General features: G+C 70.1%; 100 protein-coding genes and 1 pseudogene (1 of these 101 running past the window's edge). 55 read left to right on the top strand and 46 right to left on the bottom strand.

Annotation, left to right across the window (positions count from 1 at the left end; all coding sequences use genetic code 11):
* From ACFOY2_RS45580 to ACFOY2_RS45570, 3 genes are all read right to left on the bottom strand, one after another.
* Positions 1-2,064, bottom strand: partial view of a dehydrogenase E1 component subunit alpha/beta gene (locus tag ACFOY2_RS45580; RefSeq protein ID WP_379534393.1) — the 5' portion only. 156 nt of this gene lie to the left of the window's left edge; the window shows 2,064 of its 2,220 coding nt (coding positions 1-2,064); it begins with the start codon at positions 2,062-2,064; the stop codon falls past the left edge of the window.
* A 215-nt stretch (positions 2,065-2,279) separates the two neighbouring features.
* Positions 2,280-3,062 carry a hypothetical protein gene (locus ACFOY2_RS45575; RefSeq protein WP_379534392.1) on the bottom strand — a complete coding sequence of 261 codons (783 nt, stop codon included), beginning with the start codon at positions 3,060-3,062 and terminating at the stop codon, positions 2,280-2,282.
* Between the two features lie 31 nt (positions 3,063-3,093).
* Positions 3,094-3,690 carry a TetR/AcrR family transcriptional regulator gene (locus ACFOY2_RS45570; RefSeq protein ID WP_379534391.1) on the bottom strand — a complete coding sequence of 199 codons (597 nt, stop codon included), beginning with the start codon at positions 3,688-3,690 and terminating at the stop codon, positions 3,094-3,096.
* Positions 3,691-3,748: 58 nt separating this feature from the next.
* Here ACFOY2_RS45570 and ACFOY2_RS45565 point away from each other — a divergent pair, with 58 nt between their 5' ends.
* The 6 genes from ACFOY2_RS45565 to ACFOY2_RS45540 all read left to right on the top strand — a co-directional run bounded on the left by ACFOY2_RS45565 (position 3,749) and on the right by ACFOY2_RS45540 (position 12,747).
* Positions 3,749-5,317, top strand: coding sequence for a carboxyl transferase domain-containing protein (locus tag ACFOY2_RS45565; protein ID WP_379534390.1), 1,569 nt, complete (start codon positions 3,749-3,751; stop codon positions 5,315-5,317).
* Positions 5,318-5,320: 3 nt separating this feature from the next.
* Complete coding sequence (locus ACFOY2_RS45560; protein WP_379534389.1) at positions 5,321-7,252, top strand: acetyl/propionyl/methylcrotonyl-CoA carboxylase subunit alpha; 1,932 nt, start codon at positions 5,321-5,323, stop codon at positions 7,250-7,252.
* Positions 7,252-8,157, top strand: coding sequence for a hydroxymethylglutaryl-CoA lyase (locus ACFOY2_RS45555; protein WP_379534388.1), 906 nt, complete (start codon positions 7,252-7,254; stop codon positions 8,155-8,157). Before ACFOY2_RS45560 ends, ACFOY2_RS45555 begins: the two co-directional genes overlap by 1 nt.
* Position 8,158: 1 nt before the next feature.
* Positions 8,159-9,295 (top strand): acyl-CoA dehydrogenase family protein, encoded by a 1,137-nt coding sequence (locus ACFOY2_RS45550; protein ID WP_379534387.1) that lies wholly within the window; start codon positions 8,159-8,161, stop codon positions 9,293-9,295.
* A gap of 70 nt (positions 9,296-9,365) precedes the next feature.
* Positions 9,366-9,800: a GNAT family N-acetyltransferase gene (locus tag ACFOY2_RS45545; protein WP_357817450.1), complete on the top strand. Its 435-nt coding sequence runs from the start codon at positions 9,366-9,368 to the stop codon at positions 9,798-9,800.
* 52 nt (positions 9,801-9,852) lie between these two features.
* Positions 9,853-12,747 carry a helix-turn-helix transcriptional regulator gene (locus ACFOY2_RS45540; protein ID WP_379534386.1) on the top strand — a complete coding sequence of 965 codons (2,895 nt, stop codon included), beginning with the start codon at positions 9,853-9,855 and terminating at the stop codon, positions 12,745-12,747.
* Positions 12,748-12,753: 6 nt separating this feature from the next.
* Here ACFOY2_RS45540 and ACFOY2_RS45535 read toward each other — a convergent pair whose 3' ends face one another.
* The 5 genes from ACFOY2_RS45535 to ACFOY2_RS45515 all read right to left on the bottom strand — a co-directional run bounded on the left by ACFOY2_RS45535 (position 12,754) and on the right by ACFOY2_RS45515 (position 19,062).
* On the bottom strand, positions 12,754-15,198 hold the full coding sequence (locus ACFOY2_RS45535; RefSeq protein WP_379534385.1) for a hypothetical protein: 2,445 nt from the start codon (positions 15,196-15,198) through the stop codon (positions 12,754-12,756).
* An 83-nt stretch (positions 15,199-15,281) separates the two neighbouring features.
* Complete coding sequence (locus ACFOY2_RS45530; RefSeq protein WP_379534384.1) at positions 15,282-16,223, bottom strand: carbohydrate kinase family protein; 942 nt, start codon at positions 16,221-16,223, stop codon at positions 15,282-15,284.
* Positions 16,208-17,134, bottom strand: a complete 927-nt coding sequence (locus ACFOY2_RS45525; RefSeq protein ID WP_379534383.1) for a pseudouridine-5'-phosphate glycosidase — start codon at positions 17,132-17,134, stop codon at positions 16,208-16,210. The genes ACFOY2_RS45530 and ACFOY2_RS45525 overlap by 16 nt, the downstream gene beginning before the upstream one ends.
* Positions 17,135-17,368: 234 nt before the next feature.
* Positions 17,369-18,535 (bottom strand): hypothetical protein, encoded by a 1,167-nt coding sequence (locus tag ACFOY2_RS45520; protein ID WP_379534382.1) that lies wholly within the window; start codon positions 18,533-18,535, stop codon positions 17,369-17,371.
* Entirely contained in the window at positions 18,532-19,062 is a 531-nt protein-coding gene (locus ACFOY2_RS45515) for an RNA polymerase sigma factor (RefSeq protein ID WP_379534381.1), read from the bottom strand. The genes ACFOY2_RS45520 and ACFOY2_RS45515 overlap by 4 nt, the downstream gene beginning before the upstream one ends.
* A 338-nt stretch (positions 19,063-19,400) precedes the next feature.
* On the opposite strand from ACFOY2_RS45515, the gene ACFOY2_RS45510 reads away from it, so the two are divergent.
* The 4 genes from ACFOY2_RS45510 to ACFOY2_RS45495 all read left to right on the top strand — a co-directional run bounded on the left by ACFOY2_RS45510 (position 19,401) and on the right by ACFOY2_RS45495 (position 24,383).
* Complete coding sequence (locus ACFOY2_RS45510) at positions 19,401-20,915, top strand: phytoene desaturase family protein (RefSeq protein ID WP_379534380.1); 1,515 nt, start codon at positions 19,401-19,403, stop codon at positions 20,913-20,915.
* A gap of 162 nt (positions 20,916-21,077) precedes the next feature.
* Positions 21,078-21,776 (top strand): response regulator transcription factor, encoded by a 699-nt coding sequence (locus tag ACFOY2_RS45505; protein WP_379534379.1) that lies wholly within the window; start codon positions 21,078-21,080, stop codon positions 21,774-21,776.
* Complete coding sequence (locus ACFOY2_RS45500; protein ID WP_379534378.1) at positions 21,773-23,128, top strand: sensor histidine kinase; 1,356 nt, start codon at positions 21,773-21,775, stop codon at positions 23,126-23,128. The genes ACFOY2_RS45505 and ACFOY2_RS45500 overlap by 4 nt, the downstream gene beginning before the upstream one ends.
* Before the next feature lie 25 nt (positions 23,129-23,153).
* Positions 23,154-24,383: a glycosyltransferase gene (locus ACFOY2_RS45495; protein WP_379534377.1), complete on the top strand. Its 1,230-nt coding sequence runs from the start codon at positions 23,154-23,156 to the stop codon at positions 24,381-24,383.
* A gap of 80 nt (positions 24,384-24,463) precedes the next feature.
* Here ACFOY2_RS45495 and ACFOY2_RS45490 read toward each other — a convergent pair whose 3' ends face one another.
* From ACFOY2_RS45490 to ACFOY2_RS45465, 6 genes are all read right to left on the bottom strand, one after another.
* Complete coding sequence (locus ACFOY2_RS45490) at positions 24,464-24,625, bottom strand: hypothetical protein (RefSeq protein ID WP_379534376.1); 162 nt, start codon at positions 24,623-24,625, stop codon at positions 24,464-24,466.
* Positions 24,626-24,678: 53 nt separating this feature from the next.
* A complete protein-coding gene (locus ACFOY2_RS45485) occupies positions 24,679-24,945 on the bottom strand; it encodes a hypothetical protein (protein ID WP_379534375.1) in 267 nt (88 codons plus the stop codon).
* Between the two features lie 69 nt (positions 24,946-25,014).
* A complete protein-coding gene (locus ACFOY2_RS45480) occupies positions 25,015-25,866 on the bottom strand; it encodes a helix-turn-helix domain-containing protein (protein ID WP_379534374.1) in 852 nt (283 codons plus the stop codon).
* 57 nt (positions 25,867-25,923) lie between these two features.
* Positions 25,924-26,178 (bottom strand): hypothetical protein, encoded by a 255-nt coding sequence (locus ACFOY2_RS45475; protein ID WP_379534373.1) that lies wholly within the window; start codon positions 26,176-26,178, stop codon positions 25,924-25,926.
* Positions 26,179-26,279: 101 nt separating this feature from the next.
* Positions 26,280-26,432 carry a hypothetical protein gene (locus ACFOY2_RS45470; protein ID WP_379534372.1) on the bottom strand — a complete coding sequence of 51 codons (153 nt, stop codon included), beginning with the start codon at positions 26,430-26,432 and terminating at the stop codon, positions 26,280-26,282.
* A gap of 60 nt (positions 26,433-26,492) precedes the next feature.
* Positions 26,493-27,299, bottom strand: a complete 807-nt coding sequence (locus ACFOY2_RS45465; protein WP_379534371.1) for a GNAT family N-acetyltransferase — start codon at positions 27,297-27,299, stop codon at positions 26,493-26,495.
* A 37-nt stretch (positions 27,300-27,336) separates the two neighbouring features.
* Between ACFOY2_RS45465 and ACFOY2_RS45460 the strand changes: the two genes are divergently transcribed.
* Positions 27,337-28,236, top strand: a complete 900-nt coding sequence (locus tag ACFOY2_RS45460; RefSeq protein WP_379534370.1) for an ROK family protein — start codon at positions 27,337-27,339, stop codon at positions 28,234-28,236.
* On the opposite strand, the gene ACFOY2_RS45455 is transcribed toward ACFOY2_RS45460, so the two are convergent.
* From ACFOY2_RS45455 to ACFOY2_RS45425, 7 genes are all read right to left on the bottom strand, one after another.
* Entirely contained in the window at positions 28,178-29,950 is a 1,773-nt protein-coding gene (locus ACFOY2_RS45455; RefSeq protein WP_379534369.1) for an acyclic terpene utilization AtuA family protein, read from the bottom strand. The genes ACFOY2_RS45460 and ACFOY2_RS45455 overlap by 59 nt on opposite strands.
* The gene (locus ACFOY2_RS45450) at positions 29,947-30,708 is read right to left on the bottom strand and encodes an enoyl-CoA hydratase-related protein (RefSeq protein WP_379534368.1); all 762 of its coding nucleotides are present in this window, start codon (positions 30,706-30,708) and stop codon (positions 29,947-29,949) included. Before ACFOY2_RS45450 ends, ACFOY2_RS45455 begins: the two co-directional genes overlap by 4 nt.
* Complete coding sequence (locus ACFOY2_RS45445; RefSeq protein WP_379534367.1) at positions 30,705-32,594, bottom strand: ATP-binding protein; 1,890 nt, start codon at positions 32,592-32,594, stop codon at positions 30,705-30,707. Before ACFOY2_RS45445 ends, ACFOY2_RS45450 begins: the two co-directional genes overlap by 4 nt.
* A complete protein-coding gene (locus ACFOY2_RS45440) occupies positions 32,591-34,183 on the bottom strand; it encodes an acyl-CoA carboxylase subunit beta (RefSeq protein WP_379534366.1) in 1,593 nt (530 codons plus the stop codon). The genes ACFOY2_RS45445 and ACFOY2_RS45440 overlap by 4 nt, the downstream gene beginning before the upstream one ends.
* Positions 34,180-34,632 carry a TetR/AcrR family transcriptional regulator gene (locus ACFOY2_RS45435; RefSeq protein WP_379534365.1) on the bottom strand — a complete coding sequence of 151 codons (453 nt, stop codon included), beginning with the start codon at positions 34,630-34,632 and terminating at the stop codon, positions 34,180-34,182. The genes ACFOY2_RS45440 and ACFOY2_RS45435 overlap by 4 nt, the downstream gene beginning before the upstream one ends.
* 284 nt (positions 34,633-34,916) lie before the next feature.
* Positions 34,917-37,370 carry a protein kinase domain-containing protein gene (locus ACFOY2_RS45430; protein ID WP_379534364.1) on the bottom strand — a complete coding sequence of 818 codons (2,454 nt, stop codon included), beginning with the start codon at positions 37,368-37,370 and terminating at the stop codon, positions 34,917-34,919.
* Between the two features lie 303 nt (positions 37,371-37,673).
* Positions 37,674-39,035, bottom strand: a complete 1,362-nt coding sequence (locus tag ACFOY2_RS45425) for an FAD-binding oxidoreductase (protein ID WP_379534363.1) — start codon at positions 39,033-39,035, stop codon at positions 37,674-37,676.
* A 113-nt stretch (positions 39,036-39,148) separates the two neighbouring features.
* On the opposite strand from ACFOY2_RS45425, the gene ACFOY2_RS45420 reads away from it, so the two are divergent.
* Positions 39,149-39,661: a hypothetical protein gene (locus ACFOY2_RS45420; RefSeq protein WP_379534362.1), complete on the top strand. Its 513-nt coding sequence runs from the start codon at positions 39,149-39,151 to the stop codon at positions 39,659-39,661.
* A 13-nt stretch (positions 39,662-39,674) separates the two neighbouring features.
* On the opposite strand, the gene ACFOY2_RS45415 is transcribed toward ACFOY2_RS45420, so the two are convergent.
* Positions 39,675-40,880, bottom strand: a complete 1,206-nt coding sequence (locus ACFOY2_RS45415) for an aminotransferase class I/II-fold pyridoxal phosphate-dependent enzyme (RefSeq protein WP_379534361.1) — start codon at positions 40,878-40,880, stop codon at positions 39,675-39,677.
* A gap of 197 nt (positions 40,881-41,077) precedes the next feature.
* Between ACFOY2_RS45415 and ctaD the strand changes: the two genes are divergently transcribed.
* The 7 genes from ctaD to ACFOY2_RS45380 all read left to right on the top strand — a co-directional run bounded on the left by ctaD (position 41,078) and on the right by ACFOY2_RS45380 (position 49,941).
* Positions 41,078-42,730: an aa3-type cytochrome oxidase subunit I gene (gene ctaD, locus ACFOY2_RS45410; RefSeq protein WP_379534360.1), complete on the top strand. Its 1,653-nt coding sequence runs from the start codon at positions 41,078-41,080 to the stop codon at positions 42,728-42,730.
* A gap of 74 nt (positions 42,731-42,804) precedes the next feature.
* The gene (gene frdA / locus ACFOY2_RS45405; RefSeq protein ID WP_379534359.1) at positions 42,805-44,538 is read left to right on the top strand and encodes a fumarate reductase (quinol) flavoprotein subunit; all 1,734 of its coding nucleotides are present in this window, start codon (positions 42,805-42,807) and stop codon (positions 44,536-44,538) included.
* A gap of 17 nt (positions 44,539-44,555) precedes the next feature.
* The gene (gene sdhB / locus ACFOY2_RS45400; RefSeq protein WP_379534358.1) at positions 44,556-45,326 is read left to right on the top strand and encodes a succinate dehydrogenase iron-sulfur subunit; all 771 of its coding nucleotides are present in this window, start codon (positions 44,556-44,558) and stop codon (positions 45,324-45,326) included.
* The gene (locus ACFOY2_RS45395; protein WP_379534357.1) at positions 45,323-45,706 is read left to right on the top strand and encodes a hypothetical protein; all 384 of its coding nucleotides are present in this window, start codon (positions 45,323-45,325) and stop codon (positions 45,704-45,706) included. The genes sdhB and ACFOY2_RS45395 overlap by 4 nt, the downstream gene beginning before the upstream one ends.
* Entirely contained in the window at positions 45,703-46,044 is a 342-nt protein-coding gene (frdD, locus tag ACFOY2_RS45390; RefSeq protein WP_379534356.1) for a fumarate reductase subunit FrdD, read from the top strand. Before ACFOY2_RS45395 ends, frdD begins: the two co-directional genes overlap by 4 nt.
* 157 nt (positions 46,045-46,201) lie before the next feature.
* Positions 46,202-48,913, top strand: a complete 2,712-nt coding sequence (locus ACFOY2_RS45385; RefSeq protein ID WP_379534355.1) for an immune inhibitor A domain-containing protein — start codon at positions 46,202-46,204, stop codon at positions 48,911-48,913.
* An 89-nt stretch (positions 48,914-49,002) separates the two neighbouring features.
* The gene (locus ACFOY2_RS45380) at positions 49,003-49,941 is read left to right on the top strand and encodes a diacylglycerol/lipid kinase family protein (RefSeq protein WP_379534354.1); all 939 of its coding nucleotides are present in this window, start codon (positions 49,003-49,005) and stop codon (positions 49,939-49,941) included.
* A gap of 18 nt (positions 49,942-49,959) precedes the next feature.
* On the opposite strand, the gene ACFOY2_RS45375 is transcribed toward ACFOY2_RS45380, so the two are convergent.
* Together ACFOY2_RS45375 and ACFOY2_RS45370 are read right to left on the bottom strand one after the other, a co-directional pair.
* Positions 49,960-50,715, bottom strand: a complete 756-nt coding sequence (locus ACFOY2_RS45375; protein WP_379534353.1) for an SWIM zinc finger family protein — start codon at positions 50,713-50,715, stop codon at positions 49,960-49,962.
* Between the two features lie 2 nt (positions 50,716-50,717).
* The gene (locus ACFOY2_RS45370) at positions 50,718-53,627 is read right to left on the bottom strand and encodes a DEAD/DEAH box helicase (RefSeq protein ID WP_379534352.1); all 2,910 of its coding nucleotides are present in this window, start codon (positions 53,625-53,627) and stop codon (positions 50,718-50,720) included.
* Between the two features lie 91 nt (positions 53,628-53,718).
* On the opposite strand from ACFOY2_RS45370, the gene ACFOY2_RS45365 reads away from it, so the two are divergent.
* The 10 genes from ACFOY2_RS45365 to ACFOY2_RS45320 all read left to right on the top strand — a co-directional run bounded on the left by ACFOY2_RS45365 (position 53,719) and on the right by ACFOY2_RS45320 (position 60,405).
* A complete protein-coding gene (locus ACFOY2_RS45365; protein WP_379534351.1) occupies positions 53,719-53,886 on the top strand; it encodes a hypothetical protein in 168 nt (55 codons plus the stop codon).
* Positions 53,887-53,947: 61 nt separating this feature from the next.
* Positions 53,948-54,328, top strand: a complete 381-nt coding sequence (locus tag ACFOY2_RS45360) for a phage holin family protein (protein ID WP_379534350.1) — start codon at positions 53,948-53,950, stop codon at positions 54,326-54,328.
* Complete coding sequence (locus ACFOY2_RS45355; protein WP_379534349.1) at positions 54,325-54,858, top strand: DUF3618 domain-containing protein; 534 nt, start codon at positions 54,325-54,327, stop codon at positions 54,856-54,858. Before ACFOY2_RS45360 ends, ACFOY2_RS45355 begins: the two co-directional genes overlap by 4 nt.
* Positions 54,859-54,894: 36 nt before the next feature.
* Positions 54,895-55,317, top strand: coding sequence for a protease inhibitor I42 family protein (locus ACFOY2_RS45350; RefSeq protein ID WP_379534408.1), 423 nt, complete (start codon positions 54,895-54,897; stop codon positions 55,315-55,317).
* Between the two features lie 39 nt (positions 55,318-55,356).
* A complete protein-coding gene (locus ACFOY2_RS45345) occupies positions 55,357-56,073 on the top strand; it encodes a DUF1838 family protein (protein ID WP_379534348.1) in 717 nt (238 codons plus the stop codon).
* Between the two features lie 9 nt (positions 56,074-56,082).
* Positions 56,083-56,487, top strand: coding sequence for an HIT family protein (locus ACFOY2_RS45340; RefSeq protein WP_379534347.1), 405 nt, complete (start codon positions 56,083-56,085; stop codon positions 56,485-56,487).
* Between the two features lie 51 nt (positions 56,488-56,538).
* Positions 56,539-57,717 carry a sensor histidine kinase gene (locus ACFOY2_RS45335; protein ID WP_379534346.1) on the top strand — a complete coding sequence of 393 codons (1,179 nt, stop codon included), beginning with the start codon at positions 56,539-56,541 and terminating at the stop codon, positions 57,715-57,717.
* A gap of 33 nt (positions 57,718-57,750) precedes the next feature.
* Complete coding sequence (locus ACFOY2_RS45330; RefSeq protein ID WP_357817553.1) at positions 57,751-58,500, top strand: LytR/AlgR family response regulator transcription factor; 750 nt, start codon at positions 57,751-57,753, stop codon at positions 58,498-58,500.
* A complete protein-coding gene (locus ACFOY2_RS45325; protein WP_379534345.1) occupies positions 58,497-58,901 on the top strand; it encodes a hypothetical protein in 405 nt (134 codons plus the stop codon). Before ACFOY2_RS45330 ends, ACFOY2_RS45325 begins: the two co-directional genes overlap by 4 nt.
* 16 nt (positions 58,902-58,917) lie before the next feature.
* Positions 58,918-60,405 (top strand): sodium/solute symporter, encoded by a 1,488-nt coding sequence (locus ACFOY2_RS45320; protein WP_379534344.1) that lies wholly within the window; start codon positions 58,918-58,920, stop codon positions 60,403-60,405.
* A gap of 646 nt (positions 60,406-61,051) precedes the next feature.
* On the opposite strand, the gene ACFOY2_RS45315 is transcribed toward ACFOY2_RS45320, so the two are convergent.
* Positions 61,052-61,879 (bottom strand): endonuclease/exonuclease/phosphatase family protein, encoded by an 828-nt coding sequence (locus tag ACFOY2_RS45315; protein WP_379534343.1) that lies wholly within the window; start codon positions 61,877-61,879, stop codon positions 61,052-61,054.
* A gap of 318 nt (positions 61,880-62,197) precedes the next feature.
* Here ACFOY2_RS45315 and ACFOY2_RS45310 point away from each other — a divergent pair.
* Positions 62,198-62,428: pseudogene (locus ACFOY2_RS45310) on the top strand (IS982 family transposase); the annotation flags it as partial.
* Positions 62,429-62,449: 21 nt separating this feature from the next.
* On the opposite strand, the gene ACFOY2_RS45305 reads toward ACFOY2_RS45310, so the two are convergent.
* Both ACFOY2_RS45305 and ACFOY2_RS45300 read right to left on the bottom strand, forming a co-directional pair.
* Positions 62,450-64,624 carry a helicase-associated domain-containing protein gene (locus ACFOY2_RS45305; protein ID WP_379534342.1) on the bottom strand — a complete coding sequence of 725 codons (2,175 nt, stop codon included), beginning with the start codon at positions 64,622-64,624 and terminating at the stop codon, positions 62,450-62,452.
* Positions 64,625-64,664: 40 nt separating this feature from the next.
* On the bottom strand, positions 64,665-65,651 hold the full coding sequence (locus ACFOY2_RS45300) for a LacI family DNA-binding transcriptional regulator (RefSeq protein WP_379534341.1): 987 nt from the start codon (positions 65,649-65,651) through the stop codon (positions 64,665-64,667).
* A 53-nt stretch (positions 65,652-65,704) separates the two neighbouring features.
* Here ACFOY2_RS45300 and ACFOY2_RS45295 point away from each other — a divergent pair, with 53 nt between their 5' ends.
* The 7 genes from ACFOY2_RS45295 to ACFOY2_RS45265 all read left to right on the top strand — a co-directional run bounded on the left by ACFOY2_RS45295 (position 65,705) and on the right by ACFOY2_RS45265 (position 73,297).
* A complete protein-coding gene (locus ACFOY2_RS45295; protein ID WP_379534340.1) occupies positions 65,705-66,868 on the top strand; it encodes a trans-sulfuration enzyme family protein in 1,164 nt (387 codons plus the stop codon).
* Positions 66,869-67,131: 263 nt separating this feature from the next.
* Positions 67,132-67,755, top strand: coding sequence for an RNA-guided endonuclease InsQ/TnpB family protein (locus ACFOY2_RS45290; RefSeq protein WP_379534407.1), 624 nt, complete (start codon positions 67,132-67,134; stop codon positions 67,753-67,755).
* Positions 67,752-67,889, top strand: coding sequence for a hypothetical protein (locus ACFOY2_RS45285; protein WP_379534339.1), 138 nt, complete (start codon positions 67,752-67,754; stop codon positions 67,887-67,889). The genes ACFOY2_RS45290 and ACFOY2_RS45285 overlap by 4 nt, the downstream gene beginning before the upstream one ends.
* A 94-nt stretch (positions 67,890-67,983) precedes the next feature.
* Complete coding sequence (locus ACFOY2_RS45280; RefSeq protein ID WP_379534338.1) at positions 67,984-70,800, top strand: glycosyl hydrolase family 95 catalytic domain-containing protein; 2,817 nt, start codon at positions 67,984-67,986, stop codon at positions 70,798-70,800.
* A 165-nt stretch (positions 70,801-70,965) separates the two neighbouring features.
* Entirely contained in the window at positions 70,966-71,295 is a 330-nt protein-coding gene (locus ACFOY2_RS45275) for a DUF485 domain-containing protein (RefSeq protein WP_379534337.1), read from the top strand.
* Positions 71,296-71,312: 17 nt separating this feature from the next.
* A complete protein-coding gene (locus ACFOY2_RS45270; RefSeq protein ID WP_379534406.1) occupies positions 71,313-72,932 on the top strand; it encodes a solute symporter family protein in 1,620 nt (539 codons plus the stop codon).
* A 131-nt stretch (positions 72,933-73,063) separates the two neighbouring features.
* Complete coding sequence (locus ACFOY2_RS45265) at positions 73,064-73,297, top strand: hypothetical protein (RefSeq protein ID WP_379534336.1); 234 nt, start codon at positions 73,064-73,066, stop codon at positions 73,295-73,297.
* On the opposite strand, the gene ACFOY2_RS45260 is transcribed toward ACFOY2_RS45265, so the two are convergent.
* Positions 73,284-73,886 (bottom strand): TetR/AcrR family transcriptional regulator, encoded by a 603-nt coding sequence (locus ACFOY2_RS45260; protein ID WP_379534335.1) that lies wholly within the window; start codon positions 73,884-73,886, stop codon positions 73,284-73,286. The genes ACFOY2_RS45265 and ACFOY2_RS45260 overlap by 14 nt on opposite strands.
* A gap of 22 nt (positions 73,887-73,908) precedes the next feature.
* Here ACFOY2_RS45260 and ACFOY2_RS45255 point away from each other — a divergent pair, with 22 nt between their 5' ends.
* On the top strand, positions 73,909-74,814 hold the full coding sequence (locus ACFOY2_RS45255; protein WP_379534334.1) for an NAD-dependent epimerase/dehydratase family protein: 906 nt from the start codon (positions 73,909-73,911) through the stop codon (positions 74,812-74,814).
* Positions 74,815-74,862: 48 nt separating this feature from the next.
* Positions 74,863-75,873 carry a hypothetical protein gene (locus tag ACFOY2_RS45250; protein WP_379534333.1) on the top strand — a complete coding sequence of 337 codons (1,011 nt, stop codon included), beginning with the start codon at positions 74,863-74,865 and terminating at the stop codon, positions 75,871-75,873.
* Positions 75,874-75,917: 44 nt separating this feature from the next.
* On the opposite strand, the gene ACFOY2_RS45245 is transcribed toward ACFOY2_RS45250, so the two are convergent.
* Genes ACFOY2_RS45245 through ACFOY2_RS45230 form a run of 4 tightly spaced genes read right to left on the bottom strand, consistent with a single transcriptional unit; the run spans position 75,918 to position 79,660 of the window.
* Complete coding sequence (locus ACFOY2_RS45245) at positions 75,918-76,505, bottom strand: GTP-binding protein (RefSeq protein WP_379534332.1); 588 nt, start codon at positions 76,503-76,505, stop codon at positions 75,918-75,920.
* Positions 76,486-76,863 carry a DUF742 domain-containing protein gene (locus tag ACFOY2_RS45240; RefSeq protein WP_357817599.1) on the bottom strand — a complete coding sequence of 126 codons (378 nt, stop codon included), beginning with the start codon at positions 76,861-76,863 and terminating at the stop codon, positions 76,486-76,488. Before ACFOY2_RS45240 ends, ACFOY2_RS45245 begins: the two co-directional genes overlap by 20 nt.
* Positions 76,860-77,279: a roadblock/LC7 domain-containing protein gene (locus ACFOY2_RS45235; protein ID WP_379534331.1), complete on the bottom strand. Its 420-nt coding sequence runs from the start codon at positions 77,277-77,279 to the stop codon at positions 76,860-76,862. The genes ACFOY2_RS45240 and ACFOY2_RS45235 overlap by 4 nt, the downstream gene beginning before the upstream one ends.
* Complete coding sequence (locus ACFOY2_RS45230) at positions 77,276-79,660, bottom strand: sensor histidine kinase (protein WP_379534330.1); 2,385 nt, start codon at positions 79,658-79,660, stop codon at positions 77,276-77,278. Before ACFOY2_RS45230 ends, ACFOY2_RS45235 begins: the two co-directional genes overlap by 4 nt.
* Before the next feature lie 190 nt (positions 79,661-79,850).
* On the opposite strand from ACFOY2_RS45230, the gene ACFOY2_RS45225 reads away from it, so the two are divergent.
* On the top strand, positions 79,851-80,882 hold the full coding sequence (locus ACFOY2_RS45225) for a terpene synthase family protein (protein WP_379534329.1): 1,032 nt from the start codon (positions 79,851-79,853) through the stop codon (positions 80,880-80,882).
* Here the strand turns inward: ACFOY2_RS45225 and ACFOY2_RS45220 are convergent.
* Both ACFOY2_RS45220 and ACFOY2_RS45215 read right to left on the bottom strand, forming a co-directional pair.
* Positions 80,879-82,447 (bottom strand): prenyltransferase/squalene oxidase repeat-containing protein, encoded by a 1,569-nt coding sequence (locus tag ACFOY2_RS45220; RefSeq protein ID WP_379534328.1) that lies wholly within the window; start codon positions 82,445-82,447, stop codon positions 80,879-80,881. The two genes, ACFOY2_RS45225 and ACFOY2_RS45220, sit on opposite strands and share 4 nt — an antisense overlap.
* On the bottom strand, positions 82,444-83,814 hold the full coding sequence (locus ACFOY2_RS45215) for a cytochrome P450 (protein WP_379534327.1): 1,371 nt from the start codon (positions 83,812-83,814) through the stop codon (positions 82,444-82,446). The genes ACFOY2_RS45220 and ACFOY2_RS45215 overlap by 4 nt, the downstream gene beginning before the upstream one ends.
* Before the next feature lie 369 nt (positions 83,815-84,183).
* Between ACFOY2_RS45215 and ACFOY2_RS45210 the strand changes: the two genes are divergently transcribed.
* Complete coding sequence (locus ACFOY2_RS45210; RefSeq protein ID WP_379534326.1) at positions 84,184-85,191, top strand: polyprenyl synthetase family protein; 1,008 nt, start codon at positions 84,184-84,186, stop codon at positions 85,189-85,191.
* A 60-nt stretch (positions 85,192-85,251) separates the two neighbouring features.
* Here the strand turns inward: ACFOY2_RS45210 and ACFOY2_RS45205 are convergent, their stop codons facing one another.
* From ACFOY2_RS45205 to ACFOY2_RS45195, 3 genes are all read right to left on the bottom strand, one after another.
* Positions 85,252-86,181 carry an aldo/keto reductase gene (locus tag ACFOY2_RS45205; protein WP_379534325.1) on the bottom strand — a complete coding sequence of 310 codons (930 nt, stop codon included), beginning with the start codon at positions 86,179-86,181 and terminating at the stop codon, positions 85,252-85,254.
* Positions 86,182-86,236: 55 nt separating this feature from the next.
* Positions 86,237-87,928 carry a WS/DGAT/MGAT family O-acyltransferase gene (locus ACFOY2_RS45200; protein ID WP_379534324.1) on the bottom strand — a complete coding sequence of 564 codons (1,692 nt, stop codon included), beginning with the start codon at positions 87,926-87,928 and terminating at the stop codon, positions 86,237-86,239.
* Positions 87,929-88,069: 141 nt separating this feature from the next.
* The gene (locus ACFOY2_RS45195; protein ID WP_379534323.1) at positions 88,070-89,116 is read right to left on the bottom strand and encodes a sulfite oxidase; all 1,047 of its coding nucleotides are present in this window, start codon (positions 89,114-89,116) and stop codon (positions 88,070-88,072) included.
* 230 nt (positions 89,117-89,346) lie between these two features.
* On the opposite strand from ACFOY2_RS45195, the gene ACFOY2_RS45190 reads away from it, so the two are divergent.
* Positions 89,347-89,907, top strand: a complete 561-nt coding sequence (locus ACFOY2_RS45190; protein WP_379534322.1) for a GNAT family N-acetyltransferase — start codon at positions 89,347-89,349, stop codon at positions 89,905-89,907.
* A gap of 7 nt (positions 89,908-89,914) precedes the next feature.
* On the opposite strand, the gene polX is transcribed toward ACFOY2_RS45190, so the two are convergent.
* Complete coding sequence (gene polX, locus ACFOY2_RS45185) at positions 89,915-91,594, bottom strand: DNA polymerase/3'-5' exonuclease PolX (protein ID WP_379534321.1); 1,680 nt, start codon at positions 91,592-91,594, stop codon at positions 89,915-89,917.
* Between the two features lie 38 nt (positions 91,595-91,632).
* Positions 91,633-92,601 carry an aldo/keto reductase gene (locus tag ACFOY2_RS45180; protein WP_379534320.1) on the bottom strand — a complete coding sequence of 323 codons (969 nt, stop codon included), beginning with the start codon at positions 92,599-92,601 and terminating at the stop codon, positions 91,633-91,635.
* A 218-nt stretch (positions 92,602-92,819) separates the two neighbouring features.
* Between ACFOY2_RS45180 and ACFOY2_RS45175 the strand changes: the two genes are divergently transcribed.
* The 6 genes from ACFOY2_RS45175 to ACFOY2_RS45150 all read left to right on the top strand — a co-directional run bounded on the left by ACFOY2_RS45175 (position 92,820) and on the right by ACFOY2_RS45150 (position 102,152).
* Positions 92,820-93,950: a sensor histidine kinase gene (locus ACFOY2_RS45175; RefSeq protein ID WP_379534319.1), complete on the top strand. Its 1,131-nt coding sequence runs from the start codon at positions 92,820-92,822 to the stop codon at positions 93,948-93,950.
* A gap of 140 nt (positions 93,951-94,090) precedes the next feature.
* Positions 94,091-96,613: a class III lanthionine synthetase LanKC gene (gene lanKC, locus ACFOY2_RS45170; protein ID WP_379534318.1), complete on the top strand. Its 2,523-nt coding sequence runs from the start codon at positions 94,091-94,093 to the stop codon at positions 96,611-96,613.
* Between the two features lie 5 nt (positions 96,614-96,618).
* On the top strand, positions 96,619-96,750 hold the full coding sequence (locus ACFOY2_RS45165; protein ID WP_173522393.1) for a SapB/AmfS family lanthipeptide: 132 nt from the start codon (positions 96,619-96,621) through the stop codon (positions 96,748-96,750).
* Between the two features lie 76 nt (positions 96,751-96,826).
* The gene (locus tag ACFOY2_RS45160) at positions 96,827-98,470 is read left to right on the top strand and encodes an ABC transporter ATP-binding protein (protein WP_379534317.1); all 1,644 of its coding nucleotides are present in this window, start codon (positions 96,827-96,829) and stop codon (positions 98,468-98,470) included.
* Positions 98,467-100,134, top strand: coding sequence for an ATP-binding cassette domain-containing protein (locus ACFOY2_RS45155; RefSeq protein WP_379534316.1), 1,668 nt, complete (start codon positions 98,467-98,469; stop codon positions 100,132-100,134). Before ACFOY2_RS45160 ends, ACFOY2_RS45155 begins: the two co-directional genes overlap by 4 nt.
* On the top strand, positions 100,131-102,152 hold the full coding sequence (locus ACFOY2_RS45150; RefSeq protein WP_379534315.1) for a prolyl oligopeptidase family serine peptidase: 2,022 nt from the start codon (positions 100,131-100,133) through the stop codon (positions 102,150-102,152). The genes ACFOY2_RS45155 and ACFOY2_RS45150 overlap by 4 nt, the downstream gene beginning before the upstream one ends.
* Here the strand turns inward: ACFOY2_RS45150 and ACFOY2_RS45145 are convergent.
* Together ACFOY2_RS45145 and ACFOY2_RS45140 are read right to left on the bottom strand one after the other, a co-directional pair.
* A complete protein-coding gene (locus ACFOY2_RS45145; RefSeq protein WP_379534405.1) occupies positions 102,138-102,743 on the bottom strand; it encodes a response regulator transcription factor in 606 nt (201 codons plus the stop codon). The two genes, ACFOY2_RS45150 and ACFOY2_RS45145, sit on opposite strands and share 15 nt — an antisense overlap.
* A 140-nt stretch (positions 102,744-102,883) precedes the next feature.
* Positions 102,884-103,954: a zinc-dependent alcohol dehydrogenase family protein gene (locus ACFOY2_RS45140; protein WP_379534314.1), complete on the bottom strand. Its 1,071-nt coding sequence runs from the start codon at positions 103,952-103,954 to the stop codon at positions 102,884-102,886.
* Between the two features lie 102 nt (positions 103,955-104,056).
* Between ACFOY2_RS45140 and ACFOY2_RS45135 the strand changes: the two genes are divergently transcribed.
* Both ACFOY2_RS45135 and ACFOY2_RS45130 read left to right on the top strand, forming a co-directional pair.
* Positions 104,057-105,454, top strand: coding sequence for a glutamate--cysteine ligase (locus ACFOY2_RS45135; RefSeq protein WP_379534313.1), 1,398 nt, complete (start codon positions 104,057-104,059; stop codon positions 105,452-105,454).
* 82 nt (positions 105,455-105,536) lie between these two features.
* Positions 105,537-106,565 carry a hypothetical protein gene (locus ACFOY2_RS45130; RefSeq protein WP_379534312.1) on the top strand — a complete coding sequence of 343 codons (1,029 nt, stop codon included), beginning with the start codon at positions 105,537-105,539 and terminating at the stop codon, positions 106,563-106,565.
* Between the two features lie 161 nt (positions 106,566-106,726).
* On the opposite strand, the gene ACFOY2_RS45125 is transcribed toward ACFOY2_RS45130, so the two are convergent.
* The 3 genes from ACFOY2_RS45125 to ACFOY2_RS45115 all read right to left on the bottom strand — a co-directional run bounded on the left by ACFOY2_RS45125 (position 106,727) and on the right by ACFOY2_RS45115 (position 108,303).
* On the bottom strand, positions 106,727-107,059 hold the full coding sequence (locus ACFOY2_RS45125) for a helix-turn-helix domain-containing protein (protein ID WP_379534311.1): 333 nt from the start codon (positions 107,057-107,059) through the stop codon (positions 106,727-106,729).
* Positions 107,056-107,403, bottom strand: a complete 348-nt coding sequence (locus ACFOY2_RS45120) for a type II toxin-antitoxin system RelE/ParE family toxin (protein WP_379534310.1) — start codon at positions 107,401-107,403, stop codon at positions 107,056-107,058. Before ACFOY2_RS45120 ends, ACFOY2_RS45125 begins: the two co-directional genes overlap by 4 nt.
* 183 nt (positions 107,404-107,586) lie before the next feature.
* Positions 107,587-108,303, bottom strand: coding sequence for a PaaX family transcriptional regulator C-terminal domain-containing protein (locus ACFOY2_RS45115; RefSeq protein WP_379534309.1), 717 nt, complete (start codon positions 108,301-108,303; stop codon positions 107,587-107,589).
* Between the two features lie 31 nt (positions 108,304-108,334).
* On the opposite strand from ACFOY2_RS45115, the gene ACFOY2_RS45110 reads away from it, so the two are divergent.
* Genes ACFOY2_RS45110 through darG form a run of 3 tightly spaced genes read left to right on the top strand, consistent with a single transcriptional unit; the run spans position 108,335 to position 111,668 of the window.
* Positions 108,335-109,990: an acyl-CoA dehydrogenase family protein gene (locus ACFOY2_RS45110; protein WP_379534308.1), complete on the top strand. Its 1,656-nt coding sequence runs from the start codon at positions 108,335-108,337 to the stop codon at positions 109,988-109,990.
* A gap of 52 nt (positions 109,991-110,042) precedes the next feature.
* Positions 110,043-110,558: a DUF4433 domain-containing protein gene (locus ACFOY2_RS45105; protein ID WP_379534307.1), complete on the top strand. Its 516-nt coding sequence runs from the start codon at positions 110,043-110,045 to the stop codon at positions 110,556-110,558.
* Positions 110,559-110,612: 54 nt separating this feature from the next.
* Positions 110,613-111,668, top strand: coding sequence for a type II toxin-antitoxin system antitoxin DNA ADP-ribosyl glycohydrolase DarG (gene darG, locus ACFOY2_RS45100; RefSeq protein WP_379534306.1), 1,056 nt, complete (start codon positions 110,613-110,615; stop codon positions 111,666-111,668).
* A gap of 160 nt (positions 111,669-111,828) precedes the next feature.
* Here the strand turns inward: darG and ACFOY2_RS45095 are convergent, their stop codons facing one another.
* Together ACFOY2_RS45095 and ACFOY2_RS45090 are read right to left on the bottom strand one after the other, a co-directional pair.
* Positions 111,829-112,230 carry a DNA-binding protein gene (locus tag ACFOY2_RS45095; RefSeq protein WP_379534305.1) on the bottom strand — a complete coding sequence of 134 codons (402 nt, stop codon included), beginning with the start codon at positions 112,228-112,230 and terminating at the stop codon, positions 111,829-111,831.
* Complete coding sequence (locus ACFOY2_RS45090; protein WP_379534304.1) at positions 112,227-112,475, bottom strand: hypothetical protein; 249 nt, start codon at positions 112,473-112,475, stop codon at positions 112,227-112,229. Before ACFOY2_RS45090 ends, ACFOY2_RS45095 begins: the two co-directional genes overlap by 4 nt.
* A gap of 317 nt (positions 112,476-112,792) precedes the next feature.
* On the opposite strand from ACFOY2_RS45090, the gene ACFOY2_RS45085 reads away from it, so the two are divergent.
* On the top strand, positions 112,793-113,701 hold the full coding sequence (locus ACFOY2_RS45085; RefSeq protein ID WP_379534303.1) for a hypothetical protein: 909 nt from the start codon (positions 112,793-112,795) through the stop codon (positions 113,699-113,701).
* A gap of 297 nt (positions 113,702-113,998) precedes the next feature.
* A partial coding sequence (locus tag ACFOY2_RS45080) for a DNA translocase FtsK (RefSeq protein ID WP_379534302.1) occupies positions 113,999-115,343 on the top strand: 1,345 nt, incomplete at its 3' end.

The raw sequence follows: 115,343 nt of genomic DNA, 5'->3' as shown, positions 1-115,343 counted from the left end.
GGAGACCCCGCCGGTGTGCCGAGTCTCGTCGGCGATCAGCACGTTGCCGGTCAGCTCGGCCGCCCGCAGCAGGTCCTCCACCGGCAGCGGGGCCAGCCAGCGCAGGTCGAGGACGCGGACGCCGTATCCCTCCTGGGTCAACCTGACGGCGGAGCGCAGGCTCATCCGCAGCCCGTTGCCGAACGTCACGATCGTCAGGTCGCGTCCGTCGCCGTAGGAGCGCGCGCGTCCGATGGGCACGTGCGTCTCCGCCCAGCGGGAGGGCGGCACGTACGACGCCAGCCAGCCGCCGTCGCCCTCGTCGAACAGGTCGCGCGTGTGGTAGAGCGCGATCGGCTCCAGGAAGACGCAGACCGACCCGCAGGTGCCGGCGGCGGCCAGGCACGTGCGCAGCATGGCCGCGGCGTCGTCGGGACGCGACGGCGAGGCGATGACCAGCCCGGGGATGTCGCGCAGCGCGCTCACCGAGTTGTCGTTGTGGAAATGCCCGCCGAACCCCTTCTGGTAGGCGTAGGACGCCACCCGCACCACCATCGGGTTGCGGTAGGCGCCGCGTGAGAAGAACTGCATCGTGGCGCCCTCGCCGCGGATCTGGTCGAGCGCGTTGTGCAGGTAGGCGAGGTACTGGATCTCGGGCACGGGAAGCTGCCCCGACACGCCGGCCCCCAGCGCCAGCCCGAGCACGGCCTGCTCGTCGAGCAGCGTGTCGAACACCCGCCCCGCCCCGAACCGCTTCTGCAACCCCCTGGTCACACCGTAGACGCCGCCCTTCTTGGCGACGTCCTCGCCGAACACCGTCATCTCCGGGTAGACGGCCAGCGCGTCGGCGAGCGTGCGGTTGATGGACTGGGCGAGCGTCATGGGCTTGTCGTGCTCGGGCAGCGCGCCGGCGAACGCCTTCTCCCTGGCCGCGGCCGTGGCCGCCATCGGGCTGATCTTGGCGATCAGCTCGGGCCTGCGCGGCGCGATCGGCTCCATGATCTCCTTGGCGGAGCCGAGCCGAGGGCTGCGCGTCGTCTCCAGGGCGATCCGCAACACGTGTTCGCGCGCGGACTCGTACATCTTGAGTAGTTCGTCTGGTGTGTCCAGCCCGGCCTCGACGAGCAGCGCCGCCGTGCGCACCAGCGGGTCGCGGTCGAGATCGGACCTGATCTCGCGCTGCGTGCGGTACGCCGACTCGACGTCGGAACCGGCGTGCCCCATGAGCCGCACGGTCGACAGGTGCAGGAACGCCGGCGCCCGGTTGTCACGCACGTGCCGGACCGCCCGGACGGCGGCGTCGTAGGCGTCGGCCAGGTCGCAGCCGTCGGCGGCGAAGTACTCGATGCCAGGACGCCGCGCCGCCGCCTCCACCCAGCCCTTGGGGGTGCGGACGCTGATGCCGATGCCGTTGTCCTCACACACGAACAGGATCGGCAGCGACTGCCCCTGGAACGTGGCGTAGGAGGCGGTGTTGAAGCCGCTCAGCGCGCTGGCGTGGTTGACGGTGGCGTCGCCGAACGAGCACACCGCGATCGCGTCCTCAGGCCAGGCGGAACGGGCCCCGACCGACCGCCCCCGCTCGATGGCGAACGCCACGCCCACGGCCCTGGGCAGGTGGCTGGCGATCGTCGAGGTCTGCGGGATCACGGCCAGTTGCGGGTGGCCGAACACCTTGTGCCTGCCGCCCGCGATCGGCTCGTCGGCCGCCGCCGTCAGCCCCAGGAGCACGTCGCGGATGCCCTGCTCCGGCAGCCGTCCTGCCTGCTCGGAGCGGGTCAGGTAGAAGGCGCCGGAACGGTAGTGGAGCAGCGCGGGGTCGCCGGGGCGCAGGGCGGCGGCGACGGCCGCGTTGCCCTCGTGACCGGCGGAGCCGATCGTGTAGAAGCCCTCGTCCTGCTCACGCAGCCAGCGGGCGGCGATGTCGAGCAGCCGGCTGTCGAGCTGGCGCCGGAACAGTTGCCTGCACTGCTCGCCGGTCAGGGCGGCGCCTTCGCGGACCGGCTGCCCCGGTTCTCGCGGGGGGCCCGCCTTCAGCGTCGCAACCGCCTGGGTGAAGTGAGTCTCAACTGTGTCGCGCGCCACAGCATCGATTATGTCCTGCCGCGGCTCCGGCGTCTGCCGGACCCCCCATGACATGTTGTGGACCGCTCCCATCGACCCGCTTCGATACCCGTTTGCCGGGGTCGCCGACTTTCCCGGATGGTCGCGCGTCTACTGGGAGCGTGAAGCGCTGATCGTTCGTGAGTGGGGAATAAGGCCCGGGAGGCGCCTTCCCGGGCCTTTGTCCTTTTGTGCCGTTAGTTGGGCAGCTTGCCCTCAATACGGAGGAGGACGGTCTCGATCCCGTCGAGTCGCTTCTCGATCTTGTCGACCCGCAGATCCCTGCGACCGCTGTCCTTGTTGATCATCGTGACCTCGGTCCACACGTCGAAGACGTTCGACTGAACCTGGCGGACACTGCTCTCGACCAGCGACAGGCGATTGTCGACCTCGTCGAATCGCTCATCGACCTTGGTGAAGCGTTCGTCCATGGCGTCGAAGCGTTCGTCGACCTTGGTGAAGCGTTCGTCCATGGCGTCGAAGCGTTCGTCGACCTTTGCGAAGCGACCGTCGATCGTGTCGAAGCGTTCGTCGACCTTTGCGAAGCGGCCGTCGATCGTGTCGAAGCGTTCGTCGACCTTTGCGAAGCGGCCATCGACCGCTGCGAAGCCCGCCTTCATCTCGGTCCTGAGCGTGCCGATCTCACGCTCGATCTTGTCCTGGACGTTCTCGCCGACCATGCCGACGCGGTCGTGCAGCGAGTTGATACGAGTGGCGATCTTCTCACCTGGCATGCCACTAAAGGTAGCGTCCTCGAGACCAGCGACCCTGACTTCGAGGTCACGGAACTTCGCTTGGCAATCCAACATTTGGATGCACTCCTTGTTTGGGGGGGAAGTGGGGGCCGCGCGGCGCATCAGGAAGACTACTCTCCGTACAGAGATGATCGCACTCCGATACGAAAGCCAGTCCGATTTGACCCGCCCTAACTCGGCGATCCCCGCCCGGAGGGTTGTCGCGAGTCCGAGCTTCAGCGCCACCGGAACCAGGTGGTCGAGAGTCGCCCGTGTGTTAGCGGTCGTTAACGGCGGCGTCGATCGCCGCCCGTGCCATCGTGTGCAGCAGTGGGCGCATGTCGTGCCCAGGTAGTTCGCCCGCGCTGTGCGGCGTGGAGTTGAGCAGTCCGAAGACGGCGTGGGTGGCCGCTCGCAGTCGCGCGGCGGGGCACCCCGGGTGTAGCTCGGCCAGCGCGGTCACCCACTCCTCGACGTACAGGCGCTGCAGCCGCCTGATCTGCCGCCGCTCCTGCTCGGGTACGTTGCCCAGTTCCCTGTCGTGCACCGTGATCAGCGCCGACTGCTCGATCGCGAAGGTGATCTGCACGTTGAGCAGCGCGTCCAGCGTCTCGCGCGCGCCGGGGGAGGAGGTGGCGACCGCGACGGCGGACTCGCGCAGCCGCGAGCTGACGTCCGTGAGCATCTCGGTCAGCAGCGCGTCCTTGCCGCTGAAGTGCCGGTAGAGGGCGGGGCCGGAGATGCCGACCGCGCCGCCGATGTCCTCCATCGAGACGCCGTGGAAGCCGCGCGCGGCGAAGAGCCTGGCGGCCGCGTCGAGGATTTCCGTGCGCCGGTTGCCGCGATTGCGGGTAGGGGTGGAGGTACTGGTCACGTCTCACATACTAGACGGCTACGTTAATGATGACTAACATTTCGTGCATGGGGGACTCATGAGCGACTGGCCGGTGCTGAGATCGGCCGCGGAGCCGGGCACGGAGGCGTACAAGCGCAACGCCGAGCTCAACGAGCGGCTCGCCGCCGAACTGCTGGACCGCCTCGCGACCGCCGCCCTGGGCGGCCCCGAGCGGTCGCGGCGGCGGCACGTCGAGCGGGGCAAGCTGCTGCCGCGCGAACGTGTGGACGGCCTGCTCGACCCCGGTTCCCGCTTCCTGGAGCTGTCGCCGCTGGCCGCGAACGGCCTCTACGACGACCAGGCGCCCGCCGCGGGGATCATCACGGGCGTCGGCCGGATCTCGGGCCGCGAATGCGTGGTCGTCGCCAACGACGCCACCGTGAAGGGCGGAACGTACTACCCGATCACCGTCAAGAAGCACCTGCGCGCGCAGGAGGTGGCCCTGCACAACCGCCTGCCGTGCGTGTACCTCGTCGACTCCGGCGGGGCGTTCCTCCCCAAACAGGACGAGGTCTTCCCCGACCGCGAGCACTTCGGCCGCATCTTCTACAACCAGGCCACGATGTCCGCGCGCGGCATCCCGCAGATCGCCGCCGTGCTCGGCTCGTGCACGGCCGGCGGCGCGTACGTGCCCGCGATGAGCGACGAGGCCGTCATCGTCCGCGGCCAGGGCACGATCTTCCTGGGCGGACCGCCCTTGGTGAAGGCGGCCACCGGCGAGGAGGTCACGGCCGAGGAACTCGGCGGCGGCGACCTGCACGCGCGGATCAGCGGCGTCACCGACCACCTGGCCGAGGACGACGCCCACGCGCTGGCCATCGTCCGCGACATCGTCTCGACGCTGGCGCCGCGCGCCCCGCGCCCGTGGGAGACGGTCGCGCCGGAGCCGCCCCGGCACGATCCGCGCGATCTGTACGGGATCGTGCCCGCCGACACGCGCCAGCCGTACGACGTGCGCGAGGTGATCGCCAGGATCGTGGACGGCTCGCGCCTGCTGGAGTTCAAGGCCGAGTACGGCTCGACCCTCGTGACCGGATTCGCCCACCTTCATGGCCATCCGGTGGGGATCGTGGCCAACAACGGCATCCTGTTCAGCGAGTCGGCGATGAAGGGGGCGCACTTCATCGAGCTGTGCGACCAGCGGCGCATTCCCCTGGTGTTCCTGCAGAACATCAGCGGCTTCATGGTCGGCAAGGCCTATGAGGCGGGCGGCATCGCCAAGCACGGGGCCAAGATGGTGACGGCCGTCTCGTGCGCGCGGGTGCCCAAGTTCACGGTGGTGATCGGGGGGTCGTTCGGGGCGGGGAACTACGCGATGGCGGGGCGGGCGTACTCGCCCAGGTTCCTGTGGATGTGGCCGAACGCCCGCATCTCGGTCATGGGCGGCGAGCAGGCCGCGAACGTGCTGACCACCGTCGGGACGGCCGACGCCGACGCGATCAGGGCCCAGTACGAGCACCAGGGGAACCCGTACTACTCCACGGCCAGGCTCTGGGACGACGGGGTGATCGATCCGCTCGACACCCGCACGGTCCTGGGACTGGCGCTGTCCGCGGCGGCCAACGCCCCGCTCGAACCTGCCGGCTACGGCGTCTTCCGGATGTGACGCATGCTCTTCGACCGTGTTCTGATCGCCAACAGGGGCGAGATCGCCGTACGGATCATCCGCACGCTGCGGCGGCTGGGCATCACGTCGGTGGCCGTGCACACGCCGTCCGACGCGGGCGCCAGGCACACCCTCGAAGCCGACATAGCCCTTCAGGTGCCGAAATATCTGGATATTGAGGCGATTGTCCGGGCGGCTCAGGAGTCGGACGCGCGGGCCGTCCACCCCGGCTACGGCTTCCTGGCCGAGAACGCCGAGTTCGCGCGCCGCTGCGCCCAGGCCGGGCTGGTGTTCGTCGGCCCGCCGGCCGAGGCCGTCGACGCGATGGGCGACAAGATCCGCGCCAAGGAGACCGTGTCGGCCGCCGGCGTCCCCGTCGTGCCCGGCGGGGCCGAGCCGCGTGACGATCTGACGCGCTGGAACGACTTCCCCGCCCTGATCAAGCCGTCCGCCGGAGGCGGCGGCAAGGGCATGGTCCTGGTACGGTCGGCCGCCGAGCTGCCCGACGCCCTGGAGTCGGCGCGGCGCACGGCGCGGGCCGCGTTCGGCGACGAGACCCTGCTCATCGAGCGCTACGTCGGCAACCCCCGCCACATCGAGATCCAGATCCTGGCCGACGCCCACGGGAACGTCGTGCACCTCGGCGAGCGCGAGTGCAGCCTGCAGCGCAGGCACCAGAAGATCATTGAGGAGGCCCCGTCGCCCTTCGTCACCCCCGAGACGCGGGCCGGCATGGGCGCCGCGGCGGTCGAGGCCGCCAGGGCGGTCGGCTACGTCGGCGCGGGCACGGTGGAGTTCATCGTGGACGGCCTCACCGGTGCCTACCACTTCATGGAGATGAACACCCGGCTGCAGGTCGAGCACCCGGTCACGGAGCTGGTGACCGGCCTGGACCTGGTGGAGCTGCAGGTGCGGGTCGCGGCGGGGGAGAAGCTGCCGTTCGCCCAGGAGGACGTGCGGCTGCACGGCCACGCCGTCGAGGCCCGCGTTTACGCCGAGGACCCCGCGCGCGGCTTCCTGCCCACGGGCGGCCGGGTCCTGGCGCTGCGCGAGCCCGCGATGGAGGGTGTGCGCGTGGACTCGGGGCTGGTCGAGGGCGGGGTCGTGGGCAGCGAGTACGACCCGATGCTGGCCAAGGTCGTCGCCTGGGCGCCGGGTCGGGCCGAGGCCCTGAGGAGGCTCGACCGTTCCCTGGCCGCCACGGCGGTCCTGGGGGTGGTCACCAACATCCCGTTCCTGCGGGCCCTGGCCGTCCACCCCGCCGTGCTGGCAGGAGAGCTGGACACCGGCCTGGTCGAGCGGGTGCTGCCCGACCTGCTTCCCGGCGTGGCCGTCCCCGGCGAGGTGCTGGCCGCGGCGGCGCTGGCCTTCCACGCCGTCCCCCGGGGCGACGACCCGTGGGAGGTCACGGACGGCTGGCGGGTCGGGGAGCACGCGTGGACGACGTGGCGGCTGGAGTCGAGGGACGGCGTGCACGCCGTCCAGGTACGTGGCCTGCCCGAAGAATCCGCAGAGGTCCGGATAAATGGTGAGACGCTCCCCGCCCGCGTCCGGGACGGCGCCGTCACACTCGGCTCCCGCACCGACCACTACCTCCGGGTACGCGACCGCGACACGCTCTGGCTCGGCAGGGACGGCGCGTCCTGGTCGTTCACCCGCCACCTCATCGGCGACCCCGGCGACAGGCCGGGGGCCGCGGCGGCCGGGGACGGCGTGGTCAGGAGCCCCATGCCCGGCACGGTCCTGATCGTCAAGGCCCAGGTCGGCGACCGGGTCGACGCAGGACAGGCGCTGGTCATCGTCGAGGCCATGAAGATGGAGCACACGGTCACCGCCCCATGCGACGGCACCGTCTCGGAACTGCCCGCGCAGGCAGGCCGGCCGGTCGACATGGACGCCGTCCTGGCCGTGGTCACCAGCACAAAGGAGGGGTGATGCCGTACCCCATGCAGGGGCTGCCCCGGCAGGTCACGGTCTACGAGGTCGGCCCGCGTGACGGCCTGCAGAACGAGCCGAACGTCGTCCCCGTGGAGGTCAAGGCCGAGTTCATCGACCGGCTCGCCGACGCGGGGCACAAGATGATCGAGGCGACCAGCTTCGTGCACCCGAGGTGGGTGCCGCAGCTCGCCGACGCCGACGAACTGCTGACCAGGCTGAACCGCAGGACGGGCGTGCGCTACCCCGTACTGGTCCCGAACCTGCGCGGCCTGGACCGGGCGCTCGGCCTGGGCGTGGACGAGATCGCGATCTTCGCCAGCGCCACCGAGACGTTCGCCGCCAAGAACCTCAACAGGAGCCTGGAGAGCCAGTTCGACATGTTCGAGCCGGTCGTGGCCAAGGCGCTGGAGCACGGCCTCAGGGTGCGGGCGTACGTGTCGATGTGCTTCGGCGACCCCTGGGAGGGCCCGACGCCGATCGCGCAGGTCGTCTCGGTGGGCGAGCGGCTGCTCGGGCTCGGCTGCTACGAGCTGTCGCTGGGCGACACGATCGGCGTGGGCACGCCGGGGCACGTCACGGAGCTGATCGGCGCGTTCCGCCGGCCCGACAGGCTCGCGGTGCACTTCCACGACACCTACGGCCAGGCGCTCGGCAACACCCTGGCCGCGCTGAAAGCGGGCGTGACCACCGTCGACGCCTCCACCGGCGGCATCGGCGGCTGCCCCTACGCCGAGTCAGCCACCGGCAACCTCGCCACCGAGGACCTGGTCTGGATGCTGCGCGGACTCGGCATCGAGACCGGCCTCGACCTGGGCAAGCTCGTGGCCACCAGCACCTGGCTGGCGGAGTTGCTCGGCCGTCCTAGCCCCTCCCGCGTCGTACAGGCGCTGTCGAAAGGCTGACATGCTCACGGACGAATACGAAGAGCTGCGCAAGACGGTCGAGGCGTTCGCCCGTGAGGTGGTGGCGCCGGTGATCGGCGACTACTACGAGCGCGAGGCGTTCCCCTACGACATCGTGCGGCAGATGGGCGCGATGGGCCTGTTCGGCCTGCCGTTCCCGGAGGAGTACGGCGGCATGGGCGGCGACTACTTCGCCCTGTGCCTGGCGCTGGAGGAGCTGGCCCGGGTCGACTCCAGCGTGTCGATCACCCTGGAGGCGGCGGTGTCGCTGGGCGCGATGCCGATCTTCCGGTTCGGCACCGCCGCGCAGCGCGAACGCTGGCTGCCCAGGCTCACCTCCGGCGCGGAGCTGGGCGCGTTCGGGCTCACCGAGCCGGGCGGCGGGACGGACGTGCCCGGCGGGATGCGCACCACGGCCGTGCTCGACCAAGGCGAATGGGTGATCAACGGGACGAAGGCGTTCATCACCAACTCCGGCACCGACATCACCGCGGTCGTCGGCGTGGCCGCGCTCACCGGCGAGCGCGAGATCTCCACGATCCTGGTGCCGAGCGGCACGCCCGGGTTCGCGGTGTCGAAGAAGTACTCCAAGGTCGGCTGGAACGCCTCCGACACCCGCGAGTTGTCGTTCACCGACTGCCGCGTCCCCGAGGGGAACCTCCTGGGCGAGCGCGGCCGGGGCTACGCCCAGTTCCTGCAGACCCTCGACGAGGGCCGCATCGCGATCGCCGCCGTCAGCGTGGGGCTGGCGCAGGGGTGCGTGGACGAGTGCGTGAAGTACGTCAGGGACAGGAAGGCGTTCGGCCACCCGATCGGCCACTACCAGGCCATCCAGTTCAAGATCGCCGACATGGAGACCCGCGCGCACACCGCCCGCCTGGCCTACTACCACGCGGCCGAGCGGATGCTGGCGGGGCTGCCGTTCAAGAAGGAGGCCGCGATCGCCAAGCTGGTCTCCTCGAACGCGGCCATGGACAACGCGCGCGACGCCACGCAGGTGTTCGGCGGGTACGGGTTCATGAACGAGTTCCCCGTGGGGCGCTTCTACCGCGACGCGAAGATCCTGGAGATCGGGGAGGGGACGAGCGAGGTGCAGCGCATGCTCATCGCCCGCCAGCTCGGCCTGGCCGATCTGTGACGGGCCGATCTCGGATGACGCTCTCCGAATGTTTGCGCTCACGACGCGCGACGATCTAGTGTCGTGTTCCATGACGGCTGACGATCTTCTGATCAGGAGGGCGGAGAAGTCCGACGCGGACGAGGTGTTCGCGCTGGCGCGCGAGTTCGGCCTGACCTTCAGGCCCGAGCGCGACGCCTTCGACGCCGCGCTGCCGGAACTGCTCGCCAACCAGGACGCCCTGCTGATCGTCGCCGTCGTGGGCGGGCGGGTGCAGGGCTACCTGCTGGGGTTCACGCACCTGACGTTGTTCGCCAACGGGCCGGTCGCCTGGGTGGAGGAGGCCATGGTCGGCTCGGGGGCGCGGCGGAAGGGGATCGGGCGGGCGCTGCTGGAGGAGTTCGAGCGGTGGGCCCGCTCGCGCGATGCCCGATACGTGGGGATGGCCACGCGGCGGGCGCCCGAGTTCTACCACGCCCTCGAATACGAGGCGTCGGCCACGTTCTTCCGCAAGGTCCTGCGTTAGGCCGTCGCATGGGGCGGGCGTTTCTGTCGGCCCCGGATGGCATCCTTGGGGCGTGAGCATCCATGCCGTGAGCCCGCTGTTCGTCGGGCGTGCCCGCGAGCTGTCCCTTCTTGGTGACGCGCTGGTCAGGGCGCGTGCCGGAGCGTCGTCGACCGTGCTGGCCGGCGGTGAGGCCGGAGTCGGCAAGACCCGGCTGATCAGCGAGTTCACCGCCCGGGCCGACGACGCCCGCGTGCTCGTCGGCGGGTGCCTGGAGCTGGGCACGGAGGGCCTGCCGTTCGCCCCGTTCACGGCCGTGCTGCGCGGGCTCGTGCGCGAGCTGGGCCGCGACGGGGTCGCGGCGCTCGTCCCCGGAGGCACGACGCGGGGGCTGGCGCGGCTGCTGCCGGAGTTCGGAGAGCCGGACAAGGACGGGCCAGAGGCCAGGGCGCGGCTGTTCGAGCAGGTGCTGGGGCTGCTGGAGCGGCTGGCGGAAGAGCGTCCCGTGCTGCTGATCGTCGAGGACGCCCACTGGGCCGACCGGTCCACCCGCGACCTGCTGTCGTTCCTGGTCCGCTATCAGCGTACGGCGGCACGCCTGCTGCTCGTCGTCACCTACCGCACCGACGAGCTCCACCGCACCCACCCGCTGCGGCCGATGCTGGCCGAGCTGGGCCGCATCGAGTGGGTGAGCAGGATCGAGCTGCGCAGGCTCACCCGCAGGGAGGCTGTCGCCCAGGCGGCCGGCATCCTGGAGCGCGAGCCGTCCCCCGCCGACATGGACCTGATCTACGCCCGCAGCGAGGGGAACCCGCTGTTCGTGGAGGCGCTGCTGAGCGAGGCCGGCGCCGACGCGGACCTGCCGGAGTCGCTGCGCGACCTGCTGCTGGCCAGCGTCGAGCGGCTGCCCGACGAGACACAGGAGCTGCTGCGCGTGGCCAGCGCCGGAGGCCAGCGCATCGAGCACGACCTGCTCAGCGCCGTCGCCGGGCTCGACGAGAACGCGCTGTCCCGCGCGCTGCGCCCGGCCGTGGCGGGCAACGTGCTCACCGTCGACGGCGAGGGCTACTGCTTCCGCCACGCGCTCATCCGCGAGGCGCTCCACGACGACCTGCTGCCCGGCGAGCACACCCGCCTGCACACCCGCTACGCCGAGGCCCTGGAGGACGACCTGGCGATCCTGCCCGCCCCGCGCGGCGCGATCGAGCTGGCCCACCACTGGCACAGCGCCCACGACTCCACCTGGGCGCTGGTCAGCGCCTGGCGCGCGGCCGCCGCCGCCCGCAAGTCCACGGCCTACAACGAGCAGCTCAGGATGTTGTCCAGGGTGCTGGAGCTGTGGGACCAGGTGCCCGACGCCGTCGAGCGCATCGGCGGCGACCGGCTCGACGTGCTGCGGCAGACGGCCACGGTCGCCCACCTCGTCGGCGAGTACGAACGCGCCATCGCCCTGGCGGGCGCCGCCCTGGCCGAGTTCGACCACGACGCCGAGCCGATCAGGGCGGCCCACCTGCTGCGCCAGCGCGGCCTGACCCGCTACGACCTGGGCCGCGCCGGCTACATCGACGACCTGCGCAGGGCCGCCGAGCTGGTGCCCGCCGATCCCGGCAGGCTGCGCGGCCAGGTCCTGGAGAGCCTGTCCCGCATGCTCCACCGGCCCGGCGACCTGCCGGAGAAGCTCGCCACCGCCGAGCTCGCGATGGAGATCGGCCACCAGATAGGCGATGCGGCGATCGAGGCCCACGCGCTGATCAACCTCACCTGGGCCGGGTTCGGCCATTCGGAGGTCGAGGCCCAGTCGGAGTCGTTCGCGCGGGCGCGGCGCATCGCGCAGCGCGACGGGGCCTACAACGCGCTGATGCGCTGCGCCATCTCCGAGTCCGACGCGCTGGAGGGGGCGGGCCGGCACGAGCGGGCCGCCCAGGTGGCCCGCGAGGGCGTCGAGGAGGCCGCCCAGTACGGGCTGGCGCGCACGTCCGGCACGTTCCTGTCGATCAACCTGGCCGAGCCGCTGGTGTCGCTCGGGCTCTGGGACGAGGCGCTGGAGGTCGTCGAGCACGCCCTCGACCTCGCGCCGCCCAGCCCCTACCGGGCGAGCCTGCAGGGGTACGCGATCGACATCGCCCTGGCTCGCGGGGAGTTCGACCGGGCGGAGGCGCTGCTGGGGTCGTCGCGGAGCGTGTTGTCGCGTGGAGTGTTCCGCGATCAGAACGTTCTGCCGCATCTGTGCAGGGAGGTGCTGTTGCCGCGTGGGCGGGGACAGCTCGACGAGGCGGTGGAGGTGGCGGCTCGGGCGCTGAAGGAGCGAGATCTCCTCGCCACTCCGCGTTACTCGTGGCCGGTCGTGGTGGCCTTCGCGTCCCTGCTCACGTCGGTGGCCTCACAGGCCGGGGCGTCGCTGCTGCCCCGGCTTCGGGCGCTCGGGCAGGAGCTCGGGGCCGTCGGCGACCTTCAGCGCGCGCACCGGCTCACGTTCATCGCTTTCATGGGGCCGGAGTCCTCCGCGGACGCTCGGCCGTTCGAGGCGTGGGAGGCGGCTTCGGGGGCGTGGGCGGCGTTGCGGCAGCCGTACGCGCAGGCCCAGTGCCTGGTGGGCGCGGCGAAGGCGGCGCTCGCGGCCGGCGACCGGCGGGAGGCGGCGGCGCGGCTGGCGCGGGCGAGAGAGCTCGCCGGCCGGTTGGGCGCCAGGCCGTTGCTGGAGCAGATCGACCTGTTCGGCAGGCGCGCCAGGATCGGCGGGGCCGACGAGGCCGCGGACGGGCAGCCGCTGGGGTTGACGGCTCGTGAGCTCGAGGTGCTGCGGGAGGTGACGAACGGGCGGAGCAACCGGGAGATCGCCGAGGCGCTGTTCATCTCGGCCAAGACGGTCAGCGTGCACGTCTCGAACATCCTGGCCAAGCTGGGCGTCGCCACCCGGGGCGAGGCCGCCGCCACCGCCCACCGCCTCGGCCTTTTCGACGGCGGGTGAGCGGCGTCAGCCGGTCAGCTGGGCCTCCAGGCGGTAGCCGTCCACCGTGACGTAGACCTGGTCGCCGGGGCGCGCGTTCAGCCGCATGAGCACCGGCTGGAGAGAGTCGAAGACCGGCTGGTGGCCCTGCCAGACCAGGACGATGGCGTTGTCGCCGGGTCCCGTGACCGACAGCAGGGTGCCGGGACGCATGCCGAGCTGGGCCGCGTAGCCCTCGGGCACCGGCACCGGGCCGCCCCTGAGATGTTCGGGCGTGACCTCGATGCGCTGCCAGCGGCGCGGCTCGGAAGACGGGCCGGGCAGCGGCGGGGGCGGCGCGCTGGGGGCACCGGCCAGCATGCCGGAACGGCCGCCTGACAGCGCCGACAACGTGGCCAGCGCGGCCGACGGATCGATCGAACCCGCCGTCGCGGACGGGATGGGCTGACCACCCCTGTGGTGGTGGCCGTTGGCTCCGGGTGTACGGCGGGGGAGCGGCAGGGCCGGAGCCGAGGAGGCCATCTCGGACGCCTGGTCGTGGCTCGCCTCGGAGGGCAGCGAATCGAGCCAGGCCTTGGCCGAATGGCCGCGGATGCCCAGCTCGCTCATCAGCGCCACGAGGTCGCCGTCGCCGGGGTTGGCGGCCAGGAGCTGCCTCGTCCGGGCCTGCAGGCCGTGGATGTCGCCCACGACCAGCCAGCCGTCCTGGAAGCGGCGGTCGGGCATGAGTGTGACCAGGACGCGCCACAGCGGGGTGCGCAGGGAGGGGACGGTCACCGGGTGGGCCGGGTCCGCGCCGATGAGCTGGTCTTCGGTCGCGGCGGCGCCGAGCCACTCGGTCAGGCGGAACATGTGGCCCGTGACCGGCGCGGACTCCGAGGAGCGCAGCCAGTGCAGGACGCGTTCCTCGGCGGTGCGCTGGGCCTGGGAGAGCGCGTCCCGGTCGACCAGCATCTTGTGGGCGAGCGAACGCAGGCTGACCGGGTCCTCCGCGAAGAGGCGGTGGACGGCCACGGCCAGCTCCAGCTTGTCCAGGCTGCGGAACAGGTTGTCCACGACCCGGACCATCGCGTGGTCGGTGGAGGAGAGCGCGGGGTTGGGCGGAGCGGCCGGGGCGGCGGGGACGGGGGCCGCGTAGACGGGGGCAGGGGTGCTGCCCGCGCCCGCGTTGCCGCCCTTCGCGCCGTCCGCACCGGGAACCGCCGGCATCGACCCGGTTTGGGGCCCGCCCGAGCCAGGGACGGCGGGCATCGAGCCGGTCTGCGGTCCACCTGAGCCGGGAACGCCTTTCTGCGGGCCGCCCGGAATGGCGGGCATCGACCCGGTCTGGGGTCCGCCCGAGCCGGGAGCGGGGCTCTGCGGTCCGCCAGGACCGGGGGCGGCGTTGTGCGGGCTGCCCGGAATGGCGGGCATTGAGCCGGTCTGCGGTCCGCCCGAGCCGGGGGCGGCTTTCTGCGGGCCGCCTGGGATCGGGGGCATCGAGCCCGTCTGCGGGCCGCCCGGGATCGGGGGCATTGAGCCGGTCTGAGGTCCGCCTGAGCCCGGGCTGCCGGACACCGGGCCGCCGGGGCGTTGCGGGAGGCGTTCGGGCTGGCCGGGGGCCGGGCGCTGCTGCGGGGGGCCCTCGCCCGCCGGGTTCTGGCGCGGCCCGCCACCCTGCGGCAGCGCCTGGAACATGCCGGTTTGGGCGGGGAACGAGCCTGTCTGACGTTCAGGCTGCTGTGCCGGAAACGAACCGGTCTGGCGTTCCGGCTGCTGCGCCGGGAAGGAGCCGGTCTGACGCGCAGGGGCGCCTTCGGTGGGCTGCGCAGGGAACGAGCCGGTCTGGCGTTCCGGCTGCTGCGCAGGGAACGAGCCCGTGCCTTCGGGCGGTTGTGCGGCGAACGAGCCGGTCCCAGAGCCGCCGCCCTGTCCCTGGCCCGCGAACGGCCCCGTGGGCTGCCGCTGCGGGGAGCCGTCGGCCGGGGCGGGTCCCTCCTCGAACAGCCCTCGCTGCTGCTGCACCGGCCGGGTGATCTCCGGGTGACCGGTCTGGACGGGGGCCTCGCGCTGGGCCGGGATGCGGCCGAGGATCTCGCGGAACACCGAGCCGATCACGACCTCCGGCGTGGCCGACGGGGTGCCCAGGTCGCTGGGGGACAGGCGGCGCAGCCGTTGCCAGCCGCCGAGCCCGGTGATCGCCGTACGGGTGGCGTCGGGCCAGCCGGGCAGCGTGGGATCGATGTGATGAACCGTCAGCGCGGGGAGCAGATCAGCCAGGGGCAGATGGTCCCAGCGGGAGGAGGCCAGCCTGGCCAGACGCTCGCAGATCCAGTCGAGCCCCGCCGTGCCGAGTGCCTTCGACAATGCCAGCGAGGACCACCACCCCGCAGGCAGGCGCGGATCGCCCAGCGCCTCGGCCACCTGCTGCGGGCGGCTCCAACGCAGCGCAGGGACTAGGTCGCTCAGGCAGATCGATGACTCGACTTCCATCGGCGGACCTTATCCTCCCCAGTGAGCCGCGTGGTGCTGCCCGTAACGTCTGTGGCTAATGGTGCAGCCTACGCGGCAAGCTATCAATCAGTGTGAATAGGGTAAAGACGGTTCAGATCCAAACCGTACCGTGGCCGACCGCCAACCTGGGCCACACATGCCGCACCAGCACGGCAACCTGCCTCCAAAGCGGCCTGTTCGCTGACACCATGCAAAGTTCCGGCGAGGAACCCGGCGGCGAACGCGTCCCCCGCCCCCGTCGAGTCCACGACCTCGGCGGACACGCCCGCCGCCCGCGCGACGACCACGCCGTCCACCGCCGCCAGCGCGCCGGCAGCGCCGAGCTTCACGACCGCTGTGCCGTATCTCTCACTCAGCAGTAAGGCCGCCTGCTCTGCGGTCGTGGCGCCGCTGAGCAGGAGGGCCTCCTCGAGATTCGGGATGATCAGGTCGGCGGACGACGTCTCGTCCAGGAAACGTGCGACGCCGAAGTCGCGCAGCGGACCGGTGGAGGCCGGATCGACGCTGATGGCGACCCCCAGGGCGGACGCGTCGGCCAGGGCGAGCCGGGCCAGCCGCAGCCCCGGCTCCGCGAACAGCACATAACCGGACAGATGGAGCCGGGCGACGCCGTCGAGCAGGGCGGGGTTCCAGTCGGCCTCGGAGATCAGGCTGCCGGCGCCGCGGTTGGTGAGCATCGAACGTTCGCCGCTCTTGTCCACCATCGCGATCACGACGGCGGTGGGGTGGTCGGGGTCGACCGTGATGTGGGGGCGCACCCCCGTCTTGACCAGCTCGGTGGTGTGCCAGTCGCTGCTGTCGTAGCCCAGTCTGGCCAGCAGGCGGGTGTCGGCGCCCAGATGGGCGGCCCAGGCGGCGGTGTTCGCGCCGGAGCCGCCGGGACGGAGCACGATGTCCGCGGCGGTGTCGGTGCCTAATATGACGGGCGAGCCATGTAACGCCACCACATCTGTGACCGCGTCGCCGATGACCAGGAGCCCCCTGTCGGTCACGATCTGGCCCACGCGAGGGCGATCTGCGCGGCCAGGGCGGTGTTGCCGCGCACGGCGGCCAGGTTCGCCTCCAGCGAGGCGCCCCCGGTGCGGTCGACCAGGTAACCGAGCAGGAACGGGGTGATCGCCTGGCCCTTGACGCCCTCCCGCTCGGCGGCGGCCAGCGCCTGGCTCAGCACGCGGTCGTGCAGTTCGGGGTCGAGCTGCCGGTCCTCGGGGACCGGGTTGGCGACGATCAGCGCGGTCTCGGGGCCGCCGAGCGCGTCCTGGCCGCGCATGATGGCCGCCGCGTCCTGCGGGGACTCGATCCGCCAGTCGATCGGCTGGCCGGAGGAGTGCAGGTAGAAGCCGGGGAAGGTGTCGGTACGGTATCCCGCCACCGTCACGCCCCGCGTCTCCAGCCGCTGCAGCGTCGCGGGCACGTCCAGGATCGACTTCACGCCCGCGCAGACGACCGTGATGCGGGTACGGGCGAGCGTGTCGAGGTCGGCGGACTCGTCCTGGTCCTCGGTCCAGCCGCGGTGCACGCCGCCGAGCCCGCCGGTGGCGAAGATCCGGATGCCGGCGCGGGCGGCCAGGAACGACGTGGCCGACACCGTGGTCGCGCCGCTCGCCTTCAACGCCGTCGCCACCGGCAGGTCCCGCTGGCCCAGCTTGCGCAGACCCGACTCGGTCGCGATGCGCTCCAGCTCCACCTCGTTCAGGCCGATGCGAGGCACGCCGTCCAGTACGGCGATCGTCGCCGGGACGACGCCCGCGGCCCTTACGACCCCCTCCAACTCCCGCGCCACTTCCAGGTTGCGCGGCTGCGGCAGACCGTGGGAGATGATCGTGGACTCCAGCGCGACGACCGGGGCGCCGCTTGCCAGGGCCTCGGCCACCTCGTCGGACGTCTGGAGTAGGGAGTCGGCGGTGTTGCGCATGGCGAGGTTCGTCCTCCTTGAGGGCGCGTGGCAGGGCTAAGACGGAACGGCATATTTTACGGAATTTGTTCCGAACTAAGCGGGTTTCGGGACCGCCTGTCGCGCCGTCTGCCGTCGCATCACAAGGGGCAGCGATACCGCCGAATGCGATCGCCCCTGCCTCCCCTGTCAAGTTTACGCACGTCACGGCCCGGAACTCCTCCAAGAGGTTGACCGCCGAGTGGATGTCGGGCCTCAGCCGACGCAGTCCTTCCGGTCGCTCTGAGTGGGGGCGGAGCACCCCTTGGGAAGCCGGGCGGGGGTGTCGGTCCAGGCGGCTCGCTGGTGGACGAGTGCGTGGTAGACGGTTCCCGCGGGCAGGCCCGCGGCCCCTTCGCTGCCCGCCGGGTCCTGCGACCAGGGCTTCACGACGACGTTCTGCAGCGCGAGTAGCCGGCCGCTGGATTCCTCCACGATGAGTTGCTGCTCGCTCTGTCCGTCCCCTACAGCCTGGGTCCATCCGATGCCGATCCCTAGGCGTCCCTCGGCATCGGGGATCCGGCCGAGGGCGCGGGTGCCGGGCAGGTTGGCCACCATCCGGTAGAGGGCCCCGCGGGTGCCTGCTGAGATCGGGGCGCGCTGGAGCAGGTCCAGGGAGATGCCGAGGAGCCAGGAGTCCTTCGTGGGCAGCGAGGTCCCCGCGGGCGGTGTCGGCCAGTCCTTCATTGTCTCGCTGTAGGCGGGCCAGAACGCCAGCAGGCGTTCGCGCAGCGCGTCCGGTTCCTGAGGCAGATCGAGCAGCTCAGCGGCGGGAAGTGTGAGCCCTTGATCTCCGTAGGGCCAGGTGCCGGGCATGAACATGAATCTCGTGCGTCCGAGCGGAGCCGTGTCGTTCTTGCAGTCGGTGTCGTTGCCGCACAGCTTGGGCTTCCCTGCTCGCCGCCACGCCTGCTCCTCTTGTCTGGACGCCGGTACGGTGGGCAGGCCGCGTTCGGTGAGCACGGTGAGCGTCGCCGAGTCGCGCGGATTCCATAGGCCGCTCTGGCTCCGGGTCTTGATCCGGTACCGGTTGTCCGGTGCACCGATGACCTCCTCACCCAGGATCAGGCCCTCGGTGTGCCAGAACCGCCCGGGCGTCTGCCGCTGCGCGGCCGCGTTGCGGGCCGCCGTGTCCAGCGCGTTCCCGGCGGGAACGGTGACCACCTGCCCCGTGGAGACGCTGGGGTTGAGCAGGCGGGGGAAGGCCAGCGCCCCGATCACGGACGCTGTGGCCAGCGACGCGGCGACTGCCCCGACCCACCGTGCGCGGCCCCGTCGCACCGGCGTGGGCAGCTCTTCCATCCGCGCACGGGGTGACCCCGGCAGGTCGAGGTCGGCGGGCCGGGCCGCCGCCAGCAGATCGAGCGCGTTCTTCCGCTTCACTTCTCCTCCTGCTGGATGAATGCGGGCCGGGGGTCGGCCGCCGTCACGTTGTTCATGGCGGCCTCCAGCCGCCGACGGGCCCGATGCAACCGGACGAAGAACGCCGACCGGGAACTTCCCACTACCGCGGCCGCCTGCGCCGAGGTCAGCCCCTGCCAGGCGACCAAGGTCAGCACCTCTTTGTCCGCGTCGCTCAACGTGGACAGGGCTTTCATCGCGCTGGCCCGCTCAGCCACCTGGTCGGCCACGTCCCCCTCCAGTTCCTCGGTCCAGACGCGCAGCGCCTCGTCCAGCGCCGCCTGCCGGAGCTCGTCGCGATAGAGTTCGCGGATCACGTTGTGCGCCACACCAAGTAGCCAGGGCAAGGGCGCCTTGACCGGGATGACGTCCCGCCGTCGCCACACGACGACGAACGTCTCGCTGACCACCTCCTCGGCCAACCGGCGACCACATCTGCTCACCGCGTACGCGTACACCCGGGGGCGGTACGCATCGAATAAAGCGGCGAACGCATCATCATTCAGCACACAGGCTCCTTCTTTGGCCCTTACATCAGGTAATGGTCAAAGGCGGATCAGTCTTACAGCCGATGCGAAGACCGTTCCCTCGCGAACATGCGCGGGCCGTGAGCCGTCCCCACGCCGCAAGGGATTCAGCCCACGGTGGCGCTCGGTGGGTATCCGTGGGCGTGCCGCCTTACCGTCCTGAGAGGCGCTGAGCCTGCCGCGACGCCCCTCGTGGCCCGAGAGCCTGCCTCAGGTATGCGCGAAACCCTGGACGCGGCTCTCAGGAGCCTTCGGATCGCGGGCTCGGACTCGAAAGGGGCGTATTGAGGGGGATGCGGTGGGGGCCGTAGGGTGCGGGAATGGGTGCGTATGACGTGATCGTGGCAGGCGGCGGGCACAACGGGCTGGTCGCGGCGGCCTACCTGGCGCGGGCCGGACGGCGGGTGCTGGTTCTGGAGCGGTACGACCACCTGGGCGGCCTGGCGATCTCCGCTCGCCCCTTCCCGGGCGTCGACGTGCGCCTGTCGCGTTATTCGTACCTTGTCAGCCTCTTCCCCACCAAGATCATGCGAGACCTCGGGTTGAACCTGGAGCTGCGCCGCCGCCGTTATGCCTCCTACACCCCCAAGGGCGTCACGGGCCTGCTCGTCGACAACGAGGACGACGGGCGGACAGCGGCCTCGTTCAGGGACGTCACGGGCGGCGACCACGACCACAAGGCCTGGCGGGACTTCTACGACATGACCGCCCGCGTCGCCAGGACCCTGGCCCCCACCCTGCTCGAACCCCTGCGCACCTCAGCCGAGATCGAGCGGCTGGTCGGACCGGAGGCGTGGCGGGACATGTTCGAGCGGCCGATCGGCGTGGCCGTGGACGAGCGCTTCCGCGACGACACCGTCCGGGGCGTGGTGCTCACCGACGCGCTCATCGGCACCTTCGCCGACCCCGCCACCGACCTGCTGGCCAACCGGTGCTTCCTCTACCACGTCATCGGCGACGGCACCGGCGAGTGGAACGTCCCGGTCGGCGGCATGGGCGCCGTCTCGGGGGCGCTGGAGGCGGCGGCCAGGCGCGCGGGCGCCGAGATCAGGACGGGCGCGGAGATCGTCGGGATCTCGCCGTCGGGAGAGGTCACGTTCACGGGGGAGGACGGCGAGCACACCGTGAACGGCCGGCACGTGCTGGTCAACCTGCCGCCGGCCGTGCGGGACAGGGTGCTCGGCAGGGTCCAGGACGTGCCCGAGGGCGCGCAGCTCAAGGTCAACATGGTGCTCACCCGGCTGCCCAGGCTGAAGGACCCGTCGGTGGACCCGAGGGCGGCCTTCAGCGGCACGTTCCACATCAACGAGGGACGCGATCAGCTCGCCAGGGCGTACGCGCAGGCGGCGAGGGGCGAGATCCCGCAAGCGCCCCCGGCCGAGGTGTACTGCCATTCCCTGACCGACCCGTCCATTCTCGGACCGGAGTTGAGGGGCAGGGCCGAGACGATGACCCTGTTCGGCCTGCACATGCCCGCCCGACTTTTCCGGAAAAATCCGGAAAAGTCGCGAGAAAACGCCCTGCGCTCCACCTTCGCCTCCATCAACTCCGTCCTCGCGGAGCCCATCGAGGAATGCCTGCTCAAAACCCCCGACGGCGCCCTTTGCGTCGAGGCCAAAACCCCCGTCGACCTCGAACGCGACGCGGGACTCCCCGGCGGCCACATTTTCCACGCCGACCTGACCTGGCCGTACGGGGAAGACGGGGAAGAGGGCCGCTGGGGCGCGGAAACGGCGGACGAACGCATCCTGATGTGCGGCGCGAGCGCCCGCAGGGGCGGCGGCGTGAGCGGAATCGCGGGACACAACGCCGCGATGGCCGTACTGAAAGCGTAGAAAGCGCGCCGAAGCCGAAAGGGCCTGCGCGTCGAGGCGCCCGACGAGGAGTTGTCGCTGAAGTCCGACGGCGCCATCTTCGGGCTCGACACCCTGCCCGTCGTCTGGTGATCTACAGAGGCGTTCATCGCCTTTTCATGATGAACCTCTAGCGTTTGCCATATGAGTGAGCCCGCACGGTTGCTGGTGGTGGACGACGAGCCCGCGTTGCTCGAGGCTCTGCAGTCGAGCCTCGAGTTCGAGGGGTACGAGGTCGTCACCGCCGGCGACGGGCAGGCGGCGCTGGAGGCGCTGGCCGAGGGATCCTACGACGCGGTCCTGCTCGACGTCATGATGCCCAGGCTCGACGGGCTCACCACGTGCCGCCGGCTGCGGGCGTCGGGCAACCACATCCCCGTGCTGATGCTCACGGCCCGCGACGCGGTCGGCGACCGGGTGTCGGGGCTCGACGCGGGCGCCGACGACTACCTGGTCAAGCCGTTCGAGCTGGACGAGCTGCTGGCCAGGGTGCGCGCCCTGCTGCGGCGGGGCGCGCTGAGCTCCGGCGCCCCCGAGGACGACACGCTCTCCTACGGCGACCTGCGCATGGACCTGGCGGCCAGGGAGGTCACCCGCGGCTCGCGCAGGCTCGACCTGACCAGGACCGAATACCTGCTGATGGAGTTGTTCCTGGCGCACCCGCGTCAGGTGCTGACCAGGGACCAGATCCTGAGCGAGGTGTGGGGCTTCGACTTCGAGCCGACCTCCAACTCGCTCGACGTGTACGTGATGTACCTGCGGCGCAAGACCGAGGCAGGGGGCGAGCCGCGCGTGATCCACACGGTGCGCGGGGTGGGATACGTGTTGCGGGCCACGCCATGAGAGGAAGCAGCCTGCGCTCGCGGCTGACCATCCTCGTCACGGCGGCCGTCGCGGTCGCCATCATGCTCTGCGCCGCGCTGTCGTGGCTCGTCCTGCAGGACCGGCTGATCCGGCAGCTCGACCAGACCATCCTCGAACCCGAGAGCGACAAGGACCGCGAGTTCCTCGTCAAGGCCTGCTCCCCGGAGGGCTCGCCGCAGCAGTTCCACGACTCGGCGACCCTGCTCTACCCCGACGGCGGGACGTGCTCGATCGGCCCGCCCGTCGTGGCGACCCAGGAGGACATGGCGGCGGTGGAGCACCCCCTGCCCGAGCCGATCTTCCGCAACGGGGTGAACCGTGTGGGCAAGCCGGTCCGCGTGGTGACCACGAACTTCGCCCCCGGCGTGGCGGTCCTGGAGGCCAGGCCCTTCTACCACGTCAACACCACGCTGCGCGACACGGCGCTCGCGCTCGGCACCATCTCCGCCCTCGGCGTGCTCGGCGCGGCCTGGGCGGGCCTGACCATCTCCCGCACGGCGCTGCGCCCGGTGCAGCAGCTCACCAAGGCGGTCGAGCACATCGCGCAGACCGAGGACCTCGACACCCGCATCCCCGTCGAGGGCAGCGACGAGATCGCCCGCCTGAGCTCCTCCTTCAACGCCATGACCGCCGCCCTGGCCGGCTCCAGGGAGCGCCAGCGCCAACTCGTCGGCGACGCGGGACACGAGCTGCGCACCCCCCTCACCACCCTGCGCACCAACATCGACCTGCTGCTGCGCAGCGAGCAGACCGGACGCAGCCTCGACCCGGGGGCCAAGGAGCGCCTGCTGGTCAACGTCAAAGCCCAGTTCGCCGAGCTGTCCACGCTCGTCGCCGATCTGCTCCAGCTCGCCAGGGGCGACCACGACCACGAGCCCCACGTCGAGCTGGGCTTCCACGAGGTGGTGACGGCCGCCGTCGAGCGCGCCAGGCTGCGCGGCGCCGACGTGGTCACCGAGCTCAGCCCCTGGTACGTCGTCGGCAGCGCCGCCTCACTGGAACGCGCCGTGCTCAACCTCATCGACAACGCCGCCAAGTTCAGCCCGGGAGGCCGCGTCGAGGTCAGGCTGGACGGCGGCCGCCTGACCGTACGCGACCACGGGCCAGGACTGAACGAGGATGAGTTGCCGCACGTCTTCGAGCGGTTCTGGCGCTCCCCGTCGGCGCGCGCCCTGCCCGGGTCGGGCCTGGGCCTGGCGATCGTCGCGCAGGCCGTCGCGGAGGCCGGCGGACAGGTACGCCTGGCGAACGCGCCAGGTGGCGGGGCGGTAGCAACAATGGACCTTCCGGGAAGTCACCTTCGTAACTCAGAATCGGATAAGTCGCGTTAAAGACCCGAATCGTGAGCTTGGCGGTATGGAGACAACAGCAGTGCGGACCCGCCTGGTCGAGGTGGTCGTCCCGGTCTACAACGAGCAGCGGGCGCTGCGCGCGAGCATCACCCGTCTGCAGACCTACCTGTCCGGCACCTTCCCCTACGGCTTCCGCATCACGATCGCCGACAACGCCAGCACCGACGACACCTGGCGGATCGCCACGGAACTGGCCGAAGAGCTGCCGCACGTTCGCGCCGTGCACCTCGACGAGAAGGGCCGGGGACGGGCGCTGCGCCGCGTCTGGTCCATCAGCGAGGCCGACGTCGTCAGCTACATGGACGTGGACCTGTCCACCGACCTCGACGCGTTCCTGCCGCTGGTGGCGCCGCTGCTGTCCGGGCACAGCGACCTGGCCATCGGCACCCGCCTGGCCAGGTCGTCGCGGGTGGAGCGCGGGCCGAAGCGCGAGTTCATCTCCCGCTCGTACAACCTGCTGCTCCGCTCCGTCATGGGCGCCGGGTTCTCCGACGCGCAGTGCGGCTTCAAGGCCGTGCGCACGGAGATCGCGCAGGCGCTGCTGCCCGGCGTCGAGGACGAGCAGTGGTTCTTCGACACCGAGCTGCTGCTGCTCGCCGAGCGGCACGGGCTGCGCATCCACGAGGTGCCCGTGGACTGGGTGGACGATCCGGACAGCCGGGTCGACATCCTGCGGACCGCCCTCGACGACCTGCGCGGCCTGGCCAGAGTGGCGCGCAAGACGTTGTCAGGGGCCGCCCGCATCCCCATGCCCGCCCGCGTGGAACAGGCCGAGCTGCCGAAGGGCATGGCCAGGCAACTGCCCAGGTTCGCGATCGTCGGCGTGTTCAGCACACTGGCCTACCTCGTGCTGTTCTCGATGTTGCGGCAGGCGATCTCGCCGCAGGCCGCCAACGCGATCGCGCTGCTGGTCACCGCCGTGGCCAACACCGCCGCCAACCGCCGCTTCACCTTCGGCGTCAAGGGCCCGGACGGTGCCGTGCGGCACCAGCTCGAGGGCCTGATCGCCTTCCTCGTCGGGCTCACGCTCACCTCGGGCAGCCTCGCCCTGCTGCCCGACGGGGTCTCGCACGGGGCCGAGCTCGTCGCGGTCATCATCGCCAACGCCTGCGCCACATTCGTCCGCTTCATGCTGCTGCGCGTGTGGGTCTTCAACCCCAAGCGCAGGACGTCCCGTCGATCCTCACGGACGCCACCATCGTCACCAAGCAGAACGTGGACCAGCCGGAGGTGAGCAAGCTCCTGTACAAGGCGGGCTGCTGATCCAGGATATCGTTTCGGATTCCAGGACGAACTGGTGCACCGTTATGCCAATCAGAGACGCTGTACGCGGCGAAGCTGTCCGTGGTCGTCGTGGCCGGGGTCCCCGCTGCCGTCCTGGTTACGGCCCCCGGCCATCTCGCCGCGCACGACGGCGCGGTGACCGGCCTCGGGGCGCTCGTCGGCGTCTACCTGCTGCTCTGCCTCATCGGCCACGGCCTGGCGACGATCATCAGGAGTGCCGTCATCCCGATCGCGGCGCGGTGCGGTCAGGCGGGGAGCGCGGCCAGGAGGAAGGCCAGCCGGGCCGCGGCGGACTCGACGTCTTCCGCGGTGCCGAGGCGGTAGCCCCACGAGGTGATGAAGGCGCCCTCGTCGGAGCAGGTCACGGTCTCGGCGAGGGTGGCCGAGAAGCGGTTGCGGACCGACACGTACGCAGGATCGCTCGCCAGCGCGACGCTCTGGATCGACAGGTCGGCGTGGCGACCCGCGTGCCAGGCGAACCGCTCGAGGCAGAGCGCGGTATCGAGCATCATGCGTCACCTCCGCAACGTCTCGCGACAGAATTGCACGATCTTGGGGCGGGAGGCAAGCAATTGCTGAGCTTAATGTGTAGCTTGTTTCCGATACTCGTGAAGAATGTTAATGATGATGTCACGCCCCCCTTCACCGAACTCGGCCACCTTGGCGAAGCCGTCGAACGCCTGGACGTAGAAGGCGATGTCGTCCGGATCGCGCAGGGTCAGGTCCTTCGTCATCGTGGCCACGCCCACCAGGGCCTCGTTGTAGATCCAGAAGCCGTTGACCGGCGCGGACGGGAGTTCGACGCCGAAGGGGATCACGCCGAACTCGACGTTCGGCAGTGTGCTGACGGCCAGCAGCCGGTCGAGCTGGCCGCGCATCACGTCGGCGGGCGCCAGGGTCGTGTGCAGCGCTGCCTCGGGCACCACGAACCTGAACGTCCTGGTGCGGTCGTAGAGGATCTCCTGGCGTTGCATCCGCACCCGCACGGCCGCGTCGATCTGGTCGGCGGCGCTGTAGAGGCGCTTGACCTTGCGGAAGACGTGCCTGGCGTACTCGGCGGTCTGCAGCAGGCCCATGACGATGCCCGGTTCGAAGGCGCGGAACAGTTTCGTGCGCGCTTCGAGGTCGCGCAGGTCCTCCTGGATGGCGGCCAGGCCGCTGCGGTAGCGCTGCTTCCAGCTGTCGTGCCGTTCGACCAGCCCGATGGCCTCGCGGATCAGCTCGTCGGTCGTGTCGGGCGAGGCGCCTACGGCCTGCGCCCACACGACGACGTCATCCTCGGTGGCCGTCTGCCGGGCGTTCTCCAGGCGCGAGACCTTGGAGGGCTGCCAGCGCAGCCGCTCTGCCAGCTCCTTGCCCGACAGGTGGGCCGCCTCGCGCAACTGACGCAGTTGGCCGCCGAGGTCGATGCGCGCCTGTTGAAAGGACGTCACGCCGAAAGAGGCTAACCCCGGTTGTGCTGATCATGCCAGCGTCGGTCGCAATTGTGATCAACTGGTTGCGGATGGTGTTCCCGCGCTGGTCGGGAAAGCGGTTGCCGATTCGTCCGGGAGGACTTGGCGGGCGATCTGGGTGATGAGTTCGCGGGGGACCTCGACCGCTGTTTCGCCGTCGAGGACGTCGCGCAGGTCGGCGAGGGCCTCCGCGTCGGTGACCCGCAACCCCTGCACGACGATGGTGCCGCGGTCGGTTTCGTAAAGGGTGGGACAGGCGCCCGCCTCCGATGTGGAGCCGAGGAACCGCATTCGCATGACGATCCTTCCCCGAAAGTAGCGCGATGCAATTGCGCGCAATTGTAGGACTCGGGGATTGCGGACGTGATCGTTTTCCGGAAATCGGTTAAGGGTCAGTGAAGAATCCCCTCCATGAACTCCCCTGCCCGCTCGAACAGCCCCAACGCCGCCGCGTGCAGTTCGTCTCCGATGTCCCTGGGCGCCTTGCCGGCGAACGCGCGCGCATGGGTGCCCTCCAGCACGACGTCGATGTGGGCAGGGGTCATGGCCGCCTTTCGACAGAACCATATTCTGGCGGCGACCCTATGAGAGCGCCGCCGACGCGGTCAACCCAGCGCCTGCATGAACGGCAGATACTGGCAGGTCAGGTCACCGGGCAGGTCGCCGCCGCGCACCATGCGCGAGACCTGCCACGGCGCGCCGATGCCGTGCCCGCCGGCCCAGGTGATCATGTCCTGTCTGTCCAGGTCGAAGTCCATCCGCACCTCGCCGCCCGCGTCCAGCGCCAGGTCGCCGATCAGCGCCCGCGCGGTGGCCGCGTCCCTGGCCACGACCGGGCCGATCACCGTGTTGTCGTCGTTGCGCCAGCAGTGGCCGAAGCCCCCGTCCGCGACCCTGACCCGCAGCCCGAACCCGAACATCCGCCGCAGCACCGCCGACCTGTCCGTGCCGAACAACTCGGCGTCCAGCGCGAGGATGCCGTCGAGGTCCGCCTCCGTGGCGGGGCGGGTGCGCCCGGACGGCTCGCCCGAGAAGACGCCCGTGTGCTTGGCCGCCGCGCCGACGACCCGGAAGCCGAGCCGTTCGTAGAGCGGGCGGCCGTTGTCGGTGGCATACAGCGACACGGTGCGCTCGCCCGCCTGGTCGAGGACGTGCTCCATGAGCTTGCGGGCGATGCCCTGCCTGCCGAACCTGGAAGCCGTCAGGACCATGCTGATCACGGCCTGGTCCTTGCCGTAGCGGGTCAGGATGTTCGTGGCGGCCAGGCCGTCGCCGTCGGGGGCGTCGATGCCGTACGGCTCGCCGACCTCGAACAGCAGGCGCCACTTGTGGCGCTCGGGCAGCCAGCCTCGGTCTTTCGCGAGAAGGGCGCAGTCGTCGAGGTCGGCGGGGGTGAGGCGGCGGATGAGCATGGGGGAATCTTTCTCGATGGAGGAGGTTGATCTCAAAGTGATTTCTTCTGCAGGGACCGGGACGGAGTGCGTTGCCGCCGTGGACGTCGGCGGTACGACGATGAAGGGCGGGCTCGTCGGCCGTGACGGGACAGTACTGTACGACGAGCGCCGTCCGACGCCGCAGAGCGGGGTGATCAACGCCATTTCGCGATTTGTCGGAGATCTCGCGCGGCCGCGTGACGGGCTGGTGCCCCGGGCTGTGGGGCTGGCCGTTCCCGGGCTGGTCACACCCACGCACGCCGTCTTCTCGGCCGCCTTCGGGTGGCGGGACGTGCCGGTCGCGTCCTTCACGGACGTGGATCTGCCCGTGGCGCTGGGGCACGACGTGCGCTCGGCCGGGGAGGCCGAGCTGGCTTACGGGGTCGGCGGGGACGACGTGCTGTTCCTCCCCATCGGGACGGGGATCGCGGGAGCTGTGGTGCTTTCTGGGGGGTTGAACGGGGGCTTATACGGGGGCGCTGATGGATGGGCGGGGCAGATCGGACATATCCCGGTATGGCCTGAGGGGTTGGCGTGCCGGTGCGGGCAGCGGGGCTGCCTGGCGGCGTACTCCTCCGGAGGGGCCGTCGCGGCCCGGTGCGGCTCGCCGTCGGCGGCCGACGTCGTGCGGCGGGTCGCCGAGGGCGATCCGCCGGCCGTGCAGGTGTGGGACGAGGCCGTGGAAGCCCTCGCTCTTGCCCTGGCCACCTACACCCTGCTGCTGGATCCGGCCACGGTGGTGATCGGCGGCGGGGTCTCGCTGGCAGGAGACACGCTGCTCGTGCCGCTCCGCGAACGGCTCGGCGCCCGCCTGGCCTTCCGCCGTCCCCCGGACGTGGTCGCCTCCGGGCTGGGGATCAGGGCCGGGCTGCTGGGGGCGGGGCTGCTGGGGTGGCGGGCGGTGCCAGCGGGCTAGGCACGTCCACCGGCTGGGCGCGCAACTCCTCACCCAGCGCCTTGGCCTGCGGGTCCATCCGAGGGCTCGCCGCCACACCCCTGCCGAGAAGGCCGTGGATGACGAAGTTGATCGCTTTGAGATTGGGGAGCTCGTGGCGTTCTACGCGGTGGGGAGCCAGGGCGGGGAGGAGGGTTTTGAGGGTTTCCGTGGTCAGGTGGGTGACCAGCCAGCGGTAGCGGTCGGGGGTATCGGTCCAGACGCCCAGGTTCGCGTTCCCGCCCTTGTCCCCTGAACGCGCCCCGGCAATCCACCCCAACGGAACACGCACCCTCCCAGCACCCCCGGCTCCTTGACCACCGACCGCCGGCACTTGGTGCCCGTCGCCGGCCGTCTGGGACGCTTGGCTCCGCCGGTCCGCTTCTCGCCGACTCGGAGCGGGGGAGTGCGGTGGGGTGGTGGTGTCGAGGGGGAGTTCTCGGCCGTTCAGGAAGACCTGGGGGCGGACCTCCGTGGCCGGGATCAGTACAGGCCAGTAGACCCCGAACGGTGAGGCGTTGCCCGGTGGGGTGAGGCCGTAGAAGCCCGGGTAGCTGGCCAGCCCCGTCTCCACCACGGCCGAGGAGAAGGCACGCCCGGCGAGGCGCTGGTCGGCGTCCATGACGGTGATGCGCAGCAGCCCCGATTCCGACAGCGACACGTCGACCTCGTCGAACGACTCCCGCGGAATTCTCGCCCAGATCGCCGCCTGCGCCGCCCGCGCCTTGGCCTCGATGTCGAGCCCCGTCAGGACCAGCGTCATCGTGTTGCGGTATCCGCCCAGGTAGTTGACGGCGACCTTGAGCGTGTCCGGCGGCGGCTCCCCCCGGACGCCGGAGACCAGGACACGATCGGGCCCCTCCTGCGACAGGGTGATCGTGTCGAAGCGGGCCACGACGTCGGGGCCGAGGTAGCAGGGGCTGCCGAGTTCGTACACGAGCTGCGCCGTGACCGTCCCCACGGACACCAGCCCGCCGGTGCCGGGGTGCTTGGTGATCACCGCCGACCCGTCGGCGCGGAGCTCGGCGATCGGGAAGCCGCAGTGCGCCAGGTCCGGTACGTCCTGGAAGAACGCGTAGTTGCCGCCCGTGGCCTGGCAGCCGCACTCGATGATGTGGCCCGCGACCACCGACCCCGCCAGCGGGTCGAGGTCGCCGGGACCCCACCCGTACCGCCAGATGCCCGGCCCCGTCACCAGCGCGGCGTCGGTCACGCGGCCGGTCACCACGACGTCGGCGCCCGCCGACAGGGCGGCGGCGATCGGGCGGCCCCCGAGGTAGGCGTTGGCGGTCAGGGGCGTGCCGGCGAAGCGTTCGCCGGTGTCGGCGTTGACCAGGTCGAGGTCGCGGCCGGTGAGGTCGTCGCCCGTCACGTGCGCGATCGCGGGGGACAGGCCCAGTTTGGCGGCCAGTTCGTGGACGGCCTCGGCGCATCCGGCGGGGTCCAGTCCGCCCGCGTTCGACACGATCTTGATGCCTCTGTCCAGGCAGGGCCCGAGGACGTCCTCCAGCTGGCGCAGGAACGTGGGCGCGTACCCGGGACGGCCCTTGAGCCGGTTGCCGGCGAGGATCAGCATGGTCAGCTCGGCCAGCCAGTCGCCCGTCAGCACGTCGATCGGGCCGCCCTCGACCATCTCCTTGGCGGCCGAGAGACGGTCGCCGTAGAAGCCGCTGCAGTTGGCGACCCGCAGCGTCATCGCGCGGCCCACTTCGGCGGGCGCTTCTCCCAGAACGCCGCGATGCCCTCCTGCCCCTCCTGCGAGGTGAACCGTTCGGCCGACAGCTCCGTCATCCGCCTCAGCCCGTCCTCGAACGACAGCTTGGGCACATCCCTGACCAGCCGCTTCGTCAGGGCCACCGCCTCAGGGCCGCCCTTGATCAGCATCTCGGCGTAGTGCGCGACCGTCGCGTCCAACTCCTCCTCCGGTACGGCCCGCGACAGCAGCCCGATCTCGGCCGCCCTGGCGGCGTCGAACACCTCGCCCGTCAGGAAGTATTCGGCCGCCGCCCTGGGGTCGAGCCTCCTGAGCACCGGCACCGAGATCATGGCGGGCACGACGCCGAGACGTACCTCCGTGAACGCGAACGACGCCGTCAGCGGCGCGATCGCGAAGTCGCAGGAGGCCACCAGGCCCAGGCCGCCCGCCCGCGCGGTGCCGTTGAGCCGGCAGACGGCCGGCTTCGCGCTCTCCCAGAGCAGCGTCATGATCTCGGGAAGAGCCCCCGTGATGGGCGCGCCCGCCGCGCGCTGCTCCTTCAGGTCGGCGCCTGAGGAGAACACGTTCCCGGTGGCGGTCAGCACGATCACCCTGGCCTCCGGCTCGGCCAGCGCCCAGGAGAGGTGCTCGCGCAGCTCCTCCAGGAGGCGTACGGACAGCGCGTTGCGGTTCGGCGGCGAGTCCAGCGTGATCGTGGCGACGCCGTCCGCCAACTCCTTGTGTACCAGGCTCGTCATCGGTCCTCCTCCTGGATGATCGCCAGCACGGCACCCGCCTCGACCTGCCGGCCCTTCTCGACGTGTACGCCGGAGACCACGCCGTCGGCAGGCGCGGCGATCCGATGCTCCATCTTCATCGCCTCCAGCACCAGCACCGCCTGGCCCTTGGTGACCCGGTCGCCGGGCTCCACCTCGACCCGCAGCACGTTTCCCGGCATGGGCGCCAGCAGCGAACCCGGTGCGACATGGTCGACCGGCTCGGGCAGGCGCGGGAGCGGGGTCAGCTCGGCGCAGCCGTCCGCATGGTCCACGTAGACCTTGCCGTCCGGCTCGTACTGGGCGATGTCGAAGGCGTGGCGGACGCCGTCGCGTTCGAGCACCACCCGGTGCGGGCGCGCGCTGACCGTGGTGACGCCGTCGGGCAGCGGGTCGTAGACGACCTCGGCCTCCTCGAAGACGGCCCGGCGGGGCGCGGAACGCACGTTGCGCCAGCCGGAGGGCAGGCTCGCCAGGACGGTCGCACGATCACGGTTCCCCGCCGCCACGGCCAACGCCGCCGCCAGCCCGACAAGGCCCCACACCACCGCATCCGAGCGGATCTCACCGTCCAGGGGGGCGTTCGGGCCGGTTGGGGAGAGGAAGTCGGTGTGGGTGGCGCCCGCCTGGAAGTCGGGGCTTGTCAGGATTCTCAGGAGCAGATCGCGGTTGGTCGTGAGGCCGTGGAGCCGTGCCCGCCGCAGCGCCGTGACCAGTTTCCGCACCGCCTCCGCCCGGGACGGGCCGTGCGCGACGACCTTCGCCAGCATCGCGTCGTAGTGCGGCGAGATCACCGACCCGGACTCCACCCCGGAATCCACGCGTACGTCCCCAGCGACCTCGAACCGCCGCAACACCCCAGTTTGCGGGACGTAATCGCTGTCCTCCGCATAAAGCCGTACCTCCACCGCGTGTCCGGCGGGCTCGGGCGGCGATGCGGGCAGCGGCGCCCCTTCGGCCACCTCCAGTTGCAGCCGGACGAGGTCCACGCCGTAGACCAGCTCGGTGACCGGATGTTCGACCTGGAGCCGGGTGTTCATCTCCAGGAACGCCACCCGATCCCCCTTGACCAGGAACTCCACGGTCCCGGCCCCGACGTAGCCGATCGTCCGCGCGGCCCTGACGGCCGCCTCGCAGAGCCGCTCGCGCATCTGCGGTGAGATCCCCGGTGACGGGCACTCCTCGACGACCTTCTGGTGCCGCCGCTGCACGCTGCACTCACGTTCGCCCAGCGCCCACACCTGCCCGTGCCGGTCGGCCAGCACCTGCACCTCGACGTGCCTGGCGGCCTCCAGCAGCGGCTCCACGAACACCTCCCCGTCGCCGAACGCCGAGGCCGCCTCCCGCCGCGCCGACTCGACCTCACGGGCCAGTTCGCCGGGCTCGCGCACGATCCGCATCCCGCGCCCGCCACCCCCCGAGGACGCCTTGACCAGCACAGGAAACTCTCCGGGCGCGGCCACGTCCAGCGACGGCAGCACCGGCACCCCGGCCTCCGCCATCAGCCGCTTGGCCTCGATCTTCGATCCCATGGCCGCGATCGCCGCAGACGGCGGGCCGACCCAGACGAGCCCGGCGTCGAGCACGGCCTGCGCGAAGCCGGCGTTCTCGGACAGGAAGCCGTAGCCGGGGTGAACGGCGTCGGCGCCGGTGGCGCGGCAGGCGTCCAGGATGCGTTCGATGTCCAGGTACGTTTCGGCGGGCCGGACGCCGCGCAGCCGTACCGCGAGGTCGGCCTCGGCCACGTGCGGCGCGTCCGCGTCGGCGTCGGAGAAGACGGCGACCGTGGAGATGCCGAGAGACCCGCAGGTACGGAAGACGCGGCGGGCGATCTCGCCCCGGTTCGCGACGAGTAGACGGTTGATCACGGCCGGAACACCCCGAATCCCGCTGTTTCGGGCACCGGCGCGCTGTTGACGGCCGACAAACACATGCCCAGGACGGTACGCGTGTCGCGCGGATCGATCACCCCGTCGTCGTAGAGGCGGCCCGACAGGAAGAACGGCAGCGACTCGGCCTCGATCTGGGCCTCCACCATCGCGCGCATGGCCGCGTCGGCCTCCTCGTCGTACACCTGCCCCTTGGCCTGCGCCGACGCCCGGCCCACGATGGACAGCACCCCGGCGAGCTGCGCCGGGCCCATCACCGCCGACTTGGCGCTCGGCCAGCTGAACAGCAAGCGCGGCTCGTACGCCCGGCCGCACATGCCGTAGTTGCCCGCGCCGTACGAGGCGCCCATGACGATCGTGAGGTGGGGGACGGTCGAGTTGGACACCGCGTTGATCATCATGGCGCCGTGCTTGATGATGCCGCCCTGCTCGTAGTCCTTGCCGACCATGTAGCCGGTCGTGTTCTGCAGGAAGATCAGCGGCGTGCGCGACTGGTTGGCGAGCTGGATGAACTGCGTGGCCTTCTGCGACTCCTCGCTGAACAGCACGCCGCGCGCGTTCGCCAGCACGCCCACCGGGTAGCCGTGGATCCGGGCCCAGCCCGTCACGAGCGAGGCGCCGTAAGCGGGCTTGAACTCCTCGAACGCGCTGGCGTCCACCACCCGGGCGATCACCTCGCGGGGGTCGAAGGGGATCTTGAGGTCTTCTGGGACGATGCCGAGGAGCTCGTCCACCGGATATTTCGGCTCCTGTACGGGTTCGAGCGGCATCGTGCCCTGCTTGCGCCAGTTCAGCGACCTGATGATCGAGCGCCCGATGCGCAACGCGTCGTGTTCGTCCTCGGCCAGGTAGTCGGCCAGGCCGCTCACCCGGGCGTGCATGTCGGCACCGCCCAAGGACTCGTCGTCCGATTCCTCCCCGGTCGCCATCTTCACCAGCGGTGGGCCGCCCAGGAACACTTTCGCTCGTTCCCGCACCATCACCACGTAGTCGCTCATGCCGGGCACATACGCTCCACCCGCCGTGGAGTTCCCGAACACGAGCGCGACGGTGGGGATGCCCGCCGCCGACAGCCTGGTCAGGTCCCGAAATATCCGGCCGCCCGGGATGAAGATCTCCTTCTGCGTCGGCAGGTCCGCGCCGCCGCTCTCGACGAGATTCACGTACGGCAGCCGGTTCTGGAACGCGATGTCGGCCGCCCGCAGTGACTTCTTCAGCGTCCACGGATTGGATGCGCCGCCCCGGACCGTGGGATCGTTCGCCGTGATCACGCACTCGACGCCCTCGACCACCCCGATCCCGCAGACCACGCTCGCCCCGACGGGGAACTCACTGCCCCAGGCGGCCAGCGGCGACAACTCCAGGAAGGGGGAGTCGGGGTCGACCAGCAACTCGATGCGCTCCCTGGCCAGGAGCTTGCCCCGGCCGCGGTGCCGCTCCACGTACTTCTCACCGCCCCCTGCCACCGCCTTGGCCTGCTCGGCGTCCAGGTCGGCCAGCTTGCCCAGCATCGCCTCACGGCGGCTCCGGTAGTCGGCGCCTCCCGGATCGAGCCTGCTCCTGATCATCGCAACCCCACCTCCTCATCCACCGCCACCACCCTGCCCTCCGCCGCCCCTGTCCTCTCCCGCCTCGCCCCTCCACCGCCGGCCGCCCCGTGTTCCTGCTGCCCAACGTGCTGAGGGAGAGGTCTCGTGGGCGGCGACGGGCCGTTCTGACTCGGGTCGTCGGCGGTCGCGGCCTGCTCCAGCATCCGTACGAGCCGGGAGTTCGCGGCCCAGGCACGCAGGTAGAGCCGGTTCGCCGCCTCGACGCGGGCGTAGGGGTCGCCGAACAGCGCTTCCTTGGAGCGGAAGTAGGTGTGGAAGGTGCCGTGCGAGACCCCGGCCCGCGCCCACACGTCGTCGATCCGCACGGCGTCGTACCCGTGCTCCTCGAACGCCTCGCGCCCGGCTTGCAGCAGGACGGCACGTGTCCGCCTGCCCTTGGACGTCGGGGCCGAAGACCTGACGATCACGTCAAGTACATTAACCCACAGTGGGCTCAACTTCCGCGTTCAGGGCATGAGCGCATTGCGCAGGAGGAGAGGGGGCGGCGCACGCTCGGCGTCGCGATGATCACCAGGAACGGCGGTCCTCGGCGTGAATGTTGAGGCCATGCCAACAACGACGGCGGACCTGGTTCGCCTATCAGCGCCCCGGCCCGGCGCGAATCGGCAGGACGACGATCGCGAGTGCCAGGTTGACGGCCGTGGACGGGCGAAACGTGGGCCCTTGACCGCTCAAGGGCCCACCAGCGGCGTCACTTGCAGTGGGTCCAGCCGGACTTCCAGCTCTGCACGCCCCACGAACCGCCCCAGATCACGCACTTGCCCTTGGCCGGCAACCGGACCGGGCCCGCGTAGGCGGTGAACTTGCCCGGGTTGCTCCCGGTCGAACCGCCCTTGACCTGGAGGCTCGCGTTCATCGACATCTTGCCGGGCCACACCACGCGCGACATCGTGACCACGCAGTTCTTGCCCGCGCCGCTGTTGTACAGCAGGTAGACCGTGGCGCCGCTGCCCAGGGAACGCGAGTTGATGACCTTGTAACCGGAACCGCAGACCGAGGCAGCCGAGTACGGGTTCGGCTTGAGGGTCGGGGTGGGCTTGGCGGTCGGCTTGGCAGTGGGCTTCTTGGTCGGCTTGCCGGGAATGGTCGACGTGGGGCCGGAGGTCGGCTGGCCGGTTCCCGCCAGGTCGTCCGGCTCGATGACGTTGACCTTCTTCTTGGTCGGGGTGGGCTTGGGCTCCGGCTTCTTCGTCGTGGGCTGAGTCTGGGGCCTGGGCACCTCTGTGACCTGCTGCGGGACCTGGGAGACGGGCTCCTTGGTGGGCTTCTTCGCCTCCTTGGTCTCCTGGGGGTCCTCCACGTCCAGGGTGGGGACGGCGGGGGAGGTGCCGCTGGGCAGCGCGGGGGCCGGGCTCTGCACGGCCGTCGCGGGTTCACCCTGGCCGGCGCCCGAGCCGTCGCTTTCGGAGTTCCCCGAGGTGTTGTTGATGGCCACGACCGGGGGCTGCTTGCTGTTCGCCTGTACGACGACCGCGCCGACGACCACGAGCAGGGCGGCCGCGGCGGCTCCGGAAAGGGCCAAGGTGAGGGTACGGCGCTGCTTCGCGGGCGCGCCGTCGTTGCCCGGCTGCGTCGCCCCACCGGGGGCACCCGGCTTGCTGCCCGCGTTGCCGGGCCCGCCGGGCTGGAAGGCGCCATGCGGGTGCTGGCCAGGGGGCATGCCGGGCCCGCCCTGGGGCGGCATGTTCGACGCGGCAGCCTGGAGACCACCGTTGGGTCCGCCGTGCGGAGCCCCGGGCCCCGCTGCCTGAGGGCCACCCGTTCCCAGCCCGGCCGCACCCGGACCGACCATGCCCGGACCAGCCGCGCCGCCCGAACCCGCACCGCCCGAACCCGGGCCGGCCATGCCGCCCGGACCAGCTGAACCCGGACCGGCCAGGCCGGGACCGGCCGCGCCTGGGACCGCATGCGGGCCGCCAGGGGTCTTGGGGCCGCCCGGGGCGCCGGGCTGGGCCTGCGGGCCGTTGCCGGGCTGGTTGGGTCCTGCGGGCGTGTTCGGGCCGCCGACCTGGTTCGCGCCAGGAGCCTGGTTCGGACCGCCTGGGGTGCCGGGCGGCGGGCCGCCTGCTGTCGGGTGGCCGGGGCCGTTCTGGGCCGCCGCCGGACGGCCGTACGGGCCGGTCTGCGGCGGGGCTGCGGCCTGCGGGTTGCCCACGGGTTGCGGGCCGGTCGTGGACAGCGTCCAGGGGCCGGGGTAGGCGCGCTGGTTCGCCGACGAGCCGCTCCCGGCGCCCGCGGAAGCGCCGGCGGGCTTGCCGGAACCGGTGGGCTCGGACTTTCCTGGCTGGGCGGTGAGCTGCTGGCCCGTGACCGGTTCGACGGCCGCCTTGGGAGCCGGTTGCCCGGTCAGCTGGACGATGATCTCGTTCGCGCTGGGCCGCTGCGTCGGGTCCTTCGACAGGCAGGCGGACACCAGGTCGCCCAGCGTGCCCTCCATGCCGCCGATCTCCGGCTCCTCGTTGAGGATCCGGTTCATCACCACGGGGATGGAGTCGGCGCCGAACGCGGGCTTGCCCGTCGCCGCGAACACCATCGTGACGCCCCACGCGAACACGTCGGCCGCCTCCGAGACCGCCGCCCCGCTGAGCTGCTCGGGCGCCAGGTAGGAGGGCGTCCCCATGGCCATCCCCGTGGCCGTGGCGCCGGGGGAGTCGAGGGCGCGGGCGATGCCGAAGTCGATCACCACGGGACCTTCTGGCCCCATGAGGACGTTGGCGGGCTTGAAGTCGCGGTGCAGGATCCCGGCGCGGTGGATGGCCGCGAGGGCGGTGGCCGTACTGATCGCCAGCCGTTCCAGCGCCGCGCCCCGGCGCGGCCCCTCGTTGATGACCATCTCACGCAGCGAAGGCCCCGGGACGTACTCGCTGACGATGTACGGCCGGCTGCCGTCGAGATCCGCGTGCATCACTGGAGCGGTGCAGAACCTGGCGACTCGCTGGGCGACTGCCACTTCGCGCAGGAACCTCGTCCTGGCGTCGGCGTCGGCTACGAGGGCGTTGTGCAGCAGCTTGACCGCTACCTGCTCCCCGGAGTCGCTCTTGCCGAGATAAACAATGCCCTGGCCGCCCTCGCCGAGCCGGGCGACGATGTCATACGCCCCCAGCCGCCGCGGATCGTCCGCCGCCAACGGCTGGAACTGATTCACGTCGGACCCCCATCACAACCCAGTAGATGAGGTAAAACGCTACCAGCGTGAACATTGGGGCGTCTGCCGGACGTACCAGAACTTTCATCTTTTGACCAAGGAAGTCAGCGTTTCGTCGCAGGTCGTGTGCGCTTCCAGACATAAGGTCACGGCTTGGTGAAGAGCGCCTCACCACTCCAATGGATCACAATCCATCAAACCACCCCCAAACGCCAACCCAGGCCACCCACCCCAGCCCATCGCAAATCTCTCCGCCCGCCCGCGCGGGACGGATCACACGGCGTCCAAAACGGGGTGCGGTGGTCAGATGGCCTTGCCGGGGTTGAGGATGCCCAGCGGGTCGAAGACCGCCTTGATGCTCCGCTGCACCTCAGAGGCCACCGGCCCCGCCTCCAGGGCCAGCCAGCGCCGCTTGAGCAGCCCCACCCCGTGCTCCCCGGTCAGCGTTCCCCCGAGCTTCAGCGCGTGCTTGAAGACCTCGTCCGCCGCCGCCCACACCTCGGGGGGCGGTTCGACGGCGCCATGGTCGAAGATGAAGACCGGGTGCACGTTGCCGTCCCCGGCGTGCGCCACGGTGGCGATTCTCACTCCGTGCCGGACGGCCGCCGCCTCGATGGCGGTGATCATGTCGGGCAGCAGGGAGCGGGGCACGCACACGTCCTCGACCAGGCAGGCACCCTGACGTTCCTTGGCCCCGTACGCCAGCCGCCGCAGCCCGATCAGTTCCTCGGTCTCCTCGGGGCTGGAGGAGACGGCCACGAAGGAGGCCCCGTTCTCCGCGCAGATCCGCTCCATCTTCTCGACCATGGCCTGGCCGTCCGAGGCGTCGGACTGGCCGATCAGCATGGCCTGCGTCGTGGATTCGAGGCCGATGTTGCGCCATTCGTCGATGGCCGCCAGCGTGGCCCGGTCGAGCAGTTCCATGAGTGACGGCTGGCAGCCGGCCGCCATGATCGCCGAGACGGCGGCGCCCGCGTCCCGCAGCGAGCCGAACTCTGCCGCGAACGTCGCGGGCGGTGCGGTGGGCGCTGGGCGCAGGCGGACGGTGGCCGAGGTGATGACCCCGAGCGTGCCCTCCGAGCCGACGAACAGGCCGGTCAGGTCGTAGCCGGTGACGCCCTTCATGGTGCGCCGCCCGGTGTCGAGGATCCGGCCGTCGGCCAGCACGACTTCGAGGCCGAGCGCGGAGTCCCTGGTCACGCCGTACTTGACGCAGCGCAGCCCGCCCGCGTTGGTCGCCAGGTTGCCGCCGATCGTGGAGATCTCGTACGAGGAGGGGTCGGGCGCGTACATCAGCCCGTGCTTCCTGGCGGCCTTGTCCAGGTCTGCGGTGATGACGCCGGGTTCGACGACGGCGATCCCGTCGGCGGGGGAGAGTTCCTTGATCGCGGTCATCTTGTGCAGCGACAGGATGATCGACCCATCCGTTCCGATGGAGGCTCCGGCCAGGCCGGTGCCCCCGCCGCGCGGCACCACCGGCACCCGGTGCTCGCCGGCCCACTTCATGGTGGTGACGACGTCGTCACGGGAGGTGGCGAGGACCACGCCGAGCGGTTTGCCGGGCTCCACGAACGTCCGGTCGCGGGCGTAGGAGTCGATCACGTCGGGGTCGGTCACGACACGGGCTTCGGACAGGGAGTTCACCAAGGCATCAATCGGTCTCACAAGCGACACCCTACGGTTTGCGCTGGAAGTTCTTTAAGCGAAAAACTGCGCGGGTGGATGTGAGGTGCCCGGTGTGTTCGGAGGCTGACCAGATTGTCGCGGTCCCAGGAGCCGTGGCCGCCGGGACCACGTACAAGATCGGCCGGGTGCGCTTACCCGGGCAGCGCGAGGTCGCGGATCTGCCCACCGCCGCGACCCTGGGCGCCTCGAAACACGTCATGAGCCGCACCCAGCTCGCCGTCTGGTTGTCCTTCCCCAGCAGGCACTACACGCCCTGGACCAGGAACCACGGCTACATCCTGCTGTGTGTGGCGGCCCTGGTGCACCTGGTCGTGTCGCTGGTGATCGCGATGGGGCAGGACGCGAGGTGGGGCGAGGTGCTGCTGGCGCCGTTCTGCCTGACCGGCCTGTTCTGGGGGTTGGGGCTGCTGAACGTGCTCGGCTCGTACGGCGCCCGCAAGCGCGACAACGTAGAGGCGCCCGCCAGGGCCAAGGCGCTGGCCGTCTGGGAACGCCTCTACTACTGCACCCGCGACAACGTCGCCTTCGAGCCGGGGGTCGGCGTCTCGTTCCACCCGACCGAGACGCGCGAGTACATCTTCGGCTTCAGGGGCAAAGGCCGCTGAAGGCCGCCGCAGGTCAGGCCCGCTCCTCCGCCACCAGCCGGACGCACACGGCCAGGCCCTCGATGGCCTGCTCCAGCTCGTCCAGACCGGGGTAGGTCGGGGCGATCCTGATCACGCGGTCGTCGGGGTCCTTCCCATAGGGGTGGGTGGCGCCCGCGGGCGTCAGCGCGATGCCCGCGGCCTTGGCCCTGGCCACGACCTCGGCGGCGTGCGGCACCTCCAGGCTGACGAAGTAGCCGCCCTGGGGGCTCGTCCAGGTGGCCAGCCCGCCGAGCTGCTCGGTCAGCACCTTGTCGACCAGCTCGAACTTCGGCCCGATCAGCTCGGCGTGCCGGCGCATGTGCGCGGCCACGCCCGCGCCGTCACGCAGGAACTCCACGTGGCGGAGCTGGTTGATCTTGTCGGGGCCGATGGACTGCTTGGAGCTGTTGTGCAGGAACCACTTCACGTTCGCCGGCGAGGAGCCGAAGAACGACACACCGGACCCGGCCAGCGTCACCTTCGAGGTGGAGGCGTAGACGAACACGCGGTCGGCGTTGCCGTGCTCGGCGGCGAGCGCCAGCAGGTCGGCCAGCTCGGCCGGGGTGTCGGTGAGGTGGTGCACCGCGTAGGCGTTATCCCAGAAAATCCGGAAATCGGGGGCGGCCGTCGGCATCGCCGCCAGCCTCCGCACGGTCTCCTCGCTGTAGGTGACCCCGGACGGGTTGCTGTACTTCGGCACGCACCACATGCCCTTGACCCCGGCGTCGGCGGCCACCAGGCGCTCGACCACGTCCATGTCGGGCCCGTCGGCGTTCATCGGCACGGGCACCATCTTGATCCCGAACCGCTCACAGATGGTGAAATGCCGGTCATAGCCCGGCACCGGGCACAGGAACGTCACCTCCGGCTCCTCCACCCACCGGCGCGCGGCGCCGGGCACGGCGTCGAGCAGCGCGTGCACGATCGTGTCGTGCATCAGGGCCAGGCTGGAGTTGCCGCCCACGACGAGCTGGCCGGATGGCACCTGAACCAGCGGCGCGAACAGCTCGCGCAGTTCGGCCAGCCCCTGCAGGTTGCCGTAGTTGCGCCCGTCCGTGCCGTCGGCCGCCCGGTAGGAGGCGGGCAGTTTGAGCAGGTCGTCGGAGAGATCGAGCTGGCGTGGCGACGGCTTGCCCCTGGTGAGGTCGAGCGAGAGCCCCCGCTGGACGAGGGCGGCGTAGTCACGCTGAGCTGTCACGATGTCTCCTCCGATTCGGTTCGCCTTCGAAAGGATAGAAGACCCCGCCCGGTGAGCCGACAAGTATCCGATATGTGGGATCTTCTGTCCGCAAAGCTTTGCGCAGCGAATATTAAAGAACGCCTTTCCCTGCGGCGGTCGTTGGCGTGGAATGGAGGCATCGGGGCAGCCCTAACTCCTCACTGGAGGGAGCAGCCGTGACGACTGTTCGCGAGACCTCGCTCGAGCAGGTCAGGCGCCGTCGCACCGGGAGTGTGATCGTCTCCTGGCTGTCGACGACCGACCACAAGGTCATCGGCTACCTCTACCTGATCACCTCGTTCGGGTTCTTCCTCCTCGCGGGCGTCATGGCGATGATCATCAGGGCCGAGCTCGCCTCACCCGGCATGCAAATCGTCACCCAGCAGCAGTACAACCAGCTCTTCACCATCCACGGCACGGTGATGCTGCTGCTGTTCGCCACGCCGCTGTTCGCCGGGTTCGCCAACGTGGTCATGCCGCTGCAGATCGGCGCCCCCGACGTCGCCTTCCCCCGGCTGAACGCGGTGGCATACTGGCTGTTCCTGTTCGGCGGGCTGATGGTGCTGGCGGGCTTCTTCACGCCGGGCGGCGCGGCCGACTTCGGCTGGTTCGCCTACACGCCGCTGTCGTCGATGGTGCACACGCCGCAGGTCGGCGGCGACCTGTGGATCATGGGGCTGGCCCTGTCCGGCCTCGGCACGATCCTCGGCGCCGTCAACTTCATCACCACGATCATCGGCATGCGCGCGCCCGGCATGACGATGTTCCGGATGCCGCTGTTCACCTGGAACGTGCTGCTGACCAGCATGCTCGTGCTGATGGCCTTCCCCGTGCTGGCCGCGGCGCTGCTGGTGCTGGAGGCGGACCGCAAGCTCGGCACGCAGGTCTTCCTCAGCGACAACGGCGGGCCGATGCTCTGGCAGCACCTGTTCTGGTTCTTCGGCCACCCCGAGGTCTACATCATCGCGCTGCCGTTCTTCGGGATCATCTCCGAGGTGATCCCGGTGTTCAGCCGCAAGCCGCTCTTCGGCTACCTGGGGCTGGTCGGCGCGACCATCGCCATCGCGGGGTTGTCGATGACGGTGTGGGCGCACCACATGTTCCCCACGGGCCAGGTCTTATTACCGTTCTTCTCGTTCATGACGTTCCTCATCGCGGTGCCGACCGGGGTGAAGTTCTTCAACTGGATCGGCACCATGTGGCGCGGGCACCTGAGTTTCGAGACGCCGATGCTGTTCGCGGTCGGATTCCTGGTGACGTTCCTGCTCGGCGGCCTCACCGGCATCATCCTGGCCTCGCCGCCGCTCGACTTCCACATCAGCGACACCTACTTCGTCGTCGCCCACTTCCACTACGTGGTCTTCGGCACGGTCGTGTTCGCGATGTTCTCCGGCTTCTACTTCTGGTGGCCGAAGATGACCGGCAGGATGCTCGACGACCGGCTGGGCAAGGCGCACTTCTGGACGCTGTTCATCGGCTTTCACACCACCTTCCTCATCCAGCACTGGCTCGGCCAGATAGGCATGCCCAGGCGGTACGCCGACTACAGCCCCGCCGACGGCTTCACCGCGCTCAACGAGGTGTCGTCCGTGGGCGCCTTCCTGCTCGGCGCCTCGACGCTGCCGTTCCTCTACAACGTCTGGAAGACCTCCAAGCGCGCCCCCAAGGTCACGATCGACGACCCGTGGGGCTTCGGCGGCTCGCTGGAGTGGGCGACCTCCTGCCCGCCCCCTCGGCACAACTTCACCAGCCTGCCGCCCATCCGCTCCGAGCGGCCCGCCTTCGACCTGCACTACCCCCGCGAGCGAGGGCCGGAAACCCCCGACTGATCATGTCGCTCCGCCTTGAGACGGCCCCCGGCGGGAAGGATCCGATACAACCCGGACACGGGAGCTGAACGCACATGATCGACGTGCTCATCGTCGGAGGAGGCGCAGCGGGCCTGCGGGCGGCCGTCGCGGTCGCCGAGAGGGACCCCTCGCTCACGGTGGCGGTCGTGTCGAAGGTCTACCCGATGCGCAGCCACACGGTCTCCGCCGAGGGCGGCGCCGCCGCGGTGATCGGCATCGGCGACACGCTCGACGAGCACTGCTACGACACGATCTCCGGCGGCGACTGGCTGTGCGACCAGGACGCGGTCGAGGCGTTCGTGAACGAGGCCCCGCGGGAGCTGATCCAGCTCGAGCACTGGGGCTGCCCGTGGAGCCGCGAGAGCGACGGGCGCGTCGCCGTGCGCCCGTTCGGCGGCATGAAGAAGATGCGCACCTGGTACGCGGCCGACAAGACCGGCTTCCACCTGCTGCACACGCTCTTCCAGACGACGCTGAAGTACCAGGACGTCATCCGCTACGACGAGTGGTACGTCACCAAGCTCGTCGTGGACGACGGCCGCGTCCACGGCGTCGTGGCCGTCGAGATCAGGACCGGCCGCGTCGAGACCATCCCCGCCAGGACCGTCGTCCTGGCCACCGGCGGCTGCGGCCGCGTCTTTCCCTTCACCACGAACGCCGCCATCAAGACCGGCGACGGCATGGCCCTGGCCTACCGCGAGGGCGCGCCGCTGAAGGACATGGAGTTCGTCCAGTACCACCCGACGGGCCTGCCGTTCACCGGCATCCTCATCACCGAGGCGGCCAGGGCCGAGGGCGGCTGGCTGATCAACAAGGACGGCTACCGCTACCTGCAGGACTACGACCTCGGCACGCCCACGCCGACGCCGAAGCTGCGCAGCATGGAGCTGGGGCCGCGCGACCGGCTCTCCCAGGCGTTCGTGCACGAGCAGAGCAAGGGCCGCACCGTGGACACCCCGTACGGGCCCGTCGTCTACCTGGACCTGCGCCACCTGGGCGAGGACAAGATCGAGGCCCGCATCCCCTTCGTACGCGAGCTGTGCCGCAGCTACCAGAACCTCGATCCGGCCGCCGACCTCATCCCGGTGCGCCCGGTCGTGCACTACATGATGGGCGGCGTCCACACCGACATCGACGGCGCGACCCCCATCGCCGGGCTGTACGCGGCCGGGGAGAGCGCCTGCGTGAGCATCAACGGCGCCAACCGGCTCGGCTCCAACTCGCTGCCGGAGTGCCTCGTCTTCGGCCGCCGGGCGGGTCTGGCCGCCGCCGAGTTCGCCCGCGCGCACACGGGAGGCCAGGCGCGGGCCGTGCGCACGCAGGGAGAGGACGAGCGGCGGAGGTTGGAGCGCGTGCGCGAGGGCAGGAGGACCGGCGAGCGCGTCGCCGACCTGCGCGAGCGGATGCAGCACACGCTCGAGGGCGCCGCCGGCATCTACCGCACGGGCGACGTGCTGGCCAAGGCCGTCGACACGCTGGCCGACCTGCGCCGGCGGGCCGAGGAGGTGCGCTTCGAGGACACCAGCACCGCGTTCAACACCGAGCTGATCAACCTGCAGGAGCTGCACACCATGCTGGAGGTCGCGCAGACGATCGTGGCCTGCGCGCTCAACAGGCAGGAGTCGCGCGGCGCGCACCAGCGCACCGACTTCCCGGCCAGGGACGACGACGCCTACCTGGCGCACTCGCTGGTGCACCGCGCGCCCGACGGGACGCCGTCCGTCGGCCTGCTCCCCGTGACGATCACCCGCTGGCCTCCAGGAGAACGGGTCTACGGGCGCGACTGAGAAGAGGTGGGCGACCATTGAACGCCGACACCGACACGACGCGGGCGATCCGCCAGGAGGCGGCCACGGGCACGATCAGGATGGAGGTGGCGCGCTACCGGCCGGGTCAGGACGCCGAGCCGGTGACGCAGAGCTACGAGGTGCCTCTCATCAGCGACTGGGCGGTCCTCGACGGGCTCAACTACATCAAGGACCAGCTCGACGGCAGCCTGTCCTACCGCTGGTCGTGCCGGATGGGCGTGTGCGGCTCGTGCGGCATGACCGTCAACGGCGAGCCCCGGCTGACCTGCGGCACCTTTCTCACCGAGTACGACCGGGGCCCGGTCAGGATCGAGCCGCTGAAGGGCTTCCCCGTCATCAGGGACCTGGTCGTGGACATCGACGAGTTCCTGGCCAAGCTGTCGTCCGTGCGGCCCTGGCTGGTCAGGGAGGGCGAGGAGCCGCCGCTGACCACCGAGTACGCCCAGACGCCCGAGCAGCTCGACGCCTACAAGCAGTACAGCATGTGCATCAACTGCCTGCTGTGCTACTCGGCCTGCCCCGTCTACGTGCTCGACCCCGACTTCCTCGGCCCGGCCGCCATCGCCCTGGCCCAGCGCTACAACCTGGACTCGCGCGACATGGACGACCGCTTCGACGTGCTGAACCTGGACGAGGCCGTGTGGGGCTGCACGTTCGTCGGCGAGTGCACCCGGGTCTGCCCCAAGCACGTGGACCCGGCCGAGGCCATCCAGCGCTACAAGCTCACCGCCGCCCTGCGCTCGGTCCTGCCCTGGAGCAGGCGATGACGACCGCCTATCGCCCGCCGCGCGACAGGCTCTGGTTCGCCCGCAGCCGCCACTACACCCTGTTCGTGCTGCGCGAGCTGACCAGCGTGCTGGTGGCCTGGTCGATCGTCTTCGTCCTGATGCTGGCCGACGCGGTGCTCGGCGGGAGCCTGCGGCAGTTCGCGGCGCTGGCCGCCCAGCCCTGGATGATCGCGATCAACGTGGTCGCCCTGGTCGCGACCGTCTTCCACACGATCACGTTCCTGAATCTCGCCCCCAAGGCCACCGTCGTGCGCCTGGGCGGCTGGCGGGTGCCCGCCTGGATGATCCAGGGCGGCAACCACTCGGCCTGGATCGTGGTCTCCCTGCTCATCGCCTACGTCATCCTGAGGTCGCCGTGAAGCGGACGCCGGAGCCGTACCTGTGGCTGCTGTTCAGCGGTGGGGGAGTGGTGGCGGCGTTCCTGCTGCCGGTGCTCGTGCTGCTGTTCGGGGTGCTGATGCCGCTGGGCGTGGTCGACTGGCCCACGGCCGAGCACCTGCGCGCGCTGCTGGGCCACGTGCTCGTCCGGGTGGCGCTGCTCGCGGTCGTCGTGCTCTGTCTCTTCCACGCCGCGCACCGCATCCGCTTCACCAGCGAGGAGCTGCTCGGCATCGCCAGGTTCGACCTCGTGATCGCGGTGATCTGCTACGGGGCCGCCATCGCGGGAGGCGTGGTCGCGGCCATCATTGTGTTCTGATTGTCGTAGTTTGATCACGTTTCAACAACGTACTTTACGTTGCTTTGATCACCCTCTAACGTCCGCTTTGCAACACCCCCATGGCCATGTGCCCGGCGATCCCGGGCAGAGAGGGTACCTGGTGCCAAGCAGAAAGCGCCTGTTAGCAACGATTCCGGTGGTCGCCCTTCTCGCGGCCGGCCTGTCCGCGGCCCCCGTCCAAGCCTCGTCGGAGGCGACGTACCAGCCCGGACCTTCGGACTTCTACATCAACTACGCCCCGCCGATGGTCGAGAAGGATCTGCCCGATCCCGCGGTCAACGGCGCGAAGGCCCGCTCGCTCAGCCCTGCGGAGAAGTTCGACAGGAAGTTCACCAGCGGCAACCCCGCGGCCGGCCGCGTTCTCGCCGCCCGCGAGGACGAGGCCATCAGGACCGGCCGCAACCCCGCTGAATGGATCTTCAAGAAGACCAAGCAGACCCAGAAGGCCAAGCTCCTGACGGTGCTGGTCGAGTTCAACGACCAGGCCGACGACGACTTCTCCGGCTTCAACCGGCTGCGCTCGACCGACGGCGCCCCCGACGACTGCGTGGTGGAGCCGCCGGGCACCCGGATGAACGGCCCGCTGCACAACAAGATCCCCGACCCGGCCACGCTGAAGCAGAAGGACAACAACTCCTTCTGGGTCAAGGACTTCAGCCCCGAGCACTTCAACAAGATGCTCTACACCGACAAGGGCATCACCGAGCGCGTCCGTCCTGACCTGAAGGACCCGCGCGACGGCAAGGCCGGCATCGACATCTCCGGCATGACGATGAAGAAGATGTACGAGGAGATGTCGAAGGGCGCCTACTCGGTCACCGGCTCGGCCGTCGGCTGGATCAAGGTCCCGCACTCCGAGGCCTGGTACGGCGCCGCGGCCTGCGGCCAGGCGCCCCAGGACATGTCGGGCCACCCCGACAACCAGCTCGGCGCCCAGCAGCTCGCCATCGACACGGTCAACGCCCTGGCCCAGGCGCAGCCCGACTTCCCGTGGGCCGAGTACGACCAGGAGGACATCTCCGACGCCGACGGCGACGGCAACTTCAACGAGCCCGACGGCGTCATCGATCACTTGGTGCTCGTGCACGCCGGCAAGGACAAGTCCTCCGGCGGCGGCGCCGAGGGCACCTACGCCATCTGGGCGCACTCCAGCGCGGTCGCCGGCGGCTACAAGATCCCCGGCACCGACAAGAAGATCTCCAACTACATCGTGCAGCCCGAGGACTCCGGCGTCGGCGTCTTCGCCCACGAGTACGGCCACGACCTCGGCCTGCCCGACCTGTACGACACCTCGGGCGCGGCCAGCTCCGCCGTGGACTTCTGGGACCTGATGTCCAGCGGCTCCCACTCGGGCCCGATCTTCCAGTCCATGCCGACCCACATGGGCCTGTGGGACAAGTGGGTGCTCGGCTGGGCCAACCCCAAGACGTTCAACCCCGGTGACGCCTCCAAGCTCGTCACGGTCGGCCAGTCGTCGCGAACACCCAAGCTCACCCAGGACGGCGTCCGCGTCAACCTGGCCTCCACGCCACTGAAGATGATCGACGTGCACAGCGGCGCGAACGCCTGGTGGACCGGCCTGGACCAGGACTGGGGCAACGTGTCGCTCACCCGCGACCTGCCCGTCCCCGCCGGGACCGACCTCAAGCTGTGGATGTGGAACAACTACGAGATCGAGCCCGACTGGGACTTCGGCTTCGTCGAGGTCTCGACCGACGGCGGCGAGACGTGGACACAGCAGAAGGTCTACGACGAGTCCGGCAACGAGGTCAGCACGGCTGACGACTACCCGGACCCGAACAAGAACCTCAAGGCCTTCGGCAACAAGAAGTACGGCCTGACCGGCGACACCGGCGGCGCCTGGCGCCACGACTACGTCAACCTGACCCCGTTCGCCGGGCAGACGATCAAGCTGCGCCTGGCCTACAACACCGACGCCGCCTTCCAGATGCGCGGCTGGCACGTGGACGACTTCGCGCTCACCAACGGCACGACCACCGTGTGGAGCGACGACGTCGAGGGCGGCGACAACGGCTGGAAGGCCACCGGCGGCACCTTCACCAACACCAGCGGCCAGGGCTGGACCCGCAACAACGGCGAGCGCGAGCTCCAGCGCTTCTACCTGGCCGAGTGGCGTAACTTCGACGGCTTCGACAAGGGCCTGCAGTACACCTACGACACCACCTACTCCCGCGACGAGGCGTGGAAGGTCGAGAAGATCAAGTACAACGCGCCCGGTCTGCTCGTGTGGTACCGCGACTCGACGTTCATCAACAACTCGGTGCGCGACGGCCTGACGGCCCAGCCGAGCCTCGGGGCCAAGGGCAGCCTGCTGGTCGTCGACTCGCACTTCGACCCGCTGCGCCGCACCGGCACGGCGGCCGCGAAGGACCCGCAGCTCAACAAGAACCTCCAGGGACGCGTCCAGAGCTCGAACGCGGCGTTCGGGTTCGGCAAGACGTACCCGTTCAAGGAGTGCCTGGAGGCGGCGGACGAGCCGTTCAGCGAGTACTGCACGGACTTCCCCGCGCAGAAGGGCGTCTCGGCCTTCACCGACGCCAAGACCTGGGTCCCGGGCATCGAGGAGATCGACGGCGCGCTGTACTACCGCGACTTCGACGCCTCGACGGTCGTCCCGTCGAAGGGCGACCAGGCCTACAGCACCCGCGTGGTGAACAAGGACGGCACTCCGGCCTCCCAGAGGTACGGTCAGGTCGTCGCCGGCTCCGTGCTCGGCACCGGCAACCCCGGTGACGAGGGCAAGGCTCTGGGCGTGCAGTTCAAGCTGGTGAGCCCGCTGCCGGGCAACATCGGCGCCGTCGTCCAGGTGGTCCCGCCGAAGAAGTAAACTCCGAGGCCGCCGGGGTTTTCCCCGGCGGCCTTCGAGGCCCGGCGGCCGACCTCAACGACCGCCTCATGCACCTACGATTGATGACCATGAGCGAACTGCGCACCAAAGACGAGCACACCGAGGCGATCCGGCGGGATCGCCGGGTGGCGGTGGTGGTGAACACTCGCTCCCGCCGCGGCCGCCGTCACTACTTCGAGGTGATCGAGCAGATCCACAACCTCGGGTTCGAGCCTCTGGCCGAGCTGTCGGTCTACAACCCCAAGCGGCTGCGCGACCTGCTCGACACGGCCCTGGCGACCGACCCCGACCTGCTCGTCGTCGGCGGCGGCGACGGCACGCTCTCCTCCGCGGTGCGCCACGTGGCCCACCGCGACGTCGCGCTCGGCGTGCTTCCGCTCGGCACCACCAACAACTTCGCCCGCAGCCTCGGCCTCCCGCTCGACCTGGCGGGGGCGATCAAGGTGTTCGAGACGGGCAAGGTGGCCGACATCGACCTCGGCATGGCCGACGACCGGCCCTTCGCCAACCTGGCCAGCTTCGGCGTGTCCGTCGAGGTGGCGGGCAAGGTCAAGCCGTGGCTCAAGCGCGTCGTGGGCCGGCCCGCCTACCCGATGACGGCGCTGACCATCCTGCCCGGGCACAGGCCGTTCCGCGCGTACATCACGGTCGAGGGCGAGCGCCACGAACTGCTGACCCACCAGCTCAACATCGCCAACGGCCGCTTCCACGGCGGCTGGCAGGTGGCCAAGGACATCAGCATCGACAACGGCATGCTGGTGGCCTACCAGCTCGGCTCGGGCAAGAAACTGCGGCTGCTCGGCGAGACCCTGCTGCGGGCGACGACCGGGCGCTGGCGCAGCCTGGCGGGCGGGCCGTTCGTGGTGGGGCGCGAGATGCTGCTGGAAACCGACCCGCCGATGGCCGCCGACGTGGACGGCGAGGTGCGCCTGCGCACGCCGATCAGGCTCCGCGTCGTCCCCAACGGGGTCCGCGTCATGGTGCCCGACTCCTTCGAAGATCGCTGAGACCCGCACGCGTACCAGTCACGGGCCGGAGAGCTCCTGGTAGGCCGGGGTGAGCGCGCGGGCCAGGTCGCCGGGTGGCGGGAAGACGCGCAGCAGGAGGTCGGGGGCGTCGGTGGTGGGGCGGCGTTCCGGCCGGTGGGCGGTGGCACCGGGCGCGTAGAAGTCGGCCAGCCGGTCGGCGAACGGCACGTCCTCGACCCGCGTCGGATGCCCGCCCGCCACGTCGGCCAGCGACCCGAGCAGCTGCTCCCTGGTACGGCCCCGCCAGGCCAGCACCAGGAACGGATCGTCGTCGAACGACTCGGCCAGCAGGTAGAGCACCGCCGACAGGTGTTTGCACGGGAAACCCCAGTCGGGGCACGAGCAGTCCATGTCGAGGTCGCGCGGGAACAGGTCGATCCCCAGGGCGGCGAACAACTCTTCGATCTCGGGCGGCATCTCGCCGGCCAGCAGCTTGGCCCGGTAGACGGCCTGCCGCGCGATCGACTCCTCGATGATCGCCCAGCGGCTCTCCGCGTACGCCTCGATCCTGATGACGACCTCGTACGGGTCGCGCCGCGAGCCCTGGACGGCCGCCCTGACCTCGCCGGGGGACAACTCGATCGACAGGACCTGTCCCCGGCGGGCGTACGCCCGGCCGCGCGAGAGCCTGCCCTTGTCGCAGACGCGTTCGAGGATGTCGATGAAGCGCCTGGACCACCAGGTGGACCCGATGCTGCCGCGCTGGGAGCGGGCCCTGATGCCGCCCTCCACCCTGATCGGCCCGCCGTACACGCTCAGCCCACCCCTTCCAGCGCGAACACCTGGCGCAGTTCGTCGGTCGACAGGTCCGTCAGCCACTCCTCGCCCGTGCCGACCACCCGTTCAGCCAGGGCCTTCTTGCGCTCGATCATCTGATCCACGCGCTCCTCCAGGGTGCCGGCGCAGATGAGCTTGCGCACCTGGACGTTCTTGCGCTGGCCGATGCGGAAGGCGCGGTCGGTGGCCTGGTCCTCGACGGCCGGGTTCCACCAGCGGTCGACGTGGATGACGTGGTTGGCGGCCGTCAGGTTGAGGCCGACGCCGGCGGCCTTGAGCGAGAGCACGAACAGCATCGGCTCCTCGTCGGTCTGGAAACGTTCGACGAGGCGGTCGCGGGTCTTCTTCGGCAGGCCGCCGTGCAGCCACAGGACCGGGCGGTCGAGGCGCTGGGCGAGGTAGGGCTGGAGCATGGCCCCGAATTCCGCGTACTGCGTGAAAAGCAGTGCTTTTTCGCCCTCTGCCAGGATTTCTTCGGACAATTGCTCCAACCGCGTGAGTTTTCCGGACCGGCCGGTCAGCCTGGAGCCGTCCTTGAGCAGGTGCGCCGGATGGTTGCAGACCTGCTTGAGCTTGGCCATGGCCGACAACACCAGGCCGCGCCGCTCGATGCCCTCGCTGTCGTCGATCTTGGCCAGCATGTCGTCCACGACGGCCTGATAGAGCGTGGCCTGCTCGGGGGTGAGCGGGCACCACTCCTTGACCTCCAGCTTCTCCGGCAGATCCGAGATGATGGACTTGTCGGTCTTGACGCGGCGCAGGATGAACGGACCCGTGGCCCGCTTGAGCGCCGCGGCCGCCTGCTCGTCCTGCTGCGCCTCGATCGGCTCCTGGAAGCGCGTCCTGAACCGCGCCCTCGGCCCCAGCAGCCCGGGATTGGCGAACTCCATGATCGACCAGAGCTCGGCCAGATGGTTCTCGACCGGGGTGCCGGTCAGGGCGAGCCTGGTGCCCGTCGGGATCGAGCGCACGGCGCGGGCCTGAAGGGTGCCGCTGTTCTTGATCGCCTGGGCCTCGTCGCAGACGACCCTGCGCCACTCGTGCCCCTTGAGGGTCTCCAGGTCGCGCTGGGCGGTGCCGTACGTCGTGATCACCAGGTCGGCCGTCCCGATCTGCCCGGCGTCGCGCCCCGAGCCGTGGTGCACGTGGACGCGCAGCCCCGGCGCGAACCTGGCCGCCTCGCGCTGCCAGTTGCCGATCAGCGACATCGGGCACACCAGCAGCGTCGGCGCGCCGGCCCCCTCGTGGACGAGCAGGGCCAGCGTGGTGATCGTCTTGCCCAGCCCCATGTCGTCGGCCAGCACCCCACCCAGGCCCAGCTCCGACAGGAAGCTCAGCCACGCCAGACCGCGCTCCTGGTACGGCCTGAGCGTCGCCTCCAGCCCCGCCGGGGTCGCGATCGGCCGCAGCCGCCGCTCGGCCTGGCCGGACAGCAGGTCGCCGAGCACGCCGTCGGCGTCGACCTCCAGCAGCGGCAGCTCGTCATCGCCCTGGACGACGTGACGCAGCAGGTCGGCGGCCGACGCCTCGCCCGCACGGCTGCCCTCCACGGCCCGCAGCGCCGCCTTGAGCTGCCGCTCGTCCAGCTCCACCCACTGGCCGCGCACCCTGACCAGCGGCACCTTGAGCCTGGCCAGCTCGGCCAGCTCCGCCTCGCTGATCGTCTCGTCGCCCACCGCCAGGTCGATGCGGAAGTCGACCAGCTCCCGCATCCCGAACCCCTGGGCCACCGCCGCCGTCTGCGCCTTGGACCTGGTGGTCAGCTTCAGCCCCAGCTTCGTCCGGCCGGCCCAGCGCGGGAGCTGCACCCCGAACCCGGCCGCCTGCAGCAGCGGCGCCGCCTGCCGCAGGAACGCGAACGCGCCCGGCGTGTCCAGGGGCAGCTCGGCCGGTTCCGGCACGCGCAGCGCCCGCTCCAGCTCCGGATACAACCGGACGGCGCGGCCCAGCCCGGCCAGCAGATCATGCTCCGGCCTGCCCGGCAGGGTCGGCTCGCCCCGCCACACCCTGGCGGCCGGGACGTAGAGGCTGGGGTCGTCGGCGGCCTGCAACGCCAGCTCCACCCGCCAGTCGGCGGAGTCGGCCGGTTCGATGAGGCGGAAGCACACGCGCGTGGCGCCCTCGGACGTGGCCACCGCGTGATGCCAGCCCTCCAGGTCGCGGCGGAGGCCGGGGACGTCGGGGCAGGCGGCCTCCGGACCGGTCAGCGCGGCCAGCCAGCGGTCCTGAGGGGTTCTGGGGGTAACGACCAGAGGTTCGGTGAGGCGCTGCCGGACCAGCGCGTCGGTGAACGCCTCCAGGGCCGCGACGAGGACGTCCGAGGACGGGCGCTCGACGGCGGAGGTGCGGCAGGCGGGCGGCATGGCCAGGGCCAGCTCCCTGAAGTACCCGGCGTCCGCCCCCGTCAGCACCGGCCGCCACACGGCCATCGAATCATCGGTGGGCGTGGGGGCATCAGGGGTGCGGATGAGGTGGGGGAGGACACGGCCGCGTCGCACCAGGTCGCGGGCGAAGTCGGCGACGGCGGCCCAGTGGCGCATGGTGGCGGTGCCGGCGTGCTCGTCCAGGACGCGCAGCGCCTCGGCGGCCGGTGGGACGACGGCGGGGACCTGCCACAGACGCAGCCGGGGCCGGGTCGTCTCCGGCAGCCGCCCGGTCTCCGGCGAGGGCAGCGGCTCCTCGGCCGACCCGGGAAGCAGCAGCTCCAGCGTCCGAGTGGGCGGCTCGTCCAGCCCGAGCCCGGCGGCGAGCCCGGTCACGGGCACGGCCTGCGGATGCGCCCTCGGCCCACCGCTCTTCCTGGCGGCACCGCCCGTCCGCGGTGAGGGCGCGGTGGTCTCCGCCCAGAAGGCGAGCCCGTCGACCGCCCAAACCCCGTGTGCCAGCACCACGGCAGGTTACCGCCCCGAACCGTTGATCAGGCCCGTCGCAATGCGGGAGAGCTTATATAAGCGACACCTGAAGTTGTAGAGTGTTGGTATGAATCCTCCCGGATCGTGGTGTGAGCGGCCGAAGCCGCAGGCTCCGTCGTGCGAGCTGCCCTCCCCGTGGAGTAAGCCGAAGCAGCCGGACAACTGGTGTGAGAGGCAGAAGGACCCCGTCGTGTCCGCGCTCGGCTTCCTGCTCAAGGCCGCCAAGCGCCGCTAGCGCGTGATAGAAGGCCGTTTGCCTGGGTAGACGCCATCCTCAGCGGAGGGAGGCGAACGCCGTGAACGAGACCCACAAACTGGTCAGCGATCTCTCCGACCAGGTCTCCAGGCTCGTCAAGGACGAATTCCGCCTGGCGCGGCTGGAGCTGGTGGAAAAGGGCAAACACGCGGGGTTCGGCGCGGGCCTGTTCGGCGCGGCGGGAATGGCCGCGTTCTTCGGCGGTGGCGCCCTCGTGGCCACCGTCATCCTGCTCCTCGCCCTGGTCCTGCCCGGATGGGCGGCCGCCGCCATCGTGGCGGGGCTCCTGTTCGTCATGGCCGCCCTGCTCGGCCTGACCGGTAAAAGCCAGGTGAAACGGGTCGGCCCGCCCGTCCCTGCGGAGACCATCGCGAGCGTCAAGGCCGACATCGACATGGTCAAGGAGAAGGCACGACGATGAGCGAGACCAACCCCGGATTCAGCGAGATGCACGCCGGAGACGTCGGCGCGCGCAGAACGACCGTGGGTACGCCGACAGAGGGCGATTCCATCAACGTTCCCCCGACCCGGCCTGGCGCGGCCGACAACGCACGCAGGGCGGAGGCGGCCCGTCGGGCACACGAGACCTTCGCCCCCGAACCTCCCGTTCCGGCTGAGCGGACCGAGGCCGTGCAGCGTCAGTGGCGCGCGCAGGAGCGGGCGAGGGAGGACGACCTGCGCCAGGAGATCAGGCAGACCCGCAGAGAACTCGGCGAGACCGTCAGCGCGCTGGCCGAGAAGGCCGACGTCAAGGCCAGGGCGGTCCACGCGGCGGAGACGGCCGGGCACCGGGTGGCCGAGACCGCCAGGAAGCGGCCGGTGCTGCTGCTCGTTCTGGGCGCGGGCGCCGTGCTCGCCTTCGTGGCGCTGCGCCAGGTGCGACTCCGCAAGACGGATACACACCGCAAAACGCGATTCAGGACAGGCAGACGTTTCAAGACGGCTAAGTGAGCGTCCCCCGGCGAAGGTCGATAACCTGCGGGAGTGATGCGTCGAACGGCCGCCGTCGCCCTGCTGGCCCTCCTGGTGGCGGGGTGTGGCGGCGGGTCAGCGGTGAGCGACTACGGCAAGGTGATCAAGGGCGCGAAGGGTACGACCGTGCCGGTCGAACTGCGCCCGGGCCAGCGGTTCTCGCTGGCGGTCCCCGACAACCCGTCGGTGGGCGACAACTGGGAGCTCGTCGCCGTCCCCGACACGAAGGTGGCCTCGTACATCAGCGAGGAGCACAAGAGTGACGGCGAGGGAACCGGCGCCGGCGGCACGGCGTACTTCGTCTTCAACAGCAAGCGGCCGGGCACGACGGAGGTCAGGCTGTTCAACTGCTGGCGCTGCGGGCAGGACAGGACGCCGGCCACCGACGAGAGCCGGCGCGAGTCCGGCGAGGCGGTCTTCACGCTCACGGTCAAATGAGCCGAGCCGATCCCGGCCGCAGAAGTTAGGCTCCAGATCATGGACTTCATCCGGGTGCGCGCGTCCTCCGACGGCACGGAGACGATCTCCTACTGGACCGGCGACGTCTACGGCTGGCAGGACGACGACGGCCCGCACCACCTGTTCGGGTTCGAGGGCCTCAACGTGGCCAGGGCGGTCGAGTCCGACGCCGGCCGGCAGCTCCTGACCAGGGAGGCCGCCCTCTACCTCGACCCGGCGAGCCGGCAGGTGCTCGACACGTGGGACAACCCGTTCACCGGCCGGACGGTCGAGGTGCAGCACGTCTTCAACGACCCGGTCAACCAGCGGCTCGGGGCGTACCCCGTGCCGACGACCCGGCTGGGCGACCAGGTCGTCTACAACCTCGACATCCGCCTGGCCTACCCGTCGCCGCTGAAGGTGGCCGACTTCCCCGACAACTCCGCCAGTGACACCTACCGCGCGATGGAGCTGTTCCAGTTCTTCGCCTCCGCGAAAGACCTCGACTCCGGCGTGCCTGACGTGCCGTGCGTGTTCTCGTGGTGCCGGGTCTCGCCGTGGCTGCCCTGGATGGCGATGGGCCGGCGCGGCGGCGCGCTCGTCTACCACTGCAGGGGCGCCAAGGTGGCCGAGGTGCCGCAGCGGCTGCGCGAGCGGGTCGGCGAGCGGTTCCTGCACGCGCCCGAGGAGTGGTCGGCCCCCAACGTGACGAGCTGGACGGCCTTCGCCGCCAGGAGCGGACGGCGGGGCGGATAGGGTCGGGCGGTGAGCACTGACCTGTTCTGCGAGATCATCGCCGGCGAGCGGCCCGCGTACGTGGTGAGCTCCGACGAGGTGGCGGTCTCCTTCCTCGACGCCCGCCCGGTCTTCAAGGGGCACGTGCTGGTCGTGCCCAGGGTGCACGTCGAGACGCTGGCCGACCTCGCCGACGTCGGGCCGTTCTTCGAGCGGGTGCGGGCCATGGCCTCGGCGGTCGAGTCCGGCCTGGAGGCCGACGGCACGTTCGTGGCCATGAACAACCGCGTCAGCCAGAGCGTGGCCCACCTGCACGTGCACGTGGTGCCGCGCAAGAAGAAGGACGGCCTGCGCGGCTTCTTCTGGCCCCGCACCAGGTACGCCTCCGAGGAGGAGGCCGAGTCCTACCGGGAGCTGATCGCCAAGGCCCTGTGAGCCAGGGGGCCCACGGCCGATCACGCGGGGACGGGACTAAGCTCTGACCGCGTGGAGTACCTGGTCGGGGTCGCGGTCGTGGCGGGGCTCGTCGGCGTCCCCTCGATCGTGTTGTGGCGGGTCATGCGCGGGCGCCGCGAGCTCGGCACCAGCCCGGCCGAGCGGGCCACGTTCGAGACCCTGCACACCGCCTCGCTGGCCGGGCCGCCGCTGCGGGCCGGGCTGACCGCCGACGGCGCCGAGCGCGCCTCGCGCCACCTGCGCGCGCTCCTGGGCTCCGCCGCCGTGGCGATCACCGACGGCGAGCGGCTGCTGGTCTACGACGGCGCCGGCGACCATCACGCCGACCAGGCCTTCGAGCACGCCGCCGCCACCCTCGAAGACGGCCGCACCCAAGTGCTGACCATCGACTGCGACCTGCTCGAATGCCCGATCCGCCAGGCCGTCGTCGTGCCGCTCACCACCGACGACCGGGTCGTCGGGACACTGGCCGCCTACGGGCAGAACGCCTCGGCCGGGCTCGTCAGGGCTGCCCAGGAGGTGGCCGGATGGGTGGACTCGCAGCTTGAGCTGGCCGAGCTGGACCGCTCGCGCACACTGCTCATGGAGGCGGAGGTGCGCGCGCTGCGGGCGCAGATCTCGCCCCACTTCATCTACAACTCGCTCACCACGATCGCCTCCTTCGTCCGCACCGACCCCGAGCGGGCCAGGGAACTGCTGCTGGAGTTCGCCGACTTCACCCGCTACTCCTTCCGCAGGCACGGCGAGTTCACCACGCTCGCCGAGGAGCTGCGCTCGATCGACCGCTACCTGATCCTGGAGCGGGCCAGATTCGGCGACCAGCTCCAGGTCACGCTGCGCATCGCGCCCGAGGTGCTGCCGGTCGCGGTGCCGTTCCTGTGCCTGCAGCCGCTGGTCGAGAACGCCGTCAGGCACGGACTCGAATCCAGGAACGGCGTCGGCCGCATCACGATCATCGCCGAGGACGCCGGAGCCGAGTGCGGCATCAGCGTCGAGGACGACGGGCTCGGCATGGACCCCGAGCGGCTGCGCCGCATCCTGGCGGGGGAGATCGCCCCGGCGGGCGGCGTCGGGCTGGCCAACGTGGACGAACGGCTGCGCCAGGTGTACGGCGACGAGTACGGCCTCGTGGTCGAGACGGGCAAAGGGGCCGGTACCAAGGTCAACATCAGATTGCCGAAATATCACCCAGGTGTCTCTGCCCGTTGACCTCGATCTTTGTTGTCGGTTTTATCACTGTCTATGGCACAACTGCGCGTCCTCGCGGTCGATGACGAGCTCCCCGCGCTCGAAGACCTGTCGTACCTGCTGCGCGCCGACCCCCGCATCGGCGAAGTGTCCACCGCGCGGGACGGCGCCGCGGCGCTACGGCTGCTCGACCGGGCCATCGCCGACGGCCGCCCGATCGACGCGGTCTTCCTCGACATCAGGATGCGCGGGCTCGACGGGGTGGTGCTCGGACGGCTGCTGTCGCAGTTCGCCAACCCGCCCAGGGTCGTGTTCGTGACCGCCTACGAGGAGCACGCGGTCGACGCGTTCGAGATCAAGGCCGAGGACTACCTGCTCAAACCGGTGCGCCCGGAACGCCTGGCCGAGGCCATCCGGCGGGTCGCGGTCTCGGCCGACGTGCCCGCGGAGGGCGGGGAGTCCGACACGATCCCGGTCGAGCTGGGCGGGGTGACCCGGTTCGTCTCCAGCGCCGACGTGCTCTACGTCGAGGCCCAAGGCGACTACGCCCGCCTGCACACCGCGAACGGCAGCCATCTGGTGCGGATCCCGCTGGCGACCCTGGAGGAACGCTGGGCCACGGCCGGGTTCGTCCGGGTGCACCGCAGCCATCTGGTGGCCGTCAAACACATCGAGGAGTTGCACATCGACTCGGGCAAGTGCAGCGTACGCGTCGGCGACGTCGAACTCCCGGTCAGCCGCCGCCACACGCGCGAGCTGCGCGACCTGCTGGTGCGCAGAGCCAGGAAAGGCAGGCAGGAATGAGCTCGGAACCCCGTCCCACCCGCCGCGCGCCGCGCGAGGCGCCCCGCAGAGTGGTGGTCACCAGCCCGCGCACGGCCGCCGCCCGCCGCCCGCGCTACCCGGCCACGCGGGAGATCGACGAGCAGACGCACCTGGGCGAGGTCTACATGCGCTCGCTCCTGCGCACCCAGTTCAGGCTCGCCCTGTTCGTGTGCACGGTGCTCGGCTGCGTGGTCGGCGGGCTGCCGCTGCTGTTCCTGCTCATCCCGGAACTGCGCGAGGTGCACCTGCTCGGCGTGCCGTTCCCGTGGGCGGTGCTGGCCGGGCTCATCTACCCGGCCTTCGTGATCGGGGCCTGGCTGTACGTGCGCCACGCCGAGCGCAACGAACGCCACTTCGCCGAACTGGTCGAACGCCGATGAAACGGGAGCCGGGCACGTGAGCCTGACCGCGGTGGTGGTCGTCGTCGTGGCCGCCGTGCTCATCGGGGCGTTCGGGATCAGGGTCTCGCGCACCACCTCCGACTTCTACGTCGCCTCCCGCACGGTCAGCCCGCTCTGGAACGCCTCGGCCATTGGCGGTGAGTACCTGTCGGCGGCCTCGTTCCTGGGCGTCGCCGGGCTCATCCTGTCCTTCGGCGTGGACATGCTCTGGCTGCCGGTCGGCTGGACAGGCGGCTACCTCGTGCTGCTGGTCCTGGTGTCGGCGCCGCTGCGGCGCTCGGGGGCCTACACGCTGCCCGACTTCGCCGAGGCCAGGCTGGAGTCGATGACCGTGCGCCGCACCGCGAGCGTGCTCGTCGTGCTGATCGGCTGGCTCTACCTGATGCCGCAGTTCCAGAGCGCCGGGCTGGTGCTGCGGACGATCACCGGCGCGCCCGTGTGGGTGGGCGGGCTGCTGGTCGCCGTGGTCGTGGCGGTGAACGTGTTGTCCGGCGGCATGCGGTCGATCACGTTCGTGCAGGCGTTCCAGTACTGGCTCAAGCTGACGGCGCTGGCCGTGCCGCTGGTGTTCCTGCTGATGGCCTGGCAGGCCGACGGCTCGCCGGGCATCGGCGCGCAGGACGCGGCCACCTGGCTGGTGCCGCTGGCCGGGGGCAAGGAGTACGGGCTGTACTCGACGTACTCACTGATCCTGGCCACCTTCCTCGGCACCATGGGGCTGCCGCACGTGCTCGTGCGCTTCTACACCAACCCGGACGGCCGGGCCGCCCGCCGCACGACGCTCGTGGTGTTGTCGCTGCTCGGCGCCTTCTACCTGATGCCCGCCCTGTACGGCTGGCTCGGCCGCCTCTACGCCCCCGACCTGATCCGCACCGACACGGTCGTGCTGACGCTGCCCGCGCGGATGATCGGCGGGACGCTGGGCGACGTGCTGACGGCCCTGGTCACCGCCGGAGCGTTCGCGGCGTTCCTGTCCACGTCCTCGGGGCTGACCGTGTCCGTGGCGGGCGTGATCGCGCAGGACCTGCTCAAAGGCAGCGTGCGCTCCTTCAGGATCGCCACGCTGATGGCGGTGGCCGTGCCGCTGGCCCTGGCACTGTGGGCGCGGGAGCTGCCGGTCGCCGACGTGGTGGGGCTGGCGTTCGCGGTGGCGGCCTCGTCGTTCTGCCCGCTGCTCGTGCTGGGCATCTGGTGGCGGCGGCTGACCACCACGGGGGCGCTGGCCGGGTTGTTCGTGGGCGGAGGACTGGCGTGCGGGGCGGTGCTCGTCACGATCACGGGCGGCCCGTACGACGGGCTCGCCGGCGCGCTGCTGGCCCAGCCGGCGGCGTGGACGGTGCCGATCGCGTTCACGGTGATGGTGTCGGTGTCGTTCCTGACCCCGCACCGGGTGCCGCCCGGCGTGGCCAGGATCATGGTCCGGCTGCACACCCCCGAGAACCTCGACCTGGACCGCGGCGACTGGCGGCCCCGCTCGTCCTAGACGAGTAAGTCCGATCTCCGGTCAGTGGTCGTAGGCGGTGGGCGGTTGAGTCGTATCAGCGCGTGACCCTTGACCTTGACGAGAAGATCGGTTTGACTGACAAATCGTGACCTCTTGTTTGCCCTTGGGGGAACAATGCATCGACGCGTAATCAGCGGGTTGGCGACAATGACATTGGCGGCGGCGGTCGTGGTCGGCCTGGCCGATGCTGCCGTGGCAGATCAACGGACCTTCGTCGGCTACGGTTATCTCCCCTCGGATGCTCACGCCGCTGCGGTAGCCGCAATGCAGGCGTACAGCGGCAGCTGTCAAGAGATCAGCACGAGCTATTCTCCGGCCGGTTCTGCACATTCTTGGAAGGCCACTCTCACCGCCTCTTGTTGAGAGCGGTCGGGCGCCCGAGAAGCGATTTCGCCTCCCGGACGTCTGCAGGGCCAGCGGCAGCCCGCGGGCTTCGACGAGCAGGTGCAGCTTCGTGGTCGGTCCGCCTCTGGATCGTCCGAGCGCCTGCCGGTTGCTGACCGCACACTCTGGATACCGTGTGTCGATGCCCCCAGCCCGGTGGGGGCTGGGGGACAACATGTCGCGGGTGGCCTCCTTGTTGGTGGCCCCAATCAGGCAGCGTGGAGTCGCGGTATCTCTACGCTCATCCGCCGATCTTCAGGTGAGCGATCACGGGGTAGTGGTCGGAGGGAAACTGGCCGTTCCGTTCGAATGGGTCGATCTCGGTCCAGAGCGTTTCAACGGCGCCACGTGACAGGATCCAGTCGATCCGGTCGCCATCGGGCACGGGGGGCTTCCACCCGCCGAAGGTGTTGTATGCGGGGCCGCGGCGAGCTGCGGTCCGCCACGTGTCAGCGAAGGCGTCTTCGCCGGTGAGGATCGCATAGGGCTGCGTCTTTTCCGCGGCCACGTTGAAGTCTCCCGTGAAGACGACCGGACGTCCGGCCTCGAAGCCACGCACCCGCTGGAGCACCAGTTCGGCGCTCTTCACCCGGGCGTTCTGCGACTGGTGGTCGAAGTGGGTGTTCACGTGGTAGAACTCCGTGCCGCTACGCCGATCACGGAACTTCGCCCACGTCACCATCCTGGTGATCTGGTTGCCCCAGGTCGCCGACCCGATGACGTTCGGGGTGTCGGACAGCCAGAAGTGGTCGAAATCGAGCACTTCAAAACGGTCTTTACGGTAGAAAATCGCTGAAAACTCGTCCCGCGTGCCGCCCTGTCGCCCCATGCCGATCCAGTCGTACTCCGGGAACGCGTCCTCGATGTCCCGCATCTGGCGCCACAACGCCTCTTGGACACCGAGTAGGTCGGGATGATGGTCGCGCAGGAGGCGTTTCATCACCGGAAGCCGGTCCGGCCAGGCGTTGGGCGGGGTGTCCGAGGCGTATCGAATGTTGTAGGTCATGACGCGGACCTGGGCGTCACTCGCCGACGCGGGGCCGGCGGTCACCAGCATCGTCAGCACCATGGTGAGCGCACTGACCACGGCGGCGAGAGGTGCGAACCATGACTTCCGGAAGAGGGAGGAGGCTACAACAGCGTGACCTCGTGCGAGCATGTCGGTCCCTTCGAAAGATCTTCGATGCGCACACGATCCTGATCTGGCGAGATGTCTACTCGACGGCAGCGGTATGTCCGTATCAGTACGTTCTGGTGGCGACAAAACCTGATCACGGGCCCTAAGCAGCACGGTGATCCCACGGGGCCGCAGCCGTCGACCCGCAACGAGTGCGGCCAGCTCATCCCCGAAGGCCCGGTGCTCGATCCCTTCTTGGCCGCGTCGTATCCGTCCCGCAAAAACGAGAAGGCCCGCTACGGCGAGCCGATGCTCAAGAAGGTCCGGCAACTGATCGAGTCGGTCAACGACACCCTCAAGGGCCGGCTCGACCTGGAAGACCACGGTGGCCGGTCCTTCGCAGGCGTCGCCCGGCGCGTCCTGGCGATGGCGGCCGCGATCTGGCACAACAACGCAACCAACGCACCGATCACCCGGTCACTGACCGCCTACGACCACTGACCGGAGATCGGACTTACTCGTCTAGAGCAGATAAGCCTTCTTGATCTTGGCACGCTGGAAGACGTGGATCGTGCCGCAGTCGTGGCAGAAGCCCGTCACCGCCTCGCCGACGACGGAGAGGTCCTCCATGTAGTGCTCGCGGCGTTGCCACACGATGACGACCGGCTCGCCGGTCACGGCGGCCAGCGCCAGCGCCTCGCCCACCGGGTCCGTCGGCTCGCCCCGCAGGATCGCGGCCGCCGCCGCGGCGGGGTCGGCCGGCGGCTCGGCGTCCACCGGCAGCCGGCGGCGCCGGACCGACTCGGCCTTGATCGTGCCGTCGGACGACATGCCGACCGGCGCGTGCCCCGACTGGCGCAGCAGGCGCAGCGTCTCATCCGGGGACAGGGCGCCGACCGCGACCGTCGGCGCGATCGCGCGCAGGCCCAGCTTGCGCAGCGCCCTGGCGCCGCACAACTCCGTGATGACGGCGGGATCGGTGGCGATCACGACGGACGGCGCGGCGGTGACCCTGATGGTGCCGTGTTTGCGCGCGGTGTCGGTGACCAGGTAGCGCAGCGGCTGGGGCACCGCCTTGGCCGAGAACGTGGCCAGGCCGTCGAGCAGGGTGCCGGCGTCCGTGCCCGCGTCCAGTGCCCGGCGGATCGTCTTGTCCGAGAAGCGCCACACGCTGGCCCGGTCACGTGACTCCAGATCGGCGCAGCCGTTCAGAAACGCGGCCAGGTCGGGGGCGGGGATGCCGGAGACGATCGCGGTCAGGTCGTTCTGCAGGGTCGTGGTCGTGGCGGGGGCGGGGAACAACGCGCCCACCCCGTCGTCGTCGTCCCTCTCGCCGTCGGACAGGATCGCGCGGCCGATGGTCGTGAGCGCTCCGCCGGCGACGATCCCGAGCAGTTCGCCCTCCCGCAGGGCCGCGGCGACGAATTCGCCGGCCGCAGGAACGGCCTCCTTGGTCGCCCGCGTCCGCCAGTCCACCGCGGCCCGCAGCCCGGCGGCGTCCGCGCCCAGACCCGTGGGCAGGGTGCGCAGCGTCTCCAGGACGGCCCGCCGGATCGGGCCCGCCGCGCACTCGAACGCGTACGGCGGCGGCATCGGCTCCATGTGCTCCTCGCAGCAGCCCACGACGCGATACGTGGGCGCCTGCGGCAGGCTGAGCCAGGCGTCGGCCAGCTCCCGCCACCTGGCGTCGGGGGAGCGCGCCAGCCAGTCGTCGACCAGCGTGGTGCTGACCAGCCGCTCGCCCAGCTCGGAGGCGACCAGGTCGGCGCCCGCGGCGACGTCGAGCCAGCACACCGCCTCCTGCTCGGGAAGGCCGAGCGCCTTGGCCAGCCGCCTGAGCTCACGCACGCCCACGCCGCCGGACTTCAGCTCGGCGATCGTCTCCGTGCCCGCCAGCTCGGCCAGCGCCTCGACGCGGTCGAGCGCGGCCAGGGCGGCGCCCACGCCGTCGCTCTCGGGACACGAGCGGGCCGGCACGTCGGGCTGCCCGGTCAGCGCGGGCTTCCAGCCGTCGCCGCGCAGGGCGAGCGCCACCTCCCTCGGCATCTCGACCTCCCAGCCGTCACGGATCATGAACCCGGCGTCGACCAGGCGTTGCACAGGGTCGGACCGGGAGACGGAGCCGTAGACGATCCGCTCCACGACCGGCGGCCCGGCCGCCATCTTCTCCAGCAACTCCCTGACCGTGCGCGGCAGCTTGGCCGCGTTCGCACGCAGGGCCGCCCCATCGCGCAGCAGCTCATCGGCCCGCGTCACCAGGTCGGCCTTGCGGCCCTGGGCATTGCCGCCGTGCGCCTTGACCACGACCTTCAGCGCTTCGGCGGTGACCTTCTTCGCGAACTCGCGCAGCGGTCTGCCGAGCCCGAACGGATGCGCCCACAGGCCCGGTTGGTGCGGTGAGCGCACGGTGCCGCCGTCGAGCGTGATCAGGCCCTGCTCGGCCAGCGTGCCCAGCACCTCGTCGAGCCGCCCGCGCGGGTCGTGCAGCATCGCGGCGAGGTCGGCGCGGGCGATCTCGCCTCCGGCCGTCTGCACGGCCTGGCTGACGGTGTGGCAGTCGGTGTCCAGGTCGAGCAGCGCGGGAACGGCCAGCTCGGGGCGGGCCAGCAGGCGTTCCAGCACCTCCGGCGACGATGCCGCGGACAGTTCGGGCCGGTTGCGAAGCAGGAGGACGAGGTCGTCGGGGAGATGAACCACGTACCGACTGTAGCGGGGTCGCCGCCGCGCCAAGGCAGCCTCAGAAAGGCGGGCTTCCCGGAGGCGGGAGCTCGCCCGAACCCCGCGCGACCAGCTCCACCGGCACCTTCACACGCCGGGGCGCCTTCGCGGGGTTCAGCAGCAGGTCCACCGCGCTGCGCGCCAGTCGCGTCACGTCGTAACGCACCACCGTCACCCCCGGACTGAACACCTCGGCCAGCGCGAAGTCGTCGAAGCCCACGTACGCGGGCCGCTCAGGCCGCTCCCGCAGCGCCTGCAGGATGCCGATCGCGGCCCGGTTGTTGGTGGCGAAGAACGCCGTCGGCGGGTCGGCGAGGTCGAGCAGCCGGGCGACCTCGTGCGAGACCCGCCACGGATCGAACACCCCGTGCACCACCAGCGCGTCGTCATCGGCGACCCCGGCGGCGCGCAGGGCCGTCCGGTAGCCGAGGGCGCGGTCGTGCACCGAGCTCAGCTCGTCGTCGTCGGAGATCAGCGCGATGCGGCGGTGGCCGCGGGCGAGCAGGTGCTCGGTGGCGGCGCGCCCGCCCCACACGTCGTCGAGCAGCACCACGTCGGCCGACTCCAGCCCCTGGGGGACGCGGTCCACGAAAACCGTCGTGAGGCCGGGGTGCTCGGCCAGCCAGCCGTGGTCGGCGGCCGAAGGGACGACGATGAGCGCGTCGACGCCGCGCGCGTACATCGACTCGATCAGCATGCGCTCCTTGTCGGCGCTCTCCTCGTACGAGCCGAACACCACCAGCGCCTCGTGCCCGGCGGCGGCCGACTCCACGGCGGCGGCCAGGCGCGAGTAGAACTCGTTTGAGATGTTCTCCATCACCAGGCCCAGGGTGAGCATGGTCGCGCCCCTGGCCAGGCGGGCGGCGGCCTCGTTGCGGCGGTAGCCGAGCGCGCTGATGGCCGCCTGCACCCGCTGCTGCAGCGACGCCCGGACGTGCGGCTCCTGATTGACGACCCGCGAGACCGTCTTGAGACTCACCCCGGCATGCCTGGCGACATCGGCCATGGTGGGCTTGCTGACAGCCCCTCCCCGACGCCTGCCTGTCATAGTCTGCCCCCATGGATGATGAATGGATCTGTGGCCGGTTGGGCGAGGACGAGCCCTGGATGCTGGGCGCGGTCAACCCGCCGGTGTTTGAGAACTCGCTGTTCACGTTCGCGACGGCGCAGGAGCTCGGGGAGGCGGTCAGGAACGAGGACGAGCGGTACGTCTACTGGCGCGGGACCAACCCGACGGTCGATCTCGCCCAGCGTAAGCTCGCCGCGCTGGAGCGGGGGGAGCGGGCCAAGTGTTTCGGGTCGGGCATGGGGGCCATCTCGGCCACCATCTCCTCGCTGGTGCGGGCCGGAGATCACGTGCTGGTGCTGGGCGCGGTGTACGGACCCACCACGCAGTTCCTGCGCTACCTGGAGAAGTTCGGCATCACGCATACGCACGTCGGCGACCTCGCGGAGTGTGACAGCGCTATCAGGGCGAGCACCCGCCTACTCTACTTCGAGTCGCCCTCCTACATGGCCTACGCCGTCGTCGACATCGCTGAGGTCGCCGGGTGGGCGCGTGAGCGGGGGCTGGTGACCGTGATGGACAACACGTGGTCCACGCCCCTGTTCCAGAAGCCGCTGACGATGGGCGTCGACCTCGTCGTGCATTCGTTGTCGAAGTACATCGGCGGCCACAGCGACCTCGTCGGCGGCGTCGTGGCCGGGCCGTCGAGGCTGATCAGGCCGCTGGCGCTGACCGAGTACCAGCTCTACGGCGCCGCCATGTCGCCGCACGACGCGGCCAAGGTGATCAAGGGGCTGCGCACGCTGTCCGTGCGGATGGCGGCCCACCAGGAGCGGGGGCTGGCGGTGGCCGCCTTCCTGGCCGATCATCCGGCGGTGCGGACGGTGAACCATCCCGGGCTGCCCGGCCATCCGGGGCACGCCATCGCGGTGCGGCAGATGTCGGGGTTCTCCAGTCTCTTCAGCGTCGTGCTGGACACGGAGGCACGGCAAGAAGTCGGGGTTTTTCTCGATAAATTGCGACATTTCAGGATCGGGGTGTCGTGGGGAGGCTTCGAGAGCCTGGTCAACGCCCCCGCCCTGTCCACCGAGGAGAGCGTCCGCGCCACGATGGGCATCCCCGTCGGACTCGTCCGCCTCTCGGTCGGCCTGGAGCCCGCCGACACGTTGATCAAGGATCTCGGTCTAGCGCTGGAAGCCGTCGGTCGCCTAGCGTGACTGACAGCGCTGTCTGATCCTTTTCTACCGCACTGACTTCGGCATGTCCCAGCCGCCGGCCACTTGGCGGAAGTTGTACGAGGCGGACAAGAGGACGACCGCGGGCAACCTTCGGCTACTCGTTCAGGGGCAGCAAGCGCCTCTCGGCTGGTCGCCATGATGCGGGTGGTGATCCCGGTCATGCTGCCGAGGGTCGCGGCCACGTTCGTGTTCATCGACAGCGAGGACGCCAAGACGATCCCGGCGGCCATGAACGCCTTCATCTGAATTGTGGCGCGGAGATTCGGTCCTTCAGGGCCGGGAGGAAGCGCCACTCCTCCTTTCGAAAACAGTATGGAAAGACTCGGTCACGTTCGGTAATATGCGTGGCGGATGAGGCCGCTGTGACAGGAGGTACGCGCCTGTCGGGGTGTGAGCGCCGGATGATGACCGACCTCAACCACCAAATCAGCAACTTTGTGGTGCGTGAAGCCGAACGCACCGGCCGCGGTGTCGCCCTGGAGGATTTGCGGGGGATTCGCGGGCGGGTCAGGGCTCACCGGCTCCAGCGGCGCACCCTGCACAGTTGGGCGTTCGCCCAGCAGATCACCTTCACCCGCTACAAGGCCGCCCGGGCCGGAGTCGCCTTCATCCTGGTCGATCCCGCCTACACCTCGCAAACGTGCCCGGAGTGCGGGTGCGTGGCCAAAGCGAACCGGCCGGCGCGGGGCCGGTTCGTCTGCACCCGGTGCGGCCTCGCTGGGCACGCCGACCACATCGCGGCCCGCAACATCGCCACACGCGGCGTTGCGGGCTGGGCTGTCATCAACCAGCCACACGCTACCGGCCTCCCTTCACCCAGACGGGACCGTGAGAGCGAACCACCGGCTTCACCCGGTGGTAGTTGATCACCCAGTACGACATCGACTGGGGCCCGATGGCGGCCGCCACCGTGGTCTCGGTGCTGCCCACGCTGGTGCTGTTCGCCGCCATCCGCCGCTACATCGTCGAAGGGCTCACCGCGGGAGCAGTGAAGGGGTGATGCATCCGATGTATCTCGGCTGACAAGTCTTGACGGGGGCTATTTCCTGTGTCATACAGGCGAAAGATCCGATGTGTCGCCTCTTGGAGTCGCCATGACACCCTCCATGGAAGACCCGAGCCGCCGAGCCGTCATCGGCGGTTTAGGCCTCGCCCCCCTGATCCCCGCGCACATACGATCGGCCCCCGGCTGGCGCCTGCGCGATAACGTCAGCCGGCCCGAGTTCCTCAAGGGCCAGGACCTGATCTGGGGCAGGATGCCCAGGTCCTGGTACGAAGGCCCGTTCCTGGGCGACGGGCTGCTGGGCAGCATGATCTACCAGGAGCCCGGCCAGAACAAGGTCCGCTTCACCGTCCAGCACGGCCGCGTCCAGGACCACCGGCCCGAGTTCGGCAGCGGCTGGGGCACCTGCCGCCTGCCCGTCGGCCACGTCACGCTCGACCCCGTCGGCACGATCACGGCGGTCGACTGGCGGCTCAACCTGTGGGACGCCGAGGTCACCGGCACCATCACCACAGACCGGGGCAAGCTCTCCTTCACCGCCTTCATCCACGACGAGTGCCTGGTCGCCAGGGCGGAGGCCGGCGGTGACGAGCGGGTCCGCTGGACCTTCCATCCGGAGGAGGCCGTCAGCCCCCGGTCGGCCAGCGAGGCCCCGCCCAGCGGTTACACGCCCAACCCGGCCTGGACCACGGCGACGGCCGGCGACGTCCAGCAGGTGCTCCAGCCGCTGGCCGGCGGGGGACAGACCGCGACCGCCTACCGGGTCAAGGACGGCCTGCTCCTGGTCGCCGTGGCCCACAGCTTCCCGTCCGCGACCCAGGCCCAGCAGAGCGCGCTCGGCACGATCAGGAACGCGCCGTCGTACGGGGTCCTGCGCAAGCGGCACCAGGACTGGTGGCACGACTTCTACGGCAAGAGCTTCGTGTCGCTGCCCGACCAGCGGCTGCAGAGCTTCTACTGGATCCAGCTCTACAAGGTCGCCTCCGCCGGCAGGGCGGGCGGCCCCGTCATGGCCACCACCGGCCCCTGGCTGGAGTCCACGCCGTGGCCGGCGGTCTGGTGGAACCTCAACGTGCAGCTCGAGTACTGGCTCATCCACGGCTCCAACCACCTGGAGCTCGACTCGCTCACCAGCACCCTCGACCGCAACCGCGACCAGCTCGTCGCCAACGTGCCCGCCGCCTACCGCGCCGACTCGGCCGGGGTGGGGCGCAGTTCCGACATGTTCTGCACCAGAAGCGTCGGCACGCCGGGCTCCGGAGCCGAGGTCGGCGACCTGACGTGGGCGCTGCACAACGTCTGGCTGACCTACCGGCACTCGATGGACGACAAGCTGCTGCGGGACACGATCTTCCCGCTGCTCAGACGGGCGATCAACTACTACCTGCACTTCCTGGCCAAGGGCCAGGACGGGCGGCTGCACCTGCCCAGCACGCTGTCGCCCGAGTACCCGGTCACGCCGCCCCAGGACACCAACTACGACCTGGCGCTGATCAGGTGGGGCTGCCAGACGCTGATCGAGTCGTCGGACCTTCTCAAGATCGACGACCCGCTCAAGCCGAAGTGGAAGGAGGTGCTCGCCACGCTCGTCGACTACCCGGCCGACGCCGACGGCTACATGATCGGGGCAGGCACGCCGTACGCGCAGTCGCACCGCCACTACTCCCACCTTCTCATGATCTATCCCCTCTACCTGGTCAACTGGGACCAGCCCGAGCACAGGGAGCTGATCGAACGGTCGGTCGCCCACTGGCAGTCGCTGACGAGCGCCCACCGCGGCTACAGCTTCACCGGCGCGGCCTCCCTCTACGCGATGATGGGCCGGGGCGACACGGCGCTGTCCTACCTGGAGCGGTTCTTCGACCCGGCCAGCCGCTACCCGTGCCAGGCCAACACCCACTACGCCGAGGCCGGCCCGGTCATCGAGACGCCGCTGTCGGGCGCCCAGTCCATCCACGACCTGCTCTGCCAGAGCTGGGGCGGCGTCGTCCGCGTCTTCCCCGCCGTGCCCGCCGCCTGGCAGGACGTCACGCTGCACGACTTCCGCACCCAGGGCGCGTTCCTGGTCTCGGCGGTGCGCAAGGGCGGGCGTACGTCGTTCATCCGGATCAGGAGCCTGGCGGGGGCGCCGCTGCGGCTCAAGCACGGCCTGGCCGGCTCGGTCAGGGCCGAGCTCTCCGACGGCCGGAGCGCGCCGGTGAAGGACCTGGGGAACGGCGTCGTGGAGATCACCCTGGGCAAGGGGAACGAGGTGCTCGTCTATACGGGCACACGGCCCGACCCGGTCATCGCCGCGGTGCCGGTGAGCAAGCCGGGGCAACCGTGGGGCCTGCCCGCGATCCCGCCGCCCGGCCCCACCACGCCGGTGGACCTGTCAGCGCATTTCGACAACGACGGCGTCTCCACCCACGAGACGATGACGGACGGGGATTTCGACGGGTCCGGCTACACCTACCCGGCCGAGGAGCTGCCCGCCGCGGGGCCGTTCGTCCACGAGGGGCTGAACTTCGTCTTCCCCGCCTATGGGGACGGCGCCGCGAACAACGTCACCGCCCAGGGGCAGACCATCACCGTGCCCTCCGGCGCGTACGCCAAGGTGCGGCTGCTCGGCGCGGCCAACTCGGGGGCCGTCACCGCCACGCTGACCGCGACGTACACCGACGGCTCCACCGCCCAGGTGCCGCTCGCCGTGCCCGACTGGGGCGGCCAGGCGGGGGCGGGGGTCACGGAGGTCGTGCGCTGCACCCACCGGCACGGCAGAGCCGGCGCGCACTCGCTGCGGGTCGGGCTGTTCGAGGTGCAGGCCCCACTGGACCCGGCCAAGCGGCTGCGCTCACTGACCCTGCCCACGCTGACCAGGCCGCAGGTGCACCTGTTCGCGCTCTCCTTGGAGGCCATAAAGGGGTGATTGGGATAGCCGACCGCTCATCGCGCCGAACAGACCTTTCACCGCAGGCCATCCCCAACTAATCGCCGGACGGAAGCGGCTCGCCGAACAACCCGCCTACGGCTCTCCACGACGGGTAGGTTGCGCTCTTACGTTGGGCGTGATCCGCATCACAGTGGAGGTCTCGTGACGACTAAAGAACATGACGCGTCGGTCTATGAGCAAGTACAGGAGAGCAGTGAGTTCCAGGAGCTGAAACGACGATTCCGCGCCTGGACGTTCCCCATGACCGTGGCGTTCCTCGCGTGGTACCTGCTGTATGTGGTGCTGTCCGGGTGGGCGCGCGACTTCATGGCGATCAAGCTGCTCGGAGAGATCAACGTCGGGCTGATCTTCGGTCTGCTGCAGTTCGTGTCCACGTTCGCCATCGCGTGGGCGTATGCCAGGCATGCCGAGAAGAAGCTCGATCCCATCGCGGACAAGCTCCGTCACGAGGTGGAGGAGAAGACGAAGTGAGCTCGACGACCCTGGGGATGATCCTCTTCCTCACCTTCGTCGCCGCCACCCTGGCGATCACGTTCTGGGCCAGCCGCCAGACCAAGACGGCCGCCGACTACTACGCCGGCGGCCGGTCGTTCACCGGCGTGCAGAACGGCCTGGCCATCGGCGGCGACTACATGTCGGCCGCCTCCTTCCTCGGCATCGCGGGCATCATCGCGCTGTCCGGCTACGACGGGTTCCTGTACTCGATCGGGTTCCTGGTGGCCTGGCTGGTCGCGCTGCTGCTGGTGGCCGAGCTGATGCGCAACTCCGGCAAGTTCACCATGGCCGACGTGCTGGCCTTCAGGATGAGCCCCAGGCCCGTCCGCACGGCCGCCGGCGTCTCCACGATCGTGGTGAGCATCTTCTATCTGCTGGCCCAGATGGTGGGCGCGGGCGCGCTGGTCGGCCTGCTGCTCGGCATCACCAGCGAGGCGGGCAAGGCGTGGACGATCGTCGGCGTGGGCGCGCTGATGATCGTTTATGTGGTGTTCGGCGGCATGAAGGGCACCACCTGGGTCCAGATCGTCAAGGCCGTGCTGTTGATGGGCGGCGCGGCCCTGGTGACGGTGCTGGTGCTGGGCAAGTACGGCTTCAACCTGTCGGCGCTGCTCGGCCAGGCCGCCGCCACCAGCGGCCCCAAGGCCAACCCCGAGAGCTTCCTCAGCCCCGGCCTCAAGTACGGCACCGAGGCGCAGGGCCTGGCCGGCAAGATCGACCTCATCAGCCTGGGCCTGGCCCTCGTGCTCGGCACGGCGGGCCTGCCGCACATCCTCATCCGCTTCTACACCGTCCCCACCGCCAAGGACGCGCGCAAGTCGGTGCTGTGGGGCATCGGCATCATCGGCGTGTTCTACCTGCTCACCCTGGTCCTCGGCTTCGGCGCGGCGGCCCTGGTCGGCAAGGACGCGATCGTCGCAGGGGACAAGGCGGGCAACACGGCCGCGCCGATGCTGGCAGAACGCATCGGCCAGGAGATCTTCGGTCCGGTCGGCGGCACGATCCTGCTGGCGCTCATCGGCGCCGTCGCCTTCGCCACGATCCTGGCGGTGGTCGCGGGCCTGGCCCTGGCCTCCTCCTCCAGTTTCTCCCACGACCTGTACGCGCACGTCTTCAAGCGCGGCCAGGCCACCGAGCGCCAGGAGGTCGTGGTGGCCAGGATCTCCGCCCTGGTCATCGGCGCCGTCGCCATCGGCCTCGGCATCCTGGCCCAGGGCCAGAACGTGGCCTTCCTGGTGGCCCTGGCCTTCGCGGTCGCCGCCTCCGGCAACCTGCCCGCCATCCTCTACAGCCTGTTCTGGAAGAGGTTCAACACCACGGGCGCGGTCGCGGCCATCTACGGCGGTCTGCTGTCCGCCCTGATCCTGGTGATCTTCTCGCCGGTCGTCTCCGCCCCGCCGCCCCCGGCAGGCACGGCGGTGACGGCGCTGATCCACGGCGTGGACTTCCACTGGTTCCCGCTCAGCAACCCCGGCATCGTCTCGATCCCGCTCGGCTTCCTGTGCGGCTGGCTCGGCACGATCCTGAGCAAGGAGTACAACGCCGCCAAGTACGCCGAGATAGAGGTCCGCTCCCTGACGGGCGTCGGCGCGGAGAAGGCCTCCGAGCACTGACCGTCCCCCGCGAAGGCACGCGCCCGCCCCCCACCGGGCGCCTGCCTCCCGATAGGCGCCCTAACCCCCCCAGGGCGCCACGAAGGGCCCGGCCTTTTCGCAAAGGCCGGGCCCTTTCGGCGCGTCACAACGTGCAGGATGTCCATGTCGGTGTCCCTGGGCTTGAAGACGCCCTCGAAGTCGCCGACGCTCTGGTTGCCCGGGTAGGCGGCGGGCAGCGTGTTGCGGAAATCCTGCCGCCACTGCTCGCGCAGATATTCTTTGAGCACCTCGTTGATTTTCAGGCAGTCGGCGTGGTTGCCCTGCAGCAGTCCGACGCCGCCGTTCGCGGGAACGGGTATGGCCGCGTCGTCACCGCAGCCTGAGCGCGGTCGCGGCGTTGTCGAGCCAGGCCGCCAGGAACCGTTCCGGATCGAGGTCGCCGGGGGTGTGGCCGATCATGATCCGCAGGAGCGGGTAGTAGGTGAGCGAGGCCAGCAGCACGGCCGCCGTCGCCTCGGGATCGTCGGCCCGCACCCGGCCCAGCTCCCGCTGCGCCCGGATCCACACCGCCCCCTGCGCGTAGACGCTCGCCAGCACCCCCTGCCACATGCGCTCGAACAGGTCGGGGAAGCCGTCGAACTCGCGCAGCATGATCCGGATGAGGTCGCGGTCGGTCTCGATCACCTCCCAGACGACCCGCGCCATGCCTTCCAGCGCCTGCCGCCCGCTCTCCCCGGGCGAGGTCTCGGCCGCCGCCCGGCCCGCGATCGTCTCCAGGTTGCGCCGTACGGCCTCCTCCAGCAGCGCCCGCTTGGAGGGGAAGTGCTTGTAAAGCGCTCCGGACCCCGTCGTCAGCCCGCACGCCGCCTGGATGTCGGCCACAGAGGTGGCGGCGTATCCCTTGGTGGAGAAGAGCCTGATGGCCTCGTCGAGGAGGCGCTGCCGGGTGACACCCGGTGTCGATCTCGCCATAGTAAGAGAGTACTCTCTCACTATGAAGGTGTTCGTCACGGGAGGAACCGGCGCGATCGGCCGCCACGCCGTCCCCGCGCTGCTCGGCGCGGGTCACGAGGTGACCGCCCTGGCCCGCACGCGGGAGAAGGCGGCCGCGCTCGGCGATCAGGGGGCGCGGCCCGCCATGGTGTCGCTGTTCGACCGTCGGGCGCTGGCCTCGGCGTTCGAGGGTCACGACGCCGTGGTCAACCTGGCGACTGCGATCCCGCCGATGTCGAAGTTCATGAGCGTCCGCGCGATGCGCGACAACTACCGGGTGCGGGCCGAGGGCTCGGCCGCCGTCGCGGACGCCGTGCTCGACGCCGGCGTCGGGCGGATGGTGCAGGAGTCGGTCAGCATGGTCTACCGCGACCAGGGCGCGCGCTGGATCGACGAGGACGCGCCCGTCGACCGCTACCCGATGACCAAGGGCAACTTCGCCGCCGAGGTCAGCGCCCACCGGGCCCCGTGCGGCGTCGTGCTGCGCTTCGGCTGGTTCTACGGGCCGGGCGCCGCCCACAGCGAGGAACTGTTCGCCCTGGCCCGCCACCACGCCACGATGGTCCTCGGCGATCCCGGCGGCTACGTCTCCTCTATCCACATGGCCGACGCCGGCACGGCCGTGGTCGCCGCGCTCGGGGTCGCCGCCGGCACCTACAACGTCGTGGACGACGAGCCGCTGACCAAGCGCGCCTTCGCCGCCGCGCTCGCCCGCGCCGCCGGTGCCCGGCCGTGGGTGCGCGGGCCCGGCAGGGCCGCCCTGCTGCTCGGCGACCGCATCACCTCCCTGACCCGCTCGCTGCGGGTCGGCAACGCCCGTTTCCGCGCGGCGTCCGGCTGGGGCCCGCGCTACCCGAGTGCGCGCGAGGGATGGCTCGCCACGGCGGAGGACCTTACATCACGATAATATTTACATCAGTTGTAACTTTACTTGAAGTGGTGTTACGTGGAGGGGGTGAGAACACTTTCGTTACCTGCTCGCGTCGCTCCGGCCGTCGGGCTGTGCTTCCTGGCGCCGCTGATCGCCGAGTACCTGATGGGCAACATGCCGATCACCGACGTCGCGGCGCTGATCCCGCTGACGATCATGTACGGCGGCGGCGCGCTGCTCATCCGCGAGTTCGTCCGGCGGACCGGGCGCGGCTGGCCCGCCATGATGGTTTTCGGCACGGCGTACGGGATGATCGAGGAGGCGTTCGTCACCCAGACGCTCTGGAATGAGAGCTGGTACGACGTCCGCATCCTCGACTACGGCTACCTGCCCGCGCTCGGGACGGCGCTGCCGTGGGTGCTGTTCATGGTGGGCGTGCACACGGTCTGGAGCATCAGCGTCCCGATCGCGATCATGGAGACGCTCGCCGGGCCACGCCGCACCACGCCATGGCTGGGCACGGCAGGGTTCCGGGTCCTGGCCGGGGTCATCGCGGCGTTCGTCCTGCTCGTCGTCGGCTACGCCGCCATCGGCGGCATCCACCTCGCCGGCCCGCCGCAGTACGCCGGGGCCGCCCTGGTGATCGCCGCCATCATCGCGATCGGCCTGCGCCTGCGCGGCGGCGCGCCCGGGCTTCCCGGCAGTGCCCCCAGCCCGTGGTCGATGCTCGCCTTCGCGCTGGCGGCCGGCGCGTTCTTCGTCCTGCTCTACGCGACCGACCCCACGGGCCTGTCGCCCTGGCTGGCGCGGGCGCTGCCCGTCCCGCCCTGGCTGAGCGTGCTGCTCTACCTGGCGCTGTTCGCCGTCAGCGGCGTCCTGGTGTCCCGCTGGTCACGCCGCGAAGGCTGGTCGCAGGCGCATCGGCTGGCGCTCGCGGCGGGGGCCGTGCTCACCTACGCGTGGCACTCCTTCCCGTGGAGGTCGATCGCGCCCGCCGGCCTGCCGCTCGACCTGACCAGCAACGCCGTCATGACGGTCGCCGCGATCGCCCTGCTGGTGGTCGCCGCGCTCCGGGTCGGAAGAAGCGCTTGGTAAAAGCCGATGGGAGGCGTCGCGCGGACGCCTCCCATCGGGGGAACTCAGCTTCCGACCGGTTCGGCCCGGAGCCGGGCCGAGTGCTTGACGAGCGAGATCAGCACCTCTTTGCTGGAATCACGCTTGCGGGCGTCGCACATGATGATGGGGATCGACGGGTTGAGCTGGAGCGCGAGCCGTACCTCCTCCAGCTGGAACGTGGGCGAGCCCTCGAAGCAGTTGACCGCCACCACGAACGGCGTCCCGCGCCGTTCGAAGTAGTCGACCGAGGGGAAACAGTCGGCCAGTCGGCGGGTGTCGGCCAGGATGACCGCCCCGAGCGAGCCTTCGGCCAGCTCGTCCCACACGAACCAGAACCGTTCCTGCCCCGGAGTGCCGAACAGATACAGGACGTAGTCGGAGCCGAGCGTGATCCGGCCGAAGTCCATCGCCACGGTGGTGGTGTTCTTGGCCTCCACCGAGGAGATGTCGTCCACGCCGATGCCGCGGTCGGTCAGAACCTCCTCGGTCCGCAGCGGCCGGGTCTCGGAGACAGCGCCCACCATCGTCGTCTTGCCCGCGCCGAAGCCGCCCGCGATCAGGATCTTGATCGCCGTCGGCAGCCGCCGACGCTCAGAGCGAACGAAGGCCATCGAGCACCGCCCTGTACAACTTCATGTCGTGCATATCCACCTCGGATCGTGGTTCCTGGGCAGAGACGAGTTCGCGGTCGAACAGGTCGCCGAGCAGCACCCGGATCGTGCCGGCCGGCAGGTCCAGATATGCGGCGATCTCTGCGACGGACTTGGGCTCACGGCAGAGCTGAATGATTCGCAGGTGCTCGGGGTCGAGCCCGGCGTCGGGGCCGGGCGGCGGCCCGATCGCCAGCGCCATGGAGATCAGGTCGAACTTGCCGTGCGCGGGCTGGGTACGGCCACGGGTCACCACATAGGGCCGGACGATCTCAGGATCGACCCAGTGCTCGTCCGTGGGCTCGTCCGGCCCTCTCACCGGTCGCTCCTGGCGGCGGCCTCGGCGTTGCGGGCGCCCGAGGTGAGGTACTGGCCCACCCGGGCGACCATCATCGCCATCTCGTAGGCGATCAGCCCGATGTCGGCGTTCTGCGCGCACAACACCGCCAGGCACGCCCGCTCTCCCGCGTTCGTCACGATGAGGAACTGGTTGCGCCACTCCACGACGACCTGCCGCACCGGGCCGCCGGAGATGTGCTCCGAGACGCCCTTGGCCAGGCTCTGCAACCCGGACGCCACGGCCGACAGGTGCTCCCCGTCGGTCCGCTGCAGCCCCGCGGACGAGGCCATCAGCAGGCCGTCGGACGACAGCACGATCGCGTGGTCGGCCTCCTTCACCCGGCCGACAAGGTCGTCGAGCAGCCAGTTGAGGTCGGTGCCAGAGCTGGGGCTCATGTGTCACCTCCCTGCTGCTCATCCAGCATCTTGGCCGCCTCAGTACGGCCAAGACGGGTGCCTGACTGCAGAGATCCCATCATCGCGCGGATCTCCTCCGGCGAGCGCTCGTCATCGTCCTCCTCCAAATCGGGCTGCGTGGGCGTGTCGTCCCGCAGCGCTGGCGCCAGGTTGGCCTGAGGCACTCGAAGCGGCAATCCTGACGGCGTGAACTCGGCCACAGGCTGCTGCTCCGGTTCTTCCGCTGGCGTTTCCTGTCGTGGTCGTTCCGGGGTCGGAACGGGCGTGGAGCCGGGCGTGGGGGCGGCCGACAAGGGGCGTGCAGGGGCCGGCCCCTGCGGGGGGACCGGAGACTGGCGCGCCGGCTTGAGGGCGCGCACGTTCTCCTGTCCGTTGAGCATACGCACGTTCTCCGCCGTGCCAGGCCGCGCCGCGGTCGCCACCGCCGTCGCCCTGCGCGGCAGCCGCTCCGTGCCGCCGCTCTCCTGCGGCTCGGGCGTGGGGTCGAGCTGGACGAGCTCCTGCGGCAGCAGCACCACGACCGTGGTCCCGCCGTACGGCGACGACTTGAGCACCACCTGGATGTCGTGGCGCCTGGCGAGCTGGCTGACCACGTAGAGCCCCAGGCGGGCGGTGCCCGTGATGCGGAACTCGGGCGGGTCGGCGATGCGCTGGTTGGCGGAGTCGAGGTCTTCCGGCTTCATGCCCAGACCCCGGTCCTCGATCTCGATCACGTAGCCGTTGGCCACGAGCTGGCCGCTGACCTGCACGTTCGTGTAGGGCGGCGAGAACGACACGGCGTTCTCGATCACCTCGGCGAGCAGGTGGATCACGTCACCGACGGCCCGGCCGACGAGCACGACGTCGCCCATCGGCATGAGCGTGACGCGCGTGTAGTCCTCGACCTCGGCCAGCGCGCCACGCACGACGTCCACCATGGGGACCGAGCGCCGCCACGTACGGGCGGGCGCCGAGCCGGAGAGCACGATGAGGTTCTCGGCGTTGCGCCGCATGCGGATGGCGAGGTGGTCGAGCCGGAAGAGCTCCTTCAGCTCCTCAGGGTCGGTCTCGCGCCGCTCCATGACGTCGAGCACGGTCAACTGCCGGTGCACCAGGCCCTGCGTCCTGCGGGCCAGGCTCAGCAGGATGTCGCGGATGCTGCGGCGCAGCTCGGCCTGCTCGGCGGCGACGCTGATGGCGGTGTGCTGGACGGTGTTGAACGCCTGACCCACCTGCCCGATCTCGTCGTCACCGAAGTCCAGCGCCGGCGCCTCCTTGGCCAGGTCGACCTCCTCGCCGCGGCCGATGCGCTCGACGACGCCGGGCAGGCGGTCGTCGGACAGCTCGTGTGCGGCGTCGCGCAGCTTCTGGAGCTGGGTGAACAGGGCGCGGGCCGTGGTGATGGACAGGATGATCGAGGCGATGACCGCGATGAGCCCGAGACCGCCGGCCAGGACCAGCCGGACGACGACGTTGACGGCCACGGGGACAGTCCTGTCGACGAGCCGGTCGCCGGCGGTGAGGACCATGGTGTTGAAGTCGGTCAGCGCGCGGTCGGTCGCCGCCTTCCACGCCTCGGCGCGGAAGGGCAGGTTCACGGCGCCCGGATCCTGCTCCATGATCTGCTTTTCCATGGCGGTGAGCTGGGCGAACGACTGACCCCTGATCAGGTTGTCGTACGCGGCCCGCTCGTCCGCCGGCAGGTCGTTCGCCGCCTGGTCGGCCACGATGCGCCAGGCGCCCGCGGCCTGGGTGAACTCCGCCTGCTCGGCCGAGGTGAGGCGGCCCTCGGCCAGCACGCCGGCCAGCAGCGCGTCCTCCCTGGTCAGCACGTCTCTGGCGCGGCTCAGGCTGAGCAGGCCGCGTACGTGCTGGGCGAGGTCCTTGTCGTCAAGGGTCGCCAGCGAGCCGTACAGGCCGTAGATGGGGTTGATGACGTCGCTGTACGCGTTCGTCGCCTGCACCCGGTCAATCCGGCCCGCGTCGATGGACTTGCGGATCCCGTTGATCGAGTTGAGCCGCTTGAGAGCGTCGTTGAGTCGTTGCTCACCCTCGTTGTCGAGGGCCAGGGAGACCACTCCCGCGCCCGCAGCCTCCCGGAACTCGGCCACCAGGGCGTCGGTTCGCTTACGCTGGGTATCCATGTCCTTGCGGAAGCGGGTGGACCTGTCGCTCAACCTGACCGCCGAGACCCGGCGCTCTTTCTGGAGTTCGACGAGCAACGGCTCGCTGGGGCCGACGACATAGGTGTCGAGCTGTGTGACCCACAGGAGGTTGACGCCCTCGCGGAGCGTGACCCACGCCGCGAAGACCCACAACGCCGCGAGGGAGAGTAGCAGAGCCGTGACTTTGGTCCGCAGTCGCGTATTGCGGAAGCCCATTATACCCACCCGGTGAATGTCTTATCGTGTGTCTCGGCCGTCAGGACGTGCGACGATCCGGACTGTATGGATCACGGAACTCTAGCGCAACGGCAAAGTATGCCTCAAGCAAGATCAATCAGTTTGCTAGGATATATCCGATTTTTGACATTATTGGTAAATGTAGGTCAACAATCGGTACACTTCCCAAGTGAGTGACCCCGCCTCGACGTATTTCAGCATCCGCAACGACCTCGCGGACCGGCTGCTTGCACGATCGCACCAGATGGCCGGCGTGCCCGAGGCGGACAGGGGCGCCGTTCTGCAGGCCGCGCTCGATGCCGTCCCCGAGGCGGCACGGCTGCTGCGGCCGTACACCGCCCTGTTCGCCGATGGCGACAGCGCGGCCAGCCGGCTCGCGTTCAGCTGTTTGTCGGCGGCGGCCACGTTCCCGCGGGCGCGGCGGGAGCAGATCGCCGATCTGGGCTCCCTGACCGCGATCCTGTTCGGGGTCGACGACATCGCCGACAACGTCGCGGGAGCATCGACCCCCGGCGACGTCGCCGCACTGTTCCAGCGGTTGTCGGCCATCCTCGCGGGCGCGCCGTCCGGGAGTCGCGTTTCGGAGCCGATGGAACAGGTGCTGCACGCCTGGCAGGCATGGTGTGCTCGCCTGCGCGGTTACGACGGCGCCGCCGCGTACGTGCCGGACCTGAGGGAACAGCTCGAACTCGCGGGCGCCGCCATGGCCAGGGAACGCCTCTGGGCGACGGGTGGCCGGCCCTGGCCGGCGTACGAGGAGTACCTGGCCAACGGCGGGCTCACGATCCTCTACCACACGTGGTGGTTGGCGGCGCTGGGGATCTGCGGGCCGGAATCCGCCGACGCCGCCCATTGGCGCGTCATCGGACCGGTCACCGATCTCGGCGCGGCGTGTCTGCGGCTGGCCAACGATGTCAGGACGTTCCAGCGGGAGAAGGACGAGGGCAAGCCGAACTCCGTGCTCATCCTCGAACGCGCCGGCATGAGCACGCAGGCCGCGGTAGAGCGGGTCTCGGCGCACATCGCCGATCTCAACGCGGCCTTCGCGCAGGCGCTCGCCGTCCTGCCCGCCGAACTGGCGTGGGCGGCGGACGGGCAGCGCAGGAGCGTGGCCTTCAACGGAGGCTGGTACATGGCCAGGGACACGCACGCGTACACGGTCCAGGATCTGGCGGCCGACGTGGACACACACAGCGATTAACCGGTGTCTCCGCCGCGGGCCGGGTTGTGCGACCGACGGCAGAGGTGGGCAGCGGCGATCATCGCGGCGCGTGTCACGGCCAGCGGCGTGTAGAGGTCCTTGTCATGCCAGAGGGGCGGATGCTCGTCGACCGTCGACCGCGACAGGTACTCGTGTCCCCGGTGCGCGGCACGCGTGTACCGGGCATCCGTGTCATCCCCGGCCAGCAACAGAATCTGCATGCCGTACGCGGTCTCCTCGGCGGTGCCCTGCCAGCGGCCCCAGGAGCCGTCCGGCCGCTGGGTGTCCAGCGCCCACGCGACGGCCGCGCGCACCGCGCTCTGCGACTCCTGCCCGCCGAAGGCGTCCAGTGCCATCGCGCAGCTGGCGGTGGCGTAGTACGGCGAGGCGTGCCACCTGTCGGTCCAGCTGCCGTCCGGCTGCTGCCGCTCTCGTAGCCAGGCGGCCACCTCTGTGATGGTCTGCGCGTAGCGAGGTGCGGAGGCGGGCCTGCGGCGTACGTACTCGCCGAAGGCGTCCAGCACGTGGGCGTTGACGCTGACCGAGGTGCCCTGCTCGCCGAGCCAGGTGGAGAAGTGGGCTCCCGAGCGGAATTCCCACAGGCTGTCCGGTTCGTGCGGTACGCCGAGCAGCGCCAGCGCGTAGAGCGCCACGGACGTCGTGTCCGCGTCGGCGGGCAGCCCCGGCCCCGCGGGCGTGCCGGCGGGCCCGATCGACGCCCTGATGTCGGCCACCATCTCCGCCGGCGCCTCGACCTGCACGCCCGCGCGGAGCAGCCAGCTCAGCACCCAGCCTCGCTCGAAGACGGTGATGGGCAGTCCGACGGGTACGGGGCCGCCGTGGCGGCGGACGACCGCTTCGAGATGCCCGCGCGCCGACTCGTGCTCGTCGGGCCGGCCGGGCGCGCCCAGCCAGGCGGCCGTCGCGGCGGGCGAGGCGCCGATGCTGCCGATGGGGGTGGGGTGGATGCCGGGCGCCCCCGTGGCCTCCTCGCCGGCGATCTCCAGAGCGTGGAGCAGCTTCTCGGGGACCTGTACGCCGGCCTTGACCCACGATCTGACCCGCTGGAGGGTGTCGTAGCTCATCCCCTCCGGCAACGGCAGCGGCGCGTGGCACGCCAGGATCTCGACGTGCCGGTTGATGAGCGCCACGAGGGAGGGCACGATGTGCTCGATCGCCGGCATGTCCGGAAGATCCAGGCGCTTGTTCAGCCAGGCGGCGAGTACGCGCAGGCCGTGCTCGGCCGTGTGCGCGAGGCCAGGGCGGTCCGTGCCGGGGTCATCGCGCGTCAGCGCGGCCAGGATCGCCTCGGTGGCGCTCAAGGTCGGCACCAGGCCGTACCCATCGGGTGCGCCCCATGCGCCGTCCCGCCCCTGCGTCCGGGTCAGGTAATCGATGCGCTCCAGATGGCCGGTCAGCCAGGGGGCGAGCGAGACCAGGCGGCCGGTCTCGTAGACCGACGACGAGACCTGCCCCCACGGTCGCAGCATGAGGCTGGTGACCAGTTCGGCGGCGACCGCGGAGCTGTCCTGCGTCCCTTCTGCGGTGATGCCCACGACGGTCACGCCGCGTTCCGCTCGATCGGCTCCAGCTGCAGCAGGAGCTTCTCCTTGGGCCGGACGGACGCCCCGGGGATGGGGGTCAGCCGTTGCGGGTTGGTCAGCACCGGCCGGTACCTGCTCAGCAGGTTGGCGATCACCAACGGCGCCTCTACGTAGAACAGATGCTGGCCGAGGCAGACATGTGGGCCCGCGCCGAAGGGGATGAAGGAGTAGCGGTGGCGGCGCTCGGCCTTCTCGTTGGCCCAGCGCTCCGGGTCGAACTCCGACGGCCGGTCCCAGAACTCCGGCAGCCGGTGAGTGGTGTACGGGCTGACCAGCACCTGCGAGCCGGCCTTGATGCGGACGCCGCCGATCTCCGTGTCGGCCACGGTCTGGCGGGGGATGATCCAGGCCGACGGATAGACGCGTAAGAGCTCCTGCAGGACCATGCGCAGGTACTTCAGTTCGGCGACGTGCGAGGGCCGCACCTCGGAGTCGCCCACCACGCGCCGGACTTCGTCCTGCAGCCGGGCGTTCACCTCGGGGTGCTCGTGCAGGACCGACCACAGCCAGGTCAGCGACATCGCCGTCGTCTCCGAGGCGGCGCCGTAGATGCTCACCAGGTCGTCGCGCACCTGTCGCAGGTCGGCCTTGCCGTCCTGCTCGATCCGGGCCGTGAGCAGTTCCGAGACGACCTCGTTGCTGTGCGACTTCTCCCGGCTGGCCTGCTCGATGAGCGGGTAGACGATCTCGTCGATCTTCTTCGCCGACCGCAGGAACGCGCGGTCTCCTGGAACCTTGATGGAGTACGGGGCGAAGGGGACGAGTAGCCGGAAGCCGATCGAGGTGGCGCACGTGGCGAACTCGGGCGCCAGCCGCTCGGCGGTGTCGCGGGAGATCCGGCCGCCGAACAGGACCTTGATGACGGCCTGGTTGACGATCGTGGTCATCTGGTGACCGCCGTCGATCGGCCGCCCCGTCCGCGCGAAGTCCTCGAGTTCGACGATGCACTCGGAGATGATGTCGGCCATGTCCTCGGCCAGCGAGGCGGTGTACCGGGCGGTGAAGAGGGGCTGGAGGATCTTCCTCGTGGAGGCCCAGCCGTCGCCCTCGCCGAGGATGCTGTGGCCGGTGACCCGCTGCACCGGCCGCCAGAACATGCCCTCGCGGACGAAGTTGCTCCAGTCCGTCTTGAGTACCTGCTGGACGTGGTCCGGATGCGAAATCAGGTAAGGGCGGAAGGGGCCCAGGTCGAGCCGGACGATTCGCCCGTTGGCCTCGACGCCCATTTTCGCCAGCTCGGTGACGGGGTCTTTCACCAGCCGGGGGATGGCCTTGTAAAAGGGGAGTACTTGCGGGCTGGTCGCGGTGGCGCTCGTAGCTTGCGACATGGTGGCGGTCCCCGATCCGGGTGCGATATGCAACTTAGAGTCGGCTATGCGGATATTGGCAGTATTTGAGGTACTATCGCATGAAAAGTCGGACTTGATCAAGTCTGGGGAATATGGGGATGTATGTCCGCTTGTCCTCGCGACTCTCGGGGATCTGTCCTGGGCGGTTGGCGGGTCTCCTGCGGCCAGGGGGTCCGACGGCTGCCAGAGTAGCGCGTCTGGCGGATGATGATCGCCACGGGTACTTCCTTCGTCGCGTACGGTGTCCATCGCAGACCACGGACATTCCCTGACAAAAGTCAATCGACGGGTGGATTGTCACATGCTTGTGCATGTAGATTCAAGATCGTACCTGGGTAGGAGCTCCCGTTGAATCACAGTCCGTCGTCCGACGGTGCCATCACGCGCTGCCGAAGCCTGTTCGAGCCCGCCCTGCGCGAGGCGGTCTCGGCCCTGCACCCGTGGGGCGCCCAGATGGCCGCCTTCGCCCTGGGCTGGTCTGATGCCGACGGCAGGCCGGACGACAGGGACGGCGGCAAGGGAGTGCGGCCGGCCGTGGCCATGCTCGCCGCGGAAGCCGTCGGAGGCGGCGCGGAATCGGGGCTGCCGGCCGCGGTGGCGGTGGAGCTGGTGCACGCGTTCTCGCTCGCGCACGACGACATCATCGACCACGACGAACGGCGCAGGCACCGCGCGGCGCTTTGGAAGGCCTACGGGGTGGGGCCCGCGCTGCTGGCCGGCGACGCGCTGCTGGCCCTGGCCGTGCACGAGCTGGCCGGACGGCCCGAGGCGATGAGGTACCTGTCGGCGGCGTTGGTCGAGCTCGTCCAAGGGCAGACCGCCGACATGGCCTTCGAGAACCGGCCCTGGCACGGCCCCCGTGCGGTCACGATCTCCGAATACGTCGAGATGGCCGCGGGCAAGACCGGCGGCCTGCTGGGGGCCGCGGCGGCGACGGGGGTGGCCCTGGGAGGCGCGCCCGCGCTCGCGGATCGCATGTGGGAGATGGGGCGGGATCTGGGGGTGGCGTTCCAGATCGTGGACGACATGCTGGGCATCTGGGGTGAACCTGACGTCACAGGAAAGCCCGTTCACAACGATCTGCGGCGCGACAAGAAGACCTTCCCCGTCCTGGCCGCGCTCGCCGCGGACCACCCGGAAGCGCGCGAACTGGCCGCGTTGCTGGCGGCCGGGCTCCCGGACGACGACGCGGTACACCAGGCCGCGCGCCTCGTGACGGAAGTCGGCGGACGTGCCTCGGCCGAGGCCATGGCGGAGCGGTACATCTCCTCGGCCCTGCGGATCATGGACGAATGCCTGCCCGAGGCGGTGGAGTTGCGTGCGGTGTGCGAGTCGCTGGTCCACCGGGTCCGCTGACCTTCCCCCCACGGCTGGGACCCCACCAGGGATCCCGGGCCGTTCGGGGTTCGAGCGGGGTCAGGGACGGGAGGCTTCGTCCAGGAGGGCCAGTTCGTCGGCGCTGAGCGTGAGCGAGGCGGCGGCCAGCAGCGGCGCCAACTGCTCGACGTTGCGGGCGCTGGCGATCGGCGCCGTGACCGTCGGCTGGGCGGCGAGCCAGGCCAGCGCCACCGCGGCCGGGGCCGCGTCGCGTTCCGCCGCCACCTTGGCCAGCGTGTCCAGCGTCCTGCGCCCGTGCGCCGTGTCCAGGTATTGGGCGGCCACCCCGGCCCTCGGCGAGTCGACGGTGACGCCGGGCGCGTACTTGCCGGTCAGGAAGCCGCGCGCGAGCCCGAAGTACGGCGTGCTGGACAGCCCCTCCCTGGCCACCACGTCCCGCAGGGCGCCCTCGTAGTCGCGCTCGACCAGGTTGTACGGCTGCTGCAACGCGACATAACGCACCAGGCCCTCGTCGTCGGAGACCTTGAGCGCCTCGGCGAGCCGGGCCGCGCCGTAGTTGGACGCGCCCACGTAGCGGACCTTGCCCTCGCGCACGAGCGCGTCGAAGGTGGCGAGTGACTCCACCAGCGGCGTGTCCTGGTCGTCCACGTGTGCCCAGTAGAGGTCGATACGGTCGGTGCGGAGCCGCCGCAGCGAGTCCTCCACCGCCGTGCGAATGGTCGCGGGAGCCAGGCCCTGCAGCCCTTCCAGCATGCCGACCTTGGTGGCGAGCACGAGCGAGTCGCGGTTGCGGCGCGCCGCCATCCACTCGCCGATGATCGCCTCGGACGTGGACTCGCCCGTCACCCAGTACGGGTAGACGTCCGCGGTGTCGATGAAGTTGCCGCCGCCCTCGACGTAGGCGTCCAGGACCGCGAACGAGGTCTCCTTGTCGGCCGTCCAGCCGAAGACGTTCGTGCCGAGCGATATCGGGAAAACGGACAGAGCCGTGGTGCTGATCGATCTCATCCCGTCATTATCCGCGCACCCGATGAGGAGGCTTCGAGGGCACCCCGGTCGTCGGCTAACCGGCCGCCAGATCGATCACGACGCCGTCGCGGAACTCGTCGCTCACCCGATCGTCCAGCAGTTCGTCGAGCGCCGTACGCAGGTGGCCGAGCAGCCCCCAGACGTCGTCCATGCGTTCGGGGCAGGCGACGATGCCGAAGTCGAGCATGCCGTCGTAGGAGAAGCAGGTGATGTTCAGGCCGCCGCTCATGTCGGTCAGGACGGAGAACGGGTAGTACGACAGGACCCGTCCGCCGCACAGGTACAGCGGGAACTGCGGCCCCGGTACGTTGCTGATGATCAGGTTGATCGGCGGGAACGCCAGCCCCGCCAGCCGGAAGATCGCCGGAGTGGCCAGACTGGTCACCGGGGCGGGCAGAAGTGAGCACAGCTCGCTCAACCACGTCGCAGGCGCCACGGCGAAACGCCGCTTGGCCTTGCCCATGGTGGCGCCGACGGCCTGCAGGCGTTCCACGGGATCCTGGACGTGTGTGGGCATGGGCGCCACCATGGCCGAGATCTGGTTGCCGACCTTGTCTTCGGCTCCGGCCGTGCGCACCGCCACGGGAACGGCCACGATCAGCGGCCCCTCCGGGAGCGCGTCACGCTCGCGCAACCACGACCGCAGCGCCGACGCGCACAGCGTCATGACGACGTCGTTGACGCTCATGCTGTTGGCCCTGGCGACGTTCTTGACGTCCTTGAGCGACAGCGACCCGAACGACAGGTGACGGCGCGCGCTGATCGGGCCGTTGAACGGGGTGCGCGGGACGGCGAGGTTCGGGAGTTCCGGCCGCTGGTGCCGGTCTCCCGAGACCATCCGCGCCGCCTTGGCGATCAGCTTCGCCCCGGGCATGGCCGCCGCCAGCGGGATGGCGTCCAGGTCTCCGGCCGCCCTGACCACGGACTGGACGGCGAGCATGGGGTGCGTGGCCGTCCGCACGGCGGCTCCCGCCAGCATCCCGATCAGCCCCGGCCTGCCCGCCTCCACCTTGGGCGCCTTGCTTCGCGCCAGCTCCAGGGCCTCCTGCCGCGCGCGCACGACGGCTTCCCGCCGCGCGGACACCGCACCTTCCTGCCGCCCGCGCCCGACCTTGTCCATGCATGCGGAGGTACGGGGGTTCACGCTGACGGCTGTGCGGCTGTCAGAGCCGGGCGAGTCGTCGTGGGGTGCCGGAGCCGGCCCGGCCGAGGCGTCCTGGGTTTCCTGATGGGCTGAGGCGTCCCGGCGGGCGTCTGGGGTGAGGTCGAGCAAGGTGGCGAGCGTCTCCGCGCCCGAGATGCCGTCGATGGCCGCGTGGTGCACCTTGGTGTACACGGCGACCCGGCCGTCCCCGAGCCCGTGGATCAGGTACATCTCCCACAGCGGGTGCGCCCGGTCGAGCCTGCGGGCGTGGAGCTCGGCCACCGCCTCGGCCAGCTGCCAGTCGCTGCCAGGAGAGGGCAACGTCAGCTCGAACAGGTGGTTGTCGACATCGAAATCCGGATCGGCCACCCAATAGGGGTGATCCAGCCCGAAGGGGACCTCGGCCAGTCGAAGGCTGAGCGCGGGGGACAGGTGCACGCGTTCGGCCAGCAGTTCCGCCAGTGAGGCACGGTTGACCGCGCCGTCGCCCGAGTCGAGGATCGCCAGACCGGCCACGTGCGCGGTGGTGGTCGTCGTCTCGACATTCAGGAACTGGGCGTCAAGTGCCGTAAGCTGGCGCATCTACTCTCCTTTCCCCCTCTTGCCTGCAGGATCACATAGGGGGATTTCCGGAACGTTTCCGTGAGAGTCTTTCAGATGAATTCAGGTGCGCTGCACGGGTGATTGTGGAATGTCCAGCTCAGCGGCTTGGGTGATAATTTCCTATCCATTGACCACGTCAATGGGATGGCGCACGACCGCGTCGAACAGGTACCCGTAGGGATGGCGTGGCGTCGTCAGCGGTTGCCTGGCGCCCGTCTCGTCGGTGGCGCGCGCCATGAGCACATGTGCTCCCGTACGCCGGGGCGCCCACCCGACATGCCAGGGCAGCCAGGCGCTGACCAGGTGCTGGCCGTGGTGTTCCGCCTCACGCCAGCTCACGCCGCCGTCGAAGCTGACCTCCACCCGGACGATCCGGCCCCGTCCGGACCAGGACCTGCCGTGCAGGATGTGGAAGCGGCCGACGGGCAGGCGCGCATTCCAGGCGAGCTCGAAGGCGCTCTTGACGGACTGCGTGGTGATGTCCGGGTAAAAAACTGTGTTCCATGGTGTGAAGAGCTCCGTCGTTGAAACCTCTATGTCGCCAAGCCATTTGATGGACGCTATTCCCACCCATCCCGGGACCACCAGGCGCACGGGAAAACCATGGTCGGGCGGCAGCGGCTCGCCGTTCATTTCGTAGGCCACCAGGACGTCGTCCATGGCCTTGTCGATCGGCAGCGGCCTGCGGACGTGCCCGTACCCCTCGAACGGCGCGTCGAGCCCGCTCGGCAGCACGTCCACGGCTGTGGGGCGTACGTCGACCTGCCTGAGCAGGTACCTCAGCGGCACCCCGCGCCAGCGCGCCACTCCGATCGCCCCCAGACCCCACTGCGTGCCGGGCACGGGGTCGCGCTGCTGCGTCCCGTAGAAGCGCCGTCCGTTGCCCGCGCACTCGATCGCCACGTCGAACGTCCTGGACGGCATGGCCCGAAGCTCGTCGTAGCTGAACTCGCGCGGACGTCGGATGCCCGCCCCGTGCAGCCGCAGCCGCCAGGTGGTGGCGTCGATGAGCGGGGTGGAGGTGTGGTTCCGAACGAAGAACCGGTCGTTCGGGGTGTGGTAGCCCTGCCCCGACATGGCTTCCCATCGCATCTCCGCGTTCACGCCGTGCACCCTGAACAGGTGATCGGGCAGCGGCTTCACGATCGTCGCCAGGGCTTGCTTCATGGACACCACCTCCGTAATACCTATTTCCTACCTGGAAACCATTTAATCCCCTCGCGCTGTCTACGCCCATCCCTCGTTGCCGAAATCTGTCTGAATGATGCGGGAACGTTCCATCTCTTCGCCTCATGCCTTACCCGACCTCTTGGGCCGGAGAACCGCTTTCCACACCAGGTCCTGGTCAGGAAACCCGCGGTTGAACGGCAGGGCGTTCACGGTCAGGATGGGGGCTCGTGAGCCTATTGACCACGCTGTCCGCCACGGAGATCCCCTCGGATCGCCTCCTGCTCCGCAAAGCACACGAAACGGACCGCGAAGGGCTCGTCGAACTCCTCACCGACCCCGAGGTCCGGGCCTACCTCGGCGGCCCACGACCCCGGGACGACGTCGAGCGGTACTTCGACGCGGTCGGCATCGCCGGTGCGACCGGCCGGCCAGGCAGTTACGTCATCGCGGACAACCCGACGAACCGCCTCATCGGAACCTTGATGCTCGATCGCCGATCCGCTGATCGGCCGGGGCACATCACCGAGGATGGCGAAGAACTGGAACTGTCCTATGTGTTGCGGCGAAGCGCGTGGGGCGCGGGGCTCGCGTTCGAGGCCGCGACGGCCGCGTTGCGCGCCGCCGCCGGCGAACTCCCCGACCAGCCGGTCCTGATCGTGACCCAGACCGCGAACGAGCGCTCGCTGAAACTCGCCGCCCGCCTCGGCTTCCGCCGCGAGAGCACCTTCGAGGAGTTCGGCGCCGAGCAGACCCTCGGCACCGCCCTCCTGTCCTCATTCACAAGCTGACATCCCGTCACCGGCCCAAGAACGTCAGCAGTCGCTCAAGCGGCCACGTGTTGATGACATCGTCCGTGGTCAACCAGGCCCGCTGCGCGATCCCCACCCCGAACCGCTGGTTGTCGAGGTGCGGAATGGCATGCGAGTCGCTGTCGATGGAGAACTTCACCCCGTGATGCTTGGCCAGCCGCACCAGATCGGCCGGCAGGTCCGAGCGGTCGGGGAAGGAGTCGATCTCCATGGCGGTGCCGGTGCGGGCGGCGGCGCGGAAGACGGCGTCCCAGTCGGCGTCCACGGGCTCCCGTTTGCCGATCTTGCGTGTCGTCGGATGGCCGATGATGTCGACGTACGGGTTCTCGCAGGCCGTGATGAAGCGCCGGGTCATCTCCTCGCGCGACATCCGGAAGTGGGAGTGGACCGAGGCCACGCACACGTCGAACTCCCGCAGCACCTCAGCGGGCCAGTCGACCGACCCGTCGGGGGCGATGTTGAGCTCGGTGCCGTGCAGGATCCGCATGTCGGGATACTTCTCTTGGAGCCCCGCCACCCTGCCCCGCTGCTCCAGCGCCTTGTCCAGGGTCATGCGCTGCATCGCCAGATCGGGCGCGTGGTCGGTGACCGCGTAGTAGACGTAGCCGCGGGCGCGGCCGGCGGCCACCATGTCGTCGAGCGAGGCGATACCGTCCGTCAGGTCGGTGTGGGTGTGCAGGTCGCCCTTGAGGTCGGCCAGCTCCACCAGCGTGGGCAGCTCGCCGCGCAGCGCCGCCTTGACCTCGCCGCCGTCCTCACGCATCGGCGGCGGCACGAACTGCATGCCGAGCGCGGCGTAGATGTCCTCCTCGGACTCGGCGGCGATCACCCGCTCGCCCTCGAACAGTCCGTACTCCGACAGCTTCCAGCCCTTCTTGACCGCCATCTCCCTGATGGCGACGTTGTGCTCCTTGGAGCCCGTGAAGTACTGCATGGCCGCGCCCCACGAGGCGGCGGGCACCACGCGCAGGTCGACCTGGATGCCGGAGGTCGTGCGGATGGAGGTCTTCTTCTCGCCCGCCGCGATGACCTCGGCGACGTAGGGCTGGGAGCGGAAGTCGTCCATGATGGACTCGGGCGCCACCGCGAGGATGTCGATGTCGCCGATGGTGTCCTTCATCCGCCGCAACGACCCGGCGTAGGTCATGCGCTCGGCCTTCAGCGACCCCATCACCTGCTCGGCCAGGGACATGGCCACGCCGACGTGGACCCGGCGACCGGCCTGCTCGATCTGCTCGATGCCCTTGAGCAGGTTGGCCAGCGTCTTGGGGCCGAGGCCCTTGACGCCGTCGAGCCGCCCGGAGGTGATCGCCTCGCTCAGCGCCGCCGTGGAGTCGATGCCGTAGTCCTCGAACAGCATGATCGCCGTCTTCGGCCCCAGCGAGGGCACCCGGGTCAGCCTGCGCACGCCCTCGGGCACCCGGCCCCGCAGGTCGTCGAGCTGCCGGAAGCTTCCGCGCCGCAGGAACTCCTCCATCTTCTTGGCGATCGCCTCGCCCACGCCGGGCACGGAGCGCACGTCGACGACCGAGATGTCCTCCGGGAACCCCGCGATCGCCTTGGCCGCCTTCTGATAGCTCCGCACCCGGAAGGCGTCGCCACCGCAGAGCGCGAACAGCTCCGCGTACTCCTGCAGCGCCGACGCCGCCTCCTCATTTGCCCGCATGCCCTTACCTTAGGGCGCGGGTCTGACAATCTTGTGCTTCAGAAGCGCACCTCGCGCGGCCGGTACGGCTCGGCCAGGAAGTCCAGCTCCTCCTGCGACAACGACACCGACACGGCCGCCACCGCGTCGTCCACGTGCCGGTCCTTGGTGGCCCCGACGATCGGCGCGGTGACGGCGGGCTGGTGGAGCAGCCAGGCCAGCGCGATCTGCGCGGCCGGCAGCCCGCGCTCGCCCGCCACCTGGGCCACCCGGTCGAGGACGAGCTTGTCGTTCTCGGGGTCGTACAGGTACTCGATGCGCCCGTCCGAGCCGGTCCTGGCGGTCGTGGCCGAAGCGCCGGCCCTGGCCAGCACGCCGCGGGCCAGCGGGCTCCACGGGATCACGCCCACGCCCTGGTCGGCGCAGAGCGGGAGCATCTCCCGCTCCTCCTCCCTGTAGAGCAGGTTGTAGTGATTCTGCATCGATGCGAACGCCGTCCACCCGTTCTTCTCGGCGACGTGCTGGGCCTTGGCGAACTGCCAGGCCCACATGGACGAAGCCCCGATGTAGCGGGCCTTGCCGGCCTTGACCACGTCGTGCAGGGCCTCCATGGTCTCCTCGATGGGCGTCTCATCGTCCCAGCGGTGAATCTGGTAGAGGTCCACGTAGTCGGTGCCGAGCCGGGTGAGCGAGGCGTCGATGCCGGCGAGGATGTGCTTGCGCGACAGGCCGCGGTCGTTGGCGCCCTTGCCCATGGGGAAGTAGACCTTGGTGGCCAGGACGTAGTCCTCGCGCCGGGGGAAGATCGCGCGCAGCGCCTTGCCGGTCACGACCTCGCTCTCGCCGCGGCTGTAGACGTCGGCGGTGTCGAAGAAGGTCACACCGGCGTCGGCGGCCCTGCGGATGAGCGGTTCGGCCTCGTCCTGCGCCAGCGCCCATTCCTGCCGGGCGGGGTCGCCGTAGCTCATCATGCCGAGGCAGATCCTCGAGACGTTCAAACCGGTGTTACCAAGTCTCCTAAAATCCATACCGCTCACCATATGGGGCGAACGTACTGCTTAACCGCTATGTCCAACCTTGAGTCATGACTGTCCAAAACCGGCAATGGCCTTTACAGGGCAGAGGTTGATCGGGTCGATTAGGGGGGCGGGGCGGCGGGGCGCCAACCCGTGCGAGCAGGAAGGAAGCCGCGCGGCCCGATGCCGGCGGCCGGATCAGGCGTTTCCGACCGCTTACCGGGGGTGGGGTGGAGGACACACACCGTGGGTTCCTGTCACGGGCACGTTCCAAACTGAAGATCGTCACGTCTTCCACGTGGGTGGGCGGCGCCGGACTGGTGGCGGGGTGCGTCGGCCTGATGGTGCCGATCCAGATCGGGCTGGCCGGGGCGGGGATGCTGGTCGAGGGCTCGATCGCGCTGCTGGTCCTGCTGACGCTGCACGGCAGGTTCATCTTGGAGACGCCGGCACGCCGTGCGGGCTCGTGGTGGCTGGTGGCGATCCAGGCCTGGCTGACATACCTGCCGCTGACCGTGTTCGGGGCGGCGTGGACCCCGGTGTGCGCGCTGCTGGTCGGCGCGCTGCTGATCGTCGCGGCCCGGATCCGGTCCATCGTGCTCGTGGTGCTGGCGATCTGCTGCGGCCTCGTGCTGCTCGCCGCTCCGGAACGCTCCAGTATCGATCCGATCTGGGCCGTCGTCAGCCCGCTGCTCGGCTTGCTCGAGTACGCCCTGGTGACGCTGGCCACCCGCGCCAGGAAGCTGGCCGACGCGCGCACCGAGGTCATGCGCAGGGCCGTCGTGCTGGAGCGGCGGCGTTTCACCCGCGACCTGCACGACCTGGTCGGCCACCGGCTGACGGTGCTGGTGCTGAAGGCGCAGCTCGTGCAGCGGCTGGTGGCCGAAGGGGACAAGCGGGCTCAGGAGGAGGCGAACGAGACGGTCGAGCTGCTGCGCGGCCTGTCGGCCGACGTCAGGGCCGTCGCCCACGGCCTGCGCGGCTCCTCGCTGGCGGCCGAGCTGGGCTCGGCGCGTTCGCTGCTGGAGTCGGTGCAGGTGCGCTGTCAGGTCAGGGTGGCCTGTCGCGACCTGCCCAGGGAGGTCGAGGAGGCGCTCACCCACTCCCTGCGCGAGGGCGTGACGAACGTCCTGCGGCACGCCGAGGCCCGCCAGTGCACGATTCATCTGTTGGAACGTGACCAAATGGTCCGCCTGACGATCAGGAACGACGGGGTACGCCCGCCGCGCCGCCCCGGCGACGCGGGCCAGGGCCTGGCGAACCTGGCGGAACGCGTGGAGGAGCTGGGCGGCTGGCTGGAGGCCACCTCGTCGCGGAGCGGCCAATTCGCGTTCACGGTGTACGTCCCACGGAAGAGGTAATCATTCGTTCGCCCGGTACATTGTGAAAAACGCACAAATGCAAGTTCATTAAGCATATTTCGTCAATGTTACGTGTAACTAGACCGAATCGCTCCAGGGCGGCAATCTTTTGAGCACGCCCCCCTGGAGGTCCGCGCACAATGGACAAGTACGAGCTGTACTGCCTGGTAGACCAGCGGTTCTACGACTCGCTGGAGCACAGCACGGCCGCCGACGCCGACTACCCCATTCTGCGCGCATCCGTACCCGCCCGCTGGTCCACCGCACTCACCGACACCTGGGCCTATTTCGCCCCCGACGACGCGCCGGCGCTGCCCGCCCAAGGCTGGAAGATTCACGTCTCCGCCCGGGTGGAAGACGCGGAAAAGGCCATCGCGGCCGTCCGGGACTACTGCCTGTCGCGGGGAATCGCGTTCAAGTTCCTGCGCGGTGTCGCCGTCCTGGTCATGGTCAACTCCAAGGCCGCCTCCCGGGCGTCCAGCGGCAAGCTGCTCACCGTCTACCCAAGGGACGAGGCCCAGCTCGAACTCGTGCTCAAAGAGCTCGACGAGCTCCTGCGCGAGGTCAAGGGCCCCTACATCCTCAGCGACCTGCGCTACGGCACCGGCCCGCTGTTCGTCAGGTACGGCGGCTTCGCCGAACGCCACTGCCTGTCCGCCGCCGGCGAACGCGTGCTGGCCGTCGAGGACGGCGATGGACGGCTGGTGCCCGACGTGCGCGGGGCCACGTTCTCGGTGCCGCCGTGGACGACACTGCCCGCCTTCCTGGAGCCCCACCTGGCCGCGCGCAACTCCGTGACGCTGGGCGGGCTGCCGTACCAGGTCGAAAGCGTCCTGCACTTCTCCAACGGCGGCGGCGTCTACCTCGGACGCGACACCCGCACGGGGGAGCGGGTGGTGCTCAAGGAGGCCAGGCCCCACGCCGGGCTGGACGCGGCAGGACGCGACGCCGTCGCCAGGCTCGAACACGAGCGCGACATCCTCGAACGCCTGTCAGGGCTGCCCGCCGCGCCCGCCGTGCACGGCTACTTCACGCTGGGCGAGCACCACTTCCTCGTGCAGGAGTTCGTCGACGGCACGCCGCTGCAGCGCCGCCTGGTCTTCCGCTACCCGCTGACCCGCGCCACCTGCACAGAGCAGGACCTGGCCGACTACACCGCATGGGCCGTCGAGACCCTGCGCGAGGTGGAGAAGGCGGTCGCATCGCTGCACGAGCGCGGGGTCGTCTTCGGCGACCTGCACCCGGACAACATCCTGCTGACCGACGACGGCCGGGTGGCGCTGATCGACTACGAGGTCGCCACGCTCGCCGACGACCGGGCCCGCGCCGCGCTCGCCCACCCGGCCTTCGCCCCGCCCGCCGACCGGCACGGCGTGGACATCGACCGGTACGCGCTGGCCTGCCTGCGCCTGGGCCTGTTCGCGCCGCAGTGCACGATCATGCTGCCGCTGCACCGGCCCAAGGTGGCCCACCTCGGCGAGCTCGTCAAGGAGACGTTCCCCGTCCCCGCCGAGACGGTGGACCAGGCCGTCTCGACCATCGCGGGCGGCGAGAAAGCGGCGCCCGGCGCGCCCATGCCGGACACCTGGCCCGACCTGCGCGAGGCGATGCGCCGGGCCATCGTGGCCTCCGCCACCCCCGAGCGCGACGACCGGCTCTTCCCCGGCGACGTGGCCCAGTTCCAGCCGGGAGGCGGCCTCAACCTGGCCCACGGCGCGGCCGGCGTGCTGTTCGCCCTCGACCGTGCCGGGCTCGGCCCCTTCCCCGAGTACGAAAGCTGGCTGCGCGAGCGGGCCCGCCACCCGGTCCCCGGCTCCGGCCTGGGCGTGTACGACGGCCTGCACGGCATCGCCTACGTCCTCGACCTGCTCGGACACCACCAGGACGCCCGCGACCTCATCGAGGTCTGCCTGCGCGAGAAGTGGGAGCACCTGGAGTCGGCCCTGTACTCCGGCCTGTCAGGCGTCGGCCTGAACCTCCTCCACTTCGGCCGCGCCGACCTCGCCCTGCGCGCGGTGGACATCTGCGCGGAACGGCTCGGCGGCCCCGTCTCCGAGATCAGCGGCGGCACCCATCCGCGCGCCGGCCTGATGTACGGCTCGTCCGGCCCCGCGCTGCTGTTCCTGCGCGCCTACGAGCACACCGGCGACCCTGCGCTGCTCGACCTGGCGGCCACCGCGCTCCGCCAGGACCTGCACCGCTGCAGGCACGCCCAGGACGGCTCGCTCCAGGTCAACCAGGGGTGGCGGCTGCTGCCCTACCTCGACGAGGGCTCCGCCGGCATCGCCCTGGTGCTGGAGCGCTACCTCGCGCACCGGCACGACGAGGCGTTCGCGACCGCGCTGGCCGAGCTGCGGCTCGTCGGACGCGCCGGCTTCTTCGTCCAGTCAGGGCTCTTCACCGGCCGCGCGGGCATCCTCGCCGCGCGCGCCGGCGACCCACAGGCCCAGGTGAAGGGGCTCAGGTGGCACGCGCTGCCGTACGGCGGCGGGCTCGCCTTCCCCGGAGACCAGCTCCTGCGCCTGTCCATGGATTTCTCGACCGGAACGGCGGGCGTGCTCTTCGCCCTCGCCGTGGTGATGGGCGGCCAGTCAGGCCACCTGCCGTTCCTGGAGGCCGCTCCCGGGCGGCCTGCCCCCGACTCACCCCGGAAGGAGGTGTAACACACATGGTGCTTCTCGACCTTCAGGGTCTCGAGGCTCCCGCGGCCAGCGACGTGGCCAGCGGCGGCAGCACGCTCACCGCTCTGACTTGCCACTCCGGCAAGCCGAGCAACCTCAGTGTCGCTCTCTGCCACTGAACCGATATATCGATCCCCGCGCCGTCCACGACGGCGCGGGGATCGCGCGAAACCGGATCGACGAGGGAGGCGCGGGGTGCGGGCAGGAGACCGGCTGGTGATCGGCGCGGTACGGCGCAACGGCCCATGGCCGGCCGTCCTCGCGCTCACCGCGGTCGCCGGGGCGGCCGGTGAGCTGGCGATCCCGTACGCCATCGGGCGTACCGTGGACACGCTCGTCTCCGGCCGGCCGGACGGCACCTCCTGGCTGGCGCTCTGCGTCTGCCTCGTCGTCGTGGTCATGCTCTGCGAAAGTCTCGGCGTCTGGGCGCGCGGCGCCAGCGGCGCCCACGCCGCGGCCACGCTCCGGCTCGGCGTCCTGCGGCACGTGCTCGGCGCGGGCCCCGCGGCCACCCGCCGCTTCCCCGAAGGTGAACTCGTCTCCCGGGCAGGACTGAACACCGAGGAGGTCGGCAGGGCGCCGGAGACGGTGATCAGCGCCGTCGCCCTCCTGGTCCCCACCGTGGGCGCGCTGGTCATGCTCACCCTCATCGCCCCCGTCCTGACGCTCACGCTCGGGGCGGGCATCGTCGTCATCCTGCTCGCCCTGCGCGCCTTCCTGCGTGCCACGACTGCGATAGCGGGCGGATACCAGCAGGTCCAGGGCGAGATCGCCGCCAGGCTCGTGGACGCCATGGACGGCGCCCGCACGATCGCCGCCGCCGGCACCGCGGACCGGGAGGCGCGGCGGGTGCTGGCGCCGCTGCCCCGGCTGCGCGCCCACGGCATGGACCTGTGGCGCGCCAACGCGACCGCCGCCGTCCAGGCGGGCCTGGTGGTGCCGCTCCTTGAGGTCGGCGTGCTGATCGCCGGCGGGTTCATGCTCGCCGCCGGGCAGCTCACCGTCGGCGAGTTGTACGCCGCCGCCCGCTACGCCGTGCTCGGGGCCGCGCTCAGCACCGCGCTCGGTCACGTCGGCGGGCTGGCCAGGGCGCGGGCCGCCGCCGAACGGGTGTCCGACGTCCTGGCCCTGACACCGGTCGCCTACGGACCGCGCACGCTCCCGCCCGGCCAGGGAACGGTCGAGTTCCGCGACGTCGCGGTGGGCGAGTTGACCGTCGGCGACCTGACGCTGCCCGGAGGGACGGTCACCGCCGTGGTGGGGCGGTCGGGGGCGGGCAAATCCCTGCTGGCCGCCCTGGCGGGCCGTCTGGCCGACCCCGAACGCGGAACCGTCCTGCTCGACGGGGTCCCGCTGCGCGAGCTGTCCAGAGGCGAGCTGAACAGGGCCATCGGCTACGCCTTCGAACGCCCCGTCCTCCTCGGCGCCACCATCGCCGAGGCCATCGGGCCAGGTCACCGGCGGGCCGCCGTGGCCGCCAGCGCGGACACCTTCGTCCGGCGGTTGCCGCTCGGCTACGACACCCCGCTGCGCGAGGCCCCGATGTCCGGCGGCGAACGCCAGCGGCTCGGCCTGGCCAGGGCGTTCGCCAGGGGCGAGCGACTGCTGGTGCTCGACGACGCCACCTCGAGCCTCGACACCGTCACCGAGCGCCAGGTCAGCAGGGCGCTCACCACCGGAGGCCGCACCCGGCTCATCGCCGCCCACCGGCTCGCCACGGCCGCCCGCGCCGACCAGGTGGTCTGGCTGGAGGACGGGAAGGTCCGCGCCGTTGGCGCGCACCACCTGCTGTGGCGGGAGCCCGGCTACCGGGCGATCTTCCAGGGAGCGGCGTCATGAAGCCGATCGGGTTCTGGCGGGCGCTGCGGCGCGAGCCGCGCCTGCTCGTCAGGATCGGGCTCTGGTCGGTGCTGGAGGCCGCGCCCGCCTTCCTCATCGGGCATGCCGTCGCGCGGGCCATCGAGGACGGGTTCGCGCCGGGCCGGCCCATGATCGGGCTGGGCTGGCTGGCGGCGCTCGGCGTCACGTGGCTGGTGGCCGCCGTGGCCGCGCGGCAGGTGGTGCTGGCCGTGGCCGGCGTGGCGGAGCCGTTCCGCGACGACCTGCTGACGCACGTGGTCGAAGGGGCCGTGCGGCGGGAGCCGGCCCGCGACAGCGCCGGGGTCGCCAGGGCCGGGCTGCAGGTCGAGCTGGCCAGGGACGCCTTCGCCGCCGTGGTCACCACCGTGCGGGGGTTCGCGTTCACGGTCGTCAGCGTCGTGCTCGGGCTGCTGACGCTGGCTCCGCAGACGCTCGCGCTGGTGCTGCCGCCGTTCGCGGCGGGCCTCGGGCTGTTCCTGGTCTCGCTGCCGGCGCTGGCACGGCGGCAGCGGGCGTTTCTGCTGGCCGACGAGCGGCTGTCGGAGGAGATGACGGCCGTGGCCGGCGGGCTGCGCGACATCGCGGCGTGCGGCCTGGGCGCGCGGACGGCGCGACGCCTGGGTGACGAGGTCGGCGCGCAGGCCGCCGCCGCCCGCGCGCTGGCCTCGGTGACGGCCGTACGGACCGCCGCGCTGGCCGTGGGCGGCTGGTTGCCCGTCGTCCTCATCCTGGCGGGAACGCCATGGCTGCTGCGGGAGGGCGTCGGGGCCGGCGTGATCGTGGGGGCGCTGGCGTACGTGACGCAGTCGCTGGCCCCCGCGCTCGGCGGCCTGGTGCAGGGGCTCGGCGTGAGCGGCGTCAGGCTCGCCGCCACGCTGGCGCGCATCCTCGACTCGGGCCCGCCCGCCACGCCGCCCGCGTCCAGGATCAGCCCCCGCACCGGCGAGGTGCGCCTGCGCGCGGCCACCTTCTCCTACGGCCCCGGATCCGCCCCGGTCGTCGACCGCCTGGACCTGACCGTGCGGGAGGGCGACCACCTGGCCGTCGTGGGGCCGAGCGGCGCGGGCAAGTCCACGCTCGCCGGCCTGGTCAGCGGCGTGCTGCGGCCGGGTTCCGGCGAGGCGCTCATCGGCGGCGTGCCCGCCTGCCGCGTCGATCCCGCCGTGCGGGTGCTGATTCCGCAGGAGGCGTACGTCTTCCGCGGCACGCTGCGCGAGAACCTGACCTACCTCAGCGAACCGGACGCCGACCTGGACGCCGCCGTCGAAGCCCTCGGGGCGCAGGCGCTGGTGGCCGACCTCGGCGGGTACGACGCCGAGGTCGACCCGGCGGCTCTGTCGGCCGGCCGGCGGCAGCTCGTCGCCCTGATCCGCGCCTACCTCGCCCCCGCATCCCTGATCATCCTCGACGAGGCCACCTGCCACCTCGACCCCGCCGCCGAGGCGCGGGCGGAGCAGGCGTTCGCGCGGCGCGGCGGCACGCTCATCGTGGTCGCCCACCGCCTCACCTCGGCCCTGCGCGCCCCCCGCGTCCTGCTCATGGACGGAGCCGAGGTCACGATCGGCACCCACGACGAGCTGGTCAGGCTCTCGCCGCTCTACGCCGACCTGGCCGGCCACTGGCACCCGGAGCCCGTTTCATGAAATTTCCAAGCGAATACCCGCCCGCCGAACGCCGGCCCGTCACCGACCGCCTCCACGGCCGTGACGTCGACGATTTCTACCGCTGGCTGGAACACCCCGCCGACCCCCGCACCCAGCACTGGCAGGCCGCCCAGGACGAACTGTGGCACGACAGCGCCGCCCGGCTGCCCGGCCGCGCGGGCTTCCTGGCCCGCCTCAACGAGCTCAAGGACACCGGCCTGGTCACCCCGCCGGTGTGGCGCGGAGAAAGGCGCTTCCACCTGCGCCAGTCCGCCTCGCAGGAGCATCCGGTCCTCTACTGCGACGACCGGATCGTCCTGGACCCCATGGAGCTCGACCCGACCGGCCTGACCACACTGGACGACTGGCAGCCCGACCAGGAGGGCCGCCTCCTGGCGTACCAGATCTCGCGCAGCGGCGACGAGAAGGCGGACCTGTACGTCATGGACGTCGACACCGGCGAGATCGTCGACGGCCCCATCGGCGGCTGCCGCTACTCGGCGGTCGCCTGGCTGCCCGGCGGCCGGGCGCTCTACTACGTGCGCTTCCACGAGGGGATCCGCCTGCGCAGGGTCGGCGTCGCCGCGGACACGCCGGTCTTCGGCCTGGGCCCGATCTCGTACGGCGTGCAGATCAGCGCCGACGGCCGCTGGCTGACGATCTCCGCGGGCACGGCGTCGGGCAACTCGCTCTGGCTGGCCGACCTGGCCGGCGGCGACCCGGAAAGGCCGCGGCCCCGTCCGGTGCAGGAGAGCGCGCACGCCCGCACGGCGGGCGCGGTCGCCTGCGACGGCCGCCTCTACCTGCTCACCGACGGGGACGCGCCCCGGCGCAGGCTCTGCGTCGCCGACCCGGCCGAGCCGGGCGCCTGGCGGGAGCTGATCCCCGAGGACCCGGAGGCGGTGCTGGGCGCGTTCACCCTGCTGGACGGCGAGCGGTTGCTGGTCTCCAGGACCCGCCACGCGGTCGGCGAGATCGCCGTGCACCACGCCCGCACCGGCGAACGCCTGGGCACCGTGCCCCTGCCGGGCAGCGGCTCGATCGCCTCGCTCACCGCGCGCCCCGACGGAGGCCCCGAGGCGTGGTTCGCCTACACCGACGCCGTCACCCCCGCCGAGATCTGGCGCTACGACGCCCGCACCGACGCCACCACCCTCTGGTCTGCCGCGCCCGGCCGCGTCACGCTGCACGACGTGCACAGCCACCACATCGAGTACGACTCCGCCGACGGCACCCGCGTGCGCATGGTCGTCGTCGCCGGGCCCTCGCGCGGCGGGCCCAGGCCGACCATCCTCAGCGGGTACGGCGGCTTCGGCATCCCCCTCATGCCCGGCTACGCCGCCGACTCCCTGGCCTGGGTCGAGGCGGGCGGCGTGCTGGCCATCGCCAACCTGAGAGGCGGCGGCGAGGAGGGCGAGGCCTGGCACCGGGACGGCATGCTGGAGCGCAAGCAGAACGTCTTCGACGACTTCGTGGCCGCCGCCGAGAAGCTGATCGCCGACGGCTGGACGACGCCCGACCGGCTCGGCATCTGGGGCGAGTCGAACGGCGGCCTGCTCGTCGGGGCCGCCCTCACCCAGCGGCCCGACCTGTTCGCGGCGGCCGTGTGCTCGGCGGGGCTGCTCGACATGGCCCGCTTCCACCGCAGCGGCCTCGGCCCCTCGTGGACCGGCGAGTACGGCGACCCCGACGACCCCGAGCAGCTCGGCTGGCTGCTCGCCTACTCGCCCTACCACCACGTCAGGAAGGGCACGGACTACCCGGCGACGCTGTTCACGGTCTCGGCCGGGGACAGCCGGGTCGACCCCATGCACGCGCGCAAGATGTGCGCCGCGATGCAGTGGGCCAGCGGGGGAGAGCGGCCGATCCTGCTCAGGCACGAGCTCGACGTGGGGCACGGGGCGCGGGCGGTCAGCCGCTCGATCGGCCTGGCGGCCGACGTCCTGGCCTTCCTGGCCGCGCACACTGCCCCGAACGGCACCGACCCTGACGCTGCCGCCGGCTCAGATCCAGCCTGACTCCCTGGCGATGCGGATGGCGTCGATCCGGCTGCGCGCGCCGAGCTTGGACGTGGTCCTGGCCAGGTAGTTGCGTACCGTGCCCTCGGTCAGGTAGAGCGAGGCGGCGATCTCGCCGATGGAGGCCCCGTCGGCCGCCGCGCCGATCACGTCCAGCTCGCGCGGTGTCAGCGGCGCCTCAGTCGAGCGCATGGCCGCGATCGCCAGCTCCGAGTCGATGACGCGCTCGCCCTCGGCGACCCGGCGGATCGCGTCCGCCAGCCGCTCGGGCGGCGCGTCCTTGGCCATGAACCCCCGCACGTGCGCGTCCAGCGCCCGCTTGAGCAGCCCAGGGGTGCCGACGCCCGTCAGGATCAGGACCCCGCACTCGGGTAACTTCTCGTGCAGCTCGCCCGCGGCGGTGAGCCCGTCCTTGCCGGGCAACGCGATGTCGATCACCGCCACGTCGGGGCGGCAGGCCTCGGCCACGGCCAGAATACGATCTCCGCGTTCGACTTCGGCGACGACCTCGATGTCCTCCTCATAAGCCAGCAGCGCCACGAGCGCCCCTCGTATCAGGTGCATGTCCTCAGCGAGCAACGTTCGAATCACCATGCGTCCTTGCGGTCGACCAGGCTTACAACGTCTGCGGGCCCCTTAATCCTGACCTATAGCCATAATTGTGGAAAGCCTCGGTGGCTGTGGGTCAAACGGCCGTCTAGCGCCACCATCTTCCCCAATTCTCAGGAACTTCACATGATGTCTTCGCCCAGAGTGAAGGGCGGGCTCGCCGCGCACCTCGGCGTGATCATCGTGACGCCGGGCACCGAACCGATCGAAGCCAGCGCCTTGCCGGCGTCCGCGAGCCCGATCGTGCGGGTGACGAGCTGGTCGGGGTGGAGGATCCCGGCCCTGATCATCTCCAGCATCGGCGGGTAGGCGTGCGCGGCCATGCCGTGGCTGCCCAGCAGCCGCAGCTCGTGGCCGATCACGCGCTCCATCGGCACCGGCGTCGGCCCGCCGGGCAGCAGCCCCACCTGGACGTGCCGCCCCCGGCGGCGCAGGCTCTCGACGGAGGCCGCGCAGGTGGCCGGGCTGCCCAGCGCGTCGAGCGACACGTGCGCGCCGCCCCTGGTCAGCTCCCGCACCTGGGCTGCCGCGTCGCCGGCGGAGCCGTTGACGAAGTGGGTCGCGCCCGCCACCTCGGCCAGGTGCAGCGCGTCGGTGTTGATGTCCACGGCCACCACGCGGGCCCCCGCCGCCGTCGCGATCATGACGGCGGACAGGCCGACCCCGCCGCAGCCGTGCACCGCCACCCACTCGCCCGGACGCACCTCGCCCACCTGCGCCACGGCGCGGAAGGCGGTGGCGAAACGGCAGCCGAGCCCGGCCGCGGTGGCGTAGGCCATGTCCTCGGGGATCGCGATCAGGTTGACGTCGGCATGGTCGATGGCGACGTACTCGGCGAAGGACCCCCAGTGGGTGAAGCCCGGCTGCGTCTGGCGTTCGCACACCTGATGCTCGCCCGTGGCGCAGGCCGCGCAGGAGCCGCAGGCGCAGATGAACGGCACGGTCACCCGCGCGCCCGGCAGCCAGCCGCGCACCTCGGAGCCGACGGCCTCGACCACCCCCGCCAGCTCGTGCCCCGGCACATGGGGCAGGGCCCTGATGTCGGGATCGTGCCCCTGCCAGCCGTGCCAGTCGGAACGGCAGAGCCCCGTCGCCTCGACCCTGATCACCGCTCCGTGGGGCGCCGGCGATGGGTCGGGCAGCTCCCGGACGTCGAGTTCGCCACCGAAGATGTCAAAGGCAACCGCGCGCATCTCATGAGCTTAGAGTCAGTTGCCGCAGCTCGCGCAAGGCCTGGTCCGATGGCGAGCTCAGCGGCGAGGTGTCAAACCTAACGAAACGGACAGGAGGGGGTGATGGGAAGAGATCTGGACAAGGAGCGCTTTACCGAAGCGGAGTTCGCCGCGTTCGGAAAACGTATCCGTGAGCAGCTCGGCGACCTGCGCGAGCTGCTCGACACCCCCGGCTTCGGCCAGGGACCGGCCACGATCGGTGCCGAGCTGGAGCTGTTCCTGATCGACGAGCGGGGCCGGCCGCTGCCGCGCAACAGCGAGGTCCAGGAGGCGCTCGACGACCCGCGCGTGGTGCTGGAGCTGGGCCGCTTCAACCTGGAGATCAACCTGACCCCCACCCCGCTGGCCGGCGAGCCCTTCGAGCGGATGAGCGCGGAGGTGCAGGAGACGATCACCAAGGTGGACGGCGCGGTCGAGGGCGGCGGCGCGCTGCCCATCGGCATCCTGCCCACCCTGGACGCCGGGCACTTCACGGTGGGCGCCATGAGCGACCAGAACCGCTACCGGGCCATGAGCAGGGGCTTCAGGCGGCTGCGGCTGGAGCCGTTCCTGGTCAAGATCGAGGATCTGGAGCTGGCCGTCGAGGACGTGATCCTCGAAGCCGCCAACACCTCATGGCAGGTGCACATCCGCACGCCGCCCGAGGAGTTCGCGCGGCTGTTCAACGCCGCCCAGCTCGCCGCCGGGCCGGTGCTGGCGGCGTGCGGCAACTCGCCGTTCTTCCTGGGCAGGCGGCTGTGGGAGGAGACGCGGATCGCGCTGATGGAGGAGGCCGTCGACGACCGGGACGTGGAGCGGCGCGAGCGCAGGGACGGGCGGGTCACGTTCGGCTCCGACTGGGTGCGCGAGGGAGCGCACGAGCTGTTCGAGCGGTACGTGCGCGACTACGAGCCGATCGTGCCCGCCCTGTCCGAGAAGGCCGAGCGGTACGACGTGCCGGAGCTGCGGCTGCACCAGGGCACGATCTGGCAGTGGAATCGTCCCGTCTACGACCCGGCCGACGGCGGCCACCTGCGGGTCGAGATGCGCGCGCTGCCGGCGGGGCCCTCGTGCGCGGACATGGCGGCGAACACCGCCTTCCTGCTCGGGCTGACGCTGTCGCAGAGCCGGCGGGACCTGACCGGGTACCGGTTCGCGCAGGCGTACCAGAACTTCTATCGGGCGGCCATGGACGGGCTGGACGCCAAGTTGTCCTGGCCCGGCTGGGAGGGCGAGTTCGAGGCGGCGGAACTCGTGCTCGCCCTGCTGCCCGAGGCGCGGGAGGGGCTGCTCGCGGCCGGGGTGTCGGCGCACGACGCCGACCGGTCGCTGGAGGTGATCGCGCAGCGCACCCGGCTGCGCCGCACGGGGGCGGTGTGGCAGCGCGAGACGCTGGCCCGCTTCGACGGGGACCGGGAGCGGCTGGTGCGCCGCTACCGGGAGCTGGCGCTTTCCGGCACTCCCGTGCATTTGTGGCCCTGATCTTTTGTTTGTGGCGCTGATTCGCAACCCCGGTCCGTCTCGAGTCGTCAAAGTAGTCAAGTGATGGCAAAGAGAGGGAAGTATGGCGGACGCGGGGATGGTTCCAACGGATAAATCGCCTTATGCCCTGAACCGGGCGTCGGGCGACCTCGCCGAGGGAGCCCAGAAGCTGGCGGAAGAGATCGGCAGCACGTCCGTCGAGGCGCTGCTGGCCACGGCGAACAGGACGGGCAGGAACAAGGGCGCCCCCGGCGCCATCGGCGACATGCGGCCCAAACCGGCCGCGTGGTACGCCTTCGACGACAAGGACCAGGACACCGCCGACTGGTATCCCCAGGGCCTGACCTGCGGCGAGGACTCCGGCGAGATCGGGGTGCCGGTGTTCGTGGCGAGCTGGTACTTCAAGCCCCAGGTGGGGGAGCGGGGCATCAGGGTGTCGTTCCTGAGCCCCAGGACACTGAGATACCAGCACGCGCTGCTGGTCGAGGCGGCGCAGGACGGCTCCTACGCGCCGATCGACATCCACGCGGGCGGCATCGCCCTGCACGGCGACCTGCTCTACGTCGCCGACACCGCCAACGGCCTGCGCGTCTTCGACCTGAACCACCTGCTCGACCTGCGCACCGCCCAGAACGACCTCGGCGACCCGACGCGGGTCGGCCGCCACGGCGGCAAGTTCCACGCCTTCGGCTACCGCTACATCGTCCCGCAGACCGACGCCTGGCAGGTCGCGCAGGCGGGGCCGAAGTTCTCGTTCGTCTCGATCGACCGCAGCGGCGCCACACCCCAGCTCATCACGGGCGAGTACCGCGAGAACGACCCCGGCGGCTGGGTGGCCCGCTGGGACCTGGACCTGGCCGGGGGCGAGCCCAACGACGCCTTCGTCATGGGGCACCCCAAGATCCAGGGGGCGATCTCGTGGAACGGCACGTGGTACCTGAGCCAGGCGGCCGGCTCCACCGCCAACGGCAAACTGCTCGTCCACGCCGATGGCGAGCTGCTGACCAGGCCGTTCCCGATCGGTCCAGAAGACCTGACGGTGCAGGGCGGCAAGCTCTGGAGCGTCACCGAGTTCAGAAACAAGCGGGTGATCTTCGGGGTCAGCCTCTGAGCGAGTCAGCCTTTGAAGTGGGGTCCTGCGACAGGACATCCAACAGCAGAACGGCCGGGCGCTCCTTTGCGCGTTGGCGTCCGCGAAAATGGTGTACGGGGCTCTCCTCGCGAGTGGCGTCGCTCTCGGCGAAGAGTCCATCCATGAGGGCGAAGCGCCTGTCAGGCCACCTTTACGGTGTGATCGCCGAAATCGGCCACGATGTCCAGCGTGCCGCCCAACGCGATGACATAGGCGCGCACCGTGTCCAGCCCACCGATCTGGCCGTGCTCGATCTGGGACACACGGGCCTGAGAAACGCCCATGCGTTCGGCGAGCAGCTTCTGGGAGATGCCCAGGCGCTTGCGCATCTCGGCGAGCTGGGTGCCGCGCAGCTCTGCCCGCAGCTGTTCGCGGCTGACCTCCCGCACTGCTACCCGCTCGGGGGCGTCCCAGCTGGGGTCGATCTCGCGGATCTTGGCCTTGGTGTCGGACCACTTCACGAAGTCGCTCATCCCCGTTCCTCCTTCTCCTTCTCGGTACGGTATGCGGCGTAGCGTTCCTCGGCCAACGGGATCGCCGTCCGATACCACCGGTTCCATTCCCCCGCCTTGTCCCCGGCGACCAGCACGATTGCCTCCCGTGTGGGATCGAAGACGAACAACAGGCGGATTTCCGCTTCTCCAGGTACCCGGGGCCGTAGCTCCCTGAGGTTGTGCAGGACACGGGAGTGGTGAATCCGGTCGACCAGCGGGCGGCCAAGCTTCGGGCCTTGCAGAGCGAGTTCGTCCAGTGCTTCCTCGATCTTCTCCGCGGTGGCCGGGGCGTTCTTACATATGTCGAGAAACCAGGCATTCACTTCAGCGTGCAGCGTGATCTCCCAGGCCAGCGGCCGGCTCCACCGCCAACGGCAAACTGCTCGTCCACGCCGATGGGGAGCTGCAGACCAGGCCGTTCCCGATCGGTCCAGAAGACCTGACGGTGCAGGACGGCAAGCTCTGGAGCGTCACCGAATTCAGAAACAAAAGGATGATCTTCGGGGTCAGCCTCTGAGGTGGGTGTGCAGAACCTCGCGGTAGCGGGCGTCGAAGTCGTCGTAGCGGGCCCGTAGCTCGCCCCCCGGCCAGTCGGCGGGCAGCAGTTCCGGGGGCAGTAGCGGATCGGCGAGCAGATGGCGCAGCACCGCGGCCGACACCAGGAACCCCTCCGCCAGCCCCTCGGAACGGTCGAGGGCCCGCTCCAGCCTGCGGGCCTCGTCCGCCCAGCCGTCCAGATCCCACAGCAGGGGCGTGGGGTCGCCGTGGGGGCGACCGTCGATCAGCGTGCACTGGGCGGCGACGATCTCCGGCCACCGGCGGACCAGGTTGGCCGGGCGCATCCAGGTGCCCTCGCGCAGTTCGGCCAGGCGCAGCGCGCTCATGGTGTGCCGCAGCGCGGCGCGGTCGACCGGCGCGCGCCGCTCGGCGGTGACCACGGCCACCTCCCACGTGCCGTCCCAGTGCTTGGTGTGGGGGTCGCGGCTCTCGTCCTGCCTGGCCTGGCGTTCGACGAGCCGCTCCGACAGCGTGTACGCGCGTTCGGACTGGATGAGATCGCCCGCCGCGACCATCCGGGACAGCGCCACCCGCACGGTGCCCTCGGCGATGCCGAACAGCGCACCGATGCGCACCAGGTGACGGGCGGAAAGCCGAGGCGGGTGGCTGCCCAGCAACGCGCTCAGCACGGCCGATCTGGCGCTCAGTCCATTACGCTCTTCCATCGCGTGTCGATTATATGTAACACTCGCGAGTATGGGGCGCTATCTGATCGAACCTTTCGACCGCAGCGATCGTTACGCGACCGAGCGCTATCAGGGCGCGGCCGGGCGTAACTGGTGGCAGTGCGATCCCACGCTGCGCCTGCTCATGCGGCGCCATCTCGGCGACGGCTTCGCCTGGGCCGAGCCGCACCTCGACCGGCTGGGCGCGCTCACGGGCGGGCTGGTGGCCGAGTGCGCGGAGGAGTCCGACCGTAACCCGCCGCGGCTGGAGAAGTACGACAAGTGGGGCAGGGACGTCAGCGAGGTCGTCATGCCGCCGTCGTTCCACACCGCCAAACAGGCGCTCATGACGGACAACTTCACCTCACCCGCCTTCGCCGACGAAGCCCGCGCACACGGGGCGAACCCGGCCGCGCTCGGAGCCGCATGGACGTACCTGCTCGACCAGGCCGACATCGGGATGGGCTGCGCGCTCGGCACGGGCGGGGACATGGTGGTCTCCCTCGCCGAGAAATACGCGCCCGAGGACGTCCGCGATCGGGTACGGGAGATCTTCGCCAACGGCTTCTACTCGGGCGAGGCCGCTCAGATGTTCACCGAACGCACGGGTGGCTCGGACCTGGCGGCCCTGGAAACCACCGCCGAACCCGTCGGCGACGCCTGGCGCCTGTCGGGCTTCAAATGGTTCGTCTCCAACGCCAACGGCTCGGCGTTCGTGGTGCTGGCCAAGCTGCCCGAGGGGGCCGTCGCGCCCTTCCTGGTGCTGTGGGAGCGGCGCGACGGCGAGCGCAACGGGGTGCGGATCAGGCGGCTCAAGAACAAACTCGGCACCAAATCGGTCGCCCTGGCCGAGGTCGAACTCACGGACGCGGAGGCGTTCCTGCTGGCAGGAGAGGGCTCGGGGTCGGGCCTCGGCACGATGATGAAGCTCACCAACGCCTCCAGGCTCGGCATTGCCATGATGGGCCTCGGTGTGGCCAGACGCGCCCTCGTCGAGTCGCTCTGCTACGCCCGCGCCCGCGAGGCGTTCGGCCGCCCGCTCATCGAGCAGCCACTGATGCGCCGCAAACTCGCCGAACTCATCGTCGAGGTCGAGGCCGCCCAGGCGCTCGTCTTCGACAGCCACCTCGGCCCGCGACTGCGCCTGGCCCCCGCCCTCGTCAAACTGCGCGCCGCCCGCCTCGGCGTCACCGCGGCCAGCGACGCCATCGAGGTGCACGGCGGCAACGGCTACATCGAGCAGTGGCCGGTCGCCCGCCTCCTGCGCGATGCCCAGGTCAACCCGATCTGGGAGGGCGGCGACAACATCCTCTGCCTGGACGTGCGGCGGGCGATGCTGCGCGAGAACGCCCACGAGCCGTTCCTGGAGCGCCTGCGCGCCCTGGCCACCTCCGACCTCGTGCACGCACGCATCGAGGACCTGACCAAGGCGATCTCGGCGTGGGCGGCCCTGGAACACTCCGTCGCCGAGGCGCGGTTGTATCCGCTGGCGCAGTTCATGGCCGACGTCTACGCCGCCGCCCTGCTGGAGGACCAGGCCACGTGGGGGCTCGACGACGGCCGAAAGTCACTCGTGGCCCGGCTCTACGCCGAGGCGCACCTGGCCGACCGCGGCCCGCTACGCGGCATCGACGCCCCGGTCGCCGACCACTTCGAGGATCTCCTGACGGGAGTGGTCACCTTCTGATCGACGCTACAGGCCGGCCAGGTTTCACGGCCCAAGGCTATGCTGCTGGTCGATGATGGACACGCAAGATCCGTGGCTGTTGCACTTCACTCACGTGGACAATCTGGAGAGCGTTGCTCGGACCGGACTGGTGGCCGACAATCTTCAGCCGCCACTGGTCGTGGAGTGTGCTGAGCAGGGGATCAAGGAACTTCGGAGAACACGCTCGGTCCCCATCGGCCCGTTGGGGGTGGTTGCCGACTATGTTCCCTTCTACGCATCGAACCTCGCGTGGGTGGCAAGTGATCGAAACGCGGCCCTCGCCACAGCACGGTTCACCGCTACGCAACGCGAACTGGCCACCCATATAGATTGGGCGCTGATGGAAGCGGAATACTGGGCCAACACCGACGAGGATGGGTCTCGTGTTCAACGCCGCATGGCCGAACTACTGGTCCATGAGCGAGTGCCGTGGATGGCCTTCTCACGTGTCTATGCCCAGACTGAGTCCGTGGCCGCGGTCGCACGCGAGATCGTCGGGCTGGAGCGGCGTCCTTCCGCGGAGGTCAGAGCGCACTGGTACTTCTAGAACGGTTTCGAAAACACATTCGATCAGGGATAATCGGTGAGGGGGTGGGCTGAAGTGATCAGGGAAGTCAGCGGAAACTTGCTGCGTGATGATGCCCAGGCGCTCGTCAACACGGTCAATCTGGTCGGTGTCATGGGTAAAGGCATAGCGCTTCAGTTCAAGCGAGCCTTCCCGGAGGTCTTCGCCGCCTACGCCGAGGTCTGCGCCCGCGGCGAGCTCAGGCCTGGAAAGATCCTTCCCGTGCGGCTCGCGGGTACGGATCGCTGGGTCCTCAACTTCCCGACCAAGCGTCACTGGCGACAACGCTCCCGGCTTGACGATATCGTCACCGGGCTTGATGATCTCGCACGCCTCCTGGTCGATCTCGAGGTCCGTAGCGTCGCCGTGCCTCCGCTCGGCTGTGGGAATGGTGGGCTGCAATGGTCCGTTGTGCGCCCGCTGATCATGGAGAAGCTCGGTAGCCTTGACCTGGACATCCGTCTCTACGGTCCCGGAACGCCTCACCCGCGGGACATGGTGACAGGCGCGGACCGGCCACAGCTCACGCCCGCTCGGAGCCGATTGATTGCCACCTTGTCCAGGTATGTGGCTCTTGCCTTCGAATCTGGCGTGTCGGTGACGCCCCGGCTATCACTGCTGGAGGCGCACAAGATTCCCTATCTCATCCAGTGCGCTGGTCTGGACCTGGGGCTGCGATTCACCCCGCACATTTACGGTCCTTTCTCCGTTCGGCTCAACCAGGAACTGGCGGCCATGGAAGGCCACTACCTCCTGGGTTATGGGGACGGCACACTGGGAGCCAGAGCCGTGCTCCAAGTTCAGCCGGACGCAGCCACTGCTGCGGAGACAGCCGTCGCCGGGGATGTGGCGTTCGAGCAGGCGTGGGAATCGGTTCGCAGCGCTGTCGTGGGTTACGAGTATCCGGAGGGCATGGAGCTGCTGGCGACTGTTCAGTACCTGGCCTCGAAATCGGGAGTTGTCGCCGATCGCGGCGCTCTCGTCAGTGAGATGGCCGCATGGAGCCCTCGTAAGCAGCAGCTCTTCACACCCAGCGATATTGGGGGTGCCTTCAACCGGCTACGTGAGTCGGGTCTCCTGACCAGCCGGTAGCTCCGCAACGCGTTCAGCATGCGTGGAGATCAGCGCTTTGGGCCGCGCGCTGACACTCGCAGCGGACTGATCCAATCGTGCGGGCCGGAGCCAGGTGGTTGCTGAAGCCAGTGCCGATCCACGCAGATGGCGGGCTGGGCGAACAGCGGTGGTTGCCTGCTCAGATGCCGATGAGCCGGACACGGTTGCCGCACAGCCGGGCCATGTCGTCGACATCGGAGGTCAGCATGGCCACCGGGCCCGGCTGGCGCAGTGCCATCTCGGCGACCGTCGCGTCGATCGCGTACTGGTGGCCGTGCAGGCCCGCTCCTTTGAGGAGCTTCGCGGCCGCCTTCGCCGCGTTCTCGGTTACCGGCTCGACCTTGACGCGGGAGAGCGCCCACTGCAGTCGAGGCATGTTCACCCGTGTATGGCTGACTTCCACGATGGTGTTTGCGCCGATGATGAAATCGGCGCCCATGGTCTGGAACACCTGGAACATCGCGAGAATCTTGCGATCCTGTGCGATCCAGGCGGAAAACCCTTGAGAGTCCAGGACGACGGTTTCGACGTGCTCGATCACGCTGCGCCCGCTGAGCCGTCGAGGCCCGCTGCCCCGAAGATCCTGGAGTGGGCCTGAGCCAGTTCCTCCTCGGTGAACTCTCCGTGCTCCTCCTGGTAGCGCAGCAGGTCGGCGCCGAGGAGTTGGTGCCGTAGCTGACGTGCCACCGCCTCGGCGACATAGCCGGATACGTTGTCGGTGAGCTTCCTGAGCTCGGCGACCTGGTCATTCGGTAGCGTCACCGTGATGCGTGTCGTTTCCGCCATGAAGCAAGCATACTGCGGTATGCGCGACGGCGCCGCTTCGCTCGTGAGAGACCGCTGAGTCTCCTGGTCCCTACGAGGAACGGACGGCGGGTGTCGCGGTCCCACCGTCGCAGATGGCGGGTGAGCTGGACGTGCCTCTTGGCCCAGGCTGGTGGCCGTACCGGCGGGGGAGCAGGCCGGCGGGGCGTCCCCGGAGGGCTGGATCGCCCTGTCCGCCACATCTCTGGACCGCCTCGTTACAAACTGCTGAGAACGGCAAGTCTCACGGCCTCCGCCGAGCTGGCAACATTCCTAAAGTTTTCGGCATCTTACGATGCATGAGATTTCGTACGGCTCTGGTGACACTTCTCCTGACCTCCGTCACTCTGATCGCACAGCCTGCTGGGGCTGCCACGCGGGCCACGATCGCGTACGCGCAGCTGAAGCAGACCTGGGAACTGGTGCTCACCAACGGAGACGTGGTCGAGGTGCCGGAGGCGCTTGCCAAGGCGCCCGCCGGCGCGGTCAATTCCGGTGCTCGGGCGCCGTTCCTGGTGAGCGGAGACGGGCGGCATTTCTTCTACTTCCGGAAATCGGATGAGCGGTTCGTCGAGCGGACTCTGAGCAGCAAGGAAAGGGTCGTGTCGCGGGACCTCACGGCGTACTCGATCAACGAGGAGTGGCCGTTGGTGTCGGACGACGGCAGTTTTGTGATCACGATGACCTCGGCCCCGGGGGTGGGGGTCTTCGCGGACCTACGGAAGGGCAAGCAGCTGCCGTCTCCGGGAAAGACGGACGCGTGGGGTTTCAGCGGATTCAGCCCGGACGGCAAGCGACTGCTGCTGCAAGGGGAACGGGTGGTGGTGTTCGACCGAGGGCTGCGAGCCCGGACCCGGCTCAAGACGAGGCTGTCACCGGTCGCACTGGCGAACGACTACGTCACCACGGCGGTACCTGTCGGCACATACCCGAAGTACCGCAAGCTGCGCCTGCTCAACCTGCGTACGGGCCGCGCGAGCAGCACGGTGACCGTACAGTTGCCGCGTGGGCAGTACATCGACGACCTCGACTTCGACCGGGCCGGACACGTGATCGTGCGATCGAGGACCAAGACGGGGGTGGCGATCTACCGGGTCTCGAAGGTGACGGGCAAGGCGACACTGATGCGGCGAGTCGCCAGACCTGTTGCGGCGGTCTGGGTGCTTCCGGGGGACAGCGCGTACGAGCCGTGGACGGAGAAGAAATGATGTGAGGGGCGCACTCTGTTCGGTTCAAGACAGGGGCACCTTCGTCAGAGGTGCCGATTTGCGGGGGTGCGTCACCATGCTGCGAATCGACCCCGGCGGTGACGAACGCGCTAGCGGGCGCGGGCGGGTACAACCCATGCCTGTTTCGCTCACATGCTGTAAATTTCCTCTGAAACGCTCTTGCCTCTACACGTGGTACTGCGCCTTCAAGAGGAGCACGATGACACCTCTCCCAGTCCTTCCGAGCCAGGTGGATGGGACAGGCAAGCCTGTTCTTCGTGGGCGATCCGTAGCAGCATGAATGTTCGACGCATCGGCCGATACACCCTGTCCAGACTGCTGGGTCAAGGCGGGCAAGGCGCGGTATACCTCGGCGAGTCTCCAGGCAGCAGGAAAGTCGCAGTGAAACTGCTGCACGCCCGGTTTGCCGGCGATGACGACGCCCGTCGACGGTTTCGGCGTGAAGTCGCGGTTACCCGGCAAGTCGCTCCGTTCTGTACCGCCCGAATCATTGACGTCGACATGGACGGCGACCAACCGTACATCGTCAGCGAGTACGTCGACGGAGTTTCCCTCGAAGAACTGGTCAGGCGGGACGGGCCTCGAGACGAAGGCGGACTGGCACGCCTTGCGATCAATACGATGACAGCGCTGACGGCCATCCACCAGGCTGGGATCGTTCACCGAGACTTCAAGCCGAGCAATGTACTTCTCGGGCCCGAAGGCCCGGTGGTCATCGACTTCGGCATCGCCAAGGTGCTGGATGCCACTTCCACCAAGACCAGCGGTGCGGTCGGCACGCCAGCATACATGTCACCTGAGCAGGTGGCGGGAGCCGAAATCGGACCCGTATCTGACGTCTTCTCCTGGGCTGTCACCTTGATCTTCGCGAGCACGGGTCGGATGGCTTTCGGGAACGACAGCATCCCAGCCATTCTCTACCGGATCTCGCATGCGGAGCCGGAGCTTCGAGGCGTGGCTGAACCATTACGTAACCTGCTCAGGGCCTGTTTGTCCAAGCGACCAGAGGATCGGCCGTCCGACCAGGACATCCTGCGCGCGCTCATGGGCGGTATCAGCATGGGCCTTCCTGCGGATGGTCAGCCGCTTACCGTGGATCTACGGAACGCCGCGACACTCAAATACACCAAGCGGCTCGAAGAGAACGCACCAATCCATTCCTTGCTTGAGGACGGCAGTCGGCTTCTGTCACCGTCCTCCGCACAATCGCTCTCGGGCACCGTCCACGAGCGCGTCCCATACGCCTTGCCCGACCTCAGACTTCTCAGGCCGGACACAGTTCTTCGCCCCCAGACCGAGGCCAACTGGACCGTGGTGAACGCGCTGACGAGCGTGCTGGAGCAGTTCACCATCGACGCGCAGGTGATCGGCTTCACCCGAGGGCCGACGGTGACCCGCTACGAGATCGAACTGGGGCCGGGGGTCAAGGTCGAGAAGATCACGGCGCTCACGAAGAACATCGCGTACGCGGTCAAGTCCGCAGATCTCAGGATTTTGTCGCCCATTCCGGTTAGGTCGCCCATTCCGGGCAAGTCGGCGATCGGGGTGGAGATCCCGAACGCCGACAAGGACCTGGTGGCGCTCGGTGACGTGCTGCGCGCCCAGGTCGCCCAGGCCGACC

It is taken from the genome of Nonomuraea purpurea (assembly GCF_042650645.1).
GTDB lineage: Bacteria > Actinomycetota > Actinomycetes > Streptosporangiales > Streptosporangiaceae > Nonomuraea > Nonomuraea purpurea.
Note: the sequence above shows the minus strand (reverse complement) of the source record. Positions and strands in the feature narration are given on the sequence as shown.

Coding starts and splice junctions, on each gene's coding strand:
- ACFOY2_RS45365 (WP_379534351.1), top strand. CDS start 53,719: ATGAATCCTCCCGGATCGTGGTGTGAGCGGCCGAAGCCGCAGGCTCCG.
- ACFOY2_RS45505 (WP_379534379.1), top strand. CDS start 21,078: ATGAGTGAGCCCGCACGGTTGCTGGTGGTGGACGACGAGCCCGCGTTG.
- ACFOY2_RS45090 (WP_379534304.1), bottom strand. CDS start 112,475: ATGGCGGAAACGACACGCATCACGGTGACGCTACCGAATGACCAGGTC.
- ACFOY2_RS45525 (WP_379534383.1), bottom strand. CDS start 17,134: ATGCGCAACACCGCCGACTCCCTACTCCAGACGTCCGACGAGGTGGCC.
- ACFOY2_RS45085 (WP_379534303.1), top strand. CDS start 112,793: ATGAGATTTCGTACGGCTCTGGTGACACTTCTCCTGACCTCCGTCACT.
- ACFOY2_RS45465 (WP_379534371.1), bottom strand. CDS start 27,299: ATGCTCATCCGCCGCCTCACCCCCGCCGACCTCGACGACTGCGCCCTT.
- ACFOY2_RS45440 (WP_379534366.1), bottom strand. CDS start 34,183: ATGATCAGGAGCAGGCTCGATCCGGGAGGCGCCGACTACCGGAGCCGC.
- ACFOY2_RS45455 (WP_379534369.1), bottom strand. CDS start 29,950: ATGACGCTGCGGGTCGCCAACTGCAGCGGCTTCTACGGCGACCGTCTC.
- ACFOY2_RS45450 (WP_379534368.1), bottom strand. CDS start 30,708: ATGACGAGCCTGGTACACAAGGAGTTGGCGGACGGCGTCGCCACGATC.
- ACFOY2_RS45150 (WP_379534315.1), top strand. CDS start 100,131: ATGAAATTTCCAAGCGAATACCCGCCCGCCGAACGCCGGCCCGTCACC.
- ACFOY2_RS45260 (WP_379534335.1), bottom strand. CDS start 73,886: ATGGCGAGATCGACACCGGGTGTCACCCGGCAGCGCCTCCTCGACGAG.
- ACFOY2_RS45475 (WP_379534373.1), bottom strand. CDS start 26,178: ATGCGGTTCCTCGGCTCCACATCGGAGGCGGGCGCCTGTCCCACCCTT.
- ACFOY2_RS45245 (WP_379534332.1), bottom strand. CDS start 76,505: ATGGCCTTCGTTCGCTCTGAGCGTCGGCGGCTGCCGACGGCGATCAAG.
- ACFOY2_RS45355 (WP_379534349.1), top strand. CDS start 54,325: ATGAGCGAGACCAACCCCGGATTCAGCGAGATGCACGCCGGAGACGTC.
- ACFOY2_RS45155 (WP_379534316.1), top strand. CDS start 98,467: ATGAAGCCGATCGGGTTCTGGCGGGCGCTGCGGCGCGAGCCGCGCCTG.
- polX (WP_379534321.1), bottom strand. CDS start 91,594: ATGCGGGCAAATGAGGAGGCGGCGTCGGCGCTGCAGGAGTACGCGGAG.
- ACFOY2_RS45300 (WP_379534341.1), bottom strand. CDS start 65,651: ATGGCCGATGTCGCCAGGCATGCCGGGGTGAGTCTCAAGACGGTCTCG.
- ACFOY2_RS45215 (WP_379534327.1), bottom strand. CDS start 83,814: ATGTCGCAAGCTACGAGCGCCACCGCGACCAGCCCGCAAGTACTCCCC.
- ACFOY2_RS45255 (WP_379534334.1), top strand. CDS start 73,909: ATGAAGGTGTTCGTCACGGGAGGAACCGGCGCGATCGGCCGCCACGCC.
- ACFOY2_RS45280 (WP_379534338.1), top strand. CDS start 67,984: ATGACACCCTCCATGGAAGACCCGAGCCGCCGAGCCGTCATCGGCGGT.
- ACFOY2_RS45195 (WP_379534323.1), bottom strand. CDS start 89,116: ATGAAGCAAGCCCTGGCGACGATCGTGAAGCCGCTGCCCGATCACCTG.
- ACFOY2_RS45105 (WP_379534307.1), top strand. CDS start 110,043: ATGATGGACACGCAAGATCCGTGGCTGTTGCACTTCACTCACGTGGAC.
- ACFOY2_RS45235 (WP_379534331.1), bottom strand. CDS start 77,279: ATGAGCCCCAGCTCTGGCACCGACCTCAACTGGCTGCTCGACGACCTT.
- ACFOY2_RS45330 (WP_357817553.1), top strand. CDS start 57,751: ATGGCACAACTGCGCGTCCTCGCGGTCGATGACGAGCTCCCCGCGCTC.
- ACFOY2_RS45395 (WP_379534357.1), top strand. CDS start 45,323: ATGACGACCGCCTATCGCCCGCCGCGCGACAGGCTCTGGTTCGCCCGC.
- ACFOY2_RS45115 (WP_379534309.1), bottom strand. CDS start 108,303: ATGGAAGAGCGTAATGGACTGAGCGCCAGATCGGCCGTGCTGAGCGCG.
- ACFOY2_RS45350 (WP_379534408.1), top strand. CDS start 54,895: ATGCGTCGAACGGCCGCCGTCGCCCTGCTGGCCCTCCTGGTGGCGGGG.
- ACFOY2_RS45485 (WP_379534375.1), bottom strand. CDS start 24,945: ATGATGCTCGATACCGCGCTCTGCCTCGAGCGGTTCGCCTGGCACGCG.
- ACFOY2_RS45270 (WP_379534406.1), top strand. CDS start 71,313: ATGATCCTCTTCCTCACCTTCGTCGCCGCCACCCTGGCGATCACGTTC.
- lanKC (WP_379534318.1), top strand. CDS start 94,091: ATGGACAAGTACGAGCTGTACTGCCTGGTAGACCAGCGGTTCTACGAC.
- ACFOY2_RS45315 (WP_379534343.1), bottom strand. CDS start 61,879: ATGGTGCTGACGATGCTGGTGACCGCCGGCCCCGCGTCGGCGAGTGAC.
- ACFOY2_RS45180 (WP_379534320.1), bottom strand. CDS start 92,601: ATGGATTTTAGGAGACTTGGTAACACCGGTTTGAACGTCTCGAGGATC.
- ACFOY2_RS45230 (WP_379534330.1), bottom strand. CDS start 79,660: ATGGGCTTCCGCAATACGCGACTGCGGACCAAAGTCACGGCTCTGCTA.
- ACFOY2_RS45470 (WP_379534372.1), bottom strand. CDS start 26,432: ATGACCCCTGCCCACATCGACGTCGTGCTGGAGGGCACCCATGCGCGC.
- ACFOY2_RS45550 (WP_379534387.1), top strand. CDS start 8,159: ATGCTCACGGACGAATACGAAGAGCTGCGCAAGACGGTCGAGGCGTTC.
- ACFOY2_RS45325 (WP_379534345.1), top strand. CDS start 58,497: ATGAGCTCGGAACCCCGTCCCACCCGCCGCGCGCCGCGCGAGGCGCCC.
- ACFOY2_RS45125 (WP_379534311.1), bottom strand. CDS start 107,059: ATGAGCGACTTCGTGAAGTGGTCCGACACCAAGGCCAAGATCCGCGAG.
- ACFOY2_RS45205 (WP_379534325.1), bottom strand. CDS start 86,181: ATGAGATCGATCAGCACCACGGCTCTGTCCGTTTTCCCGATATCGCTC.
- ACFOY2_RS45500 (WP_379534378.1), top strand. CDS start 21,773: ATGAGAGGAAGCAGCCTGCGCTCGCGGCTGACCATCCTCGTCACGGCG.
- ACFOY2_RS45110 (WP_379534308.1), top strand. CDS start 108,335: ATGGGGCGCTATCTGATCGAACCTTTCGACCGCAGCGATCGTTACGCG.
- ACFOY2_RS45135 (WP_379534313.1), top strand. CDS start 104,057: ATGGGAAGAGATCTGGACAAGGAGCGCTTTACCGAAGCGGAGTTCGCC.
- ACFOY2_RS45380 (WP_379534354.1), top strand. CDS start 49,003: ATGAGCGAACTGCGCACCAAAGACGAGCACACCGAGGCGATCCGGCGG.
- ACFOY2_RS45510 (WP_379534380.1), top strand. CDS start 19,401: ATGGGTGCGTATGACGTGATCGTGGCAGGCGGCGGGCACAACGGGCTG.
- ACFOY2_RS45560 (WP_379534389.1), top strand. CDS start 5,321: ATGCTCTTCGACCGTGTTCTGATCGCCAACAGGGGCGAGATCGCCGTA.
- ACFOY2_RS45200 (WP_379534324.1), bottom strand. CDS start 87,928: ATGCGCCAGCTTACGGCACTTGACGCCCAGTTCCTGAATGTCGAGACG.
- ACFOY2_RS45345 (WP_379534348.1), top strand. CDS start 55,357: ATGGACTTCATCCGGGTGCGCGCGTCCTCCGACGGCACGGAGACGATC.
- ACFOY2_RS45565 (WP_379534390.1), top strand. CDS start 3,749: ATGAGCGACTGGCCGGTGCTGAGATCGGCCGCGGAGCCGGGCACGGAG.
- ACFOY2_RS45130 (WP_379534312.1), top strand. CDS start 105,537: ATGGCGGACGCGGGGATGGTTCCAACGGATAAATCGCCTTATGCCCTG.
- ACFOY2_RS45295 (WP_379534340.1), top strand. CDS start 65,705: ATGGATGATGAATGGATCTGTGGCCGGTTGGGCGAGGACGAGCCCTGG.
- ACFOY2_RS45555 (WP_379534388.1), top strand. CDS start 7,252: ATGCCGTACCCCATGCAGGGGCTGCCCCGGCAGGTCACGGTCTACGAG.
- ACFOY2_RS45495 (WP_379534377.1), top strand. CDS start 23,154: ATGGAGACAACAGCAGTGCGGACCCGCCTGGTCGAGGTGGTCGTCCCG.
- ACFOY2_RS45140 (WP_379534314.1), bottom strand. CDS start 103,954: ATGCGCGCGGTTGCCTTTGACATCTTCGGTGGCGAACTCGACGTCCGG.
- frdA (WP_379534359.1), top strand. CDS start 42,805: ATGATCGACGTGCTCATCGTCGGAGGAGGCGCAGCGGGCCTGCGGGCG.
- ACFOY2_RS45545 (WP_357817450.1), top strand. CDS start 9,366: ATGACGGCTGACGATCTTCTGATCAGGAGGGCGGAGAAGTCCGACGCG.
- ACFOY2_RS45535 (WP_379534385.1), bottom strand. CDS start 15,198: ATGGAAGTCGAGTCATCGATCTGCCTGAGCGACCTAGTCCCTGCGCTG.
- ACFOY2_RS45165 (WP_173522393.1), top strand. CDS start 96,619: ATGGTGCTTCTCGACCTTCAGGGTCTCGAGGCTCCCGCGGCCAGCGAC.